This window comes from Acinetobacter sp. neg1 (genome assembly GCF_000788125.1).
Lineage (GTDB): Bacteria > Pseudomonadota > Gammaproteobacteria > Pseudomonadales > Moraxellaceae > Acinetobacter > Acinetobacter vivianii.
The window spans coordinates 1-115,343 of the sequence record NZ_JSZD01000017.1; the positions used below are offsets into that span (position 1 = coordinate 1).

At 42.1% G+C, this 115,343-nt stretch carries 109 protein-coding genes, 1 rRNA gene and 1 pseudogene (1 of these 111 running past the window's edge); 63 read left to right on the forward strand and 48 right to left on the reverse strand.

Features of this window, described 5'->3' with window-relative positions:
- A 5S ribosomal RNA gene (rrf, locus tag PJ15_RS18230) occupies window positions 1-92 on the forward strand; the annotation flags it as partial.
- Between the two features lie 328 nt (window positions 93-420).
- Window positions 421-2,409 carry a hypothetical protein gene (locus tag PJ15_RS13210; protein ID WP_047431555.1) on the forward strand — a complete coding sequence of 663 codons (1,989 nt, stop codon included), beginning with the start codon at window positions 421-423 and terminating at the stop codon, window positions 2,407-2,409.
- Window positions 2,410-2,641: 232 nt separating this feature from the next.
- On the opposite strand, the gene PJ15_RS13215 is transcribed toward PJ15_RS13210, so the two are convergent.
- Window positions 2,642-2,977, reverse strand: coding sequence for a TIGR01244 family sulfur transferase (locus PJ15_RS13215; protein WP_047431558.1), 336 nt, complete (start codon window positions 2,975-2,977; stop codon window positions 2,642-2,644).
- A gap of 122 nt (window positions 2,978-3,099) precedes the next feature.
- On the opposite strand from PJ15_RS13215, the gene PJ15_RS13220 reads away from it, so the two are divergent.
- The 4 genes from PJ15_RS13220 to PJ15_RS13235 all read left to right on the forward strand — a co-directional run bounded on the left by PJ15_RS13220 (window position 3,100) and on the right by PJ15_RS13235 (window position 5,414).
- Window positions 3,100-3,996 (forward strand): alpha/beta hydrolase, encoded by an 897-nt coding sequence (locus PJ15_RS13220; protein WP_004774419.1) that lies wholly within the window; start codon window positions 3,100-3,102, stop codon window positions 3,994-3,996.
- Complete coding sequence (trxC, locus tag PJ15_RS13225) at window positions 3,997-4,434, forward strand: thioredoxin TrxC (RefSeq protein WP_047431561.1); 438 nt, start codon at window positions 3,997-3,999, stop codon at window positions 4,432-4,434. It abuts the gene before it with no gap.
- Between the two features lies 1 nt (window position 4,435).
- Window positions 4,436-4,858, forward strand: a complete 423-nt coding sequence (locus tag PJ15_RS13230; RefSeq protein WP_004774422.1) for an acyl-CoA thioesterase — start codon at window positions 4,436-4,438, stop codon at window positions 4,856-4,858.
- 76 nt (window positions 4,859-4,934) lie between these two features.
- Entirely contained in the window at window positions 4,935-5,414 is a 480-nt protein-coding gene (locus tag PJ15_RS13235) for a GAF domain-containing protein (RefSeq protein ID WP_047431564.1), read from the forward strand.
- Window positions 5,415-5,470: 56 nt separating this feature from the next.
- Here the strand turns inward: PJ15_RS13235 and PJ15_RS13240 are convergent, their stop codons facing one another.
- Entirely contained in the window at window positions 5,471-5,965 is a 495-nt protein-coding gene (locus PJ15_RS13240; protein WP_047431567.1) for a DUF4442 domain-containing protein, read from the reverse strand.
- A gap of 14 nt (window positions 5,966-5,979) precedes the next feature.
- Complete coding sequence (locus PJ15_RS13245; protein ID WP_004774427.1) at window positions 5,980-6,468, reverse strand: YajQ family cyclic di-GMP-binding protein; 489 nt, start codon at window positions 6,466-6,468, stop codon at window positions 5,980-5,982.
- A gap of 90 nt (window positions 6,469-6,558) precedes the next feature.
- Between PJ15_RS13245 and PJ15_RS13250 the strand changes: the two genes are divergently transcribed.
- Window positions 6,559-6,873: a rhodanese-like domain-containing protein gene (locus tag PJ15_RS13250; RefSeq protein ID WP_004774429.1), complete on the forward strand. Its 315-nt coding sequence runs from the start codon at window positions 6,559-6,561 to the stop codon at window positions 6,871-6,873.
- 77 nt (window positions 6,874-6,950) lie between these two features.
- Here PJ15_RS13250 and mnmC read toward each other — a convergent pair whose 3' ends face one another.
- Genes mnmC through PJ15_RS13270 form a run of 4 tightly spaced genes read right to left on the reverse strand, consistent with a single transcriptional unit; the run spans window position 6,951 to window position 10,285 of the window.
- Window positions 6,951-8,864: an FAD-dependent 5-carboxymethylaminomethyl-2-thiouridine(34) oxidoreductase MnmC gene (mnmC, locus tag PJ15_RS13255; protein WP_047431569.1), complete on the reverse strand. Its 1,914-nt coding sequence runs from the start codon at window positions 8,862-8,864 to the stop codon at window positions 6,951-6,953.
- Window positions 8,865-8,881: 17 nt separating this feature from the next.
- Window positions 8,882-9,343 carry a hypothetical protein gene (locus tag PJ15_RS13260; RefSeq protein ID WP_047431572.1) on the reverse strand — a complete coding sequence of 154 codons (462 nt, stop codon included), beginning with the start codon at window positions 9,341-9,343 and terminating at the stop codon, window positions 8,882-8,884.
- Between the two features lie 3 nt (window positions 9,344-9,346).
- Complete coding sequence (locus tag PJ15_RS13265; RefSeq protein WP_004774435.1) at window positions 9,347-9,649, reverse strand: YciI family protein; 303 nt, start codon at window positions 9,647-9,649, stop codon at window positions 9,347-9,349.
- Between the two features lie 24 nt (window positions 9,650-9,673).
- Window positions 9,674-10,285, reverse strand: coding sequence for a septation protein IspZ (locus tag PJ15_RS13270; RefSeq protein WP_004774436.1), 612 nt, complete (start codon window positions 10,283-10,285; stop codon window positions 9,674-9,676).
- A gap of 45 nt (window positions 10,286-10,330) precedes the next feature.
- Between PJ15_RS13270 and PJ15_RS13275 the strand changes: the two genes are divergently transcribed.
- Window positions 10,331-11,182 carry a PHP domain-containing protein gene (locus tag PJ15_RS13275; RefSeq protein WP_047431575.1) on the forward strand — a complete coding sequence of 284 codons (852 nt, stop codon included), beginning with the start codon at window positions 10,331-10,333 and terminating at the stop codon, window positions 11,180-11,182.
- Between the two features lie 113 nt (window positions 11,183-11,295).
- Here the strand turns inward: PJ15_RS13275 and PJ15_RS13280 are convergent, their stop codons facing one another.
- Window positions 11,296-12,207, reverse strand: coding sequence for a LysR family transcriptional regulator (locus tag PJ15_RS13280; protein ID WP_047431578.1), 912 nt, complete (start codon window positions 12,205-12,207; stop codon window positions 11,296-11,298).
- Between the two features lie 101 nt (window positions 12,208-12,308).
- Between PJ15_RS13280 and PJ15_RS13285 the strand changes: the two genes are divergently transcribed.
- Window positions 12,309-13,355 carry an aldo/keto reductase gene (locus PJ15_RS13285; RefSeq protein WP_047431581.1) on the forward strand — a complete coding sequence of 349 codons (1,047 nt, stop codon included), beginning with the start codon at window positions 12,309-12,311 and terminating at the stop codon, window positions 13,353-13,355.
- 43 nt (window positions 13,356-13,398) lie between these two features.
- Here PJ15_RS13285 and PJ15_RS13290 read toward each other — a convergent pair whose 3' ends face one another.
- Window positions 13,399-14,310, reverse strand: a complete 912-nt coding sequence (locus PJ15_RS13290; protein WP_004774445.1) for a bestrophin family protein — start codon at window positions 14,308-14,310, stop codon at window positions 13,399-13,401.
- A 44-nt stretch (window positions 14,311-14,354) separates the two neighbouring features.
- On the reverse strand, window positions 14,355-15,092 hold the full coding sequence (radC, locus tag PJ15_RS13295) for a RadC family protein (RefSeq protein WP_047431583.1): 738 nt from the start codon (window positions 15,090-15,092) through the stop codon (window positions 14,355-14,357).
- Window positions 15,093-15,273: 181 nt separating this feature from the next.
- Between radC and coaBC the strand changes: the two genes are divergently transcribed.
- The 6 genes from coaBC to PJ15_RS13325 all read left to right on the forward strand — a co-directional run bounded on the left by coaBC (window position 15,274) and on the right by PJ15_RS13325 (window position 19,643).
- Window positions 15,274-16,530 carry a bifunctional phosphopantothenoylcysteine decarboxylase/phosphopantothenate--cysteine ligase CoaBC gene (gene coaBC, locus PJ15_RS13300; protein WP_004774447.1) on the forward strand — a complete coding sequence of 419 codons (1,257 nt, stop codon included), beginning with the start codon at window positions 15,274-15,276 and terminating at the stop codon, window positions 16,528-16,530.
- Window positions 16,531-16,685: 155 nt separating this feature from the next.
- Window positions 16,686-17,063 (forward strand): cytochrome b562, encoded by a 378-nt coding sequence (locus PJ15_RS13305; protein ID WP_047431588.1) that lies wholly within the window; start codon window positions 16,686-16,688, stop codon window positions 17,061-17,063.
- 165 nt (window positions 17,064-17,228) lie between these two features.
- Complete coding sequence (locus PJ15_RS13310; protein ID WP_047431786.1) at window positions 17,229-18,074, forward strand: methylated-DNA--[protein]-cysteine S-methyltransferase; 846 nt, start codon at window positions 17,229-17,231, stop codon at window positions 18,072-18,074.
- The gene (locus PJ15_RS13315) at window positions 18,061-18,798 is read left to right on the forward strand and encodes a 2OG-Fe(II) oxygenase (RefSeq protein WP_047431590.1); all 738 of its coding nucleotides are present in this window, start codon (window positions 18,061-18,063) and stop codon (window positions 18,796-18,798) included. The genes PJ15_RS13310 and PJ15_RS13315 overlap by 14 nt, the downstream gene beginning before the upstream one ends.
- 4 nt (window positions 18,799-18,802) lie before the next feature.
- Window positions 18,803-19,048, forward strand: coding sequence for an Ada metal-binding domain-containing protein (locus PJ15_RS13320; RefSeq protein WP_047431592.1), 246 nt, complete (start codon window positions 18,803-18,805; stop codon window positions 19,046-19,048).
- Window positions 19,035-19,643 carry an alpha-ketoglutarate-dependent dioxygenase AlkB family protein gene (locus PJ15_RS13325; RefSeq protein WP_047431594.1) on the forward strand — a complete coding sequence of 203 codons (609 nt, stop codon included), beginning with the start codon at window positions 19,035-19,037 and terminating at the stop codon, window positions 19,641-19,643. The genes PJ15_RS13320 and PJ15_RS13325 overlap by 14 nt, the downstream gene beginning before the upstream one ends.
- A gap of 12 nt (window positions 19,644-19,655) precedes the next feature.
- Here the strand turns inward: PJ15_RS13325 and PJ15_RS13330 are convergent, their stop codons facing one another.
- From PJ15_RS13330 to rsgA, 5 genes are all read right to left on the reverse strand, one after another.
- Window positions 19,656-20,144, reverse strand: coding sequence for a hypothetical protein (locus PJ15_RS13330; RefSeq protein WP_004774453.1), 489 nt, complete (start codon window positions 20,142-20,144; stop codon window positions 19,656-19,658).
- 92 nt (window positions 20,145-20,236) lie between these two features.
- Window positions 20,237-20,695, reverse strand: coding sequence for a protein-export chaperone SecB (gene secB / locus PJ15_RS13335; RefSeq protein ID WP_004655889.1), 459 nt, complete (start codon window positions 20,693-20,695; stop codon window positions 20,237-20,239).
- A 28-nt stretch (window positions 20,696-20,723) separates the two neighbouring features.
- Complete coding sequence (gene grxC, locus PJ15_RS13340; protein ID WP_004774456.1) at window positions 20,724-20,984, reverse strand: glutaredoxin 3; 261 nt, start codon at window positions 20,982-20,984, stop codon at window positions 20,724-20,726.
- Between the two features lie 11 nt (window positions 20,985-20,995).
- Complete coding sequence (locus PJ15_RS13345; RefSeq protein ID WP_004655885.1) at window positions 20,996-21,412, reverse strand: rhodanese-like domain-containing protein; 417 nt, start codon at window positions 21,410-21,412, stop codon at window positions 20,996-20,998.
- A gap of 96 nt (window positions 21,413-21,508) precedes the next feature.
- Window positions 21,509-22,567 (reverse strand): ribosome small subunit-dependent GTPase A, encoded by a 1,059-nt coding sequence (rsgA, locus tag PJ15_RS13350; RefSeq protein WP_047431596.1) that lies wholly within the window; start codon window positions 22,565-22,567, stop codon window positions 21,509-21,511.
- A gap of 124 nt (window positions 22,568-22,691) precedes the next feature.
- Between rsgA and orn the strand changes: the two genes are divergently transcribed.
- The 3 genes from orn to PJ15_RS13365 all read left to right on the forward strand — a co-directional run bounded on the left by orn (window position 22,692) and on the right by PJ15_RS13365 (window position 25,059).
- Window positions 22,692-23,252: an oligoribonuclease gene (orn, locus tag PJ15_RS13355; protein WP_032810933.1), complete on the forward strand. Its 561-nt coding sequence runs from the start codon at window positions 22,692-22,694 to the stop codon at window positions 23,250-23,252.
- 126 nt (window positions 23,253-23,378) lie between these two features.
- Window positions 23,379-24,113 carry a Bax inhibitor-1/YccA family membrane protein gene (locus tag PJ15_RS13360; protein ID WP_004774461.1) on the forward strand — a complete coding sequence of 245 codons (735 nt, stop codon included), beginning with the start codon at window positions 23,379-23,381 and terminating at the stop codon, window positions 24,111-24,113.
- 142 nt (window positions 24,114-24,255) lie between these two features.
- Entirely contained in the window at window positions 24,256-25,059 is an 804-nt protein-coding gene (locus tag PJ15_RS13365; RefSeq protein WP_032810936.1) for an enoyl-ACP reductase, read from the forward strand.
- A gap of 130 nt (window positions 25,060-25,189) precedes the next feature.
- Here PJ15_RS13365 and PJ15_RS13370 read toward each other — a convergent pair whose 3' ends face one another.
- The gene (locus PJ15_RS13370) at window positions 25,190-25,588 is read right to left on the reverse strand and encodes a hypothetical protein (protein WP_227504699.1); all 399 of its coding nucleotides are present in this window, start codon (window positions 25,586-25,588) and stop codon (window positions 25,190-25,192) included.
- Window positions 25,589-25,717: 129 nt separating this feature from the next.
- Window positions 25,718-26,080, reverse strand: a complete 363-nt coding sequence (locus PJ15_RS13375) for a hypothetical protein (RefSeq protein ID WP_047431601.1) — start codon at window positions 26,078-26,080, stop codon at window positions 25,718-25,720.
- A 313-nt stretch (window positions 26,081-26,393) separates the two neighbouring features.
- Between PJ15_RS13375 and PJ15_RS13380 the strand changes: the two genes are divergently transcribed.
- Complete coding sequence (locus PJ15_RS13380) at window positions 26,394-26,810, forward strand: hypothetical protein (RefSeq protein WP_004774468.1); 417 nt, start codon at window positions 26,394-26,396, stop codon at window positions 26,808-26,810.
- Window positions 26,811-26,834: 24 nt separating this feature from the next.
- Here the strand turns inward: PJ15_RS13380 and PJ15_RS13385 are convergent, their stop codons facing one another.
- The 8 genes from PJ15_RS13385 to PJ15_RS13420 all read right to left on the reverse strand — a co-directional run bounded on the left by PJ15_RS13385 (window position 26,835) and on the right by PJ15_RS13420 (window position 37,275).
- Window positions 26,835-28,235 (reverse strand): efflux transporter outer membrane subunit, encoded by a 1,401-nt coding sequence (locus tag PJ15_RS13385; protein ID WP_047431604.1) that lies wholly within the window; start codon window positions 28,233-28,235, stop codon window positions 26,835-26,837.
- Window positions 28,236-28,246: 11 nt separating this feature from the next.
- Window positions 28,247-30,238, reverse strand: a complete 1,992-nt coding sequence (locus tag PJ15_RS13390; RefSeq protein ID WP_004774472.1) for a MacB family efflux pump subunit — start codon at window positions 30,236-30,238, stop codon at window positions 28,247-28,249.
- Window position 30,239: 1 nt separating this feature from the next.
- Entirely contained in the window at window positions 30,240-31,580 is a 1,341-nt protein-coding gene (locus PJ15_RS13395) for a MacA family efflux pump subunit (RefSeq protein ID WP_005255224.1), read from the reverse strand.
- Window positions 31,581-31,688: 108 nt separating this feature from the next.
- Window positions 31,689-32,519 (reverse strand): SIR2 family NAD-dependent protein deacylase, encoded by an 831-nt coding sequence (locus PJ15_RS13400; protein WP_047431607.1) that lies wholly within the window; start codon window positions 32,517-32,519, stop codon window positions 31,689-31,691.
- A 42-nt stretch (window positions 32,520-32,561) separates the two neighbouring features.
- Complete coding sequence (gene holA, locus PJ15_RS13405; RefSeq protein WP_047431610.1) at window positions 32,562-33,557, reverse strand: DNA polymerase III subunit delta; 996 nt, start codon at window positions 33,555-33,557, stop codon at window positions 32,562-32,564.
- A 9-nt stretch (window positions 33,558-33,566) separates the two neighbouring features.
- Window positions 33,567-34,076: an LPS assembly lipoprotein LptE gene (gene lptE, locus PJ15_RS13410; RefSeq protein WP_047431615.1), complete on the reverse strand. Its 510-nt coding sequence runs from the start codon at window positions 34,074-34,076 to the stop codon at window positions 33,567-33,569.
- Between the two features lie 93 nt (window positions 34,077-34,169).
- The gene (leuS, locus tag PJ15_RS13415; protein WP_047431617.1) at window positions 34,170-36,794 is read right to left on the reverse strand and encodes a leucine--tRNA ligase; all 2,625 of its coding nucleotides are present in this window, start codon (window positions 36,792-36,794) and stop codon (window positions 34,170-34,172) included.
- A 142-nt stretch (window positions 36,795-36,936) separates the two neighbouring features.
- Window positions 36,937-37,275, reverse strand: a complete 339-nt coding sequence (locus PJ15_RS13420; RefSeq protein WP_047431620.1) for a DUF4124 domain-containing protein — start codon at window positions 37,273-37,275, stop codon at window positions 36,937-36,939.
- Between the two features lie 508 nt (window positions 37,276-37,783).
- Here PJ15_RS13420 and PJ15_RS13425 point away from each other — a divergent pair.
- From PJ15_RS13425 to PJ15_RS13440, 4 genes are all read left to right on the forward strand, one after another.
- Entirely contained in the window at window positions 37,784-39,508 is a 1,725-nt protein-coding gene (locus tag PJ15_RS13425) for an acetolactate synthase 3 large subunit (RefSeq protein WP_004774486.1), read from the forward strand.
- Window positions 39,508-39,999 (forward strand): acetolactate synthase small subunit, encoded by a 492-nt coding sequence (gene ilvN, locus PJ15_RS13430; protein WP_004655854.1) that lies wholly within the window; start codon window positions 39,508-39,510, stop codon window positions 39,997-39,999. Before PJ15_RS13425 ends, ilvN begins: the two co-directional genes overlap by 1 nt.
- A gap of 124 nt (window positions 40,000-40,123) precedes the next feature.
- Window positions 40,124-41,140, forward strand: a complete 1,017-nt coding sequence (ilvC, locus tag PJ15_RS13435; RefSeq protein WP_004774488.1) for a ketol-acid reductoisomerase — start codon at window positions 40,124-40,126, stop codon at window positions 41,138-41,140.
- Between the two features lie 984 nt (window positions 41,141-42,124).
- Window positions 42,125-44,191 carry a putative bifunctional diguanylate cyclase/phosphodiesterase gene (locus tag PJ15_RS13440; protein ID WP_005255210.1) on the forward strand — a complete coding sequence of 689 codons (2,067 nt, stop codon included), beginning with the start codon at window positions 42,125-42,127 and terminating at the stop codon, window positions 44,189-44,191.
- Between the two features lie 59 nt (window positions 44,192-44,250).
- Here the strand turns inward: PJ15_RS13440 and PJ15_RS13445 are convergent, their stop codons facing one another.
- Complete coding sequence (locus PJ15_RS13445) at window positions 44,251-45,393, reverse strand: alpha/beta fold hydrolase (protein WP_047431623.1); 1,143 nt, start codon at window positions 45,391-45,393, stop codon at window positions 44,251-44,253.
- Between the two features lie 243 nt (window positions 45,394-45,636).
- Between PJ15_RS13445 and arsC the strand changes: the two genes are divergently transcribed.
- From arsC to PJ15_RS13470, 5 genes are all read left to right on the forward strand, one after another.
- Complete coding sequence (arsC, locus tag PJ15_RS13450; RefSeq protein ID WP_047431626.1) at window positions 45,637-46,062, forward strand: arsenate reductase (glutaredoxin); 426 nt, start codon at window positions 45,637-45,639, stop codon at window positions 46,060-46,062.
- A gap of 41 nt (window positions 46,063-46,103) precedes the next feature.
- Complete coding sequence (locus PJ15_RS13455; protein ID WP_047431629.1) at window positions 46,104-46,424, forward strand: metalloregulator ArsR/SmtB family transcription factor; 321 nt, start codon at window positions 46,104-46,106, stop codon at window positions 46,422-46,424.
- A gap of 5 nt (window positions 46,425-46,429) precedes the next feature.
- Window positions 46,430-47,470 carry an ACR3 family arsenite efflux transporter gene (gene arsB, locus PJ15_RS13460; protein ID WP_047431631.1) on the forward strand — a complete coding sequence of 347 codons (1,041 nt, stop codon included), beginning with the start codon at window positions 46,430-46,432 and terminating at the stop codon, window positions 47,468-47,470.
- 197 nt (window positions 47,471-47,667) lie between these two features.
- A complete protein-coding gene (locus PJ15_RS13465; RefSeq protein ID WP_047431634.1) occupies window positions 47,668-49,062 on the forward strand; it encodes a hypothetical protein in 1,395 nt (464 codons plus the stop codon).
- 109 nt (window positions 49,063-49,171) lie between these two features.
- Window positions 49,172-49,786, forward strand: a complete 615-nt coding sequence (locus PJ15_RS13470; protein WP_047431636.1) for a TetR/AcrR family transcriptional regulator — start codon at window positions 49,172-49,174, stop codon at window positions 49,784-49,786.
- 570 nt (window positions 49,787-50,356) lie between these two features.
- Here PJ15_RS13470 and PJ15_RS13475 read toward each other — a convergent pair.
- Window positions 50,357-51,445, reverse strand: a complete 1,089-nt coding sequence (locus PJ15_RS13475; protein ID WP_004774506.1) for an AraC family transcriptional regulator — start codon at window positions 51,443-51,445, stop codon at window positions 50,357-50,359.
- A gap of 252 nt (window positions 51,446-51,697) precedes the next feature.
- On the opposite strand from PJ15_RS13475, the gene PJ15_RS13480 reads away from it, so the two are divergent.
- From PJ15_RS13480 to PJ15_RS13495, 4 genes and pseudogenes are all read left to right on the forward strand, one after another.
- The gene (locus PJ15_RS13480) at window positions 51,698-60,463 is read left to right on the forward strand and encodes an ESPR-type extended signal peptide-containing protein (RefSeq protein WP_052138600.1); all 8,766 of its coding nucleotides are present in this window, start codon (window positions 51,698-51,700) and stop codon (window positions 60,461-60,463) included.
- Window positions 60,432-60,803: pseudogene (locus PJ15_RS13485) on the forward strand (outer membrane protein assembly factor BamE); the annotation flags it as partial. The gene PJ15_RS13480 and the pseudogene PJ15_RS13485, both read left to right, overlap by 32 nt.
- A gap of 296 nt (window positions 60,804-61,099) precedes the next feature.
- A complete protein-coding gene (locus PJ15_RS13490; RefSeq protein WP_047431641.1) occupies window positions 61,100-61,825 on the forward strand; it encodes a helix-turn-helix domain-containing protein in 726 nt (241 codons plus the stop codon).
- Between the two features lie 20 nt (window positions 61,826-61,845).
- Complete coding sequence (locus PJ15_RS13495) at window positions 61,846-62,739, forward strand: LysR family transcriptional regulator (RefSeq protein WP_004774579.1); 894 nt, start codon at window positions 61,846-61,848, stop codon at window positions 62,737-62,739.
- 182 nt (window positions 62,740-62,921) lie between these two features.
- Here PJ15_RS13495 and PJ15_RS13500 read toward each other — a convergent pair whose 3' ends face one another.
- The 4 genes from PJ15_RS13500 to PJ15_RS13515 form a co-directional block, all read right to left on the reverse strand.
- Window positions 62,922-63,308 (reverse strand): carboxymuconolactone decarboxylase family protein, encoded by a 387-nt coding sequence (locus tag PJ15_RS13500; RefSeq protein ID WP_047431644.1) that lies wholly within the window; start codon window positions 63,306-63,308, stop codon window positions 62,922-62,924.
- 266 nt (window positions 63,309-63,574) lie between these two features.
- Complete coding sequence (locus tag PJ15_RS13505; protein WP_047431645.1) at window positions 63,575-64,066, reverse strand: flavin reductase; 492 nt, start codon at window positions 64,064-64,066, stop codon at window positions 63,575-63,577.
- A gap of 87 nt (window positions 64,067-64,153) precedes the next feature.
- Window positions 64,154-65,182, reverse strand: a complete 1,029-nt coding sequence (locus PJ15_RS13510) for a methionine synthase (RefSeq protein WP_004774583.1) — start codon at window positions 65,180-65,182, stop codon at window positions 64,154-64,156.
- A gap of 36 nt (window positions 65,183-65,218) precedes the next feature.
- Window positions 65,219-66,187, reverse strand: coding sequence for a DUF1852 domain-containing protein (locus tag PJ15_RS13515; protein ID WP_032810990.1), 969 nt, complete (start codon window positions 66,185-66,187; stop codon window positions 65,219-65,221).
- A 408-nt stretch (window positions 66,188-66,595) separates the two neighbouring features.
- Here PJ15_RS13515 and PJ15_RS13520 point away from each other — a divergent pair, with 408 nt between their 5' ends.
- Window positions 66,596-68,005: a methylenetetrahydrofolate reductase C-terminal domain-containing protein gene (locus PJ15_RS13520; protein WP_081402773.1), complete on the forward strand. Its 1,410-nt coding sequence runs from the start codon at window positions 66,596-66,598 to the stop codon at window positions 68,003-68,005.
- Between the two features lie 16 nt (window positions 68,006-68,021).
- Here the strand turns inward: PJ15_RS13520 and PJ15_RS13525 are convergent, their stop codons facing one another.
- Window positions 68,022-68,714 (reverse strand): alpha/beta fold hydrolase, encoded by a 693-nt coding sequence (locus PJ15_RS13525; RefSeq protein ID WP_047431648.1) that lies wholly within the window; start codon window positions 68,712-68,714, stop codon window positions 68,022-68,024.
- Window positions 68,715-68,832: 118 nt separating this feature from the next.
- Window positions 68,833-69,066 (reverse strand): hypothetical protein, encoded by a 234-nt coding sequence (locus PJ15_RS18735; protein WP_016542013.1) that lies wholly within the window; start codon window positions 69,064-69,066, stop codon window positions 68,833-68,835.
- Window positions 69,067-69,339: 273 nt separating this feature from the next.
- On the opposite strand from PJ15_RS18735, the gene PJ15_RS13535 reads away from it, so the two are divergent.
- The 6 genes from PJ15_RS13535 (at window position 69,340) to acnA (ending at window position 76,809) form a co-directional block, all read left to right on the forward strand.
- Window positions 69,340-70,929 (forward strand): peptide chain release factor 3, encoded by a 1,590-nt coding sequence (locus PJ15_RS13535; RefSeq protein WP_005255155.1) that lies wholly within the window; start codon window positions 69,340-69,342, stop codon window positions 70,927-70,929.
- Window positions 70,930-70,998: 69 nt separating this feature from the next.
- Entirely contained in the window at window positions 70,999-71,823 is an 825-nt protein-coding gene (locus tag PJ15_RS13540; protein ID WP_171248602.1) for a hypothetical protein, read from the forward strand.
- 13 nt (window positions 71,824-71,836) lie between these two features.
- Window positions 71,837-72,097 (forward strand): hypothetical protein, encoded by a 261-nt coding sequence (locus tag PJ15_RS13545; RefSeq protein ID WP_047431655.1) that lies wholly within the window; start codon window positions 71,837-71,839, stop codon window positions 72,095-72,097.
- 108 nt (window positions 72,098-72,205) lie between these two features.
- Window positions 72,206-73,114, forward strand: a complete 909-nt coding sequence (locus PJ15_RS13550; protein ID WP_047431656.1) for an RsiV family protein — start codon at window positions 72,206-72,208, stop codon at window positions 73,112-73,114.
- Window positions 73,115-73,120: 6 nt separating this feature from the next.
- Window positions 73,121-73,939 carry a TatD family hydrolase gene (locus tag PJ15_RS13555; protein ID WP_047431659.1) on the forward strand — a complete coding sequence of 273 codons (819 nt, stop codon included), beginning with the start codon at window positions 73,121-73,123 and terminating at the stop codon, window positions 73,937-73,939.
- A 113-nt stretch (window positions 73,940-74,052) separates the two neighbouring features.
- Window positions 74,053-76,809, forward strand: a complete 2,757-nt coding sequence (gene acnA / locus PJ15_RS13560) for an aconitate hydratase AcnA (RefSeq protein ID WP_047431661.1) — start codon at window positions 74,053-74,055, stop codon at window positions 76,807-76,809.
- 45 nt (window positions 76,810-76,854) lie between these two features.
- Here acnA and PJ15_RS13565 read toward each other — a convergent pair whose 3' ends face one another.
- On the reverse strand, window positions 76,855-77,616 hold the full coding sequence (locus PJ15_RS13565) for a DUF4261 domain-containing protein (RefSeq protein ID WP_081402774.1): 762 nt from the start codon (window positions 77,614-77,616) through the stop codon (window positions 76,855-76,857).
- A 276-nt stretch (window positions 77,617-77,892) separates the two neighbouring features.
- On the opposite strand from PJ15_RS13565, the gene PJ15_RS13570 reads away from it, so the two are divergent.
- Together PJ15_RS13570 and PJ15_RS13575 are read left to right on the forward strand one after the other, a co-directional pair.
- Complete coding sequence (locus PJ15_RS13570; RefSeq protein WP_047431663.1) at window positions 77,893-79,086, forward strand: MFS transporter; 1,194 nt, start codon at window positions 77,893-77,895, stop codon at window positions 79,084-79,086.
- Between the two features lie 61 nt (window positions 79,087-79,147).
- Window positions 79,148-79,912: a ThiF family adenylyltransferase gene (locus PJ15_RS13575; protein WP_004774601.1), complete on the forward strand. Its 765-nt coding sequence runs from the start codon at window positions 79,148-79,150 to the stop codon at window positions 79,910-79,912.
- A gap of 13 nt (window positions 79,913-79,925) precedes the next feature.
- Here PJ15_RS13575 and PJ15_RS13580 read toward each other — a convergent pair whose 3' ends face one another.
- The 4 genes from PJ15_RS13580 to PJ15_RS13595 all read right to left on the reverse strand — a co-directional run bounded on the left by PJ15_RS13580 (window position 79,926) and on the right by PJ15_RS13595 (window position 83,419).
- Window positions 79,926-80,405, reverse strand: a complete 480-nt coding sequence (locus tag PJ15_RS13580) for a CHAP domain-containing protein (RefSeq protein WP_047431666.1) — start codon at window positions 80,403-80,405, stop codon at window positions 79,926-79,928.
- 261 nt (window positions 80,406-80,666) lie between these two features.
- Complete coding sequence (gene dusA, locus PJ15_RS13585; RefSeq protein WP_047431669.1) at window positions 80,667-81,671, reverse strand: tRNA dihydrouridine(20/20a) synthase DusA; 1,005 nt, start codon at window positions 81,669-81,671, stop codon at window positions 80,667-80,669.
- Between the two features lie 113 nt (window positions 81,672-81,784).
- Window positions 81,785-82,981 (reverse strand): MFS transporter, encoded by a 1,197-nt coding sequence (locus PJ15_RS13590; protein ID WP_047431671.1) that lies wholly within the window; start codon window positions 82,979-82,981, stop codon window positions 81,785-81,787.
- An 18-nt stretch (window positions 82,982-82,999) separates the two neighbouring features.
- On the reverse strand, window positions 83,000-83,419 hold the full coding sequence (locus PJ15_RS13595; RefSeq protein ID WP_047431674.1) for a RidA family protein: 420 nt from the start codon (window positions 83,417-83,419) through the stop codon (window positions 83,000-83,002).
- 68 nt (window positions 83,420-83,487) lie between these two features.
- Between PJ15_RS13595 and soxR the strand changes: the two genes are divergently transcribed.
- The 4 genes from soxR (at window position 83,488) to PJ15_RS13615 (ending at window position 87,601) form a co-directional block, all read left to right on the forward strand.
- Entirely contained in the window at window positions 83,488-83,982 is a 495-nt protein-coding gene (gene soxR / locus PJ15_RS13600; protein ID WP_155766461.1) for a redox-sensitive transcriptional activator SoxR, read from the forward strand.
- A 698-nt stretch (window positions 83,983-84,680) separates the two neighbouring features.
- Entirely contained in the window at window positions 84,681-85,808 is a 1,128-nt protein-coding gene (locus PJ15_RS13605) for a Re/Si-specific NAD(P)(+) transhydrogenase subunit alpha (RefSeq protein WP_004774655.1), read from the forward strand.
- An 11-nt stretch (window positions 85,809-85,819) separates the two neighbouring features.
- Window positions 85,820-86,143, forward strand: coding sequence for a proton-translocating transhydrogenase family protein (locus PJ15_RS13610; protein WP_004774657.1), 324 nt, complete (start codon window positions 85,820-85,822; stop codon window positions 86,141-86,143).
- A 3-nt stretch (window positions 86,144-86,146) separates the two neighbouring features.
- Window positions 86,147-87,601, forward strand: a complete 1,455-nt coding sequence (locus PJ15_RS13615; protein WP_047431679.1) for an NAD(P)(+) transhydrogenase (Re/Si-specific) subunit beta — start codon at window positions 86,147-86,149, stop codon at window positions 87,599-87,601.
- A 66-nt stretch (window positions 87,602-87,667) separates the two neighbouring features.
- Here PJ15_RS13615 and PJ15_RS13620 read toward each other — a convergent pair whose 3' ends face one another.
- The 7 genes from PJ15_RS13620 to PJ15_RS13650 form a co-directional block, all read right to left on the reverse strand.
- Window positions 87,668-88,489: an SDR family NAD(P)-dependent oxidoreductase gene (locus tag PJ15_RS13620; RefSeq protein ID WP_047431683.1), complete on the reverse strand. Its 822-nt coding sequence runs from the start codon at window positions 88,487-88,489 to the stop codon at window positions 87,668-87,670.
- Window positions 88,490-88,670: 181 nt separating this feature from the next.
- Window positions 88,671-89,291: an NUDIX hydrolase gene (locus tag PJ15_RS13625; protein ID WP_047431686.1), complete on the reverse strand. Its 621-nt coding sequence runs from the start codon at window positions 89,289-89,291 to the stop codon at window positions 88,671-88,673.
- A 179-nt stretch (window positions 89,292-89,470) separates the two neighbouring features.
- Entirely contained in the window at window positions 89,471-89,869 is a 399-nt protein-coding gene (gene rsfS / locus PJ15_RS13630; protein WP_004774663.1) for a ribosome silencing factor, read from the reverse strand.
- An 81-nt stretch (window positions 89,870-89,950) separates the two neighbouring features.
- Window positions 89,951-90,745, reverse strand: a complete 795-nt coding sequence (locus PJ15_RS13635) for a hydroxypyruvate isomerase family protein (RefSeq protein ID WP_047431692.1) — start codon at window positions 90,743-90,745, stop codon at window positions 89,951-89,953.
- Between the two features lie 30 nt (window positions 90,746-90,775).
- Window positions 90,776-91,642, reverse strand: a complete 867-nt coding sequence (locus tag PJ15_RS13640; protein WP_047431693.1) for an NAD(P)-dependent oxidoreductase — start codon at window positions 91,640-91,642, stop codon at window positions 90,776-90,778.
- A gap of 21 nt (window positions 91,643-91,663) precedes the next feature.
- The gene (locus tag PJ15_RS13645; protein ID WP_047431694.1) at window positions 91,664-92,452 is read right to left on the reverse strand and encodes a crotonase/enoyl-CoA hydratase family protein; all 789 of its coding nucleotides are present in this window, start codon (window positions 92,450-92,452) and stop codon (window positions 91,664-91,666) included.
- Window positions 92,453-92,527: 75 nt separating this feature from the next.
- Window positions 92,528-95,338: an ATP-binding protein gene (locus tag PJ15_RS13650; RefSeq protein WP_047431696.1), complete on the reverse strand. Its 2,811-nt coding sequence runs from the start codon at window positions 95,336-95,338 to the stop codon at window positions 92,528-92,530.
- Window positions 95,339-95,487: 149 nt separating this feature from the next.
- Here PJ15_RS13650 and cysM point away from each other — a divergent pair, with 149 nt between their 5' ends.
- The 4 genes from cysM to PJ15_RS13670 all read left to right on the forward strand — a co-directional run bounded on the left by cysM (window position 95,488) and on the right by PJ15_RS13670 (window position 101,071).
- Window positions 95,488-96,417: a cysteine synthase CysM gene (cysM, locus tag PJ15_RS13655; protein ID WP_004774672.1), complete on the forward strand. Its 930-nt coding sequence runs from the start codon at window positions 95,488-95,490 to the stop codon at window positions 96,415-96,417.
- A 78-nt stretch (window positions 96,418-96,495) separates the two neighbouring features.
- Window positions 96,496-97,317 carry a 3'-5' exonuclease gene (locus PJ15_RS13660; RefSeq protein ID WP_047431700.1) on the forward strand — a complete coding sequence of 274 codons (822 nt, stop codon included), beginning with the start codon at window positions 96,496-96,498 and terminating at the stop codon, window positions 97,315-97,317.
- A gap of 9 nt (window positions 97,318-97,326) precedes the next feature.
- A complete protein-coding gene (gene rlmD, locus PJ15_RS13665) occupies window positions 97,327-98,736 on the forward strand; it encodes a 23S rRNA (uracil(1939)-C(5))-methyltransferase RlmD (RefSeq protein ID WP_047431705.1) in 1,410 nt (469 codons plus the stop codon).
- Window positions 98,737-98,767: 31 nt separating this feature from the next.
- Window positions 98,768-101,071 carry a RelA/SpoT family protein gene (locus PJ15_RS13670; RefSeq protein WP_047431707.1) on the forward strand — a complete coding sequence of 768 codons (2,304 nt, stop codon included), beginning with the start codon at window positions 98,768-98,770 and terminating at the stop codon, window positions 101,069-101,071.
- Between the two features lie 98 nt (window positions 101,072-101,169).
- Here the strand turns inward: PJ15_RS13670 and PJ15_RS13675 are convergent, their stop codons facing one another.
- Together PJ15_RS13675 and PJ15_RS13680 are read right to left on the reverse strand one after the other, a co-directional pair.
- Entirely contained in the window at window positions 101,170-101,604 is a 435-nt protein-coding gene (locus tag PJ15_RS13675; RefSeq protein WP_047431710.1) for a hypothetical protein, read from the reverse strand.
- Window positions 101,605-101,851: 247 nt separating this feature from the next.
- Complete coding sequence (locus PJ15_RS13680) at window positions 101,852-102,628, reverse strand: SDR family oxidoreductase (RefSeq protein ID WP_047431711.1); 777 nt, start codon at window positions 102,626-102,628, stop codon at window positions 101,852-101,854.
- Between the two features lie 100 nt (window positions 102,629-102,728).
- On the opposite strand from PJ15_RS13680, the gene mazG reads away from it, so the two are divergent.
- From mazG to yjgA, 9 genes are all read left to right on the forward strand, one after another.
- The gene (gene mazG, locus PJ15_RS13685) at window positions 102,729-103,535 is read left to right on the forward strand and encodes a nucleoside triphosphate pyrophosphohydrolase (protein WP_047431715.1); all 807 of its coding nucleotides are present in this window, start codon (window positions 102,729-102,731) and stop codon (window positions 103,533-103,535) included.
- Complete coding sequence (locus tag PJ15_RS13690) at window positions 103,504-103,932, forward strand: helix-hairpin-helix domain-containing protein (protein WP_047431719.1); 429 nt, start codon at window positions 103,504-103,506, stop codon at window positions 103,930-103,932. The genes mazG and PJ15_RS13690 overlap by 32 nt, the downstream gene beginning before the upstream one ends.
- A gap of 140 nt (window positions 103,933-104,072) precedes the next feature.
- The gene (pcnB, locus tag PJ15_RS13695) at window positions 104,073-105,527 is read left to right on the forward strand and encodes a polynucleotide adenylyltransferase PcnB (RefSeq protein ID WP_005255102.1); all 1,455 of its coding nucleotides are present in this window, start codon (window positions 104,073-104,075) and stop codon (window positions 105,525-105,527) included.
- Window positions 105,524-106,012 carry a 2-amino-4-hydroxy-6-hydroxymethyldihydropteridine diphosphokinase gene (gene folK, locus PJ15_RS13700; protein ID WP_047431723.1) on the forward strand — a complete coding sequence of 163 codons (489 nt, stop codon included), beginning with the start codon at window positions 105,524-105,526 and terminating at the stop codon, window positions 106,010-106,012. The genes pcnB and folK overlap by 4 nt, the downstream gene beginning before the upstream one ends.
- Window positions 106,013-106,051: 39 nt before the next feature.
- The gene (panB, locus tag PJ15_RS13705) at window positions 106,052-106,861 is read left to right on the forward strand and encodes a 3-methyl-2-oxobutanoate hydroxymethyltransferase (RefSeq protein ID WP_047431726.1); all 810 of its coding nucleotides are present in this window, start codon (window positions 106,052-106,054) and stop codon (window positions 106,859-106,861) included.
- Between the two features lie 3 nt (window positions 106,862-106,864).
- On the forward strand, window positions 106,865-107,710 hold the full coding sequence (gene panC, locus PJ15_RS13710; protein WP_047431730.1) for a pantoate--beta-alanine ligase: 846 nt from the start codon (window positions 106,865-106,867) through the stop codon (window positions 107,708-107,710).
- Between the two features lie 20 nt (window positions 107,711-107,730).
- Entirely contained in the window at window positions 107,731-108,582 is an 852-nt protein-coding gene (rapZ, locus tag PJ15_RS13715) for an RNase adapter RapZ (RefSeq protein WP_004774690.1), read from the forward strand.
- Complete coding sequence (locus PJ15_RS13720) at window positions 108,579-108,848, forward strand: HPr family phosphocarrier protein (RefSeq protein WP_004774692.1); 270 nt, start codon at window positions 108,579-108,581, stop codon at window positions 108,846-108,848. Before rapZ ends, PJ15_RS13720 begins: the two co-directional genes overlap by 4 nt.
- Before the next feature lie 2 nt (window positions 108,849-108,850).
- Window positions 108,851-109,384 (forward strand): ribosome biogenesis factor YjgA, encoded by a 534-nt coding sequence (gene yjgA, locus PJ15_RS13725; RefSeq protein ID WP_004774694.1) that lies wholly within the window; start codon window positions 108,851-108,853, stop codon window positions 109,382-109,384.
- 57 nt (window positions 109,385-109,441) lie between these two features.
- Here yjgA and PJ15_RS13730 read toward each other — a convergent pair whose 3' ends face one another.
- Window positions 109,442-111,085 (reverse strand): acyl-CoA synthetase, encoded by a 1,644-nt coding sequence (locus tag PJ15_RS13730; RefSeq protein ID WP_047431733.1) that lies wholly within the window; start codon window positions 111,083-111,085, stop codon window positions 109,442-109,444.
- 264 nt (window positions 111,086-111,349) lie between these two features.
- Here PJ15_RS13730 and thrS point away from each other — a divergent pair, with 264 nt between their 5' ends.
- The 5 genes from thrS to PJ15_RS13755 all read left to right on the forward strand — a co-directional run.
- The gene (gene thrS / locus PJ15_RS13735) at window positions 111,350-113,272 is read left to right on the forward strand and encodes a threonine--tRNA ligase (RefSeq protein WP_004774698.1); all 1,923 of its coding nucleotides are present in this window, start codon (window positions 111,350-111,352) and stop codon (window positions 113,270-113,272) included.
- 5 nt (window positions 113,273-113,277) lie between these two features.
- On the forward strand, window positions 113,278-113,829 hold the full coding sequence (gene infC, locus PJ15_RS18445) for a translation initiation factor IF-3 (protein ID WP_079281829.1): 552 nt from the start codon (window positions 113,278-113,280) through the stop codon (window positions 113,827-113,829).
- 159 nt (window positions 113,830-113,988) lie between these two features.
- Window positions 113,989-114,309, forward strand: a complete 321-nt coding sequence (locus PJ15_RS13745; RefSeq protein WP_047431736.1) for a hypothetical protein — start codon at window positions 113,989-113,991, stop codon at window positions 114,307-114,309.
- A gap of 126 nt (window positions 114,310-114,435) precedes the next feature.
- Window positions 114,436-115,056, forward strand: coding sequence for a glutathione S-transferase N-terminal domain-containing protein (locus tag PJ15_RS13750; RefSeq protein ID WP_047431739.1), 621 nt, complete (start codon window positions 114,436-114,438; stop codon window positions 115,054-115,056).
- Between the two features lie 47 nt (window positions 115,057-115,103).
- A protein-coding gene (locus PJ15_RS13755; protein ID WP_052138602.1) for a hypothetical protein crosses the window boundary here: on the forward strand, window positions 115,104-115,343 show its 5' portion. The gene runs 165 nt beyond the window's last position; the window shows 240 of its 405 coding nt (coding positions 1-240); it begins with the start codon at window positions 115,104-115,106; its stop codon lies off the right edge, out of view.

The following is a 115,343-nucleotide window of genomic DNA, read 5'->3' on the forward strand; positions in this document are numbered from 1 at the left end:
ACCACCTGATCCCTTCCCGAACTCAGAAGTGAAACCTCTTAGCGCTGATGGTAGTGTGGCACTTGCCATGTGAGAGTAAGTCATCGCCAGCTTTTAAATCTAAACACCCCTAACCTTACGGTTAGGGGTGTTTTTTATTATATATTTATTATGTTGTGGAAATTTTCTAGATATCATTCTCTATAAATTTAAAATTACTTTTCATCTAACGATTAAATTTTTCTCGTTATTTTATTTGTTAAAAGTTTCAACAAAAATCTCGATTTCTAAGAATAGTTTGATTCGTTTCACTTTAATAATCTTTACTTGAAGATAAACTATATTTACATAAAAACCGTATTATGGTTACATTAGGCATATTTTTATAATGAAAAGTCTAATTCCATTTGGGGATTTGATCGGGGATAAAAAGGAATGATCATGAATAAAAAACAACTTACTTTAAAGTTGTCGGCGATTGCTGTCTCTGTTTTGTTAGCAAGTTGTGGTGGAGGCGGAGGTGGTTATTATGGTTCAAATGATAATAACTCTTCAGGTGGAAATGGCCAAACACCAGTTACAGCAGTAAATATTACAAATATTACGTTATATGATGCCAATAATACGGCTACAAATTCAATTACTGCAGCAGGTGTCACCGCTAAAGTCAAAGTGACTGATTCCTCAGGAAAGGGAATTAGTGGCGCGATCGTTACGTTTGGTGGGGAAGGCGTGACTTTGGGTACGACCAATGGTGCTGTCCTGACGAATGCAGAAGGTGAAGCTAGTATCTCTGTAAAACCCCAAGATTTAAATGCCACAGGTGCGTATCAAATTTCTGCGACGGCGAATTATAATGGTACATCTGCAACAACCAGTCCTTATAGTTTTGTACTCCAAGCTGCAAATATTGTTTTAGTTGGGATGACTGCTGCCACAACTCAATTAGAGTCCGGTGCATCAACCAATATTACTTTAAAGACACAAGATTCAAGTACCAAGGTAAACCAAAACAACGTTACTGTCAGCTTCAATGCTACTTGCGGTACCTTTGAACCAGCAAGTGTTGTGTCTTCGAATCAAGGGGATGTAACAACATCTTATAAAGCAATTGGGGCTGATGGGAAGTTGTGTGAAGGTGAGCAAACGATTCTTGCATCTGGTTCAAATATTCCTGAATCCAAAGTTACTGTGAATATCGCTGCCATTGAAGCCAATTCTTTAAAATATACAACATCAAGTCCAGTGACTTTGGGTATCAGAAGTAGCGGTACTGCTGCATCAGGCCAAATTGAATTTACTTTATATGCGAATGGTACGCCTGCTGCAAATAAAGATGTAAATATTGAATTGGTTCGTGCTCCAGAAGATTTAAGTTTTATCTCCTTAGGTAATCAAAATCCTAAAACTGTGAAAAGTGACCCAAATGGTAAGGTTATCGTAACTTTATATCCAGGAGACAAACCGGGGCCTGTTGAAATCAAAGCAACCTTAGTTTCTAACAGTGCTGTTTCAGCGTTGTCTAAAAATGTTTCTGTATCCACTGGACGCGCAACTCAAGATGGCTTCAGTTTATCTGTAAGTAAAAATGCCTTACAAAATAGGGTTGATGGTGATAGCGCAACGATTAATGTCATGTTAAGAGACCGTACGGGTAATCCTGTACCTAATGGAACCGTTGTGAGTTTTATTAGCGAAGGCGGTGTAGTGACGCCTAACTGTTCGACTAACGCTGGTCGTTGTGCAGTTACTTTATCTGTTCAAGACCCACGACCTTTAGATAATCGTGTTACTGTTCTGGCGTATGTTGAAGGGGATAAGAGCTTTACTGATTTAGATGGTGATAATCTTTACACGAAAGGTGTAGATAAGCTTCTTAGCAATATTGGTAGCTTCTTCCGCGATGATAATGAAAATAATCAATACGATAATGACTATGGTATTGGAGAGTTTCTTTACAATCGAAAAATTGTAGGCAACAAGACTGTATGTGCATCTTCAACCATCAGTCAGCCGAATATTGCTGATACTTGTGACGATAATTTAGATGCCATTCTACGTCAGCAATTAATATTTGCATTTTCAGAAAATACAGCAACATTTACCAATATTAATGCAAGTGGTGATCTATTATCTTTCAGTTTATATGGAAATAGTATGCAAGGTGTTCCTATGCCTACAGGTTCTACGATAAGTGTTACACCAGAAGATAATACCAAAGATAATAATTTATCTTGTACCGCTGAATTAGTACAAGGTAGCTCACCTGTAGCCAATGTATTTAATCTTTTAACACCGACAAGTTTTAAAAATAGTACACAAGCTTTTTATGGCTATCGTTTGAAAGAATGTGCTAAAGGAGATACCTTTAAAATCTCAGTAGCGGCTCCTGATGGTAAAGTTTCAACAGTTTTTGCTACTTATAAATAAACGAAAATGTTTCCTATAAAAAACAGCACTTCGGTGCTGTTTTTTATAGCCCTGTCCCTACACTGACTGAGGCAGTCGGACTAACTTGCATTGAGCTACAAGCCGAGATGGCGAAAACACATAATAGGATAATAGCTAGTTTTGGCATGGTTCTTCATCTGATGAAAAAGAACCATCTTCTTATAAATAACAGCATTTAACTATTTTGATCAGGTAATTAAATGTAATGAATTTAATCGTCCAGCAAGTCCATTTGTTTTGCTAACTGATATAAATTATTCGAACGGTTACCTGTACGGCAGAACATTAAAATAGGTTTTGGCAATTCGTTATAATGATTTGCAAAAGTACGGACATCAAGTTCAGTAATCTGACCCGCCACGACAGGCTGATAAACGTAATCTAAACCTGCGCTGCGTGCAGATTCTTCGATTTGTGCACTTGTCGGTTGATCAGGTCCACCTTCCATATCTGGACGATTATTAATAATCGATTTGAAACCTTTTTCGACAACTTGGCTTACATGCTCTGGGCCGATTTGACCTGCAAAACCTATATTTTCTGACATCTTGTCACTCCAAAAACAAACAAAACATTTTATGCTCTATCATAGCATTAAGCTCTATCTTGAGTTTAAATGTCTATATTAAATAAACGATGATAACGAATAAGATACGCAATGGAGCGCGCATGCATACTTATACAGTTGAACCGTTGTATGTTCCTAGTGGTGATGAAACGATCGCTGCCGATTTCTATCTTCCCAAAACCAATATCAAGCCTGCTGTGATTGTCATGGCACATGGTTTTGCTGGATTGCGTCAGTTTAAATTGGTTCAGTATGCGCAGCGGTTTGCCCATGCAGGCTATGCCGTGATTTTATTCGACTATCGTTATTGGGGCGGAAGTACAGGAAAACCACGAGAGCTGGTGTCTTTAAGTGCACAATTGGATGACTGGAAAAGCATTGTTCAATATGCCTCAAACTGTAAGTCGATTGATAGCCGCCGAATTATTTTATGGGGCACTTCACTCAGTGGTGGTTATGCCCTTAGTTTGGCCACCGATCTTAAAAATATTCAGGCAGTGATGGTGCAAGTACCATATGTAGATGGAGCAGAGACAGCAAAGTTGTATCCACTACAACGCTATCCTGAAGCATTAAAACGTTCAAGTCAGGACTATATGGGTTCCAAGATGGGAATGGCACCTAAAACCTTACCAGTAGTCGATCAATATAAGCTTTGTTTCTTACCTACTTCAGATAGTTATTACGGTTATCATTCGATTGTAAATCCTGATTATTACTGGAGTGGCGAAGTTCCTGCCCGAGTATTTTTTAATTTAATGCGTTACCGGCCGATCCAGTTTGTACGTAAGATTAATATTCCCGTTTTATTTATTGCTGCGAAATATGACAGCTTGATTCCGATTGCATCCAGTCGCGAAGCGGCCACCAATATTGCGCCATTTGTGAGCTATCATGAATGGGAAATGAAGCATTTCGATATTTATCACGATTCTTGGTTTGAAAAAGCAGTCACAACCCAATTAGAATTTTTACATCAACATATCGGAGTGATGTAAATGATTATTGTCTGTGCATCATGTGGTGCAAAAAACCGTGTACCTGAAGAAAAACTGGCAGTTCATCCTAACTGTGGTCAATGTCATAAAGCCTTATTGCCATTAGAACCTATTGAGTTAAATGAACAAAACTTTAGCAATTTCATTAGCAATAGTGATTTACCTGTGCTGATTGACCTATGGGCGGAATGGTGCGGTCCATGTAAAATGATGGCACCACATTTTGCTCAGGTCGCAAAGCAAAATCCTTATGTGGTTTTTGCAAAAATTGATACTGAAGCAAATCCTCGTTTAAGTGCAGCATTTAATGTCCGTAGTATCCCAACCTTGGTTCTTATGAATAAAACCACAGAAGTGGCGAGAATCAGCGGTGCATTACGTACGCCTGAATTACAGCAGTGGTTAGACCAGCAATTACAGCAACATCAAGGAAATTAACATGAGCGAACGCCCAAAGCATCCAGAGGGGATTTTATCTCTACAAAACATTGCCATGCCAGCCGATACTAACTGGAGCGGTGATGTTTTTGGAGGTTGGATTGTTTCTCAGATGGATTTAGCTGGAGCGATTCATGTTGAACGTTTTAGTAAAGGCCGTTGCGCTACGATAGCTATTAATCAAATGACTTTCCTTGTTCCTGTGAAGGTAGGGAATGTGATTAGTTGTTATACCAAAATTCTGAAAGTAGGTAGCAGCTCGGTACAGGTTCAAATTGAAGTGTGGAATAGCCACGACGATTCACGTGAACCTGTGCGTATCACAGAAGGGGTCTTTACTTTCGTAGCGGTGGATGTAAATGGAAATAAACGTTTAATTACAGATGAAATTAAACAGTCCTTTTTAGCCTCACAGTCAGCTTAAGTAAGCCTTTTTAAGGTCTACATTTATCAGAACAGATTGATGTTTTAACACTACTTTTTTAATCGAGAATATACAGATGGCTGAAGAACTGGTTTTACAACATGGCCATAAAGTTGAGCAATATCAAAGTATCCTTCCACAGATTCAGGCCATTGTTGAGGATGAGTCGGATGTGATCGCCAATCTGGCCAATATCTGTGCCGCACTTAAACAGCAATTCGGCTGGTTCTGGATTGGCTTTTATCTGGTGAAAGGGAATGAGCTGGTATTAGGCCCATTTCAGGGTCCAATTGCCTGTACCCGTATTGCCAAAGGTCGTGGTGTGTGTGGTTCAGCATGGCAACAACAACAAGTGATCGTGGTGCCTGATGTGGATCAGTTTCCAGGGCATATTGCCTGTAGCTCTGACTCTAAATCGGAAATTGTGTTACCCATCATGAAAAATGGTGAATGTGTTGGCGTGCTAGATATTGATAGTGATGAATTAAATCAGTTTGATGAGATTGACGCTGAATATCTCAAGCAGTTGATGAGCGTGATCGAAAAATTTATTTAATTCAAAACCTAAAAATAAAGCCCAAATCATTTTGGGCTTTATTGTTTGATTCAGAACTATTTTTTGCGTTTCGGCAACCAGGCCCACAGCATTTGGCACTGGATCGGTTCATTGCCTGAATCATCAGTAACATTCACAGGAATCAATAACTCGCCTTTTTCATTCTCAGCAATAAACTTCTGCTGATCAGTTGATAAGCTTGCTGTCGCAGTTAAACCACCTTGGGCAACTTTTAAATAATCTACATGGAGTGATTTGATCAACAAGATACGATCATCTGGAACATGTAAACCTGTTAAAAAACCAGTCGCAGTTTCCGCAAGTAATGCCATCGCAGCGGCATGAACTCCTTTAATATGGTTTTGCATATTGCGCTGGTTTTCAATACGAACAGTCACGTGGTCTTTATCCACTTCTAAATAACGGATATTCGCAGTTCCAACCATGGGAACAACACGACCAAAAGCTTTGCTCCAGAGCGTGCTACGAATGCCTTTCGGAAATTTAGAGGTGGTTTTAACCAGCTTATAAAGACGGTTATCTTTTGCCATGGTGAACCTATTAATTAATCTTTGAAGTTATTAAATTGGAGCGGCAGACCAAATTGTTGTTCACGTAAAAAGTTCATCACTTGTTGCAAAGTATCGCGCTTTTTGTCCGTGACACGGATTTTGTCTCCTTGGATAGAAGATTGCGCCTTGATGCCACTTTCTTTAATGGCTTTATTAATTTTTTTTGCGGTATCTGAGTCAAGTCCATCTTTGAGCTTGATCACTTGCACGACATTTTTACCTGAAGCAGTTGCTTTTTGTGGATCAAGTGCTTGAACGTCGACTTTGCGTTTATAGAAATGGTTTTCCAGCATGGTATAGACTTGTTCACATTGGAAATCACTTTCAGTTGAGATTTTGATTTCTTTATTTTTTTCATTTAGCTCAATTGAAACATCTTGCCCACGGAAGTCAAAACGTGTAGCAATTTCTTTTTGCGTGTTTTGTACCGCATGATTGACTTCAAATAACTCTAATTCAGAAACAATATCAAAAGAAGGCATAGTTAGACCTTTACAAAGGGAAAGAATATTTGAGATGCTAAGGGGGTTTTCTTCATTTGCCAAGTGTTGTTTACATCAAAGGAGTGCACAATGATCCGTAAACAAGAAATTACAACATTTGAGTTCCCAGAAGGCGCAGTCATCTGGGATGTCCGAGATACCAAAGCGTATACAGAGGCTCATGTCAAAGGGGCGGTGAATCGTCCAATTGCTGAATTAACTGCGGATAGTTTGACTCAAGTGGCAGCGGATCAACCGATTTACATTCTGTGTGGTGGCGGTAGTAAAGCACCGCGTGCAGCAGAGCTTTTAGACGGTATTGATAGTTCTCGTGAGTATGTTGTATTGATGGGTGGCACACGCGCAGCGCGTGATGCAGGCTTAGCTTTGGAACAAGGCGCTTAAAACACTCAAAGAATTAGCCAAAATACTCGGGTATTTTGGCTAATTCAAAAATAATAAAGATTCAAAAGTCCAAACACTTAACCTGAATAATACGGTTTTTTAGCTTTCACTTTCTTCTGGAAGCGCTGCGGATTCAATTTATCCAGTAACTGCTGTGGCACTGGACAAAGCTCACCTAAGATCAATGCTGCCAAGATTTCACTACACAGTGGCGCAAACAAGAAACCTTTCGACCCTAAACCTGCAAAGCTATAGTTTTGCTCATGGTTGTGGACTTTGCCGACCAAAGGAAAGTAGTCCAGACTCTGCGCACGGACAGAGGCTCGACCTTGCCAATTCTTTACAGCAGGCAACTGTTGTGCATATTCAGGAAAGACACTGTGGATAAGTTCGTAGTTATGCACATGGTCTTCAGTTAGTACATCTGCATCATCCCGATTGGGATAAAAAGATGCGCCGAGAACTAACTGTGAAGCATCCAGTTGCATGCAATAGCCCCCATAACCATAAGCTTGATCCAGTGCCAAAGGCTGCTGGCTATTCTCAACCCAGCTGACTTGTCCCCGAATTGGCTTTAAGACAGGATAGTTTTCAAAGAGTTCAGCACTTTGTTTCGCGCAACAGACGATAACATGATCTGCCGTGGCAATTCGTTGTTGATCTTGCCAAAGTTCAGTTTGTGTTTCGAGCGAATTTAAGCGGGAAATTCTGGCTGTTTTTATCGTGATATTCGGATGTTGTAAAATTTCATCGCGTAATTGGTGTGGAGAAACTGCACCTGCATGATGTAGCGTCAAACTCGGCAAGTCTGTCTTCGGGGATTGTTGCTGTTCTGATTGTGCTGATAAGACACCTTCAGGATACTGTGCTGCTAAAGCCAGTAATTCATCCGCATTTTTCAATGCCAATTGTTGGACCTGAATCGGCCTGAATGCATTAAAGCGTGTATAAAAGTTTAGCGCATGTTGCCAACTCAAGGTCATCAGATGTTCGGATGCCTGATCAATCGGGCATAGTTTGGGATTGAGCAGTGCCAGCGGATTACCAGATGCGCCTGAAAGGGGCTCATTTTGCTCGTATACGGTGACTTGATGCCCACGCTGAGCAAATGCCCACGCTGAGCTTAAACCCGCGATTCCAGCGCCAATAATCGCAATTTGGCGTGGTCCAGTATGCTCTATCGTTGTTTTCGTTTCAGGTTGCGAGGTTGCATCGTTCTGTTCTGAAGCCATTGAGCCTGTTTCAGGTGCTACAGTGTCCTGCCAGATCGCTTTGAGCATTTCTCGTTTATGACCAAAACCACGCGGACGGCTAATCTGGATGCCATGTTGTTTAAGCCCGCGTTTCAGTACTCCAGCCACGCTAAAGGATGCGAAGGTGGTTCCAAACTCCGACAAACGTACAATGTGATTCAGCACATTCTCTTGCCACATATCCGGGTTACAAGACGGAGCGAAGCCATCAAGAAACCATGCATTGACCGCTTGTGTTTTGGGAATAACGGGGAAAATATCCTGAGCATCACCAAGCCATAAATCAATGCTAAAGCGTTGCTCTGGAAAACTGAGACGATGACAGCCAGCGATTGGCAAGGGATATTGCTGAATGAGCTGTTCTGCAAGTGGCTGAAGTTCAGGCCAGACATTCAGTGCACGAATCAGATCGGCTTTGCTGAGCGGAAATTTTTCTACACTGATGGCATGCAGATGGCTATGGTTATCTGGACGAACCTGTTGCCAGAGTTGCCATAAGGTCAAAATATTTAACCCTGTGCCAAAACCTGTTTCACCCACACAGAAATACTGATAATCATGTAATTGGGAAAGACGTTCAGTTAAATCATTGCCATTTAAAAACACATGGCGTGTTTCGAGTAAACCGTTATCTTTGGAAAAATAGACATCGCCGAATTGTTTAGAAATGGGAACTTCAATACCATCGACGAGTTCCCAGTCTAAATCAGCTGTTTGTAGTTTTGATGAGAGAGACATAAATAAAGGTGTATGTTTTACCACTGACGACGACGTTTAGTGTAAACATAACTTGCAATAAAGAAACCGAGAATAACACCGACAGCAATTGTCATTGCGCCGTATAAAAACATTTGTGCACTACGTTCGCTTTGTAACACCTGAACCTGAACCGTTAAATTATCATTTTTTAACTGTAATTCCTGATTCTGCGCAAGCGCTTCAAGATTGGCATGTTCAAGTTGCTTTAAACGGCTCGCCTGATCCTGAATCATGGCTTTAACTTTTGCATCTTGCTGTTGTTTGGCTTTAACAATCTGTTCTGCTGTAAGCGGTTTAGTAGCAGTGGCGATGGTATTGGCTGGCGTCGTTGTGGTGGTTTTTGCTTGTGTCGCTGGAGCAACTGCTGTTGGGGCAGCAGTTGGTGTTGCAGGTTCTACCGCCCATGCAGTAGAACTGAGTAAACTTAAAACGAAAAAGCTTTTGACTGCAATATGCATGATTTACCCTTTTGGAAAAGCTTTGTTGAAAGGTCTAACTTCAATATCTGAGTAGATCCCTTCTTTTAAAAATGGCTCTTCCTGAATCCATGCATCCAGTGCTTCGCGACTATCAAATTCAACAATCATGGTACTGCCAAAAAAGCCTGCCTGTGGATCATTGGGATCTTTAGGATGCGCACCAGCAGCAATTAAACGGCCTTCATCATCTAACTTTTGTAGTCGTTCAATATGTTGCGGACGGGTGGCTAAACGTTTTTCCAGAGTACCTTCGCGATCAGTACAGGTCAGCACAAAATATGGCATGGCAGTAGCTCGATGATTTAAAATCTATTCAGTGGTTTTGAAATGTTTTCGTAAGAAAAATAGTATAGCAGCAAGGTAACTGATAGAAACGATAATATCGCCAAAAGCGGTGAATTCGCCCCAATATTTTCCTTGCATATAGACAAAACCAAAGAAGAAATGCAAAGCAGCAAGCAAAAAGAATTGACCACACCAAGCCCAGTTCAATTTGATCCAGCCTCTTGGACTGAGTTCTAACAGTGAACCTAACAATTTCTGGATAATCGGCATGCGTTCTTTATTAAATAAAGGTGTCACCAAAAAGCCGAGACCAATCCCGATATTGATAATAATGGCCTTCATTTTGATATAGGTGACATCGCTAAAAATTAGCGTAATTCCACCAAAAATAACCGACATGACTACGATAAACCACTGCATTTTTTCCAGTTTAAATTTCTGGAAAAAGAACAGGCAACCATAGACGACAAGTGTCGAGATCAGCAGGGCACAGGTCGCAACAAGGATATGGTTCTGGTCGGTATTTCCTGCGCTGCCCACCAACTGCAACAAAGGATGGTGACTATCTTTAGGATCGGTGGTTTTATAAAAATAAAAGAAGATAATAATCGGAAGATAGTCGAGCAACGCTTTCATGTTACAGTACGATGATGAAATAGGTCAGATAGCATAATACAAACCATGTTCGGTGTCGATTTACATACACATACTCTCATTTCCGACGGTACCTTCTCTCCTGAGCAACTGGTACAGGCTGCTGTTGACTTAAAAATACAGATGCTGGCGCTGACTGATCATGACACCATGGATGGACTGGAACGGGCACAGAATTATGCACAAGACCATGATATTCAAATTATTTCTGGTGTAGAAGTTTCTAGCCAGTGGTCGAGACCGAATACCAAAAAAAGCTATGGCGTGCATATCGTGGCTTTAAATATGCAAGATGAAGTACCCATCAAGGCGATGCTGGAAAATCAGAAGAAAATCCGTGCGGAACGGGCAAAAGTGATTTGTCAGTTACTGGAAAAATGTATCAATTTTGATATTTACCCTGATGTCGTTGCCAAAGTTGATGGTTATGCAGATCGGGTCACCCGAACCCATATTGCAAAGACTTTAGTTGAAAAAGAGATTGTCAGTCGTCCGCAGCAGGCATTTGATCGTTTTCTGAAAGAGGGTAAGAAAGCCTTTGTCAAATTTGAAGGCGTGGGGCTGAAAGAAACCATCGAGATTATTCATGCCAGTGGCGGTTTGGCTGTTCTGGCTCATCCTACCCGTTATGATTTATCAGCAACCAATATTCGTTACCTGATCGAACTGTTCGCTGAATCTGGGGGGGACGCCGTTGAGTTACCGCCCAGTATAGAACCTGCTTCAACCCGACAAATGGTCGATCGGATGATTCAGCAATTTGATCTGGCAGTTTCGATTGGCAGCGATTTTCATGGTGACAATATGCCATGGATTAAACTGGGGCAAACGCCACGGGTCAATGAAGGTCAGAGCGGAATTTGGGAACGTTTTAGATAAACGGATCTATGAAAAAATTAGAACTTTGCCTGATTATTTTCTTTTTTCTGATGCTTTTGCTGTTATGGGGCATTCAATGGATGTTTCATGGTTTTGCGGGGCTTTGAAAAAACTCAATTTTCAGACCGCCAGTGATCATGATGCAGGAAGTAATCTGATAAATAATCTAAAAAGCATTGCACCTTAGGCGGTAGTAATTCTCGATGTGGAAAGACCGCATAAATTGCAGTGGCCTCGACTGGATAATCTGGCAAGATCTGTACCAGTTTGCCTGTGTCTAAATCTTCTGCAACATGCCAGAACGAATGATTGGAAATGCCTAAACCTTGTAAAGCGGCTTGTCGAACGGCTTCACCCGAATTGGTACTAAAGTAACCTTCTACGCGGATCTGTTCAGTTTCACCTGCTTTATTTAGAAAATACCACTGGTTGGTTAGACCATTGGCATGCTGTTGCAAAATACAGCGATGAGATTTGAGATCAGATAAGCGTTCTGGAATCCCATATTGTTGCAAGTAGGCCGGTGAGGCGCACAATAACCGTGGATTGGAAGCTAATTTTCTGGCAATCAGACTAGAGCTTTTTAATTGTCCAATACGAATCGCAAGATCCATACCTTGTTGAATTAAGTCGATGTTTTGATCATTGAGATCGAGATGGATATTTAGCTCAGGATGTAATTTGGAGAACTCGGCAATTAGGGGCATTAAAACCTTGGTACCAAAGATGGCGGATGCGGTTATGCGCAATGTCCCTGAAAGCCTCTGATCTTTGACTTTTAACGACTCGTGTAAATTGACAAAATCAGCCATCCAGCCGCGTCCACGCGTCAGTAGCGTGCGGCCTTCTTCGGTTAAGGTCAGCTTACGGGTAGTGCGATGAAATAAACGCAGTTGTAGCTGTTGTTCCAGACGTTGCAACTTTTGGCTGGCGACTGAAACCGAAATATTGGCATCCTGTGCGGCTTTGCTGATTGAGCCTAAATCAGCCACCCGAATAAAAAATTGAAAATCTTCTGTATTCATTATCCATAAAACCAGAAAAGTATTTCCTGATTATCGTGGTTTTTTAAATAAACCCATAGCGCTATTTTGTCTCTAAGCAATTATGTATTGGAGAGAAAATCATGAAATATCATTTTCTAGGAAACTCGGGTTTAAAAGTCTCGGAATTGGGATTTGGTGCTGGCACTTTAGGCGGACAGGGACAAATTTTTTCTGCTTGGGGACAAGCGAGCCAAACGGAAGCCAACCAAATGATTCAGGCGGGTCTGGATGCGGGGATTAATTACTTTGACACCGCAGATGTTTATTCGGATGGAGAGTCTGAACGGATGCTAGGCAAGGCTTTAGCTGCGAAAAGACAGCAAGCGGTTATTTCCACCAAAGTTGGTATTCGTAGCTCGGATCATCTGAACGCTGCGGGATTTAGTCGCGACTATTTACTCTCTGCCGTGGAGCAATCCCTGACACGATTAGGAACCGATTATATTGATGTGTTGCAATTGCACCAGTTTGATAGCTTTACCTCTTTGCATCAATTGATGAAAACATTGGATGAACTGGTGCGAAGCGGTAAAGTCCGTTATATCGGCGTATCCAATTTTGCGGGCTGGCAATTGATGAAAGCACAGGCCATTGCGGAGCAATATGGTTATGAAAAATTTGTGGTCAATCAGGTTTACTATTCTTTAATTGGGCGCGATTATGAGTGGGAGTTGATGCCTTTAAATGATGATCAACAGATGGGCGCGGTGGTGTGGAGTCCTTTGGGTTGGGGACGCTTAACAGGTAAGTTTGATCGGGAAAATCCGATTCCAGCCGAGAGCCGTTTGCACGATACAGCCCAGTTTGCGCCTCCAGTGAATGAGGAACATCTTTATCGAGTCATTGATGCATTAAAACAGATTGCACAGGAAACAGGTTATTCCATTCCTCAAATTGCGCTGAACTGGTTGTTACAACGTCCGACGGTTGCAAGTGTCTTGATTGGTGCCCGTAATCAAACGCAACTACAAGAAAATTTAAAAGCAAAAGATATTCAACTGTCGGCTGAACAGATCAGGCAGTTGAATCAGGCCAGTGCAGTTTATCCGCCGTATCCTTATTATCCCTATTGGAATGGACAATTTACAGAACGTTTTAAAGCACTGGTGACATCACAGTTTATTTGATGGATGAATCATTTCCCCCAACGTTTGCTGAGGGAAATGGCAATTACAGCAGGTTGTGATCTTGTGCCTGAATCGGTGGCGGTGTTGGGCGGCCTAAAGTTCCCAGTAATTCGATTTCAATTGAACGCACCATGGCATCCAGTGGTAGATCGTTACTTTGTGTGCCAAACGGTTCTTCAATTTCAGTACTGAGTGCATCTAAACCGAGAAAGGTATAGGCCAGAATCCCAACCAGTAACGGGGTAGCCAGGCCCAATAAAGAACCTAAGCTGAAAGGCAACATAAAGCAAAAGAAGTACACGGTACGATTCAGCAAAACCGAATAGGCAAATGGAATGGGTGTGTTGGCAATGCGGTCACAACCCGTTTGCATTTCACTTAAAGCCGCCACGTGACGGTTCATCTGGGTATAAATAATATCCGAGATTTCACCTTCTTTCATGGCTTGCAACAGTTCCCATTGAATCAGGCTTAGAGTGTATTGTGGGGCATTGTGCTGTTGGTAAAGCTGGGTCAAAGCTTGCTGACTTAAGCCACTGGTTTCAGTGAGTTCGGTTGGATTCGCTGTTTGATGACGTAAGCGGTCACGCAGGACATTGGCAAAAATAATCACATTCTGAACGATACGTTCTCGACGCGCTTGTGTGAGAACACGACAGTCACGGTCAAAATGTCGAGCCGTGGCGATCAAAACGCCCCAGAGTTTACGGGCTTCCCACCAGCGGTCATAACAGGCGGTATTCTTGAATCCAAGAAAAATAGACAGCACGACACCAATCAGGGTGAAGCCAACCAGTGGAATTTCAGGGAAGCGATAAAGGCCCACATATTCAACACCACCAATAATGGCGGAGATGAGCATTACGAAGCCGAGAGAAGGTAAAATTTTGGGTAAAATCGTCCCTCGCCATGAGAATAAAACTTTAAAAATACTCGGCTGGTCACGGACAATCATGTTATATGAATCATTAATTTTATGTGTTGATGTTCATGCCAGATTCAAGCTTTGTCAAGACCAGATTGCTTGATTTTAGTAGGGTTGAGTAGTTGTTGTTCAGAAAATGAAAAATGTCCTTCAGGTGAAATAATAAAGTGATCGATCAGCTGTATTTCCAGTAGTTTACAGGCCTGTTTCAGTTGCTGGGTCAGATAAATATCTTCTGTTGACGGTTGGGCAATGCCATAGGGATGATTATGCGCAACTACGATCTGGCAGGCTTGCTGTTGTAATGCATAACGTAAGGTCTGGTTGAGGGAAACACTACAGGAATGATGCGAGCCGAAAAATAGTTTTTTAAAGTGCAATTTCCGTAGTTCTGCATCTAGACACAGCACCGCAAAGACTTCCTGTTTTTCGCCCAGCAGCTCATAACGTAAATAGTCGAGTACGAGAGTAGACGTGTCCAGACATAGTCGTTGCTGATGAAAATGATTGTTGAGGTAGCGCCGTCCCAGTTCTTTTACTGCCATGAGCTGGGCATATTTGGTCGAAGCAATGCCATTAAATTGTGATAGGTCCTCAAGATTGGCATCAAAGATCAAATTAAGGCCGCCAAAATGTTGAATCAGAATGCGGGCAAGTTCGACAGCAGAATGCCGTTTTGAACCAGAACGGAGAAAAATTGCTAGCAGTTCCGCATCAGATAGGCTTTGGGGGCCTTGTGATAATAAGCGTTCCCGAGGGCGTTCTTGCTCGGGCCATGTTTTGATGGATTGATTCAACTGTTTATTCCCCATTGATTTTATTGCCTTTATTATTTTTATAAGCAAAAATAAATCGTCACATTTTCTCTTAACTGTTTAGGATCCCAATGATATTTTCTGTCGTTTGATCCATTGAAATCTTTATCGTCCCACTTGGGTATGAACTTATTTAATGCTATTGTGAGCGCCACTGCAACAGTAAGGTATCCTGTTTGTGAGCTTCGATCTAAGTGTTATTCCCCATAAAAACATTATATTAGCGGTTACAGGCGGTATTGCTGCCTATAAAAGTGCCATCTTGGTACGCCGTTTAAAAGACTTTGGTTTTGATGTCCGCGTGGTCATGACACATGGCGCACAAGCATTTATTACCCCTTTAACTTTTCAGGCATTGTCTGGAAATCCTGTACATACCGAATTACTTGATCCTGAAGCGGAAGCTGGGATGGGGCATATCGAATTGGCGCGTTGGGCCGATCTGGTTTTAGTTGCTCCAGCCAGCTGCGACACGATTGCAAAATTTGCCAATGGTTTGGCAGATGATTTGCTCAGTACGTTATATTTGGCAACCAAAGCCCCTGTCTGGGTTGCACCTGCGATGAATCAGCAAATGTGGGCAGCGAAAGCGACGCAACGTAATTTGCAAACGTTGGTAGAAGATGGCGTTCATGTGATTATGCCCGATGCTGGTGAGCAGGCTTGTGGCGATGTTGGTCTAGGGCGGATGCCTGAACCAGAAGACTTGGCTCGTCAAGTTGCGGCCTATTTCCATAAGGCACAACGCGCGCTTGCTGAAAAGTTTGGTTTATTGGCAGGCAAGCGAGTGACCATTACCGCTGGCCCAACGCGTGAAGCGATTGATCCAGTCCGTTATATTTCTAACCACAGTACGGGCAAAATGGGCTTCGCTTTGGCAGCAGCATGTTATGCCGCAGGTGCGAAAGTTACGCTGGTGGCTGGGCCTGTCAGTCTGGATACACCGAATGGTGTGCAACGTATTAATGTCAGTTCTGCCATGCAAATGCTGGATGTCAGCATGAATCAGCTGAAAGAAGGCTGTGACATCTTTATTGCAACGGCAGCAGTGGCAGATTATCGCGTGGCACAAGTGGCTGAGCATAAGATTAAAAAAGCAGGTGATGAACTTGCGGTCGCATTAGTAAAAAACCCAGATATTGTGGCAACGATTGCGCAGCAGGAAGAGCGTCCATTTATGGTCGGCTTTGCCGCTGAAACCCAAAACGTTGAAGAATATGCCGCAGGAAAACTGGTGGCGAAGAAACTGGATATGATTGCGTGTAATGATGTATCACGTCCAGATATCGGTTTCGCTTCAGATCAAAATGCCATGACCGTGTTCTTTGCCCAGTCTTATCACATGAAAAAACGTGAACTGGAAAAAGCGTCGAAACAAGAGATTTCACAGCAACTGGTTGAGTCAATTGCGGATGCTTTACGCCGTCGTTTATAAACGATAAACGCGATCTTTTTTTATCAAAATGCAACGATTTCGTTGCATTTTTTATGTATGCTAAATCAGCAATTTTCTTTGTATGCTGGCTTCAGGATACAAGGTGTCTTGCCGTTGGAAATAAAGCATAGCCACAGTTTTGATAGGATATCCTGATGATTAAAAAAACTTTAGCCACCGTTGTCATGTTGTCTGCTTTCGCATTGAGTCATAATGCGAGTGCAGCAGGTTTAGAAGATGATATGAAAACGCTAGGCAAGAATTACAAAGCGTTTAACCAAGCTGATAACTCGCAGGCTGCCACTGCAGCGTTAAATAATATGCGTACTGCTGCGGTACACTCAAAACAATATCATCTGGCTGCCAATACACAGGATAAAGTACCTGCTTCACCAGCGCTATTTGATCAGATTGTTGGGGAAATTGATAAAGCCAAATTACTGGTACAGGCTGGTAAACTGGATGAAGCGAAAAAGCAAGGCAAAAAGATCGCTGAGTTGCGTGATCAGGGGCATAAATATTATACCCATTAAGAGATGGACGATCGGATTGCAAAGCTGAAGCTGTACTCCAGAGAGTGCAGCTTTTTTATTGGGATCTCAGAAAAGCATCCCAAAACCTAAACTGAGCATGATTCAGATTTTCATAAAAATTTAAAGTTGCTACAGTGAAGTCATGAAGGATGAGAGGTGATGGATATGTTCTCACAGCAACGTAATTATGAACGCATTGCACAAGCAATTACTTATATCCAGCAGAATTTTCAGCAGCAACCCCAGCTGGATGAAGTGGCAGCGCATATACATTTAAGTCCTGCCCATTTTCAGCGTTTATTTACTGATTGGGTGGGCACCAGTCCTAAAAAATTTTTACAGTATATTAGTGTCGAATATGCCAAACAGATTTTGAAGCAAGAGCAGGGCAGTATTTTTGACGCTACCTTTGCAACAGGATTGTCTAGCACCAGCCGTTTGCATGATTTATTTATTCAGATTGAAGGCATGACCCCAGCTGAATATAAAAATGGTGGGCAGAGTCTGACGATTCATTATCAATTTGCAGATACCTTATTTGGTGAAGTGCTGATTGCATCTACACACAAAGGGATCTGTGCACTAAGTTTTGTCGATAATCGGGCGGAGGCTTTTGCCCAGTTAAATGCACAATTTCCTCAAGCGATGTTTATTGAACAAGTAGATAATTTTCAACAGAGTGCCTTGGCTTTATTTCAGAAAGACCCGCAGCAACTGGCTGAGATTAAACTGCATTTGAAAGGCACCGAATTTCAGCTCAAGGTGTGGCAAAGTTTGCTGAAAATTCCGATGGGACAACTTGCCACTTATGGTGAACTTGCCAGAACCATTGAACATCCTAAAGCTGCGCGTGCGGTAGGCACCGCGATTGGTAGTAATCCTGTGGCATTTTTGATTCCTTGTCATCGGGTGATTCAGTCGAGTGGCCTGTTTGGTGGTTATGAATGGGGCAGCGTGCGGAAAACAGCGATCATTGGTTGGGAAGGTGTGCAAAGCCATGCCGCAATCTGAACAAGAGCAGATCCAGACGGCAATTGATCAGATCCAGTCAGCCGATTGGGACGGAATCACAGAGCAGATGCATCAGCAGGGTTTTGCCCTGATCAGGCAGGTGCTTTCGCCACAACAATGTGAACAATTACAGCAATTGTATCCACACGCTGAACTTTATCGTAAAACTGTTGAAATGCAGCGTTATCGCTTTGGTCTGGGTGAATATAAATACTTTAATTATCCATTGCCGAATTTGATTGAGCAGATACGCCATGAGATCTATTCACGTTTGGCACCGATTGCCAATGCATGGTTTCGGGTTCTGAAGATAGAGCGAACATTTCCATCTGCACATCCCGAATTTTTACAGCAATGCCAACAGCATGGTCAAATGCAGGCAACGCCATTGATCCTGAAATATGGGCCGGGTGGATTTAATACCTTGCATCAGGATTTATATGGAGAAGTTTATTTTCCACTGCAATTGGTGATTGTACTGAGCCAGCCGAACAGGGATTTTAGTGGGGGTGAATTTGTCTTAAGCCAACAAAATCCACGGGCACAGTCCAAGGCGGTCGTTATACAGCCACAGCAAGGCGATATACTGATTTTCACCACACAATTTAAGCCAGAAAAAGGCAGTCAGGGCTATTATCGGGTCAATATCAAGCATGGCATCAGTCCGATCTTGCAAGGTGAACGTTATAGCCTCGGTATTATTTTCCATGATGCTGTGAGTTAGGCTGATGTGGCGACATCGTGAATTAGAATCTGGCGAATTACACCAGAAGCTGAAACAGCATGAAATTCTGTTTGCAGGCAATGCTCAGCTTAAAATCTACGGCAGATTGACCTGTGGCTCTGGTAAGCGCATGCTAAAAAGTAATCGGGTATTTTTTGTCAATGAGCAGGAGGCAATTACACAAGGTTATCGGCCTTGTGGACATTGTATGAAGCCAGCCTATAAGAAGTGGAAAGATGCAACTATTTGATATTGAAGCTGATCCAGAACAGAATCATTTGCCTTATGACGGCACGGTGCAGTACTACGGCAAAATCGTGCATGGCGCTGCCGCAGATCATTATTTTGAGCAGTTGATGCAGACGATTGCCTGGGAAAATGATCAGGCATTGATTTTTGGCAAGCTGTTAACCACTAAACGTAAAGTGGCGTGGTATGGGGATCGGCGCTTTGAATATACTTATTCCAATATGAATAAATATGCCTTGCCGTGGACAAAGGAGTTGCTGGAATTAAAACAATTAACCGAGCGGCTGACAGGAGAAACCTTTAATTCCTGCTTGCTTAATCTTTATCATAGTGGTGATGAAGGGATGGCATGGCATAGTGATGCTGAAACGGATCTGAAAAAGGATGGTGCAATTGCTTCTTTAAGCTTTGGCGCAGAACGGAAATTTGCATTTAAACATAAACAAAGCAAAGAAAAAGTAGAACTGTATTTAGAGCATGGCAGTTTGTTGGTCATGAAAGATACCACGCAAACTTACTGGTTACACCGCTTGCCGCCCACCAAGAAAGTCAATACAGCACGGATTAATCTGACTTTTAGAACTATTGTGGAATAACTCGATCCTCGCTTAGACATAGTGATAAAGCTCCACATCAGAAAATGTGCTATTAAATGCTTCAATGAGTTGTTTAATCTGTTCGGCCTGATCTGGCACCAGCATCCAGTACGGATTTTCATTCGAGATCAGTATTAACGCTAAATCATGCTGTTGTGCAACCGCATAAAGATGGTCAAATAAAATCGCGTAGATATGCTCGGCAAAATCAATCCCGTTCTGCTCATCCTGTGTTGCATCAGCATATTCAGCGAAAAGCTGTTCGACTTCACTTTCAATACGATTATTCAGCTGCTCAATATCGATTTGGGTTTGTTGCAGTTGATAACACTGGTCAGAGCCATTGTCATAATATTCTTTTAATTCTACATACTGGATGTTTGAGTGCAGGGTATTGGCCCAATTGATAAATTGATGAAACTCGTGTGGATGAAGGGGATATGGAACTTGTGTCAGCTCAGGAAAGACCTGTTGGCAAAGTGGATAGAGCGCTGTGGTCATGTCTTATTCTCGTTTTACTCATAACATGCTTCTTATTATTATAAAAAAACCACAGCAAGTGCTGTGGTTTTTTTGATTCATTCACAAAAGTCTTATGCTTGACCTTGTGCATCAGCATCCGCTTGAAGGCGTTGCATGTTTGCTTCGAATTCAGCATCGAAGTTAATCGGTGTAAGTAACAATTGAGGGAAGCTACCCTTTGTTACTAGATCATTTACTGCTTCACGCAAGAACGGGAACAGGATATTTGGGCAGTATGCACCTAAGATGTATGGAAGACGATCTTCTTCTACACCATCAACCAAGAAGATACCTGATTGAGTGACATCAACGATGAACGCAGTTTCATTTTCGTTGTTCGCTTGAACCACAACTTTCAAAGACACTTCATAGTGTGTTGGATCAATTTTTTCTGCAGCAGAAGATAAATTGATGTTGAGTTCTGGTTGCCATTGTTTAGTAAATACTTGTGCACCAGGAACTTCAAAAGAGATGTCTTTGGTATAAATACGTTCTAACGCGAGTTGTGGTTGAACTTGTTCTTCGCTCATTGTTTTTCCTTAAATCTCGGATGTGTTGTTAAGCTAATAATTGGTCGAGTTTACCTTCACGCTCTAAAGCATAAAGTTGATCAAAACCACCGATAAACTGATCTTTAATAAAAATTTGTGGCACTGTACGGTGATTGGTACGTTGCATCAATTCAATACGAACTTCTGGCGCTTCATTGGAAAGATTAATTTCTTTAAAAGCAACACCTTTACGCTCAAGTAATTGTTTTGCACGCACACAGTACGGGCAAGAAAGGGTTGAATAGATGGTGACGTTTGGCGTTGTCATGTTATCTCTCCTTAAGCTTTGGTTTTGCTTTTAACTAAAGGTAAGCCTTGCGCTTTCCAGTTGCTAATACCACCGTCTAAACGGTAGCTGTCAGCATGACCTACTTTTTGTAGTGCTGAGCCTGCAACTTGCCCTAAGTTACAAATGAAGACCAATGGACGATCACTTGCTTTTAATTCATCAACATGACTGGTGATCTGGCTATATGGAATGTTACGGCTACCGCTAATGTGACCATCACGGAAATCTTTTCCATCACGTAAGTCGATCAAGATGGCATTTTTTGCCTTGACCAAGATACCAAGTGATTGTGGTGAAATTTTACGACCATTGCGTTGTCCTTCTAAAATAAAGAACAACACGATTAACACGCCGAGCGTACCAAATAAGAAGGGGTGATTCCCCATAAACTCTAACCAGCGTTCCACAAGTCACCTAAAAATTAAAATACAAAATTGATCCTGAGTATAACTTATCTCTATGGTGATCAAAAATGTTAGTTCAAGGGGCAAAGTCCAACAAAATTAACTTTTTTGCTGGGCTTCCTGAATTTCATCCATTAAACGCAGATAACTGTCCAAGCGTCTTGGCAAAATTTCACCAGCCTCAACCGCTTGTTTCAGTGCGCAATTTTTCTCATGGGTATGAGTGCAATTACGGAACTGGCAAAGCCCTAGATGTGTTTCAATCTCGGGAAAACCGCTACGTACCTTTTCCAGACTGAGATGCCATAGACCGAATTCACGGATTCCTGGAGAATCAATAAGCGCACCGTTTGTTCCAAATTTGATCAATCTGGTCGATGTAGTAGTGTGTTGACCAAGTGCCGAGTTTTCTGAAATTACATTGGTTTTCTGTGCCGCATCTGGAACGATGGTATTAATCAGCGAGCTTTTACCCACACCAGACTGTCCAACGAAAGCAACGGTTTCATTGTCCAAACGTGCTGACAGTTCAGAGAGATCACCACGTGAATGGCAAATCAGGGTTTCATAGCCTAATGCTTCATATTCACTGAGCAGGGTCAGAATCGGATCATTTTCAGTCAGCAAGTCGGATTTATTCAACACTAACAGCGCTGGAATATTGGCATCGGCACAGGCCACCAGATAGCGGTCGATCAATGTCGGTGCGGGTTCTGGTAATGGCGCAAACACGATGACAATGAGACTAATATTGGCTGCGACAGGTTTAACCTTGTGATAGCGGTCGGGGCGGGTCAGGAGCGATTGTCTTGGATAAATCGCGGTGATAATGCCTAAGCCAGTAATTGGATCGGCTTGCCATTTCACCCGATCGCCTGTGACCAGTAATTCGAGGTTGGTACGGGTATGGCAACGCCAGATACTGTCCAATTCAATCGGTTTCCAGAATGGTTCTGGTTCACCATCGGCCACTTGTGGTTTTTCAGGATGCTGTTCAGGCACAGACAAGGCTTGTACTTCGAGTTGACGACCATAATGCTGAACAACCAGTCCATCTAAATCTTGTGACGTGTCAATGTCGTCTTGACGCGATTTATGCTGTTTCTCAATACGACGCTGCTGTTGTTCGGTTAAACGACGCTTACGAATTAAAGCCATTCATATCCCAAAAAATCCACACTTTGAAGACCGCAAAAATAGCATGAAGCCGCTATAGAATTACAGCCAAGATGTAATTAATTTGCTACTATTAATGTTTTTAAGCACTTTAGAATTGCCATCCATGAGCAGCACCCCTGATACACGATTAATTTGGATCGATCTGGAAATGACCGGACTTGATACCGATAATGACAAGATCATTGAAATTGCAACAATTATTACAGATGATCATTTAAATATCTTGGCTGAAGGGCCTGTTTTAGCGGTACATCAATCTGATTTGATTCTAAATGCAATGGATGAGTGGAATACCAAGCAACATGGTCAGTCTGGTCTGATCGAGCGTGTTCGCCGTAGTAAACTGACTGCACAAGATGCAGAACAGCAAACTCTCGAATTTTTGAAAAAATGGGTCAATCCAAAATCTTCTCCGATGTGCGGTAACTCAATTTGCCAAGACCGCCGTTTCTTGCATCGTTTGATGCCTGAACTGGAACAATTCTTCCATTATCGCAATCTGGATGTGTCTTCTGTAAAAGAGCTGGCTAAACGCTGGAGACCTGAAATTATGAGCGGTTTAAAGAAAAATGCATCGCATTTGGCAATGGATGACATCCGTGATTCGATCGCAGAATTAAAATATTATCGTGAATACTTTTTTATCATGAATAACGATAAGTAATCGATTATTGAATGATACATAAAAGGAGCTTTGGCTCCTTTTTTAATGCGCTAAAAATAGTTGGGATTGATCAAAAAATCGCTTAAACTCGGATTTTAATTGCAAACTATAAAAAAGAGAGCGTACATGCAAAGTACTAACCCCATTTTAACGCGGGTAGAAACCTATCAAGATTTGGCTGAGCCAATGACCATTCAGGGTGCGATTCAAAAATCTGTACTTTTAACGGTGATTGCTGCTGTTTTAGGGATGGGCTTATTTTTCTACTGTGCGATGACAGCGAATCTGTCGATTGCTTATGCTGCAACGATTATTGGTGCAGTCGGTGGTCTTATTCTTGCACTCATTACCACATTTAAATCGAATACCGCACCAGCTTTAGCTATTCCTTATGCTTTATTTGAAGGGGCTTTTTTAGGTGGCGTCTCGTTTATTTTCCAGTTGAAATATCCAGGTGTTCCATTACAGGCATTATTGGCAACATTCGTGACCACTTTAGTGCTATTTGCTTTATATAAATTTCAGATCATTCGTGCCACTGAAAAATTTAAGGCAATTGTCATTTCTGCTTCCATCGCCATTGCACTGGTGTTTGTGGTGCAGATTATCTTGCGTTTAGCTTTTGGTTCAAGCATTCCTTATATCTTTGAAAGTAACTGGTTAGGTATTGGCTTTGCTGCTTTTGTGGCTGTGATTGCTTCATTAAACCTGATTCTGGACTTTGATCTAATCGAAAATGCCGCTGCTCAACGTGCCCCAAAAGCATTTGAATGGATCTGTGCCATTGCCTTATTGGCAACTTTGGTGTGGATGTATTACTCATTCCTGCGTTTATTGAGTCTGCTTCGTGGCGATGATTAAGTTCTGATTTAACTAAAAATACAAATCGTCTTCTAGTGAAGGCGATTTTTTTATGCAAGATTGTAAAAAAGGTGGATTATGCAATTCCGCAAGCGCTGGAATCTTGGCATCATGTGGTGAAAATTTTTCGAGTGAGAATAAGATGTCACAAGGACTTTTAGCTGGTAAACGTTTTTTAATTGCCGGTATTGCAAGTAAATTATCAATTGCTTACGGTATTGCCGCAGCGTTACACCGTGAAGGTGCAGAGCTCGCGTTTACTTATCCAAATGAAAAGCTGAAAAAACGTGTTGATGATTTTGCAGCACAGTTTGGTTCAACTTTGGTTTTCCCTTGTGATGTTGCTGTTGATCAAGAAATTGACAATGCCTTTGTCGAGTTGGCAAAACACTGGGATGGTTTGGATGGTGTGGTGCATTCAATTGGTTTTGCGCCAGCGCATACGCTTGATGGTGACTTTACTGACGTAACCGATCGTGACGGTTTTAAAATTGCACATGACATTAGTGCATATAGCTTTATCGCGATGGCTCGTGCGGCTAAACCATTACTGCAAGCGCGCCAAGGTTGTTTATTGACTTTGACTTATCAAGGTTCTGAGCGTGTGATGCCGAACTATAACGTGATGGGTATGGCGAAAGCATCGTTAGAAGCAGGCGTTCGTTATTTAGCATCAAGTTTGGGTGTAGATGGTATTCGCGTGAATGCAATTTCTGCTGGTCCAATCCGTACTTTAGCAGCATCAGGCATCAAGTCTTTCCGTAAAATGTTAGATGCCAATGAAAAAATTGCGCCATTAAAACGTAATGTGACCATTGAAGAAGTGGGCAATGCTGCATTGTTCCTGTGCTCGCCATGGGCTTCGGGTATTACGGGTGAAATCATGTATGTTGATGGCGGTTTTAATACGGTTGGTATGAGTCAAAGCATGATGGATGATGAATAATTAGATTGATCTAAATTATTTGATAAAGCCGCTTTTATAGCGGCTTTGTTTATTAGAAAATAGAGTTTGAGATTTTAAAATTAGATCGATTTTTAGTCATTGGTTATCATGTTTTTATACCGCTATGCCATTATTCAGGATCTTTAGCAAATAAATATGCATTTGATGTTTTGGCGTAACTTATTATTTCAAATACATTTGCCTCAGCTATACACTTTTGCTCAGGTAGGAAGAATACGCAAGAAAGCTTTTGTGCAATAGTAACGATTTTTTCAATATCTAAAACAAAATTGCCACGCATATCTATTCGGAACTGAATGTTTTCTAATTCACCTTCTGCATACCATACTTGAGCATCAGTTTTTTGTTCATAACCAAAACTAATTAAGTCTTCATGCCATGATTTAGATAAGGTGTAATATTTTATAATTTCATGTTTTGCATCATTTGTTTTTATGTCTTTCCAAGTAAAAGAGACATCATAATTACCTTCTTCATCATAAAATTTAGTTATCTCTTTTGCATTTATATCAAATCAGTATTTAGGGATCAAACAAACTGTAAATTGCCATGCTGCCATAGGATTTTCTCTTATCCAATTTTTGAGCTAACGCTAAGCGTGTCAAATTTCACTTAAATATATTGTTTTTATAAGTATTTATAACGAAAGTACTTCTCTTACATTTTGGGAGTCAATTTCTTTCCAGCGAGATACAGTTTTACCGCTAGAAGTAGTCTCAACAAGTAATTCAATTCTGTAATCTGAATTATATTTTCTTTTTTTAAATAGCCCATGCAAGTAGGTAGAAAAATCTTCGGCTAATTCCAATGAATCAAGGTAAACACTTTTCCGGCATAATCGTCCATTTGGTGAAACACCTACAATGATTATTGAGTTTTCATCATGTTCCCAGTGATATGAGCGAAGATTTTTCGGTAAAAACTTGTTTTTTATATAAACACGTAAGGTCGCATACTCTACCGTATTTCGATTCGGAAAATCCCCTAATTTTCTAAGCATTTTATTTTACTTCCTAAGTATATGGCTAAATTTATACGACGTATAACCAATTAGATTTTCTATCTTATTTTGACTTATCTTAATCAGCATATGAAACAGTGGTGTCTGCGTCAAGATACAACTTATACGGAAGATCACCTCATAAGTTCTAATGTGATATTCAAGTTAGCTATGAATCAAATTAAAAGAATAAGGAATCATTTGTCATCTATTACTTTATATGCTAATTAATGCTGGTTTTTTGTTTAATCTAAAATTCTAAAGAGAATGACGATAAACATATTATTTTTTAGCTTTCGGGGTAGGTTAAAACGTGAAGAAAATAGCTGTTGTTTTGGGATTAGTCACTCTTCTTTCACTTCAAGGTTGTGCCGCAGTGATGGCAAGTAACCAGCCACATAAAAAGAATATGACGGTTTTAGAAGTGGGTAAACATCGAAATTATGTAATTTCTGAATTAGGCGCACCCGTCACTTCAGAAACCGTGAATGGCGAACGTAAAGAAATTTATACCTTCCAGCAAGGCTACTCAAAAGCAGCCAGAATCAGCCGTACGCTATGGCACACGACTGCGGATATTGCCACCATTGGTCTATGGGAAGTGATTGGCTCACCGACCGAGATGTATTTTAATGGTCAGAAACTCTCGTATGAAGTTGTTTTTGATGATCAGGACAAGATTAAACGTATTCAACAGATCCAGAATAATCCAGATCTGGTGAAAGAATAAGCGTGCCAAACAATAGCGCTAGGGCTATTGTTTTGGTAATTCTTTTACAGGGCTTCCACCAAGTGCTTGCATCAAGGTGACATACGCATTGTATTGATTCTGCTTGGTTTCTACCAAGCTGAGTCGGGCATTACGTGTAGTTTCCTGTGCATCCAGTAAATTTTTTAAGGCAATTGCACCATTGCGATAACGCACTTCAGTTAAGCGTTCAGTTTTATCTGCTAGCTCGACATTACGTTGTTGCAATTGAACCTGTTGATTTAATTGAGTGCGATTGGATAAGGCATTTTCCACATCAGCAAAAGCCTGATACAGTGTTTGACGATATTGAGTGATGGCTTTTTCATACTCAAGATCACTGATCGCAATATCTTTCTTCATATCATTATATTGAAGAAAAGGTAGGCTTAAGCTCGCACCCAAGGTTAGAGCAGGGTTCTTCAATAACTGAGTTAATGATGTACTTGTAGAGCCGAGACTTCCAGTGAGACTAATTGATGGATAATAGCTGGCTTTAGTTGCATCTTTAGTGGCTAAGGTCTTACGTAAGCGTAATTCCGAAGCCTGCAAGTCTGGACGGCGCGATAAAATATCAGCAGGTAAGCCTGTCGCGATACTTGGCAAAGCATTGCGCGGTAATTGTGCAGGTTCCTTGATATTCAATTGTTGCACTGGCTCATGTAGTAAAACGGCAAGGGCAGTACGGGTTTCAACACGTTGCTGTTCAATCTGACTTAAACTGGCTTTCTGGCTTTGTACCGATTGCTCTGCTTGAGTGAGATCCAGACCAGAAACGGCACCCGCTTTGTATTGCGACTGCACTAGAGAATAGGTTTTTTGAGTCGAAGCCAAGTTCTGTTGAACAGTTTGATAACGTTCATTCAGATAACCCAGTTGCCAATACAGTTTCGCCGTTGTACCAACCATACTTTGAGCAGTAGCTTGCAAGTCTTGTTCACTAGCTAAAGCTTCCCAGCGGCTGGCTTCTGTTTGGCTGGCCAGCTTGCCAAATAGATCAAGTTCATAGCTGACCCCAGCGCTGGTGGTTAAACCACGATCAGAGCCATTACCTGAACGTAGGTCATAACTATGACCAGTGGAAACTGTAGAGCTGGTACGCAGGCCTTGTTTATTTTCAGTCAAATCCGCTTGTAAGCGGGCTTGTTTCAAAGTGATGCCTGCGACGCTTAAATCACTATTTTTTGCCAGTACCTGATCGACTAGTTGATTCAACTGGGCATCATTAAACAGGGTCCACCATTGATCGGTCAGATTCACATTTCTATTTTTTTGTGCATCGTACTGGAACTGTTGTGGTACTTGTACAGCAGGGGCATTGTAGGGTGTTTTGACGACTGCAGAACAGCCAGCCAAGGAGCCAGTGAGTACCAGTGCAAGTCCTAATTTTGTGAATTGAAAAGACATACTCAAATTCCTTACTCTCTCGCTAAAGCAGCAACTGGGTCGAGTTGTGCCGCATTTCTTGCTGGCAAGAAGCCAAATACAATACCAATCAGACTTGAGCAGACAAACGCTGCCACAATCGAGGTGGTTGAATAACTCATTTCAATCACACCTTTGGCGAAGTGACCAATAATTTGCCCAATCCCTAAAGAGAGCAGCACGCCCAGCACACCACCCAATAAACAGACCAGAATGGCCTCGATCAGGAATTGTTGCAAAATATCGCTTTGACGAGCACCCACTGCCATACGCACCCCAATTTCCTGAGTACGTTCGGTTACAGAAACCAGCATAATATTCATTACCCCAATTCCCCCAACCACGAGCGAAATCACGGCAATTGCAGAAATTAGCAAGGTCATGGTGGCCGTAGTCTGTTGAATGGTTTCACGAATACTGTCAGAGTTCTGGGTAAATACATCCTGTGCGCCGTGACGCTGTTCCAGTAATGTCAGAATTGCATTTTCAGCAGCACTACTTGGATATTCATCTTTAATACGCACAATGATGCTACGAACATTGGACTGACCCAACATACGACTCATCACGGTTGAGTAGGGCAGGTAAACATTCAGGCTGTCAGAACTTCCCATAAAGCCTTGCTGTGCATCAATCACACCAATAATACGGCTCGGCACACTACCTAATAACAGCACCTGACCGACAGGATTGGTACCATCAGCAAAGAAGGTCTTTTCTGTGTTGGTATCAATCACTACATCTTGGGCACGTTGTGTCACGCTGGCCTTATCAAAAGGCTGGCCTGACTTAAAGGTCATACCGCGCACATAGAAGAAATCTGAGCTGACGCCATTTACAGTCGCTGCGGCTTCAGTATCTTTATAACGCAGCGTAAGACTGGTATTGGCTGAAGGACTGACCCCATCCACATAAGGCTGTTCTGCCAATGCTTCGGCATCAGCAGGGATCAGCGTTTTTGCTTGTGAGGTACGTGAGTTATCACCAAAACCACGCCCTTGATAAACGGTAATGGTGTTGGTGCCCAGACTACTGATATTTTCCAGAATCTGCTTTTGCGAACCATTCCCCAGCGCCACGACTGAAACGACTGAGGCGATCCCGATAATGATCCCGAGCATGGTCAGGAAGGTTCGCATTCGATGCGCATTCATCGCTAGCAAGGCCATACGGAATGCTTCACCAAGGCGATCAAAGAAAGAACGCCAAGCGGAGGTTTTTTTCTGTGGAGTCCGTTGCAGCGTTTGATGTTCTAAATCGTTATCTTCATTTTCAGGCACATTGGCACGGTCTGAAATAATATTACCGTCACTGATTTCGATAATACGGGTCGCATTTTTCGCAACATTCAGATCGTGTGTGACCAGAATAATGGTATGGCCTTTGGCATTCAGCTCACGCAAAATGCGCATCACTTCAATACCACTATTCTTATCTAGTGCACCTGTCGGCTCATCGGCAAGGATGACATCACCACCGTTCATTAAGGCACGAGCGATGGATACACGTTGTTGCTGACCACCTGAAAGCTGGCTTGGGCGATGATGTAAACGTTCTTCCAGTCCGAGTTCTGATAATAATTTAGCAGAACGTTCCTGACGCAGATGACTGTCGACACCCGCATAAATCGCAGGGACTTCAACGTTACCTGAGGCACTTAAATCACCAAGTAAATGATAGCGCTGGAAAATAAAACCAAAATATTCACGGCGTAATTGGGCCAGTTCATCAGGCTCTAGCTGACGTGTTTCACGACCATTAACCTGATAGCTGCCCGCAGTAGGTTTATCGAGACAGCCCAGAATATTCATCAGGGTTGACTTACCAGAACCAGACTGCCCGACGATCGCAACCAGTTCACCTGCATAAATCTTGAGGTCAATTCCTTTCAGGATCTGGACAGTACCTTCACCCGCAGGAAACTCACGGGTGAGGTTACTGACCTCAAGCAATGGCTGTGATGAATGTGTTTGATGTTGAGTCATATTACATTCTCATTGCACGTTGGTTGCTACGTTTTGCAGCTTCATTTGAGCTGTCAGAGGCATCGGCAATCACCACTTGATCACCTTGTTTCAAGCCTTTAAGTACTTGTGCAGTAACACGGTTGTTTAAACCAATTAATACAGGTTGTGGTTGTGCTGAACCATCAGCCTGTAAGACACGTACCATACCTGTAGAGGCTTTACCTTGTGCAACAAGCGCTTTTTCTTCTTCACTCAGCTCTAGGCGTTTTGGACGTTGAGCTTTGTCACTATCCGATTTTTTCGCTTGTTCTGCTGATCGATTACCTTGACCGCCCTTGGCACTACGATTACCGCGTTGAGTCTGGATTGCTGCTGCTGGAATGGTTAATGCATTTTTGGCATCAGCAAGTACGATGTAAACCTGTGCCGTCATATCAATACGAAGTTTGCCATCTTCATTCGGTACATCAAATAAGGCGTTGTAGTACACCGCTGCATTCGACGTCGATGAACTGTTACTGCTGGTGGTTTCAGTATTGATTGAGTTTGGTGCTGGTTCAACCTGACGCAATTTCGCGTAATGTTTCTTGTCGCTGTTACCTAGGGTAGTGAAATAAACGGTTTGGCCTTTTTCTACCTTCATCACATCGGCTTCAGAAATCTGTGCCTTGATGGTCATGGTATCGAGCTTTGCCAGTTTCACAATGGTTGGTGCTGTTTGATTGGCGTTTACAGTCTGGCCTTCTTCGGTCACGATTGCGACGATGGTACCGTCCATTGGCGCAACAATACGGGTGTAGCCTAAATCTTCTTTAGCTGTTGCAAGCGTTAAGCGAGATTGTTCAATCTGTGCGTTGATCGATGCAATTTGAGCTTGTGCCGTTTTAAAGTTTGCTAAAGCCGCTTCCAGTTCTGCACGAGAGGTTGCATCTTGGCTGTACATGGCCTGTTGGCGCTTATATTCAGCTTCTACTTTGGCTAGATTGGCTTGCTGTACTGCCAATTGCGCCTGTTGGTTTTTAATATTGGCATCGGCTGTTTTCTTTTCGTTTTCCTGACGAATCGAATCAATCTGTGCAATTAGCTGACCTTGTTTAACCTGATCGCCTAACTGGACATACATCTTTTTCACCTGACCTGATACCTGCGCACCCACACTCACCATTTTGGTGGCTTCCAGTACACCTGTTGCCAATACCGAGTCTTCAATATCTCCACGAGAAACTTCAGCACTGATATATTGCGGTGCTTGGGCTTTAGGTTTAAAGAACATCCATCCGAGTGCTGCGATGATAAGCACACCGAGAGCAATCATAATGAGTTTGCGAGGTTGGATTTTTTTAGTGGTTGTTTTTGGCATGGCAGCAGGTCAAAAGTGAGAAACTGAACGTAGTATAAAATTGAAATAAGGATAAAGCGTGAATATTTTTAATCTAGAATGAGAATTATTTTCTATTTTCCTACTAAGTTATTCTATAAAAATCTGATAAATACTGCGTGCGCCTTGTTCAGCACGGGTGGGAAGGGCCATGCCACCTTTTGATGGCAGTGCAAATTCTCGCGGGTTAATTCGAATCAGATTAGGGGCAAAACGCTCGCTAAAATAACGCACGGTTGGTATCGCCGTACCTGCACCCAATTCGATGACAACAGGCTGATGATGGTCTTCTAAAAAAGTAGTGAGACGATGCATCTGTTGTTTTTGACGCTGACTGAGCCACGTATAATCATCAAACATCAAGATATTTGGGCGAGCCAGATTGCCGCAGTGAGGACATCGTGGAAGTTGTCCCTGCCATTGGCAATGCTGATGATCAATTGCTGGTGTTAATTCATCTGCTGGCCAGATATCGGATTCACAGGCTGTAAGACATTGTAGATGATGAATTGAGCCATGACATTCATAAATGTATTGTGGATCAAAACCTGCTTTTTGAAATTGTCCATCTACATTGGACGTAAAGACAAAATAGGGCAGTTTCAAGCGTTCAGCCAATTGCCTTAGTGCATGAAATCCAGCATGTGGAATAGTCTGCCGATACAATGCCAAGCGATGTCCATAAAATCCCCAAGCCAGATGTGGTTGTTGTTTAAAAGCGGCTGGATTTGCGATTTCGGTAAAATCAAGGCGCTGTTTGCCGAGTTCAGGATAAGCTTGCCACATGCCCTGATTACCGCGAAAGTCGGGTAGACCTGAATCGACACCCATGCCTGCACCAGCGCTGATGATCAGGCTATCCGCTGATTTAAACAGATTCTTTATTTGTTCAGTTTGATGGGGATCTAGATGGAAAGACATGTGAATGCCTGTTGTTATTATGATGAGATGGATTATCTGGTTTTAAGCGGGTTGGGCAAATAGCGTGGTTCCACACAATTCACTCAACGCCTGTAACATCAGGTGTTCAGCATTCTCTTTCGACATACCTTTAATCGATGCATCAATTCGCAATAATAAATCAGGCCAGTTTAAGAACTGTCTTGGATTCAAGCGACGTAAGGCCTGTTGATATTGCGAAACTTTGGTTTTCCAGATACCGAGTTGAATCGCATTGTGTGGTTGCTCAAACAGTTGCATCAATAAGCGCATTTCTTTGCTCAGTGTCCACAAAATCAGGCTGTCAGGTTCGCCCGCAGCAATCAGGTACTGATAAATCTTCACGGATTGGGCCAGATTTCCTGCAAGTACCGCATCACTTAAATCATAAGTGGTATAGCGGGACTGGTCTTGTAAGCAGGCATAAAGCTGTTCAATCTGAATCTGTTGAATGTCGGGGAACGTATCTGCAACTCGCATCAAGCTGTTTTTGGCAGCCAGCAAATTATGTTCATGATGTTGCATGAGCCATTGCCAAGCATCATTATTGAGCTGGATTTTTAGCTTTTCTGCTTCGATGGCGAGGATACGCTGTCGATCTTGCGGATAGGTTGCAGTCAGTGGCACAACCACGCCGTTGGCTTCAACGACCTGAAAAAAAGCTGACTTTAAACTGCTACTGTCTTGTTTCGGCAGAACGATCAACAGCAGGTTATGTTCATTATGCTGAATATAGCTTTTCAGTTGTTTCAAGCCATTGGCATCAGGCTTGATATTGCCATGTACTTCAATCGCAAGTTGTTGAGAAAACAAGGACAGGCTATTCAGCGCATTAAAGACATTTTTCCAGTCATTTACGCTACTAATATCGTAGCGCTGGCGTTCAACTTCTTGTTGTTGCCAGCTTTTACGAAATGCATCAAGCAAGTTTTGTTCAAGCAGAGGCTCTTGTCCATGCATGATCCATGCACCGCGAGCTTCATTGACACGTTTTAAGGCTTGAACATAATCCAGTTTCATAATACGTGATTATGGCTGAGCTTTAGGTAAACGGTTGGCAGCAATTTGACGTGTGATCTGCTGCGCCACATCATCAATCACAATACGGTTCAGATACGCTTCTTGCTGGTTATCGGTGTTTACCGTTGCCACATCGTATTGGTAAGTACGAGAAGCGGTGAGTGTACGCGGTTCAGTAATCTTGCGGCCCTGACGATCTTCGATTTGGAACGTCACGGTTAAACGGAGTAATACTTCGGTTAATTTACCGTTGAGGAGTTGACGGCGAGGGGTGTAATCCAGAATGCGAAGGACATAGGCATCATTGGCATTGCTGAGTTGTACGCCGGTTGCACTGAGGTAAATGCTAAGTCGGTTTTCAAGCTCACCCGTGTTGCCAGGTAAAGCTAAAGACAGCTTGTTATACACCAATGGTGCTGCTGTTGGGTTACTTCCTTTCAAATGAAAGCCGCAGCCGACTAAGCCTGCACTTAGGCCTAAAGTGAGAACGATAGCAGCTGCACGTTGCGCTAAGTGCATATTTATTCCTCTATTTATTCATCTTCCCCAAGCCCTCTTTGTTCAATTGAGGGAACCTCTCTTTTTTAGTGAAAGAGAGGTTGAAAGGGACTATCAAACAACTAAATTAACGAGTTTATTTGGTACCACAATTTCTTTCTTGGTCGGGCCAGTCAAGAATTGTTGAACTTCTGGTAAAGCTTTTGCCAGAGCCAATAAGTCATCTTTAGACATATCAACTGCGACGTCTAACTTACCACGAAGTTTACCATTCACTTGTACAACAATCGTTTGTGTATTACGTGTTAATGCAGACTCATCGACTTGCGGGAATTCAACTGTAGTGAGTTCCAGACCAAACTGAGTTAATAAAGTTTGACTTAAATGTGGTGCAAATGGTGCAAGCAAGGTAAGAAGCGTCGTGATCGCTTCACGTGCGACAGCAGCATCATTATCATCTTTTGCTTCAAACTTGTTGCTGGCATTGAGTAATTCCATCAATGCTGCAATTGCGGTGTTGAAGGCGTGACGACGTTCGATGTCATCACCCACTTTCTGGATGGTTTCATGGGTTTTACGACGTAAATCTTGCGCGTCTTTAGAAAGATTTGCAGTATCAATCGCAGTCGCTTGATTGCCTTTTTCAAGGAAACCTGCCGCTAAACGCCATACACGCTTCAAGAAACGGTTTGCGCCTTCTACACCTGCATCTGACCATTCCAATGATTGATCTGGCGGTGCAGCAAACATCATGAAGACACGTGCTGTATCTGCACCGTATTGATCAATAATCGCTTGTGGATCAATACCATTGTTTTTCGACTTAGACATTTTTTCTTGTCCGCCGATCACAACTTCCTGACCATCACCTGAATATTTTGCAGACAGGATACGACCTTTCTCATCGCGTTCTAATTCGATGTCAGCAGGGTTGAACCAGGTTTTCTTACCATTTTCTGCTTCACGGTAGAAGGTGTCTGCCAAGACCATGCCTTGAGTGAGTAAGTTGGTAAATGGTTCGTTACCTTGTACCACGCCTTCATCACGCATCAATTTATGGAAGAAACGTGCATAAAGTAAGTGCAGAATTGCGTGCTCTACACCGCCAATATATTGGTTCACAGGAAGCCAGTTTTGAGCTGCTTCAGGTTTGACCATACCGCCAGTAAAGTCTGGAGAGGCGTAGCGTGCATAGTACCAAGATGATTCTACGAAAGTATCCAATGTATCTGTTTCACGACGTGCATCGCCGCCACAGCTTGGACATTTGGTTTCATAGAACTCAGGCATTTTATTCAATGGGTTACCAGAACCATCTGGAACGACATCTGTCGGTAATACCACTGGCAATTGATCTTCTGGAACTGGCACCTGACCACAACTGTTACAGTTGATCATCGGGATCGGACAACCCCAGTAACGTTGACGAGAAACACCCCAGTCACGTAGACGGAATTGAACTTTAGCGTTTGCCAAAGCTTGTGGTTCTAGTTTTGCAAGGAATGCATCGAAAGCCGCTTGGAATGCTAAACCGTCAAACTCACCAGAATTGACCAATTTACCTTCTTTCGAGCCATACCATTCTTGCCATTCAGTTGCAGAATAATCTGCATCGTCAGCACCTTTGGCATCAATCACTTGCTTGATTGGCAAATTGAACTTGTTTGCAAATTCAAAGTCACGTTCGTCATGTGCTGGAACCGCCATTACAGCGCCAGAACCATAAGACATTAATACGTAGTTTGCGATCCAGACTGGAAGCTCTTCACCCGTTACAGGGTGTTTTACGAACAAACCTGTTGCCATGCCTTTCTTTTCAGCAGTGGCTAAATCCGCTTCTGCGACTGAACCCATGCGACATTCTTCAATAAATGCAGCCAATTCAGGGTTATTTTCAGCAGCTTTAAGCGCGAGCGGGTGTTCTGCTGCAACTGCAACGTATGTCACACCCATAAGTGTGTCAGCACGCGTGGTATAAACAGTTAAGCCATCAGCATAGATTGCTGAATTGGCAGAAGGGAAGGTGATTTCCATGCCTGTTGAACGACCGATCCAGTTACGTTGCATGGTCAACACTTGTTGAGGCCAGCCGTCTTGTAAGGTATCTAGGTCATCTAATAATTCTTGTGCATAGTCCGTGATGCGGAAGTAGTACATTGGAATATCACGTTTTTCGACCAATGCACCTGAACGCCAGCCACGACCATTTTCAACTTGTTCATTGGCTAAAACAGTCTGGTCTACAGGATCCCAGTTCACTGTTGAAAGCTTACGATAGATCAAGCCTTTTTTATAAAGCTGTACGAATAACCATTGTTCCCAGTGATAGTACTCTGGTGTACAGGTTGCAAATTCACGATCCCAATCGACAGACAAGCCCAATTTTTTTAATTGGTCACGCATATAAGCGATGTTTTCAAATGTCCATTTGGCAGGTGCAACCTGATGTGCAATCGCTGCATTTTCAGCAGGTAAACCGAAAGCATCCCAACCCATTGGCTGTAGGACAGTCTCGCCTTTTAAACGATAAAAACGGCTGATGACGTCGCCAATTGTATAGTTACGCACATGCCCCATGTGCAGCTTGCCACTTGGATAAGGGAACATCGACAGGATATAGCGATGTTTACCCTCTACAGTGTCTGCAACTTTAAAAACTTTGCGATTGTCCCAGTCTTGTTGAACTTGAGGCTCAATGGCACTTGCTTGATATTCGGAGTCAATGTGAGAAGTCGTCATAGGGATATGCGATACAACAAAAAAGTAAAGTTAAGATTGCTGCACAGCATAGCGCAAAATTGCAGGAAATGTCAGTTTTTAGATCGGGATTTTATCTGCAAGCTCACCTGTCTTAAAAGTCGCTTGCAGATCAGTACACGGTTTAATGAACAGATTGTGGTGTGTTTGCAGGTGGAGTTTGTGGTTTGACCGTATTTGCTGGCACTTCAGGTTCAACTTGAGGTACTTGGGGGGCAGTATTCGAGCTAGTCGCTGCATTATCCTGCTGAGAAGGATTTTGTTTCACTTGATGACTGCTGCCATAAGTCGAAACTTTATCCAGTCTTTTGGCACCTTTTGGTGGTGGTGTCGTGGTGTAATGGGTCGAGCCATTGGCATCCATCCATTTATAATATTGCTGTGCATGGTTTTGGCTTGAACACAATAATATTGCTGTTGTTGCTAATGTGTATAAGCTTGATTTTAAATAAGATGATTTCATATTTGATCTCCCCAAGAGAATGCTGTTTATATTCGATCAAAATGCTGAATTGAGTCGTTTACAATGCCTATTTTTACTTAAAAAGAAAACAGTTTTTTGACAAAAGGACGTTTAAAAAGACCAAATTATTCCGTGAAATGTGTTTAAAAAAACAACAGCTAAAAAATATTCGTTAAAAACCTTTTCTTTGTTCTTGACTTTGCTTATGAAAGAAACAAGAATGCATTCTTAAGTTTTATATGCGCTTATTTGATCACCCTTCGAATAAATGTCATGGCTTGTAATGGACATTCTTTCTAGCCGAGAGAATGATTTTTTGAAATGTGCTTATCCCAGCATATTTTGATTCGAGATGTCATCAAGTTTATACGGCTGATGAGTCTCAGAAAATTTTTCCTATTACAGCAAAAACGAGTAGAATACGCACACTTATAAGAAGTGCAAAAGTTAATGAATAACACACAATTTATGTCTCCCATAAATTGTGCTAACACTAGGGTGAATCACGTTGGAACTTTTATCTGGTGGTGAAATGCTCGTTCGTGCCCTCGCGGACGAAGGCGTAGAGCATGTTTTTGGGTATCCAGGCGGCGCTGTATTACATATTTACGATGCGCTATTTCAACAAGACAAAATTAACCATTACCTCGTGCGTCATGAGCAAGCTGCTGGTCATATGGCAGATGCGTACTCACGCGTAACGGGTAAAACTGGTGTAGTACTGGTCACCTCAGGACCAGGCGCGACCAATACCGTCACTCCAATTGCTACAGCCTACATGGACTCAATCCCAATGGTGATTTTGTCTGGTCAGGTTGCAAGCCATCTGATTGGTGAAGATGCGTTCCAAGAAACAGATATGGTTGGTATTTCTCGTCCAATCGTAAAACATAGTTTCCAGGTGCGTCACGCTAGCGAAATTCCTGCAATTATCAAGAAAGCATTCTATATTGCTGCATCTGGCCGTCCAGGTCCAGTTGTGGTGGATATTCCAAAGGATGCAACCAATCCGGCAGAAAAATTTGCCTACGAATACCCTGAAAAAGTGAAGATGCGCTCATATCAACCGCCTTCACGTGGTCATTCAGGTCAAATTCGTAAAGCGATTGATGAACTGATTTCTGCAAAACGCCCGATCATTTATACTGGTGGTGGTGTTGTTCAGGGCAATGCTTCTGGCTTATTGACTGAGCTGGCACATTTACTTGGCTATCCAGTAACAAATACCTTAATGGGCTTAGGTGCTTTCCCGGGCAATGATCCACAGTTCGTGGGTATGTTAGGGATGCATGGTACCTATGAAGCCAATATGGCGATGCATAATGCAGATGTAATTCTGGCAATTGGCGCACGTTTCGATGACCGTGTAACCAATAACCCTGCAAAATTCTGTACCAATGCAAAAGTCATTCATATTGATGTAGACCCAGCAGCAATTTCGAAAACCATTATGGCGCACATCCCGATCGTGGGTGCAGTAGAGCCAGTGCTTCAAGAAATGTTAGCGCAGCTGAAACAGATGAATGTATCGAAGCCAAACCCTGAAGCAATTGCAGAATGGTGGTCTCAGATTAATGAGTGGCGCAAAGTACATGGTTTACGTTACGAAGCAGGCCAAAATGGTGTGATGAAGCCGCAACAAGTGGTTGAAGCACTTGATCGTGTGACCAATGGTGAAGCGATTATTACTTCTGACGTAGGCCAGCATCAAATGTTCGGTGCCAATTACTACAAATACAAACGTCCACGCCAATGGATCAACTCTGGCGGCTTGGGCACCATGGGTGTTGGTTTACCGTATGCGATGGCTGCAAAGCTTGCATTCCCTGACCAGCAAGTGGTTTGTATTACTGGTGAAGCATCGATCCAGATGTGTATTCAAGAATTATCAACATGTAAGCAATACGGCTTGAATGTGAAAATTCTCTGCTTGAATAACCAGGCGCTGGGCATGGTGAAACAGTGGCAGGACATGAACTATGAAGGACGTCATTCAAGTTCTTATGTAGATTCATTACCTGACTTTGCCAAGTTAATGGAAGCTTATGGTCACGTTGGCATTCAGATTAACCACGCAGATGAGCTGGAATCTAAATTAGCTGAAGCGATGGCAATTAATGATAAATGTGTATTCATTAATGTCATGGTTGACCGTACTGAACATGTATACCCAATGCTAGTTGCTGGTCAGTCCATGAAGGATATGTGGTTAGGTAAAGGGGAGCGTACATAATGAGACATATTATTTCTGTACTCGTTGAAAACGAGGCTGGTGCGCTTTCTCGTCTTGTTGGTCTTTTCAGCCAACGTGGCTACAACATTGAAACCCTCAATGTTGCGCCAACTGAAGATGAAACTTTATCTCGTCTGACTTTAACCACGTATGGTGACGATCATAAAATCGAGCAAATCACCAAACAGCTCAACAAACTGGTTGAAGTTGTAAAAGTGGTTGACCTTTCAGAAGGTTCACACATTGAACGTGAATTAATGCTGATTAAAGTCAAGGCATTAGGTGCAGCGCGTGCGGAAATCAAACGTACTGCTGACATCTTCCGTGCGCAAATCGTAGATGTTACACCGACGACCTATACGATTCAGATTGCGGGTACGACTGAAAAGATTGATGGTTTTATTGATGCACTCGCAGAAAATACCATTCTTGAAGTGGTTCGCTCTGGTGTATCAGGTATCGCGCGCGGCGAAAAAGTTTTAACAATTTAAAAATCTCCCCCAACCCCTCTTTGTAAAGAGGGGGATCATCCAGAACGGTAATCCTGGGGGAACCAACAAAAGATCTGTCCTTGCAGAACAAGGGAAATGACAACAATTTTAGCGGAGTAAACAGATGCAAATTTTTTACGATAAAGACTGTGACTTATCTATCATCCAAGGCAAGAAAGTTGCAATCATTGGTTATGGTTCACAAGGTCATGCACACGCACTTAACTTGAAAGACTCTGGCGTAGACGTAACTGTTGGTTTACGTGCTGGTTCAGCATCTTGGAAAAAAGCTGAAAATTCTGGTCTTAAAGTATCTGAAGTTCCAGCTGCTGTAGCGCAAGCTGACTTAGTCATGATCTTGACTCCAGATGAATTCCAATCTCAACTTTATCGTGACGTTATTGAACCGAACATCAAAGAAGGTGCAACTTTAGCATTTGCTCATGGTTTCTCTATTCTTTATAACCAAGTCGTTCCACGTAAAGATCTAGACGTGATCATGGTTGCACCGAAAGCACCAGGTCATACAGTTCGTTCAGAATACCAACGTGGTTCAGGTGTTCCTGATCTTATCGCAATCCATCAAGATGCTTCTGGTAATGCACGTAACGTTGCTCTTTCTTATGCTTCTGGCGTAGGTGGCGGCCGTACCGGTATTATCGAAACTTCTTTCCGTGAAGAAACTGAAACTGACTTATTTGGTGAGCAAGCAGTTCTTTGTGGTGGTGCTGTTGAATTGGTTAAAATGGGCTTCGAAACTTTGGTTGAAGCTGGTTATGCACCAGAAATGGCTTACTTCGAATGCTTACACGAACTTAAATTAATCGTTGACTTGATGTTCGAAGGCGGTATCGCTGACATGAACTATTCAGTATCGAACAATGCTGAATATGGCGAATACGTAACTGGCGTTGAAGTCATCAACGAACAGTCTCGTGAAGCAATGCGTAATGCATTGAAACGTATCCAGTCTGGTGAATATGCGAAGATGTTCATTCAGGAAGGCGCATTGAACTATCCATCAATGACTGCTCGTCGTCGTCAAAACGCAGCGCATGGCATCGAAGTAACTGGTGCTAAATTACGTGCGATGATGCCTTGGATTCAAGCAAACAAAATCGTAGATAAAGAGAAAAATTAATTTCTCGAATCAATTGATTTGAATGCGAAGACCCACTCTATTTGAGTGGGTTTTTTATGATTATCTTTACGTGCCTCAAAAAGATGAAAGCAGTGCTTTCATCTTTTTTCGTACCTTGGATTCAAGCGAACAAAATCGTAGATAAAGAGAAGAACTAAGTTTTAGTTTGATCTTTAAAAAAGCCCTTGTTTATGCAAGGGCTTTTTTTGGATAATTCTACTATTACGTGCGTTAGTGAAGCATAGCTTCACTCTTGCGCAGGGGAAAAGCGCCGCTTTTCTTTTTCCCTGCTCATGCCTTGGATTCAAGTAAACAAGATTGTTGATAAAGAGAAAAACTAATTTCTCGAATCAATTGATTTGAATGCGAAGACCCACTCTATTTGAGTGGGTTTTTTATGTTTATCTTTACATGCCTCAAAAAGATGAAAGCAGTGCTTTCATCTTTTTTCGTACCTTGGATTCAAGCGAACAAAATCGTAGATAAAGAGAAAAACTAAGTTTTGGTTTAATCTTTAAAAAGCCCTTGTTTATGCAAGGGCTTTTTTTGTGATTGGATACAGAGTTATAACAATATGGGCAAAAAAATCAGATTAGTATTGTTTAAGTTTTAAGCTTTTTTATGAGAGATTGATCTCTGATTGAGAATAACAATGCGCTATGATTTTTGCGTAGAGCTGCGATTCAAAACAAATAAAAATCAATAAAGTGAAAATTAAATAAACGCTGATAAAGATAAATGGGTCTCTAGGAAATAGTTGAAATAAAAAAATAAGGTTTTTCATCGGCTTGAATTTAACATTTGCTTTTATTCTATTGATTTATAAAGTGAAAAGGACTTGACCTTATGTGAGATGATGCTATTGTTAAGGAAAGTTTATGAATCACAGATTCATTGCTTTTTGGGGTGTGGAAGGTCGTTCGGATTTCGAGCATTTTTGCTCATCAAATAAAAAAAAGTACTGAATAATCATGGAAGTCCTTTATGGTTCACGTTGATTACGATAGCACATTGGTCATCGTTTCCATTTTGGTTGCAATAGCGACATGCTATGCTGCAGTTTCAATGGAAGAACTCGTTTTTAAAGTTGCTTATAAAAAATTTGAAAAAAGCATTTTAGTGGCGAGTGGGTTAATCTTGGGATTAGCCATATGGTCAATGCACTTTGTGGGAATGCTGGCTAGCCATTTGCCAGAAGGGTATCATTTTGATGTTAATTTAACCGTACTGTCTTATCTGGTGGGTGCGGTGGCTTCCATTTTTGCAGTATGGTTAACCTCACGACCCACGTTACCGTTGCCCCGTTTGATTCTCGGTGCCGTTTTTATGGGCCTTGGAATATCGGGTATGCATTACACCGGCATGCTGGCGTTAACGGTTGAACACCACCGCATGCATTATGATCCACTGTTGGTGATTTGTTCGGTACTCATTGCGATTAGTGGTTCTGGTTTAAGTTTCTTTTTCATTTTCAAATATAAAAGCGCTGTTAAATATCGAACTTTACTTAAAGCAATCATCGCTGTCCTGATGGCATTTAGTATTGTTGGCATGCATTATACGGGCATGGCAGCCACCTACTTTGATGAAAGTCTGGCTCAAATCCTGACCTCGGATCAGACCGAACAAAGCGTTTTACTATTTACCATTATTTTTATTACCAGTCTGGTTTTTGTTGCAGGTTTTGCAGTCGCCGTGTTGGAAGCCCGTCTGGAAGAACGCAATGAACAGCTCACAAAAATTAATAAAGAGTTGGCTACACAGTCATTACATGATGCACTGACAAAATTACCTAATCGTTTATTCCTAACCGATTATGCTGAAGTCGTATTTAGTCACCATCGTCTGCATGAACAAAAAGCGGCTTTTTTATATATCGATCTAGACCGTTTCAAGTCGGTGAATGATGCTTTCGGGCATCATATCGGTGATCAGCTTCTGATTCAGATGGCGAACCGTTTGCATAATAAATTAGACAATAGCCGCCATAAGCTGTTTCGGATTGGTGGTGATGAGTTTGTCTTAATTGCCGAAAATACGGATATCAATGAAGCGATGCAGCTTGCAGAAAATATTCTGCATTACATTCAGGAAACCTATTTAATTGCGACCAAAGATATCAATATCTCTGCCAGTGTCGGGATTGCCATGTATCCTGAACATGCCACAAATGTGCAGGACATTTTAATTAATGCTGATGTCGCGATGCTGATCTCCAAAGAGCAGGGCCGCAATACCTATACCATGTTCCATTCAATGTCTGACCAGCACGATGTCCGCAGTCAGTCCAAGTTGATTAATGATTTATATAAAGCGGTCGATGAGCAGCAATTTGTTTTATTTTACCAGCCTAAATTTACGGCTAACTATGAAGTTTGTGGTGTCGAAGCCTTGATTCGCTGGAAACATCCAAGTTTAGGATTGTTAACGCCGCAAATGTTTATCGAAGGGGCAGAAAAAACCGGTTTGATTATTCCAATGGGATACTGGGCACTCGAGCAAGCCTGTCAGCAGATCCAGAAATGGGAACGAAATAACAGTGCATTTTACCCGATAGCAGTCAACCTGTCGGCCCTTCAGTTTGAAAATAAAAAGTTATTTAGCGTACTGGAACAACTGCTGGAGCAATATCAAATCCAGCCACATCATTTAATTCTTGAAATTACCGAATCAACAGCGATGCATCATATTGATTCCAGTATCCGTACGCTGGAACGCTTGCGGAAGTTAGGGATTCGTATTGCTATTGATGATTTTGGGACAGGTTATTCGAGTTTCCTGTATTTAAAAGATTTACCTGTGGATGAACTTAAAATTGATCGGGGCTTTTTGATTGACTTGCAGCCGAATTCAAAAGAAGAAGCGATTTTAGAAAGCATTATCCATTTAGCAGCAAAGCTGGGTTTGACTGTGACCGCGGAAGGCGTAGAAACGCAACAACAGGCTGATATCTTGACCAGTTTAGGCTGCAATCAGTTGCAAGGCTATCTGTTGGGAACACCTGTAAATGTTGAAAGTCTGGTACTGCATCGCCAGCAGCATTTTGCCTGAGTTATCTATATAGGCTGCTCGGTTTATTTAAACCTTACAGCCTGATCTCGCTGAAATGATTAATCAGAACGTTGTGCCAGCCACTTGGTCACCACGGGCCAAACGGAATGGGGTGCCTGATTACCTGAGACCAGTCCCATATGTCCGCCAGGGACGATTTCAAACTGTTTATCGGTACTGCTAATTAAATCCATCAGCGGACGTACCGCCTCAGCAGTCACGATAATATCGGTGCTGCCACCTACTGCCAGTACCGAACAATCAATATCTTTTAGATTCGCAGTTTGCTCGCCGAATTTAACCGTTCCAGTGGAAAGTTCATTATCAATCCAGAAACGTAAAATGATATCGCGCATGACGCCCCCAGGGTAAGCCAGCATATTGTCGACAAAAGAGCTGGAAGTCGCGTGATTAATCACAAACTGACGGTCATTCAGATTCTTAACTAGTTCCCAGTAATTCTTAAAGTTTCCAATCGGATCGGTCAGTTTAAATCCCAAGGTATTTTGCCAGCCGTGGATATGGAAGACGCGACTAGGCACCTGATAGATACGGAACTTGGTATTGCTACGAATCCATTGCGCGGGTGCAGTCAGTTTTTGATAAAACTTGCCCATATAACCTGATTTATGCGTATTAATGGGTGATGCCAGAATCACGATATTTTGAATATTTTTATCTTTAAAGAGAGAAGTGTAGCAAAGCGAAAGTGCGCCACCTAAACTCCATCCGTAGAGTGAAAGTTGTTGTTGACCGCTATGCTGGCGGATCTGTTCAATAAAATCTGGCATAAAGGTTTTGACATAAGTACCGAGATTATATTTTGCCTGTCGCAGACTCGGTGTACCCCAATCAATTAAATAAACATCAAAACCTTGTGCAAGAAAATAACGGACTAAACTACGATTTGGAAATAAATCATAGATCAGCATGTTGGCTGCAAGGGGAGGCACAATGACGAGAGGAATTCGATGTTTTGCTGTCGTATGATCCGTGGTGTAGTGACGCAAGCTGATAATTTCACGTTGATAGACGATGTCAAAAGGTGTCTTGCCTGAAAGGGCAAGCTGTTGTCCACGAAAGACACGATCTACAGCATTGGCAAAGATATGACGTACTTGGTGGCTTTTACGGCTATGCAAAATTCTTTTCGCCGTTTGTGTACTCAACAAAGTACGTTTCGCTTTTGGCAATTGAGTCATTGTGAACCTAAAACGTTAAGCTATTACTATTCAGTAGCGGCATATTAGAAGAAAAAGTGCGGCAGCTCAGTGACTCATTTGCTTAACTTATATTCCAAAATGATCAATTTTCTATAAAGCGTCTGGCCCAAAAAGGTGAGGAGGATTGATTTGATTAGAAATAATAGAATTTAAGATATATGAAATTGCATATATATGAATAATCATATATAAAGATTATATTATTCTTTGGATGTCTTTCTAATGGCAGAAATCAAGATTTATCATAATCCTGCTTGTGGAACCTCACGTAATACCTTGGCGTTGATTCGAAATACTGGAGTTGAACCCACCATCATTGAATATTTAATTCATCCCCCGACACAAAATGAATTGGTACAACTGATTCAGGATGCGCAGTTAACTGTACGAGAAGCGATTCGAAAAAATGTCGAGCCCTATCATGCGCTGAACTTGGATCGTGATGACTGGACGGATGAACAACTGATCCAGTTTATGCTTGAGCATCCAATTCTGATCAATCGCCCTTTTGTAGTGACCTCAACGGGAACCCGCCTTTGTCGTCCGTCAGAAGTTGTACTCGACATTTTAGTGCTTGCTCAAAAAGGTGCTTTCTATAAAGAAGATGGTGAGCAGATCATTGATGAAAATGGACAGCGTATCCAGTAAACCCTGTTGAATGAAATGAATAATTTAAGTCGGAGATAGAGATGGATGCCGTCAATTTTTTTAAATGTTTATCGGATGAAACAAGGCTGAGTATTGTGATGCTCGTTGCGGAGCATAAAGAATTATGCGTCTGTGATTTAACTGAAAAATTACAATTAAGTCAGCCAAAAATTTCTCGCCATTTAGCTTTATTACGTGCAAGTGGAATATTACAAGATCGCCGTCAAGGACAATGGGTGTACTACAGTATTGTGGCCCATTTACCAAGTTGGTGTAATGAAATCTTCGACGTTTTAAAGTTGCAGAACACAACAATTTACCCTCAATTACACCGCTTAGATCGCAAAAGCTGTTGCGAATAAAACCTATGAAAAAGTTATCCTTTTTAGATCGTCATCTGACCGTGTGGATTTTTCTTGCAATGGGCTTAGGCGTTGCAATAGGCGTATTTTTCCCACAAGCCTCTATTGCTTTGGATCGGATGCATGTTGATTCGGTCAATATTCCGATTGCAATCGGGCTGATTTTGATGATGTATCCTCCTTTGGCAAAAGTGGACTATGCAAGCCTGCCCGAGGTCTTTAAAGATAAAAAGACGCTGAGCTTATCTTTGATACAGAACTGGCTGATTGCACCAAGCTTGATGTTTGGTCTGGCGATTATTTTTTTGCATCATTATCCTGAATATATGACGGGGCTCATTCTTATTGGTTTGGCGCGTTGTATTGCGATGGTTTTGGTCTGGAATGACTTGGCCTGTGGTGACAACCAGTATGTCGCTGCCCTTGTGGCCTTTAATAGTGTGTTTCAGATTCTATTTTTTAGTACCTATGCCTGGTTATTTCTGAGTGTCTTACCGCCGTATTTTGGTATTGCAGGACAAGTGATCCATGTCGATTTCTGGACAATTACCCATGCTGTGCTGGTTTATTTAGGGATTCCATTTTTTCTTGGATTTATGACTCGTTTGGTTTTGGTGAAAACTAAAGGGCTGGAATGGTATCAGCATCATTTTATTCCCAAGATTAGTCCATTTAGTTTATTGGCTTTGCTGTTCACGATTGTCGCTATGTTTAGCCTGAAAGGTGGTGAGGTGATTAGCCTGCCTTTAGATGTGATCCGTATTGCGATTCCGCTGACAATTTACTTTGTTGTAATGTTCTTCATTAGCTTTTTTATGAGCAAATGGATGAGGAATGATTATCCTAAAACAACAGCAATATCTTTTACCGCTGCGGGGAATAATTTCGAACTGGCCCTTGCTGTTGCGATTGCAACATTTGGCTTGGCTTCACCAGTGGCTTTTACAACAGTGATTGGCCCATTGGTTGAAGTTCCTGTGTTGATTGCATTAGTCAGTGTGTCTTTGTGGTTGAGAAAGAGATTATTTCCTCAATCAAGAGGCTAAAAGAAATATTAAAAAAGTTAAAAAATTCAATCGGCTAAGTTTTATTTTTGACATAAATTGTAAATCGCTTGAAATTTAATCCATTTGGATTATTATTTTAATCTAGATGGATTAGATCTTAAGTGAACAAAATCCAAAATCATAAGTATGAAACCAGTGGATAGGTTGATTAGAAATTGATTAAAAAGGAAAAATTTATGGAAAAACGCAATAAAGTAAAAACGGCAATTTTTTTAACGGTGATGGGTTCTGCTGGGCTAACTGCATGCAATGACGATGATCATTCAAGTTCGGCCAGCAATCCGCCACCTCCAGTGACTGAACTCACTGATTGTATGTGGCAAAACTCGGTTACCAGTAAATCACATACTGGTGAAGATCCACTTAATTTTGCATTTCCAGATACCAATGTAAATTACTGGTCATCTGAGTTTACGGTACCTGAGGGTGCCAAAGTGATGATTGATGGAGATTATCCTTATTCTCGTCATTTTTCTCTGGTCAGCTATACCGCAAAAGGAGAGCGGGTCAATTCATTGCTTGATCGGGCGATTGAACCAAATCAAGGGGCGACCAATCCTTTTGTAGTAGGCAATAATCGTTTAGGAAAAGACCGCGCATATTCAGCACAACTACAACTGGCAGACTTACCTGCTACACCAGCCAAAAATACGCTTTATGCACCCAAAACAGCAGATAATAAAGTTGCCATTTTATATCGTGTCTATGTTCCTAACAAAAATATGAATGAGAAAGGCAATGTAAGTTTTCCACGTTTTAAAGTTCAGCTTGCCAATGGTGAGGTGAAAAAGGGCAATGAGGTTTGTAATCTTTTACTGGTCAAACAAGGACCGATTGATCGTACAACAACATTGCCTTTACAAGCGACTTTAGCTGCATTCAATCAAAATCGTTATGAAGGTTTCCCGGCACAACAAGAACCAAAATGGTATAAAGCCTTTAGTGCGTTAGATAGCTTCAAATGTATTTATAAAATTGATCCAATCACTAAAACACCAATCGATAAATGCGAAGGGATGGCGGTCACACCAAAGTTGGGTTATTGGGCAACTCCTGACAATGAATATGTCTATGCTGCGACCAGTAGACGATTGGGTGAAGTAATTGAGCTACGGGCTAAAATGCCAACTACAGAAAAAACCTTTAATAATGATCAGTTTGTGAAAAAAACGGATGTACGTTATTGGTCGATTTGTACCAATGAAGTGATTACCACAGCAACCAACTATTGCCTGTATGATGAAAATATTCAGAAAGTTGATAAAGATGGGTTCTATACCATTGTCGCATCTTTAGCCGAAGATAGACCTGCAAATGCACGTGAAGAATGTGGTGTATATTTCCTAGAGTTAAGTCCAAGAGGTTCTGGTTATACTGCAGAAGATGGAAAAGCATTTGGACACACTGATTTTGGTCTATTGATCATGCGTAATTTACTGCCTGACCCTGCATTTAAGCACGCCGTACAAAATGTCAAAGCGATGGGGGAAGAGAAAGCGGTAATGGGAGGTTATTTACCAGATATCCGTTATACCTCTAAAGCTGCTTTTGAAGATAAAGGCTGTGTTTAAGCTGTTACATCTACCTCACGCATTAAACCAATCTTGTTGAAAGATTGGTTTAATTTTAATGCATTGTGATATAAAAGCACTCGATTCAAATCTTTCCCTGTGAAATAGCATGACCAATCAAACGAAAGAGAAGCTGATCGAAGCAGCTATTGTTCTTTTTTCACAGAACAATGTTGAAACGCTTTCTGTTCAGAAAATAAATGAAACTGCTGGGGTTGCAAATAAATCTGCACTTTATTATCACTTCAAAAATAAGTGGGGATTGGTCGAAGCTGCATTGGCACATGTGATGCAACCTTACGTCAATGATAGCTTGGCTCTGCTCAATACAATCCAGCCAGAACAGGTACAAGTCTCAGATGTTGTCGATGCGCTCATGAAACCCATGGTCAACATCCTTTTACAGGAAAATGGTATTCATTATTTGAAATTCTTCTCCAAGACAATCAGTGCTGGAGATGAGGGGCGAATGATTGTTGCCAAGACACTGGTACCCATTTCAAATAAAGCAGTTGAACTTTTAATGCTTGCTTTACCTGAAGCAGAGCAGGATGCGCTATCGCTCAAAGTGTTGTTCACCTTCAATACAATCTTAAATATTATTAGTGACATTGGGCTTGAACATTTCTGGCCAACCAATGTGAAAGATCATCGATTGATTGGTAAATATTTGAAAGATTATATTGAGGGGGCAATACGTTTCAAAGCAAATCATACTTATTGATTTTTAACTTCAAATATAAGAGTGTTAAAGTTGGGTTTATCATTTTTTATCGAATTTAAAGTTTGATAAACCGAAATGGGAATAATCTGTCTGGTTTATAATCTTGGTTTTTATTTTACCAAATGGTTAAATTAAACAATTGTAAAATATTAATAAGATTTTCTCTGTTCTTTTCGGTTCTATCGATCTAATTTAATATTTTTGAATTTAGTAGATTGTAGGAGAAATATTGGAAATTTTTCTTTAATTAATTAAGAGAATAAAAGATCTAAAATCATGGTGTAAAAATAAAAGCTGAAAAAGAAGAATAAAATAGATTTCTTAATTTGATTGATGAATATTGAGATTGTTTAAAATTTTTATCTAGCATGTATGAATTTCATACAAATACTTTAGCCATAAAAAAACCTCAGCTAACGAAAAATGCTGAGGTGAAAAGGAGGTTGCATCATAATTATATTGCTATTTATTTTTTAATTAAAGGGTTTTGGGTTATAAAAGCATAATGTGTTTGTTTTTAGAAGCAAAAGTGTTTTTAATTTTTTGTCTTAAATTTTGCTTCTGTTTTAATCAGGAAATTTTTTTAGACTGTTTTAGATAATAGTCTTTAAAAGAGACTCTTTGTTCACGGATATAATCACTGGGTTTTTTTCCTGTCCAGCCGATGAATGCTCTTGAAAAAGCACTAATATGGCTATAACCCAATAAATCTGATATTTCCTGAATATTTCTGTTCGAGTTAATTAACTTTTTAGCTAACTCAAATTTTTTGGATTGTAGTAACGATGAGAATGTTGTATTGGCGCTTGATAGTTCTCGCTTTAATGTTCTTTCAGAAATTTTTAACTTGGTCGCGACATCCGTTAAGCTTGGAAAGCCAAAACCAGGTATGAATTTAAGTTGTTGATTTACTTTTAAAATAATCTTGTTGTCTTGATCTTGATAGAAAAGGTATTCTTTATTGACCAGTTCCATTGCAATCATATAAGCACTAGGTGAGCTAAATGTTAGGGGTAAATCCAAACACTTGGTATCAAAACTGATCTGGTTATATTCTTCGTTAAAATGAATAATTGGTAAGCGCTTTTCATAGAATTGATGATAATCGGCTTGATCCCAAGTGACATTAATATTTATGCCTGTTAAATTGTAGTTGGTGATGAGTTGAAGGTTATTCACAATATCAATTAATGCACTTTCAATAAAAAACTTATTAACAATATTTTTTTTGCTTTCATTTAAGTGGTTAGGTAGTTGGTAGAGTGGGTTGAGTCGAATAATAATTTTATTATTTTTATTTAAAATGGATAAATCCATTTTGTGAAGACGCATATTATAATATTTTTGCAAGTCAACTAAAACTTTTCCAATGGTATTGTTGGTCAGTAAGGCAAAGCCCAAAGCACCATGAGTTGTAAGCTTACAGTTAAAACCTAACTGATAACCTAAACCTTTTTCTGGTAGGAGCTCTAACAGGCGAATCACAATATCAATCCATTGATTGAAACTCATGCGTTCATTCTGATTGACGTCAGTTAGCAAAGATAGAGGAATTTGACAATATCTGATGATTTCCCCTTTAGGGATTCCAAATCTAGAAGCTGTGTCGACAAGGATTTTTAGATAATCATTATGAACATTAAGTAACTGTTTTTTCATAGCAAAAAGAAGATATTGACCTAAAAATCCTTATACATTAGGTTATTATATTTTTTATGCTTTTATAAAACAAAGACCTGTTTTGTTAATTCCTGAGGTTTTTAATGTTTATTAATATTCCTTTGAGGAATAATGGACGAAAAATGATAAAAAAATGTCTTAATTGTTAAAACGGTGTATTAATTGTTAAATGTGTATAGGTTGTATTTCATTAGATTTATATGTGCTTGATCCCTTTTAAGGCACATAATTATGAATAAAATATACCGTTTAGTCTGGAATAAAAGTCTAAGTTTATGGACCGTTGTTTCTGAAAATGCACGAGGCGTCACAAAAAAACGTAATGTGACTACAATTCAAACAGTTACGGAACTCACGTCCTCATCTCTTCAACAAAATAATAAACTCTTGAAGCTTAAGCCAAGCTTAATTGCACTGACCATCAGTACAGTGTTTTTGAGTACTGGTGCCTTTGCAGGAGCGAATATGGGTGGGGGTACATCCAACCAAGGCTCCAGTACTGCGATTTCACCGACCAATGACCAATGTGGTAGTGCTGGACAGGCGACTGTCAATGGTATGCCAAACAGCGTCGCGATTGGTTGTGGTTCGCGCGTTAACCAAACCAATAATCAGGTACAGGGTATTGCACAACGTCGCGGTGGTGGATCCAGTGAACCATACCCTGATGGCACGGCGAATCATGTTCCAAGCGCAGTAGCAATCGGCAATAAAAATGTGACAGGAGCGGGTGGCGGTGTTGCTATTGGTAATGCTAATGAATCGAACGCAACTTTCGCCAACGTTGCGATTGGTCAGGGTAACCGTGCGATTGGTGGCGGTTTTGGTACTGCATTGGGTATTGGTAACTTAACAGATGGAAGCTCCAACGTTGCGATTGGTGTCGCTAACCGCGCGCGTGGTAATACTGCGATTGCACTAGGGCGTCAGACGTATGCTGAGGCAGACTTTGCGATTGCACAGGGGAACACTGCAACTGTAGCAGCAGGTGCTACCGGTGGTATCGCGATGGGTAATGCTGCGACCACCAAAGGTGTGCGTGGTATTGCGATTGGTAGTGGGACGGGTGGTGCAAACTACGATGCCACCACAGCAGCAAATGCCGATGGTGCTGATTCGGTTGCGATTGGTACTGGCGCAAAAGGTACAGGAGATGGTTCAACGGCTGTTGGGCGTCAAGCGATTGCTTCTGGTGAAAGTTCAACCGCAATGGGTGATAAAGCGAAAGCGGAAGGAAATGGTGATGTTGCAATTGGTACAAATGCATATGCAAAAGGCCCTAATAATTTATCAGCCACAGCAGTAGGTCGTAACTCACATGCAGAAGGTGAGGATGCTTTAGCTGTCGGAAATAGCGCAAAAGCAACCGCCAATTATGCAGGTGCTTTCGGTAACTTTGCCCAAGCATCAGCTCAAAATGCAATGGCAGTAGGTAACTCAGCCAAAGCATCAGGTGATTTCTCAAGTGCATTTGGTAATTTCTCAGAAGCTGCGGGCCTACAGTCAGTTGCAAGTGGTAACCGGGCTAAAGCAACTGCCGACTACTCAAGTGCCTACGGTAATTTAGCAGAGGCTTCTGGTATTCAATCGACAGCATTGGGTAATGGTGCAAAATCAACCGGTCTTCGTTCAACTGCTGTGGGGCATGTTGCAACAGCTTCTGGTGCTGACTCCGTTGCGACAGGTCCAAACGCTCAAGCAATAGGTGATTCAACGATTGCAACAGGGAATAATGCTCAAGCGCAAGGTGAGAATGACATTGCAATCGGTCGTGATGCTGCAACGTCAAGTGGCACAACTGACAACATCGCGATTGGTCATGGTGTGACTACAGGAGACACAGGCCAAAATGTGGCAATGGGTTCAGGCACAACCAGTGCCAATGCGGCTTCTTCAGAAGGTGGCGCAGTTGCAATTGGTCGTGATCAGGTCGCACGTGGTGATGGTGCAGTTGCGATTGGTGATCCGAACAATGCCAATGGTAATGGTGCAGTTGCACTCGGTCGAAATAATACTGCGGCAGGTAATGATGATGCGACAGAAGCTGCAAATGGCGCGATTGCAATTGGTAATGAAAACAAGGCGATTGGTCAAGGTTCAGTTGCCTTGGGTAACGCATCTACAGCAGCAGAAGCAGGTGCAATTGCCTTAGGTGACTCAGCAAATGCACAAGCAGCGCGAGGCATTGCTTTAGGTTCAAATGCTGTTGCGACTAATGCGGATGATGTTGCTTTAGGTGCAGGTAGCGTTACTTCTACAGCAACAGGTGACAGTTTCTTAACTGGAATAGCCGCACCAAGCTCTGTGGTTTCTGTTGGATCGGCAGGCAATGAACGTCGTATTCAACATCTTTCTGATGGTGCAGAAGACACTGATGCCGTAAACGTTCGTCAATTAAAACATGTGAAAGGCGTGGTGGATGAACAGGGTGAAAGCACAGCCAATGCGTTAGGTGGTGGTTCTACTTATGACCCTGAAACAGGGGCCGTTTCAAACCCAAATTATAATATTAATGGCAACGACATGAATAATGTCGGTGATGCTTTAGCTGAGTTGGATAAAGGCTGGACATTACAAAGCAATGGTGAAAATGCCGATGCAATAAAAGCTGGCGATACTGTTGATATTGGTACCGCAGATGGAGAAGAAAACTTACAGGTTGAGAAAGAAGGCAACAACATTAAGTACAGCCTGAATCGTGACCTGAAAGTGGATAGCGTGACTGCTGGCGATACCGTAATGAACACAGACGGTATGACCATTGCGGGCGGCCCAAGTGTCACTAAGTCAGGTATCGATGCAGGTGGTAACAAAATTACCAATGTTGCAGAAGGAACAGAAGGCACAGATGCAGTTAACAAAGACCAGTTAGACAGTGCAACAACGGCAGCAAAAACTGAAGTTGAAGCTGGCAAAAATATGACTGTTGAAAGTGAAACGGGTGCTGATGGACAAACCATTTATACCGTTGCGACAGCTGATGATGTTGAGTTCGATTCAGTCAAAGTTGGTGATGTTAGCATTGATGGTGCAACAGGCAAAATCACAGGTGTGACTGCTGGTGATGTCAATCCAGACTCAACCGATGCGATTAACGGTAGCCAATTGGCAGGTACAGCACAAAGCGTATCGGATGCCTTGGGTGGTGGTTCAACTGTAAACCCAGACGGTACAGTGACTGCACCAAATTACAATATCAATGGCACTGACGTGAACAATGTCGGCGATGCTTTAGCTGAGTTGGACAAAGGCTGGACATTACAAAGCAACGGTGAAAACGCCGATGCAATAAAAGCAGGTGATACCGTTGATATCGGTACAGCAGATGGTGAAGAAAACTTACAAGTTACAAAAGAAGGCAATGACATCAAGTACAGCCTGAACCGTGATCTGAAAGTGGATAGCGTGACTGCAGGCGATACTGTGATGAACACAGATGGTATGACCATCGCAGGTGGTCCAAGTGTGACCAAGTCTGGTATTGATGCAGGTGGTAATAAAATTACCAATGTTGCAGAAGGAACAGAAGGCACAGATGCTGTTAACAAAGACCAGTTAGATCGTGAAACGGCAGCAGCGAAAACCGAGGTTGAAGCTGGCAAAAACATGACTGTTGAAAGCGAAACGGGTGCCGATGGACAAACCATTTATACCGTTGCAACAGCTGATGATGTTGAGTTCGATTCAGTCAAAGTCGGTGATGTGAGCATTGATGGTGCAACAGGCAAAATCACAGGTGTGACTGCTGGTGATGTCAATCCAGACTCAACCGATGCGATTAACGGTAGCCAATTGGCAGGTACAGCGCAAAGCGTATCAGATGCCTTGGGTGGTGGGTCAACTGTAAATCCAGACGGTACAGTGACTGCACCGAACTACAGTGTAAATGGCACTGATGTGAACAATGTCGGTGATGCGATTGCGGAGTTGGACAAAGGCTGGACATTACAAAGCAATGGTGAAAATGCAGCTGCGGTGAAAGCAGGCGATACCGTTGATATCGGTACAGCCGACGGTGAAGAAAATCTACAGGTTGCGAAAGAAGGCAACAACATTAAGTACAGCCTGAACCGTGATCTAAAAGTGGATAGCGTGACTGCTGGCGATACGGTCATCAACAACGAAGGATTAACCATTGCGGGTGGTCCAAGCGTGACCAAAGACGGCATTGATGCAGCAGGTAATAAAATTACCAATGTGGCTGATGGTGAAGTGGCAGCTGGTTCTAAAGATGCAGTCAATGGTGGTCAGCTCAATGACAGCGTGGGTTCTGTCGGTGACATGCTTGGTGGAGGTGTAACCAATGAAGGCGGTAAGCTAAACGGTCCATTCACAGTGAATGACAATGGCTATGCCAACGTTGCAGATGCGATTGAAGGTGAAACAGCAGCAGCAAAAACCGAGGTTGAAGCTGGCAAAAACATGACCGTTGAAAGTGAAACAGGTGCAAATGGACAAACCATTTATACCGTTGCGACAGCGGATGATGTTGAGTTTGATTCGGTTAAAGTTGGCGATGTCAGCATTGATGGTGCAACAGGCAAAATCACTGGCGTGACTGCAGGTGATGTCAATCCTGATTCAACTGATGCGATCAACGGAAGTCAATTGGCAGGTACAGCGCAAAGCGTATCAGATGCCTTGGGCGGTGGTTCAACGGTAAATCCTGACGGCACAGTGACTGCACCGAACTACATGGTGAATGGCACTGACGTGAACAATGTTGGTGATGCGATTGCCGAGTTGGACAAAGGCTGGACACTACAAAGCAATGGTGAAAATGCAGCTGCAGTGAAGGCTGGCGATACTGTTGACATTGGCACAGCAGATGGCGAAGAAAACTTACAGGTTACAAAAGATGGCAATGACATCAAATACAGCCTAAACCGTGACCTGAACGTAGATAGCGTAACAGCTGGCGATAGCGTGATGAACACAGATGGACTAACCATTGCGGGTGGTCCAAGTGTCACTAAAGATGGCATTGATGCAGCGGGTAATAAAATCACCAATGTGGCTGATGGCGAAGTTGCTGCTGGTTCTAAAGATGCTGTCAATGGCGGTCAGCTCAATGACAGCGTGGGTTCAGTTGGTGACATGCTTGGTGGAGGTGTAACCAATGAAGGCGGTAAGCTAAACGGTCCATTCACTGTGAATGACAATGGCTATGCCAACGTTGCAGATGCAATTGAAGGTGAAACAGCAGCAGCGAAAACCGAGGTTGAAGCTGGCAAAAACATGACCGTTGAAAGTGAAACGGGTGCCAATGGACAAACCATTTATACCGTTGCAACAGCGGATGATGTTGAGTTCAATACAGTTAAAGTTGGTGACGTGAGCATTGATGGTGCGACAGGCAAAATCACAGGTGTGACAGCAGGTGATGTCAATCCTGATTCAACTGATGCCATTAACGGTAGTCAATTGGCAGGTACAGCACAAAGCGTATCGGATGCCTTGGGCGGTGGTTCAACCGTGAATCCTGACGGCACAGTGACTGCACCGAACTACACAGTAAATGGTGACAGTGTTAATAATGTCGGTGATGCAATCACTGCATTAGACAAAGGCTGGACATTACAAAGCAATGGTGAAAATGCAGCTGCGGTTAAAGCTGGCGATACCGTTGATATTGGTACAGCAGATGGCGAAGAAAACTTACAAGTCGCGAAAGAAGGCAATGACATCAAGTACAGCCTGAACCGTGACCTGAAAGTGGATAGCGTGACTGCTGGCGATACCGTGATGAACACAGATGGTATGACCATTGCTGGTGGCCCAAGCGTCACTAAAGATGGCATTGATGCTGGTGGTAATAAGATCACTAATGTTGCACCAGGCGCTGTTAGCCCAGACTCAACTGACGCGATTAATGGTAGTCAGTTAAACGCACAAGGCGAAGGTGTGAGAGACATTATCGGTGGTGACACTGTTTATGATCCAGAGACAGGTCGTTACACCAACCCGAACATCGGTGGTACAGGTCAAGACAACATCAATGATGCGATTGGTTCTATCGGACAAGCAGCACGTGAAGCGAAAACAACGGTTTCAGAAGGTGAAAACATTGTTGTTACTGAGTCTAAGAATGCTGATGGCAGTACCAACTATGAAGTTGCGACAGCACGTGATGTGAACTTTGATTCGGTGCAAGTGGGTGACGTGAACATTGATGGTGCGACAGGCAAGATCAGTGGCGTGACAGCAGGTGATGTCAATCCAGACTCAACTGATGCCATTAACGGTAGTCAATTGGCTGGTACAGCGCAAAGCGTATCCGATGCATTGGGCGGTGGTTCAACTGTCAATCCAGATGGCACAGTGACTGCACCGAACTATACGGTGAATGGTAGTGATGTCAACAATGTGGGTGACGCGATCACCGCATTAGACAAAGGCTGGACACTACAAAGCAATGGTGCAAATGCAGGAGCAGTAAAAGCGGGTGATACCGTTGATATTGGTACAGCAGATGGCGAAGAAAACCTACAAGTCACTAAAGATGGTAATGACATTAAGTACAGTCTGAACCGTGATTTGAAAGTAGACAGCGTAACTGCAGGCAATACCCGTCTGGATAACAGTGGTGTTGAAGTGAAAGATGCTGTGGGTAATTCAACCACGATGGTGGCTGGTGGCACTATCGTTAAAGATGCACAAGGCAACAGCACGGCAACGACAGCTGCTGGCACGACCATCAAAGATGCTCAAGGTAATAGTACGATTCTGAATGGTACTGGTCTGGCATTTACAGATGCATCAGGTGCACCAGTTGGGCCAAGTGTGAGCCGTACAGGTATCGATGCGGGTGGTGAGAAAATTACTAATGTGGCTGATGGTGAAGTTGCTGCGGGTTCTAAAGATGCAGTCAATGGCGGTCAGCTCAATGACAGCGTGGGCTCAGTCGGTGACATGCTTGGTGGAGGTGTAACCAATGAAGGCGGTAAGCTGAATGGTCCATTCACAGTCAATGATAATGGCTATGCCAACGTTGCAGATGCGATTGAAGGTGAAACCGCGGCAGCAAAAACCGAGGTTGAAGCTGGTAAAAACATGACCGTTGAAAGCGAAACAGGTGCAAATGGACAAACCATTTATACCGTTGCGACAGCGGATGATGTTGAGTTTGATTCGGTTAAAGTTGGCGACGTGAACATTGATGGCGCAACAGGAAAAATCAGTGGTGTGACTGCGGGCACGGTGAGTGCAGATTCAACTGACGCGATCAACGGTAGTCAATTACACGCACAAGGCGAAGGTGTGAAAGACATTATCGGTGGTGACACTGCTTATGATCCAAACACAGGTCGTTACACCAATCCAGACATCGGCGGTACAGGTAAAGACAACATCAATGATGCGATTGGTGCCGTCGGTGCTGCTGCAACGAAAGCGAAAACCACAGTGACCGAAGGTGACAACATTGTTGTGACTGAATCAACCAATGCTGATGGCAGCACCAACTATGAAGTTGCAACTGCAAAAGACTTGGTTGTAGATAGTGTGACTGCGGGCGATACCGTTGTTAATACAGATGGTCTAACCATTGCGGGTGGCCCAAGTGTGACCAAAGAAGGTATCAATGCTGGCGATAAGAAAATCACAGGTGTTGCAGCAGGTGATGTAAATCCAGATTCAACTGATGCCATCAACGGTAGCCAATTGGCAGGTACAGCACAAAGCGTATCGGATGCATTGGGCGGTGGTTCAACTGTAAATCCAGATGGAACAGTGACTGCACCGAACTACACCGTGAATGGTGACAGTGTTAATAATGTTGGCGATGCGATTACGGCATTAGACAAAGGCTGGACACTCCAAAGCAATGGTGAAAATGCAGCTGCGGTGAAAGCAGGCGATACCGTTGATATCGGTACAGCAGATGGCGAAGAAAACTTACAGGTCAGCAAAGAAGGCAATGACATCAAGTACAGCCTAAACCGCGATCTGAAAGTGGACAGCGTCACTGCAGGCGATACCGTTGTTAATACCGATGGACTAACCATTGCAGGTGGTCCAAGCGTGACCAAAGAGGGCATTGATGCAGGCGGTAAAAAACTCACCAATGTTGCCCCAGGGACAGTGAGCCCAGACTCAACCGATGCCATCAACGGCAGCCAGCTTCATGCCCAAGGTGAAGGTGTGAAAAACATCATTGGTGGGAACACCACCTATGATCCGAACACCGGTCGCTACACCAACCCGAACATCGGTGGTACAGGCAAAGACAACATCAATGATGCCATTGGCGCAGTGGGTGATGCAGCGAAAGCAGCGAAAACCACAGTGACCGAAGGCGACAACATCGTTGTCAGCGAAACCAAAAATGCCGATGGCAGCACCAACTATGAAGTTGCCACTGCCAAAGACGTGAAGTTCGACAGCGTGACCTCAACCGATGACGAAGGCAACGAAACCGTCCTCACTGCCAAAGGCACCCAAGTCAAAGATGGCGAAGGTAACGAAGCAGAATACGGAGCCAAAGGCATCACCCTTCAAGACAAAGACGGCAATGGCACGATTCTGAATCAAGGAGGTCTCAGCTTCGTTGATCCAATGGGCAACAACATCGGACCAAGCATTACTGCAGGCGGCATTAATGCAGGCAATACCGTGATTGGTGGTGTCGCAGCAGGCCGAGTTGCCGCGGATTCCCAAGACGCGATTAACGGTGGACAACTCAGAGGCGTATCGGACAGCGTTCGGGATGCAATCGGAGGCAATACTAAAGTCAATGACGATGGCACGATTACGACAGGCAATGTGGGTAACACAGGCAAAGATAACGTTCATGATGCGATTGACTCAGTTCGCGATGCAGCAGAAAAAGCCAAATCGACGGTGAGTGAAGGCAAAAACATTGTGGTGAAAGAAAGTACCAATGATGACGGCAGCACCAACTACGAAGTATCGACTTCCCCAGATATGGAAGTGGACAGCATTACTGCTGGCGATACCCGAGTAGATGGCGATGGCTTATGCGTGCATTGCATTTAATAGTCAGGCAAATACAGAAGCTCAAGTTGAGCTGGAACAATCTCAGGAAATCACTTTCCCAGAAATAAACAAGAGTTATCTGAAACAGGTGAAACGTTATGAATATAACGATGTTGCTCGTTTAGATGTCGGACTGAATAAGGATCAGCTTCGCCATCTGCTTGGAAATCCTCATTTTAATGAAGGATTGTTTGCTGTTAAAACATGGAATTACGTGTTGGATATTCGTGTACCGAATACACAGGATTATAAACGGTGTGAATTACGTATTGATTTTAATAAAGAATATATTGCTGAGCGTCTATCTTGGAAAGAAGATGGGTGTCAAGGGGTGATGAGTTAGTATTTTTAATTCAGTTGAATACATTGCTTATGGTTTATTGAAACAAGACAGGCCAATAAGATTGCGCTTTTATATCAATAAGCCATAAGTGTTGAGGATTTATTTTAATAAGAATCTGAATTATATAAATTAAATATATTTATCATCGTTTTGTTCTACATGAAAGTGAATGTACAGTTCATTATATTTTTATTTAATTTTCCTAAAATGTTTGTTCTGTTGTTCTAAACTGTTTAAGATCGATTTTAAAAGTCTGTTACGCTTTAGTAAGAGATGAAAATGAGATAAATAATATGTTTCATACTTTTTCACATAGTGAAAAAAATATAAAGCTGCATATTATTGAAATTGGAAATAAAGAGCTAAAACATGCAGTTATCTTTTTTCTATTAGAGGTGGAGACCTTTTTTTCTATAATTAATAAATTATCTTTAGATTATTTTAGAGTGGTATTGATCTATCGATGTGATGTGTTAAGTCGGGAGTTTTTACTTAAGGAATTTGAAAAAAGCATTAAATATTTACTTGATCATCTCAATATGGAAAGTACGCATTGTATTCTAGAGTCAGGTCTTGATGATATTTATAAAACTTCATTGTGCTCAAGGCAGATATTTGATTTTACGACGGTTTGTAAAACCTTTAATGAGTTCAGTATCGAGGATTTTTTTAGATTATATCCACGAGGACACAAAGACTCTGTTGGTTTTATTGAAAAGGTAAATGAACAAATCAATGAGACATTGTCAGAAGGAGAGCCTTATCTATTCAAAGTTGCAAAAAAAATGAGATTAACACCACGAGTGTTATCTAAAAAAATAATCACTGAGGGCGAAGAATTTAAAGCGCTCGTCAAACAAAAAAGATATGAAAAAGCATTAATTTTACTGCAAGATAAAGATGTGAGCCTATCTGATATCGCTTATACGTTAGGTTACACAGAGCACAGCGCATTTACACGTGCTTTTAGGGGTTGGACAGGGTGCTCACCTGGCCAATTTAGAAAGTATTTCAGGTAACTATTGTGAGGTGTATAAATTTGGATATTAGGGATCTAAAAGCTTTTATATACGTTGTTGATAATCAATCAATAACGATTGCTTCAGAGAAGTTAGGCGTGAAGCAATCAACAGTCACCAAGCGCATTTATAATGTTGAAGGAAAAGTAAAAGGTGCGCTACTAAATAGAAAAACGCGCCCCCTGCAGTTGACACGGTTAGGGGAAAAAGTTTACTTCAAAGGATGCTTTATCTTAAAGCAATTAGAATTACTCAAAAGTTTTCACTATGAAAACAATGAAATTTTTGAAAAAGTAGTAAAGATTGGAATACCACAAACACTGATTGATGATTTATTAGATACCGTTATCTATGAGTCGAAACAGGTGACTCATCTCTCTGAAATTGATATTTCGAGTGGTTGGGGACGTAGTCTGGTTCAACAAATTCACGAGGGTGAAATTGATCTGGCTGCATTGATGATTCCATCAAATCTCCAGCTTCCGGAAAATATAAATTTCTCAAAGATTGGAACACTTCCTTTTGTGATTGTGGGTAAAAAAGGAGAAGCTTATAAATATAATAGTTTGGAAAAATGTAGTAAAAAAGGTTGGATTTTACATCCAGAAGGATGTTGCTTCAGAGAAAGTTTGGCTAAAGTTTTATACGATAAGCAGTTAGGATTTTATATCAACAAAGAAATCTTTGGCGTTGAATTTCAATTACAAAGTATTTTGAAAGGTGAAGGCTTAGGTGTCTTTCCTAAACCTTTTTTCGACAAATTCGCATTAGAAAATAGTGATTTAGAAGTTATTGAGTTAAATGATTTTTCTCTACATTTAAATGTTGGTGTCGTGATCTCTCAGTATATAGGCATTGATCAAGCCGATTCTTTTATTAAAATCATTAAAAAACATTATTTTAATGATAATTAAGTAAACGGTATAAAAGTATACCTAAGAGACTGATTACGTTATCCATCGCTAAAACAAGCCATTATTCTGGAATAGCATCATCTTTTAAAGTTTACACAACATATTTAAAAAGCCCTTAATGTATAAGGGCTTTTTTTTAGAAAATAACGTTATATTCTATTAAAAAGATAATAAAAAATTCCTTAAAGATCCTTTTGATAGTCATTAATCACTTCAAGTGCTGCTCTAAAGGCTTCCTGAGTTGCAGGTGCGCCGCAATATGGCAGGCTATGTAACAAGACTTCCTGAATTTCCTCAACACTGGCGCCATTGTTTAAAGCTCCACGAATATGTCCTTTGAGTTCAGTTGGACTTTTCAGTGCGGTTAAAAAAGCGATTGTCACCAGAGAGCGATATTTACGTGGTAATACACCTTCGCGTTGCCAAGTTGATCCCCAAGCATGTTCATTAATCCAGTCTTGTAACGGTTGTGTGAAAGGTACGGTATTGTCCTGTGCACGCTTTACAAATGATTCGCCCATAACTTCAGTACGAACTTTTAATCCATTTTCAAAATCTTGTTGTGACATATTTTTTACTCTTTTAAGAATGCAACAGAAGAGATGATGTTTCGAAACCTACTTCATCCTAACTGAATCAGGCGATAAGCTAAAGTCATCGTGTTTGACTGAGGATTCTCAAGTTAGATGATAGATATTCTGCAAAGAAGATGATGAGCCATTGAAGATCAGCAGGGGTACACTTGTGGATAAATGAAGACATATCCACATTGGATGGAGTGCTAAATAGAAGATTTTAATTTAAGGCGGAAATAGGATTGATATAAAAGGTGAAGTTAAGCGATTTCCGTCAGCCCCACTTGATGATAAGCACGATTAAAATAAACCAGACTTTGATCATGATGACTTTTCTGAATCGCCACAATACGACAAATAAAGATGGTATGGGTTCCGACTTCTTGAATCTGCTCGATTTCACAATCAAAATTGACCAGCGCATCTTCTAAGACTGGTGCACCTGTTTCTAATTCTGTCCAGATACCATGTTTGAATCTTTCTTCTGGGCTTAATCGGGATGAAAACGCTTTAGAAATATGTTCATGCTGAGCGCTTAACACATTTACGGTGAGGATTTTATTTTCCACAAAATGTGTATGGGAACTCGATGCTTTATTCATGCAGACCAATAATGTCGGTGGCGTGTCGGTAACGCTACACACAGCAGAGGCCGTGAATCCATAACGACCAGACAGGCCAGCCGTGGTAATGACATTGACGGCACTGGTTAATAAAGACATTGCATTTCTAAAGTCTGTCGCTTCAATCATCACTTTATTCCCAAATTGAACCTAATCTTTTGAAGAAGCCAAGGGCTAGCTGATGTAACCCTTTAGCCATCAAGAGATTGGTAAATATTAAGCTGATAGCTCTTTTCGAACGATTTCTGCACCTGCACTTAAGGCATGCAGTTTACCTGTCGCGACGCGACGTGATAAAGGTGCCATACCACAGTTAGTTGAAGGGTAGAGCTTGTCTGCATCAACAAACTGAAGTGCTTTGCGGAGTGTATTGGCAACTTCTTCAGGTGTTTCAATCTGATTGGTTGCAACATCAATCGCACCGACCATCACTTTTTTGCCGCGAATCAGTTCAATCAGATCCATTGGCACACGCGAGTTCTGACACTCGAGTGAGATGATATCGATTTTAGATTGTTGTAACTTCGGAAAGGCTTCTTCGTATTGGCGCCATTCTGAACCGAGTGTTTTTTTCCAGTCGGTATTGGCTTTGATGCCGTAACCGTAGCAAATGTGTACGGCCGTTTCACATTTCAGCCCTTCCAGTGCGCGCTCTAAAGTCGCCACACCCCAGTCATTTACTTCATCAAAAAATACATTAAATGCAGGCTCATCAAATTGAATAATATCGACGCCAGCAGCTTCTAGTTCTCTTGCTTCCTGATTTAGGATTTTGGCAAATTCCCAAGCCAGTTTTTCACGGCTTTTATAGTGACCATCATAAAGTGTATCAATCATGGTCATTGGGCCAGGCAGTGCCCATTTGATCGGTTGATTGGTTTGCTGGCGTAAAAACTTGGCATCTTCAACAAACACTGGTTTTTGACGAGATACGGCACCGACGACGGATGGCACGCTTGCATCATAGCGGTTACGGATTCGGACTGTTTCGCGTTTTTCAAAGTCGACCCCATCAAGATGTTCAATGAAGGTGGTAACAAAATGTTGGCGGGTTTGCTCGCCATCGCTGACAATATCAATCCCTGCATGGCGTTGTTCTTGTAAGGACAGACGCAATGCATCCTGTTTGCCTTCAATTAATTGCTCATCTTGCAATTTCCAAGGTGACCAAAGTTTTTCTGGCTCTGCCAGCCAAGAAGGTTTCGGTAAGCTGCCAGCAGTTGAAGTCGGTAATAATATTTTCATAATCAATAATCTTGTTTATCTAGGTGAATAAAGTAATTAGTTTGCAGCCCATTGCTGAAGAATCGTTTGATAAGGCTTGATGAACTGTTCTTCAGTAAATTTGCCTTGTTTAATCGCCAACTGGCTGCGTTCTTCCCGGTCATAAACAATACGTGTTAATGAATAGTCCTGATGCTTTAAGCTTGGCTGGTAGGTTTTTCCTGCTGCCGAATTCGCGTTATAGATTTCTGGACGATAAATTTTCTGGAAAGTTTCCATCGTACTAATGGTGCCGATCAGTTCAAGATCGGTGTAATCATCAAGCAGATCCCCGCGATGATAAAACGCTAACGGTGCAACGCTATTTGGCGGCATGAAATAGCGAACCTTCAAGCCCATTTTCTCGAAATATTGATCCGTTAAAGAATATTCATCTTGTTGATATTCAACTCCCAAGACAGGATGCTGATTTGCAGTTTGATGATAAGTCTTACTGCTCGAAACGCTCAGGCAAATTACAGGAGATTTCTGGAAATTACTGCTATACGTTTTTGAGTCCAAGAATGATTTAAAGATTTTCCCATGTAGCTCGCCATAGTTTTCTGGAAGGCTAAATTGCGGTTTATCTTTATTATGTTCTAGCAGTAATACGCTAAAATCATAATCACGGACATATGAGGAAAAATTGTTTCCTACGATGCCATCAATGCGTTGATTGTTTTTATGATCAACAATATTTGTTTTCAGGATTTCAATGGTAGGGAAGGTCTCACCTTTGCCTTCAACATCAATATCAACTGAAATAATTTCAAGCTCAACAGAATAACGGTCTGCTGTCGGGTTATCCCAATGCGCCAGACTATTAAAACGATTGTTAATCATCTTTAAGGTATTGCGCAGATTCTCTTGACGACTTTCACCTCTCGCCAGATTGGCAAAGTTGGTGGTGATACGCGTATTGTCTGAGGGCTGATAGTTTTCATCGAAACTAATGCGCTTAATCGTAAATGTAAACTCTTTGCTCATGATGATCTGATACCCTAATTTCTGAGATAAAACCTTATTTCTGTGTTGCCCTTTCTGGATGTTCCAATTTTTTGGATCTTCCCAGTCAATCGGATTTTCAGTCTGTTCTGATGTTTGCCGAAGCAGTTCCATCAGAATCAACCCTCAGATTGTCTCGTATGAAGAGCATGAGCTAATTTATACTTGAAACATGACATGAATAAAAATGATTTTGTTTCAATGAAAAGTGAGTAAAATTCATGTTTGTGTGTTTCATTAAGCGTAGCGGGCATTTCACGACGATAGCGTGCCCATAATTTGAAGCCATTGAACCCAAAATTATTCTAAGGTTTACTTTCAAAGCGTATCACTTATAATTTCAGGCCAGCAGTATTTGCCTGACTTCTTCCTTTTTAAATCTCTTTCATTATGTCTTTATTTTCTCAGTGTTTAGAGCAGAAACGATTCTGTATTCTGGTGGAATATCTTTGCTCTAAGCGTGATACCTTGGCTGTAACACAAAGTCTGGCTGGCTTTCCGGCAATGATGACTTTGGCCGATCGCGTGCACAGTGACGAAGATCCAGCGCCATTAGAATTGGCACAAAGATATTCTTTTGAGATTGAAAAACTTCTACATTTTTCAGGTAAAGGGCGGGATATTAAAGAATTTGAACACTTTCTCGATCAGGCCGAGCAGCAGGGATATCACAATCTTCTTTTATTAACTGGAGATAAACTGAAGAACCATAATTTTGGGCGGGAAATTCCTACACAACGCTCTCGTTATTTAGAGTCTGTGAGTGCTGTGATGGCAGCTAAACAACGGCATGTGTTTAATATTGGAGTGGCTTTTAATCCATTTAAATATACTGAGGCTGAGCGGGATGCCCAATATCTAAAACTGCATAAAAAGATAAAAGCGGGTGCAGATTTTCTGATTACTCAGCTTGGATTTGATCTGGATTGTCTTCAGCACAGCCAATCCTTTATCTCTCAGAATTATAAACAATTTCCTTTAATTGCCTGCGTGATGCCACTGACCTTAAAACGTGCGCAATTTATGGTGAAAAATCAGGTTGCTGGACTGGTGATTGCTCCACATATTGTGGATGTTCTTGAGCGTGAGTATGCGGCGGATCCTGTTCAGGCGGAAGCAAATGTCTACGCGCGTTGTGCATTGCAGATCCTGATCTGTAAACATCTCGGTTATGTTGGTGTACATTTATCGGCTTGTCATAAGCCACAAGAACAACAGAAACTGGAACAGTTTTTAAAGCAATTTGAAAACTGGTCTTTAGAAGCTTGTGAAAAAGCATGGAAAGAGCTGTGGAAAATGGATTCAGGGCTTGAGCTTAAACCTGAGCTGTCCACTTTTTCAAAACCTGTTTCCCAGATCCAAATCCTTAAATATAAGAAAATGCATTTAATGCACCACATTTTTTTTGCTTCTCAGGCTGCCTTAGGCGTTGGACGTTTTATTTTTAAAGCCAATTTCTGGAATAAACCGCGACCGCAGCATCTTTTATTGAAAATGGAACATTGGAGCAAACAACAGCTGGTGGGTTGCGAAAGCTGTGGTCACTGTCGACTGGATGACACGCTTTATATCTGCCCTGAAACCTGCCCTAAAGGTCTCGCCAATGGTCCATGTGGAGGCACAACCTTAGACCGATGTGAATTTGGGGATCGTGAATGTATCCATTCGGTCAAAGCCCGATTGGCAAAAAGCATAGATCAAACCGAGGTTTTAAGAAGCAAATTGATCCCAGCGATTTCAATTGAAACCCGCTATACCAGTTCATGGAAAAATTGGTTTAGAAATTCAGACTTAAACTGATGAGAGTTATTTGTATTTATTGGTTGATCCATTCTGAAATGATCTGAGCCAATTGTTCAGGCTGCTCAAGGGGGATCATATGTCCAGAATTTTCGATTACTGCTAATTTTGAATCACGAATTTTATGAGAAAGCTCCAGTGCTTCTTCTTTTGAGCGGAGTTGATCTTGAGCAGCAGAGATAATAAGTGTTGGGCAGCTTATTTTATTGATATCTCGACATTTTCTGTTTAATAGAGATTGCCTTACGAAAGCCTCATAACCAAGGTTGATCCCCATTTTTTGAATACGTTTGATGAGCAGCTTATTTTGTGCATCCGCTGGATGGAGGGTTTTGGCGATAGAAATTGAACTCAAACCATGAAATTTTTCTTTGGTGCTGAGTCGAATCGCGGTGAGCTTTTGTTGTTTTTGTTCTTTTGTGTCAGGTCGTAAAGATGAGGCAATAAGAATTAAGCTAGAAACTTTCTCTGGAAATTGTTCAGTTAAAGATCGGGCAATATAACCGCCTAATGAAAACCCGACGAGTATAAATTCCTTAGGCGCATCTTTTGCAATGTTCTGAGCAATTTCAGTAATTGTCTCACCCTGTAATAAATTGGCTCTCCTGATATTCCATGTTTCCGGGAGCAGTGGAGCAAGTTCATCCCAAAGTGATTCGTCTAACATAAAGCCGGGAATGAGCACAATGGATATGCTTTTTTGATTCATTGGATTGAGGTCTTACTTATTTTATTCAGTATTATCTAAATCGATAGAGTGAGCAACTTGGAGAATGTTAGCTCAGGATTGAGTTTATGGTGCTCCGCTTAGAGCGATAGGTATAGGGTTACTCGAGTTCCAGTTGATGATCGTCTTTGGTCACTTTAATTTTTAGTTTTTTATACTTACGTTTATTGGGATCAAGGGCTGAGTTTTTGATTTCATTTGCAAAACTTTGATCTTGCATCAGCTCTGTATAGGCTTTATAGCCAAGTAGGATTTGAGTCGGTTGAGAGCCATTTCTTATAAAATAATGGTCAATCATCGCATTTAGCTCAGCTAAAAGTACTGATTTACTCACTCTTATGTCCTTAAAGATTTTTAGGCAAAGGGAGTATATGACTAAAAAATTCTGCTGAATATAAAGTGAGCTTTTGATGATGAGATTGTCATAAAAGGTTAATAAATAAGGTGGATTTTAACTGTGATGTGGATAACTCAAGATCTATCAACAATCAATCAATATCTTCTCTAAATCTGCTACAATTGCGCCAATTTTGAATTACCACTTTTTCAGTTCAAGTACATATTTATAAATGTGTACATAACTGTGTACATATTGAAGATTTTCCCTATGTTTAAAGAGCAATTAGCTAAAGAAGTCGCGAGCCGCAGGACTTTTGCGATCATTTCCCACCCCGATGCGGGTAAAACCACCATGACAGAAAAACTGTTGTTATGGGGTAAGGCAATTCAGGTTGCGGGTATGGTAAAAAGCCGTAAGTCTGACCGTTCTGCCACATCCGACTGGATGGAAATGGAAAAAGAGCGTGGCATCTCGATTACCACGTCAGTGATGCAGTTTCCTTATAAAAAGCACACGATCAACTTGCTGGATACGCCGGGACATGAAGACTTCTCGGAAGATACATACCGTACCTTAACGGCGGTTGACTCTGCATTGATGGTGATCGACGGTGCAAAAGGTGTCGAAGAACGTACCATTAAATTGATGGAAGTGTGTCGTATGCGCGACACGCCAATCATTTCATTCGTGAACAAAATGGACCGTGAAATCCGTGAGCCATTAGAGTTACTGGATGAAATTGAAAATGTTCTAAACATCCGTTGTGTACCAATCACATGGCCTTTAGGTATGGGACGTGACTTTGCAGGTGTATATAACCTGCTTGAAGACAAGCTTTATGTCTATAAGGCTGGTTTTGGTTCAACCATTACCGATATCGATGTGCGTGATGGTTATGATCATCCAGATATCCGTGAAAAAGTGGGTGAGTTGGCATGGGCTTCTTTTGAAGAATCTCTTGAGCTGGTTCAAATGGCCAATGAACCACTAGACCGTGAATTATTCTTACAAGGCAAACAAACACCTGTGCTTTTTGGTACCGCATTGGGTAACTTCGCGGTTGACCATGTTTTGGATACCTTTATTAACTGGGCACCAGAACCAAAAGCGCATCCAACCCAAGAACGTGTGGTTGAAGCGAAAGAAGAAGGTTTTACTGGCTTTGTCTTTAAGATTCAGGCCAATATGGACCCGAAACACCGTGACCGTATTGCCTTCATGCGTATTTGCTCAGGTAAATATGAAAAAGGCTTGAAAATGAATCATGTACGTATCGGTAAAGACGTGCGTATTAGTGATGCATTGACTTTCCTTGCGGGTGAACGTGAGCATCTGGAAGAAGCTTGGCCAGGTGATATCATTGGTTTGCACAACCACGGTACGATTCAGATTGGTGATACCTTTACCAGCGGTGAAAACTTACACTTTACCGGTATTCCACACTTCGCACCTGAAATGTTCCGCCGTGTACGCTTAAAAGATCCTTTGAAATCGAAGCAATTGCAAAAAGGTTTGAAAGAGTTATCTGAAGAAGGTGCAACACAGGTGTTTATGCCACAAATCAGTAATGACCTGATTGTTGGTGCAGTCGGTGTGTTACAGTTTGATGTGGTCGCATATCGCTTAAAAGAAGAATATAAAGTGGACTGTATTTATGAGCCTGTGAGTGTTCATACGGTACGCTGGATTCACTGTGATGATGACAAAATCTTGAATGAGTTTAAGAAAAAGGCGCACGATCAGCTTTCTGTTGATGGTGGCGGTCACCTAACTTATTTGGCACCAAGCCGTGTAAACTTGCAGTTGATGCAAGAACGTTGGCCTGATATCCAGTTCCGTAACACACGAGAACACTAAATTGCATAAAAACAGCTTCTAATCAGAGGCTGTTTTTAATTGAACGATCTAAAAATAAAGGATGATGAAATGAATGCTTTAAAACCACTTTTTGCTGTCAGTGTCTTGATTGGAATGATGGCTTTAACCGCATGTGATCATCCAGATAAAAATAAAGCTGATACCGCCGAAAGCAAACAGGCTACGGCGCCCGTCGAAAAAGCTGAAGTCCTGCCTTACTTAAATATGAAAGAGGCCAAGGCAGACTATGCTTTGCCATTTTGTGAAAAGAAAAACTGTATTGATGTCGATATCCAGACGGTAAAAACTCAGGACGAATGGCTAAATGCATGGATTGCAAAAAATCAGTCCAAAGTGATCCAGCAACAAATTGAACTGGATAAAAATCTGACCTTGCAACAAGCCATTAATGCTTATGTGAAAAAGTCAGATGAGTGGCAGGACAAGTATTCAAAAAATAAGGCTTATGAGCTGCACCTGAATACCCGAATTGCTTCACAGCGCAATCAATATGTACTGTTACAAGTTGGGGTCAATGCCCAGCAAGAAGATATGGCAGTGAAAGATCGCTTCTATTTCTTTGTTGCAGATCGTAAGTTGCAGAAGAGTCTCAGCGTGCTAGATGTGATCCAGAAAGACCAGCAAAATGCATTAAACGAAATTGTTCAGGTGCATTATCAACAATGGATTGCAAAACAATCTGCAGAAGTAAAAAAACAGGTACCGAAAAAACTGTATTGGGGACAAGCAGACTGGTTCTTTGACGGGGAAGGCATTGGCTTACATTATCGTGCCAATGAAATTAGTAAAGACGCCCCACAACTGGATATTTATTTAACCACTGAACAGACTCAAAAAATGCTGCAAGCTGAAATTTATCAACGCATGTTTTAAATCGTGGGGTAACATGACAGATCAAGAGGTTTTAGAAGTAATTCGACGCATTGAGGCATCAATACTTGAAGATGAAGCAATTGCTAAATTTAGAAGTTTTGGTGAGGTTGCATTATATGCAAATCAGCAAGGCTATTTAAAGATTGCAGTTGAAATGCTAAAGAGAGCAATTGGCCAGCCAGCGGATTTACATTCTTTATTTAGTCAAGACAGTGATTTCGAAATTGATTTTTTAGTTAATAGTGAAGATGAGTTAGATTTTCTATCAAAATAATTTAGAGTTTTAAGTTTCGTATAGAAATTGCATGTGCTTCTAGCAGTTTTGCACTAACTTCGATAGCATTTAAAAATCTTGTGTAATAACAATGCTTATAGGTCTCAGATGAAAACATTTTATAAATATAGCGTTCTTGCATGTGCGGTTTTGCTTGCAGCATGCCAGCCGAAATCAGAGCCAAAAGAATCACAGGATAAGCCGCAAAATCCACCTGCGGTGCAGCAGCAGGCTGAACCTGTTTTACAAGGGGAAACGGTTAAGATTCAGGTGAAATTACCTGAATGCAAAGGCAATACCTGCCCAGATTTTACTGTTGAACGCTTGCAAAGTAATTTCCCATTTATCGATCAATTACTGGATCAACAAATTCTTAACCAGCTTGGTCGGATGCTAGAGGTGGTTGATGCAGATACACCTACGGCTTCAACACCCAAAAACACTGAATCCAAATCAGATCTGGACAGTCAGGCGCAGTTATATGCAGATTCATTTGTCAAAATTGATGAAGAGCTGAAAGCCTTAAGTAGTAGCCATCAAATCAGCTTAATGATCAAGCCGAAGATCTTACAGCCAAAAGGTAAGCTAGCAACAGTGGTGCTCAATAGCAGCAGTTATTTAGGTGGAGCGCATGGCGCAACCTCACAACGTTATTACAACTTTGATTTGGCAAATCAGAAACAGGTTCAGTTGCATGATCTGCTATTGCCAAAACAAAAAGCGACTTTAGAGAAGCTGGCACATGAAGCATTTAAAACATGGATTGTGGATTCAAAGCTGGCTACTGATCCTAAAGAATATGAGCAGGCTTGGCCATTTCAGCTGACAGATAATTTCTTATTGGGCGAACAGGGCTTGATCCTGCAATATGGTGAATATGACATTGGCCCTTATGTGGTGGGTTTACCGCGTCTGGTGATTCCATTTAGTGAATTACAAGGGGTATTAAAACCTGAATATTTACCAAAAGTGGACGCGCCAGCTGCATCTACACCTGTCGCAAATGAGAAAAAGTAAGCCCTAATGCAACTGTTCGATACCCATACCCATTTTGATGTTGCCGATTTCGATCATGATCGGCAGCATCTGGCTGAGCAGGCCAAGCGGGTTGGGGTCGATGCATTGGTATTAATCGGTTTTCTACAGTCACGATTTAATGACCTGATCCAGACACATCAGCAATTACAAAGCTGGGAGAATGTGCCGCAATCTTATCTTGCACCCGGATTACATCCATTTTATATCGAGCAGCATCAGCCAGAACATTTAGAAAGCTTAGAACAGATTTTGCAGCAGCATGACTGTGTGGCAGTGGGTGAAATTGGTCTGGATACTTTTTTAAAAGAACATAAACAGCCAGAACTCTTTGCCAAACAACAGCATTATTTTATTGAGCAATTACAACTTGCCAAGCAATATCAGAAACCCGTGTTATTACATATTCGTAAAGCCCATGCTGATACGATTGCAATTTTAAAAGCTCAAAAATTCAAATTGGGTGGGATTGCGCATGCCTTCAGCGGCGGTGTTGAAGAAGCCAAAGCCATGATCAAGCTGGGTTTTAAAATTGGCATCACAGGGCAAATTACCAATCCAAATGCCAAAAAACTACATCAGGTGGTTCATGCTATTGGTTCGGAGCATCTGGTTATTGAAACCGACTGTCCAGATATGACGCCGTTGTGCTGTCAGACGTCAACAGAACATCGAACCCGCAATACGCCTGTCAATTTACCTTATGTTTTAGACAGTCTGGCGCAAATACTTGAGCGACCTCAAGCACAACTTGCCCAGCAACTCTGGCAAAACTCATGTGCCGCCTTACATCTCGGATCACAATAATAATCCCGTTAAAAATAAGGTAACTAAAAGGGAACACATCCTTTTTCAAACAGGGTTACATTAAAGAAAGAACTTCATAATAAACAATCAGCCAATACTGGGAGGGTAACCTTATGGCCAGATATAGCAAAATCAATAGTTTCAATGCATTACAAACACTAACAGTCGGTTCGAAATCCTATCAAATTTTTAACCTCACCCGAGCCGCGCAGACACTGGGTAATATTGACCGTTTACCCAAATCACTCAAGGTTTTGCTAGAAAATTTACTGCGCTTTGAAGATGGAAAAAGTGTAAAAGTCGAGCATATTCAGGCGTTGGTAGACTGGCAGAAAAGCAAACGCTCCGATCAGGAAATTCAATATCGTCCTGCCCGCGTATTGATGCAGGATTTCACTGGTGTTCCTGCTGTCGTTGATCTAGCTGCCATGCGTGCAGCAATGGCGCAAGCAGGGGGCGATCCGAACCGTATTAACCCGCTTTCGCCAGTGGATCTAATTATTGACCATTCGGTGATGGTGGATTATTTCGCCAATGATCAGGCTTTTGCCGAGAACGTTGAAATTGAAATGCAGCGTAATGGTGAGCGCTACCAATTCCTGCGTTGGGGACAGTCTGCATTTAATAACTTTAGTGTTGTTCCCCCAGGTACAGGGATTTGCCATCAGGTCAATCTGGAGTATCTGGCGCAAGCGGTATGGCTGGGAGAAGATGAAGGGCAAAACTTTGCTTTTCCAGATACCTTGGTCGGCACAGACTCACATACCACCATGATTAATGGATTGGGTGTACTTGGTTGGGGTGTGGGTGGGATTGAAGCTGAAGCGGCAATGCTGGGACAGCCTGTATCGATGTTGATTCCAGAAGTGATTGGTTTCAAATTGACGGGTAAATTGAATGAAGGCATTACTGCAACCGATCTGGTATTGACCATTACCCAAATGCTACGTCAAAAAGGTGTGGTGGGAAAATTTGTTGAGTTCTATGGCGATGGTCTGGCTGATTTACCGTTGGCAGACCGTGCCACGATTGCCAATATGGCACCAGAGTATGGTGCGACCTGTGGTTTCTTCCCAATCGATGAAGTCACACTCGGCTATTTAGCTCTGACAGGTCGCCAGCAAGAACGTATTGATTTGGTGGAAGCGTATAGTAAAGCTCAGGGGCTGTGGCGTAATGCAGGCGATGAGCCTGTTTTTACCGACACTTTGAGTCTGGATATGGGCACGGTGCAAGCCAGTCTGGCAGGGCCGAAACGTCCTCAAGATCGGGTGTTGTTGTCTGATGTACCAAAAACCTTTAATGCCTTAATGGAGCTGAACCTGAAACCCGCCAAAGAAGCCAAAGAGCGTCTGGAAAATGAAGGCGGTGGCGGTACGGCAGTAGAGGCCAAGAAAGCCAATCTTGCGCATGAAGAACCTTCTTGTACCATTGATGGAAAATCTTATCCTTTAAATGATGGTGATGTCGTCATTTCTGCGATCACCTCTTGTACCAATACCTCAAACCCAAGCGTGATGCTGGCTGCGGGTTTACTGGCTAAAAAAGCGATTGAGAAAGGCTTGCAGCGTAAACCTTGGGTCAAAAGCTCACTTGCGCCAGGCTCTAAAGTGGTGACGGATTATCTGGCAGCAGCTGGTTTAACGCCTTATCTGGATCAATTGGGCTATAACCTGGTGGGTTATGGGTGTACCACCTGTATCGGCAACTCGGGGCCGTTACCTGAACCGATTGAAGCAGCTATTCAATGTCATGACTTAAATGTGGCATCGGTACTTTCAGGAAACCGTAACTTTGAAGGGCGTGTGCATCCATTGGTGAAAACCAACTGGTTAGCATCGCCACCATTAGTCGTTGCTTATGGCCTAACAGGCAATATCCGTACTGATTTAACCACTCAGCCGATTGGACAAGGCAAAGATGGGCAAGATGTTTATCTCAAAGATATTTGGCCAAGCCAATCTGAAATTGATGCGGTATTACAGAAAGTGAATACCGACATGTTCCATAAAGAATATGCTGCGGTCTTTGATGGAGATGCGACATGGCAAGCGATCCAGATTCCACAGAGCCAGACTTATGCTTGGCAAAACAACTCAACCTATATTCGCCATCCTCCATTTTTTGAGGAAATTAACCAGCCGCCGAAAGCCATCCGCAATATTGAACAGGCGAATATTCTGGCTGTGCTGGGAGACTCGGTTACAACGGACCATATCTCACCTGCGGGTAATATCAAGAAAGATAGTCCTGCTGGACGTTATTTACAGGATCAGGGCGTTGAGCCGAAAGACTTTAACTCTTATGGATCACGACGTGGTAACCATGAAGTGATGATGCGCGGTACCTTTGCCAATATCCGGATTAAAAATGAGATGCTTGGGGGAGAAGAGGGCGGTAATACGCTTTATATCCCAACAGGCGAAAAGATGGCGATTTATGATGCCGCTATGCGTTATCAGCAGCAGCAAACACCATTGATCATTATTGCCGGTAAGGAATATGGTACGGGTTCTTCACGGGATTGGGCTGCCAAAGGAACCAACCTACTTGGCGTTAAAGCCGTTATCGCAGAAAGTTTTGAACGGATCCACCGCTCGAATCTGGTGGGAATGGGCGTGTTGCCATTGCAATTTGTAGATGGACAAACTCGTCAATCCTTAAACTTAACTGGGCATGAAGTTATTTCTATTCATGGCTTGTCCGATGATATCCAACCGCATCAGACACTCGATGTTGAAGTGGTTCGGGAAGATGGCAGTCAGGCCAAATTTAAAGTGCTCTGTCGAATCGATACCTTGAATGAGGTGGAGTACTTTAAGGCAGGCGGTATCTTGCATTATGTATTACGCAATTTAATTGCTGCTTAGTTTGATATGGCCCTGTAAATTTACAGGGCTTTTTTCACATCAAATTTAGCTAAATCTGAATAACTTCTTTAAGCTAAAGTTCTGCTTTAACGACCAAACACCCCATCGATTAAAATATAGTGAGTCCTTCTCGAAGAAATCACTTGATTCTTTTCTATGAAGTTTTAATACTTCAGCGCCTTCTTCTACAGAAAAAGTTTGTTTCTCTAAAAGTGTTGGGTTTTCTATAAGGAGATAGAGTAAAAACTGATTCAAAATATATGAGGCATGTTCTACTTTTAAATCTATACATCCATCAGATTTTCCAAATTGATGCATGCCACAAGAATAAAGGGAGTCCTGATCATAAACAGTTGGAATAAATGCTTTATATAAATCAAATAGATTCTCTGTATCGAACTTTAGCCAATCAGATCGAAGATGAGTTATTCCAGATGTTTCAATTTTAATGGCTAAGCCACCCGCTTTGAGTAGAGCCTGACCCAATAATAAAGCTTGTTGTGCTAACGCTATTGATCCAGCTTCGCAAATCACATAAATGACCATATGATGTTGTTCGATTTCTTGTAATTCTCGCTCTGAAAAACGATTCATACTCTGCTGCCTAAATACCTGACTGACGTTAGGATCATTTTGATATTCTTCAATTTCAGCAAAATAATCACTGGTTAAAGATTTAATAATTACGCCTGCATAAATATATCCTGTGTCATGAGTAAGGAGAGCATGTAATAAGTCTTGATGATTTTTCCAGATACCAGGAATACATAGGATAATATTTTGTTGATCTTGTTTATTCATAATCATATTTTCGAATGAATTATTTTTTTAATCATACAATAATACTTGCTAGTTTCCTTTTTTATTTACGATGCAATGGATTCTAATAACTTGAGTTAGGTTGTTGGGCTAGTTACTTTTTTAATAAAATCTCTTTTGTATTAAGTTCTTATACTAAGATATAGCTAGGAGAGGATTAATCTCTAAAATAAGAGTTAAAAAATGAAAGGTTAATTTCCTTATTTTTTTGTTTAAATTTTAGCGGTTCAGAGTTAAGGTGTTTTTAATTAATCATTAAGGATGATGGCTTTGAATCAGCTGCCACGATATGTTTATTATTTATTGGTTGCACAAGCATTTAATTTAATTGCAGCAGTATTATCAGTAACGGTTTCAGCGATTGTGGGTTTAAAACTTGCACCCACACAGGCCTTGGCGACAGTGCCCTATGGTTTGCAGTTTTTAGCGATATTAATGACCACCTTTATCTTTTCATTTTTAATGAAAAAGCTAGGGCGACATCTGGTGTTTCAGTTGGGATGCATTTGTCTGCTTTTGGCAGGTGTGTTTGGTTATCTTGCCTTACAGACTGAACAGTTTTATTTATTGTGTCTCAGTCATTTTTCACTTGGTTTATTCATTTCTACAGCTAACTTTTACCGCTTTGCTGCCTCGGATCGTCTGTCATCGGATTTAATCCCAAAAGCGACGGCGATGGTTATTTCTGGTGGTGTGGTTGCCGCTGTGATTGCACCGATGTTAGCGATTCAGTTTCAACAGGTACAAGGCTTACCTGATTTTACTGCGATCTATTTAATTTTCAGTGTACTGGCTGTGTTGTTATCGCCAATTTTGTATTTATGGAATCAGAAATTTAAATTACAGCAGGCACAGCAAGTTGTGGTGGATTCGATACAGCGCGCTAAATTACCGATTAATCTGATTATCTCGGCTGTGATCAGTGGGGCATTTGCCTATTATGTGATGAATGTCATGATGATTATGTCTTCTTTACATTTAAAGGAGCATCATTCATTTCATTACGCTTCGATCTCTATCCAACTCCATGTCTTGGCTATGTTTATACCTTCTTTCTTTGTATCTAAGCTGATTCAACGCTGGGGAACACATCGCACGATCTATGCGGGTTTTATTTTACTGATGTTGTCCTCTTTGATTCCAATGCTTGGACAAGAGGGGCTTTATATTAATGCTGCCCTGATTGTGTTGGGGGTGGGCTGGAACTTTGCATATTCTGGTGCATCTACCTTATTAGCTGGATTAAATGAACAGCAAAAGCATCGTGTACAAGGTATGAATGAAACAATCATTGCCTTATGCGCAACTTTAGGCGCTTTTCTGCCAGCACCGATTTTGACTCAGTTGGGCTGGGTGAATGCCAATCTGCTGGCGCTATTGTTGAGTGCTGCTATTTTTGTGGTCTTGCTGATGTTAAGCCGACGCCACCAATTCACGGGCAAAGTCTCATCTTCCTAACCCAAACCGCGTGAAACACGTTAAAATAGTGCTTTGCTGAAATATATAGATCACCACTGTTATGACCGATGTACCTGTAAATGATGAATATGACCGCCGTTTTGCTGGTGTTGCCAAAATTTATGGAGAAAGTGCATTTGCTCATTATGAGCAAAGCCATGTCATGGTCATCGGGATTGGTGGTGTAGGAAGTTGGGCAGTTGAAGCACTGGCACGTACGGGAATTGGTGAGCTCACTCTGGTGGATATGGATGTCGTGGCAGCATCGAATATTAACCGTCAATTGCCTGCAATGAGTTCGACACTGGGACAAGAGAAAATTGAAGTGATGGCTGAACGTTGCCGTCAGATTAATCCACGCATGAAAGTGAATGTGATTGATGACTATCTCACACCAGAAAATGTCAAAGAAATATTAGATCCAGTTCCGACGATTATTTTAGATTGTATTGATGACGTCAAAGCCAAGCTTGCCTTGATGTTGCATTGTCGCTTTAACAAGATTCCCTTGATTGTTTCGGGCGGTGCAGGTGGTAAGCTGGACCCACTGAAAATTCGTGTCGCAGATTTGTCGAAGACCGAGCAAGATCCGATGTTGGCAAAGTTGCGTACTCAACTTCGTTCAATGGGGATTTGTAAAAAGCCAAAAGAGAAATTTGGTATCACTTGCGTTTATTCGATCGATAATCCATTTTCGAGCGCAGAGGTGTGTCCAAGTGCGGGTCTACGTTGTGGTGGCTATGGTTCTGCAGTGGTGGTGACATCAAGCTTTGCGATGGTTGCCGTTGCGGAAGTCCTGAAAAAACTGGATAAGCTCAGGACTTAAATCTTCTGAACGATTAAGCTTGTGGATATTGCGGTGCTAAGCGGTAATAGCTGTAAGTGACATTTGGATCTTTATAAACGTCATAGCTGCGTTGCTTATAGTCAGACACCCATTGTGAACCTGTGAAGCCTGCAATATGGCCGTAACGATGTTTTTTGGTGCGGTGAATAATATAAATATCACCTGGCTGAGGGTTGTTAAAATCAGGCGTAATTTGTTGATAGCCGATTTGTTTTAAGGTGCCACCCCAGTCTGAAGCTGCGACAGGGTGTTGTACGATTTTAGCCCCTGCAGATTGTAAAGCGATTCTGACGAATTTGGCACATTGAGATGAGCTGCGATACGATGCTCTTTTAGCGAGCTTTTGAGAGAATTTATCTACATCAATCCCTACTATTGATGGGGGCTTCGGCATTTCTCGATAAGGAATAACCACCTGTTGCGAGGGTGGGTGAATCATACTGTGATCAACTGAAGGTACATCATAAATCATTGTGAATCTCTACCGCATTTTCAAAACAACTGAACGTGTGCCAGAATCTATTACGCGGCACATAGTAAGCGATAAAACTCAAAAAAACCAAAATGTAATGTAATAATATAACAATTTTTGCGATTTATAATGAAATCTTAATGAAGATTTTTTGAAGATTACCTTAATTATAAGGAAGTTAAGTTCGACCTCAGAAAAAATTTCAGATTTGTAAAATCATATTTCACAGTGTGATTAAGTTGGCATTTTTTAAAGCATCAATCAGGATTGATGCTCTTTAAGGTAGTCTTCGGTACGTTGCATGGCGGCCTGAATATTTTGAATGGCATTTTCAATATCACCAATGGTTTTTGCATTGCCACCACTGAGCGCCTGACGCCATTTTCTTGCACCAGGCAAGTTCTGGAATAGACCTAAAATATGGCGTGTGATAATGGATAATGGTGCACCCTCTGCAACACGTTGATGAATGTACGGCATCATCTGTTGCATGATTTCGAAACGATCAGGCGCCTCTAGATTCCAGAGTTGTCCCATTTCTGCGAGCAAGTACGGGTTGTGATAGGCTTCACGGCCAATCATCACCCCATCAACATGCTGTAAATGTTGTTGGGTTTCTTCAAAGGTTTTAATGCCGCCATTGATTTCAATGGTCAGGTGAGGACGTTCCAGTTTCAGGCGATACACATCTTCATAACGTAAAGGGGGTACATCACGGTTTTCTTTCGGTGAGAGACCTTGCAAGATCGCAATACGCGCATGCACGATAAAATGTGTACAACCCGTTGCCGCTACAGTATCAACAAAATGCAGCATTTCTTCATAAGACTGCATGTCATCAATTCCGATACGATGTTTGACCGTCACAGGAATCGATACGGCTTTTTGCATGCTATGAATACATTCGGCGACCAGATTAGGTTCCGCCATTAAGCATGCACCAATTTTATTATTCTGAACGCGATCACTTGGACAGCCGACATTTAAGTTGACTTCATCATAACCCCAGTCCTCTGCCATTTTGGTACAGGTTGCGAGTTCTTGTGGATTTGAACCACCTAGCTGTAACACGATTGGGTGTTCTTCTTTGTTGAAGTCAAGATGACGATTGGCGCCGCCGTAAATAATCGCACCCGTTGTCACCATTTCGGTATAGAGCACTACATTGGGATTAAACAGGCGTGCAAAGAAACGATAGTCTTTTGTTGTCCAATCCATCATTGGCGCAACGGAAATACGTGGCTTTAATGATTCTAGTGATTGCATAAAGGGCTCTCGGATGTGGACAAGAAAAGAAAGGGCAGCATTATACGAGTTTTAAGAAAATTTCACCAATGCTCATCCCGATCACTTCAATTTTTAAGCATCAACAGGAAGATTCAAGACGCTATAATCTTGTTTTGCTTGGTCGCAAGATAATCGATAAAACTAAATAGCATGCAGGCAAAGACCAGACTGAAGCCTGCCAGACAGGTTGCACTCCAGCCGCCATGATTCCATGCAAAAATCCCCAAAGCTGAACCGCCAGCGCCGCCAGTGAAGTAGGCTGTCATATAAATGGCATTAATCCGTGATTTGGCATCGGGACGTAAACGGAAAATAATACTCTGGTTACTGGTATGGACTAATGCTAAAGCTAACTGGATCAATGCAAAACCAAGAATATAACTCACTAAAGCCGTTTGACCGAAATAGAAAAATATCCAGCTGAGAATGAATAAGGCACAACCGATCCAAGTCAGTCGGCTGGTATAGCCCTGATCTGCATATTTACCAATATATTGGGTAGAAAGCGCCCCAAAAATACCGACCAGCGGCACCATACCAATCAGCAGATCTTGTAGATGATGGGCTGACGTCAATAATAGGGCGATGGTTGAATATAAAATACTAACTGCTGCAAAGGCAAAACCACCCGCAAGTGCGCGTAACAACAAGCGCTTTTCCTGTTTAAGCAGTTGTGCCATGGAGACAAAAACCTGACCATAATTCAGCTTCATACGCATGACATACGGTAGACGGCTTTTTAAGGCATAGGCCAGAATCAGCATTAGAATGCCACTCACCACATAGATGACTTTCCAGTGAAACAGGTTGGAAAACAAGCCTGCGAGACTGGTTGAAAGCAAGATACCGACCAGTAAACCACTCATTAAAAAGCCAATCACTTCTCCTGTTTTTTCAGGTTTTACTGTCATGGTCGCAAGAGGAATTAGTACTTGAGCTGCTACTGAAAATAGACCCGCCATCACTGTGCCAAGCCATAACATAGGTAAATTTACTGAAAAGGCACTGATGAATAAGCCAATAGCACATAACCCCATGAGTAAAGGAATAAATCGGGTTTTATTGACCACATCGCCCATTGGAACAATGAACAAAAGACCGAGTGCATACGACACTTGAGCAAAGGTTACGGTCAGGGCAGCTTGACCTTCGGTAACAGAAAAGTATTGTTGAATCGAATGGATCAAAGGCTGACTATAATAGTTGGCACCCGCACATAAACCGCACGCTGCCGCCATAAACCAAAGTAAAGTTTTATTTTGACTGATATCTTCTTGGGGGATAGACATAGGATTCTCTATTCTGATTTATGCGGTATAAGCGGTGGCTTCGATTTCGACTTGCATGTTTTCTAGGGCTAGCGCAGGTACAGGAATCAGGGTGCAGGCCGGAAATGCTTGATCTTTCCATAAGCTTTGCATGATAGCTACCAGCGCCTGAAGCTTATCAGCATCATGATCGACGACCAGAATACGTAGCACGGCAATATCTGACAGTTGCGCTTGGGCTGAAGCTAATGCCTGCTGAATATTATAGAAGACTTGTTGTACCTGTTGGTCAAAATATTCAGAAAGCTCGCCATTTTTATTTTCTCCACCCTGACCTGCAATATGAATAATACGCATATTGGGCTTTACAATCGCAACGTGACTATAGCCATTGCTACGCGGGTCATAGAGCGCATCGGGATTGATCAATTGAAATGCATCTGTATGGGGCTGATTCATGGCTAAAACTCATTCTGGTTGCTGTGGTATGTTAGTATCAAAGCTCAAGTTAACTAGAGGTCAAGCAAATTTTGAAAGAACAATTACAGACTTGGCTGAGTATTGGCGAACTGGCGAAAAGAAGTGGTGTTTCAGTGCCAACCATTCGTTTTTATGAAGAAAAAGAATTGATATGGGGCACGCGAACAGCAGGCAATCAACGCCGTTATCAACGGGCCATGTTGAGAAGGATTGCAATTATTAAAGCAGCCCAGCAAGTTGGGATTAGCTTGCAACAGATTAAAGAGACCTTTGCGACCCTACCTAAGCAGCAAGTTGCCACAAGAAAAGATTGGCAAATCATGTCACAACAATGGCAGGGACAACTCGATCAGCAAATTATGATGTTGCTACAGCTACGCCAACAACTGGATCAATGTATTGGCTGTGGCTGCCTGTCTTTGGAGCAATGTCCGCTACGAAACCCAGAAGATTGTCTCGCAGAAGAGGCGATGGGGGCACATTTTCAGGAAATTTTACTGTTGCTGAACCAGAATGATGAAGCAGATAATTTAACTGTTTAATTTTTGCACCAATACTGTGCAAAAATGCGGCTTTTGCTAGACAAAACGATACAAATATCACTTGAAAAAATGACTACTCAAGTTTTTACATTTCTTTTTGGTTTTTCTGAGGGTTCATATCAATTCAATTCAGATTTATTGATAAGGGAATTTGTCATTTCATCACAAGTCATCCAGCAAGTATTGTTGATACATTCATAAAGAAGTCGCCGAAACGACCAAGAGAAAACGGAGATAAGCCAATCCCACTCTCTACCAGCATGTCTATGATGCTGATTCAACCCATTATTTTTGAACAACCAGAATAAAGAGCAAAGCGCTATAAACGGAACTTGGTTCAAGGCTGTTCAAGATACAGATGATGTGTGGATTTATTGAATAAATACAGCGTAGACATGCCTTTTAATACGGAATACTGCGCTTAAAACTGAACAGATGATGATTAATACTGATCAAAATTTCATATTGAGAATATATGAATGGAGAGGTTTGATTTACAAAAAGTCAAACATACTAAGCATACAAGTTTTCAATATAAATGTGAATCATCAGTTCAAAATATGGGTATTTATTAAATAAATATTGGGTGGAAATTTAAAAAACTTCCATTAGAATCCAAATTTCTACAAAGAATACTCCTGGGGGAAACATTGCAATTTGCGATGTTTACTTAAGAAAAACTAGCTTGAGGGACGCTCATGCAGATCGGAATCCCAACCGAAACTGTCGCTGGTGAAAGTCGTGTAGCGGCTACACCGGAAACAGTAAAGAAGTTGATTAACGCAGGTCATAGCGTTGTCATTGAACGTGGTGCTGGTGTTAAAGCTGCGTATATTGACAGTGCTTATGAACAAGTTGGCGCAACCATTACGGACGATGCATATACAGGCAGCCAAATTATTTTGAAAGTACGTGCCCCTAAAGGCGATGAAATTCAAAAACTTGCGGCGAATACGACTGTGGTTGCAATGTTTGACCCTTACCGCAATCCAGAATTAGACCAGTTTGCTACTCAGCAAGTGTCTGCTTTTGCTTTAGAACTGCTTCCACGTACGCTGTCACGCGCACAAAACATGGATGTACTTTCTTCTCAGGCAAACTTGGCAGGCTATAAGTCTGTATTGTTAGCAGCGGCTGAATATCAACGTATGTTCCCAATGTTAATGACGGCAGCAGGTACAGTAAAACCTGCACGTGTTGTGATTATGGGTGTTGGTGTTGCTGGTCTTCAGGCGATTGCAACTGCGAAACGTTTGGGTGCTGTTGTGGAAGCAACAGACTTACGTCCGACCGCAAAAGAGCAAGTTGAATCTTTAGGCGGCAAATGGCTAGACGTGCCAATGTCCGATGAAGAGAAACAACGTGCTGCTGAAGCTGCGAAAAGCGGTTATGGTTGGCAGCCGGGTGAGCAATACATCAAAGATCAAGCTGCGATTGTAGATAAAGCGGTATCAAATGCTGACATCGTAATCACTACTGCATTGATTCCAGGTCGTAATGCTCCGCGTTTAATTAAAGCTGAAACCGTTGCCAAAATGAAACCGGGTTCTGTCATTTTAGATATGGCAGTTGAGACGGGTGGTAACGTTGAAGGTTCTAAAGAAGGCGAAACTGTAACAACTGAAAATGGTGTGAAAATTTTGGGTATCCCAAACATTCCTGGAACGGTTGCAACAGAAGCATCGGCATTGTATGCGCGTAACGTTTTTAACTTCCTTGAGACATTATTCGACAAAGAGAAAGGCTTTGCGATTAATCAGGAAGATGAAATCCAGAAAGCGTTACTTGTGGCACATGGCGGTCAAGTACTGCTCAAGCGCGGTTAAGGAGAGTTCTCATGGTTGAAACGATTACAATTTTCGTCCTTGCCATCTTCGTAGGTTATTACGTGGTGTGGGGCGTAACACCTGCATTGCATACCCCTTTAATGGCGGTAACCAACGCGTTGTCTTCAATTATTGTGGTTGGCGCGATGATCCAGACTGTGGGTATGCCTGCGATTGGTGTTGATGCAAATGTTGCATTCCAAAGTGTCAATGTGGTGAGTGTGCTTGGTGCGATTGCTGTGTTCTTGGCAAGCATTAACATCTTCGGTGGCTTTGCTGTAACTGCTCGTATGCTTGAAATGTTCAAGCCGAAGCAAAAGAAAAAAGAGGGCTAAGCGATGGAATTCATTCGAGACTATGCGGATTGGTTCTACCTGATTGGTGCTGTCCTCTTTATCTTAACCTTACGTGGTTTGTCTGGCCCTAAGACTGCAATTGCGGGTAACCGTTACGGTATGATCGCAATGGCGATTGCTGTTGTGACGACTTTCTTTGTTGCTGAACATCCAGTGGTTTGGATGATTGGCGGTGCAATGGTGTTAGGTGCTGTGGTTGGTATCGCACGTGCGAAAACTGTTCCAATGACACAAATGCCTGAAACTGTAGCATTGATGCACTCTTTGGTCGGTTTGGCTGCGGTATTGATTGCGATTGCTGCGATCTTGCATAACAACCAGCTCACTACATTGTTTGCGCAAAATGAAGCTGCTTTAACGGCTGCGGGTGTTCAACATGCACATATGAGTTCAGTTCATTTATTTGAATTGTTCGTAGGTTGCTTCGTTGGTGCGATTACATTCACTGCATCTGTATTTGCTTACGGTAAATTGGCTGCAAAGAAATGGGCAAAAACAATCTCTGGTGCATGGGTTAAACCTGTTCAGGCCATCATCTTTATTGCAATGCTGGCGTGTGGTTTCTACTTCTTTACCACAGGTAACATGACTGCGTTCTGGGCAATGACAGCACTTGCACTTGCATTTGGCTGGGTATGGATTGCGCCAGTGGGTGGTGGTGATATGCCAGTTGTGGTATCACTGTTGAACTCATTCTCTGGTTGGGCCGCGGCAGGTATTGGTTTCACACTTGAAAACAATATGTTGATCGTTGCGGGTTCACTGGTTGGTTCTTCTGGTGCGATTCTTTCTTACATCATGTGTAAGGCGATGAACCGTTCAATCATCAACGTATTGTTTGGTGGTGCAATGGGCGGTGCAGCTGTTGCGTCAGCAGACAAGGGTGAGCAAGTTCAACGTAACCACCGTTCTGGTTCAGCAGATGATGCAGGCTTCCTGATGTCAAATGCAGACAGCGTTGTGATTGTACCGGGTTACGGTATGGCGCAAGGTCGTGCACAGAATGCTGTTAAAGAGTTGTGTGAAATCTTGAAAGAGCAGGGTGTAAAAGTTCGCTTTGCGATTCACCCAGTTGCGGGCCGTATGCCTGGTCACATGAACGTATTGTTGGCAGAAGCAGATGTTGCGTATGAAGACATCTTGGAAATGGATGAGATCAACTCAGACTTCCCTGCAACAGACGTGGTACTTGTGATTGGTGCGAACGACGTTGTTAACCCTGCAGCGAAAGATGATCCAAGTTCACCAATTTATGGTATGCCGATCCTTGAAGCGCATAAAGCACGTACCATCATGGTGATCAAACGCTCTATGGCGACAGGTTATGCTGGCCTAGACAATGATTTGTTCTACAATGAAAAAACCATGATGATCTTTGGTGATGCCAAGAAAGTTGTGGAAGATATGACGAAAGCAATCAATGGTGGTGGTCACTAATCTGACTTCAATCAAGATTGTAAAAGCCACCCTTGGGTGGCTTTTTTTATTTGAAGTTATTTTTGTTTAAATAAACTTTTCAACAAGGTTCATAGACCGTTGATATAGGTCACGTGCCAGTTGCTGATTTTTGGCATGTGAAGATTTCCAGTCAGGCATATGTGCACTGACATATTCTCCATTGCGTTTTGCCCATTCATCTCCAATCGCCATTTGGGTAATCAGTTTTGCAGGCACAGAGGTTGGAACTAGACCTAATTTCATCGCGGCATAAACAGGTTTAGGTAGGTCGCGATAGATATCGGAAGCGACACCCCCGGGGTGTAGCGCATTATTGGTGATTGAGCTATCTACTAGTTGTTCTGCGAGGGCATTACTCAGCAATAAATTCGCCAGCTTGGATTGCCCATAATAAAACAAAGGGTTGTAAAAACCTTCTGCGCGGAATTTATTCGGTTTGATTGAACCTGCCCAGTGTGCAATCGAGGCTAAATGGACAATCCGTGCTTGAGGAGATTGTTTTAAAACAGGAAGCAGTTTTTGCGTCAATAAAAAATGACCCAGATAATTGACACCAAATTGTTGCTCGAAGCCATCGGCTGTCAGCTGTTTGGTCTTGGCAAATAAGCCCGCATTGTTGATTAACACATCCAGCTTGCCGTAACGATCTGCGATTTCATCGGCTGCTTTTCGGGTAAATTCAAGGCTGTTGAGGTCGAGGGAGATAAGATCGACTTGTCCTTGGTCGAGTGCGCGTAACTTGCTTTGTGCTTCTTGCGCCTTTTGTGGGTTTCTGCATGCGAGAATCACGTGTTGCCCTTGTTTAACCAACTGTTCTGCCGTGGCAAAACCAATGCCAGTATTGGCACCTGTAATCAGTATTTTCACTTCCTGTACTCCAGTTATGCTATTTATTGGTGGGATTGCAAGAATCTGTATAGTGCTGGAATTTTGACAATTTGTCATGTCAAAATTGGTTGTGGGTGATAACTGGTATTTGCTGGTCCTCAAGATGGCAAAGATATTGTTTTTTGGGATTATATTTTTTGATGAGTTTCAGAATTGAACGTTAGTCGAAATAAGTACTCTCAGGTAGTTCTTGTAGTAACTCAAAAAATTGGTGGATTTGTGTTTCTGTAACACGAGCTGTCGAAATAGGAGGTAATTCATTTCTACCAAAGAATCCAACTTCAGATGTTTCAATACTTGGTTTTAACTCACCTCCAATGAGTTCACACCAAAAGAAAGCCTTATACACATGTAAAAACATGGCTGGATGAGGGTGTTTTCTCCGATCTGTCAGGGAGAGAAGTCTTGTTACTTTCACTTCTAAACCTGTTTCCTCTAACACTTCTTTTTCAGCATTCTCTGCTGCTGAGTAGCCAATATCAGCCCAGCCGCCTGGAATAGACCATAAGCCGTCCTGTGTTTCTTTGGCTAATAAGAGTTTATTGTCTTTAAATACAACTGCACGTACATCTATTTTAGGTGTTGCATATCCGACATCCTGAAGCACATTTGCAATAAAGTCTGTCGTGTCTATTTCTTTTAAATCAATTAACGTGCGGACATAACTGATAATTTGGTCATAACGTTCTTTGTCATAGACATCTTTTGAGTAGTACAAACCTGTTTGCGCGAGTCCAGTAATTTTATTGAGTGTTTCAATCCATTCAGTTGAATCTTTCATATGGTTTTAGATTTAATTGGTGATGGGTGTATTTATACTAGCATTGTTGTGTTGATTGGCAATCAGAAGAAAGATTTGTGAAGCTGGAGAAGGAAATAATAAAGACAGTGTGAAAGAGATTCTCGTGGGTGATCTAAATATAAAAAAAGCGACCGATTCGGTCGCTTTTTTGGAGAGCTTTACGCTACAGATTCGGGTGCACGCCATAAGCTTTCTAGGTCATAGAACTTACGCGCGGTTGGTAACATCACATGTACCACAACGAAACCGAGATCGATTAAGATCCATTCAGCATCGCGTTCACCTTCGACACCGATTGGGCGGAAACCTGCTTTACGTGCTTCATCAGCAACATTATCTGCAAGGGCTTTAACATGACGAGTCGATGTACCGCTTGCAATTACAATTGCATCGGCAACATTGCTGATCGTACTTACGTCAAGTTCAAGAATATCTTTGGCTTTTACATCAGTGAGAGCTTCATGTACAACTTTAAGGCAAGCCTGTACATCTTTGTTCGCTGTTTTGATTTTTAGGTCGTGAGAATTAGAAGCGCTGGGCGATGGTTCTAAATTCATAGAGGGTATATTTTCCTGACAATTGCTCATTGTCAAATATACCGTTTTTCTCTAAAAAGTTCAAATTTTAGCAGTAACAGTTTATGTATTCACATCATTGGAAAAGTACTTCTTTTTCCATGCAAAAGATTGATCTGACTGGGTTTTTGGTCGATATTCTGCCGCAATGAGACCTCGATAGTCACTTTGTAGCAACCAGTCAAAGATCTGTTTGTACGGGATATTTCCTGTATCTGGCTCATGGCGGCCGGGACAGTCGGCAAATTGGATATGTCCAATCTGGTGTAGATTTTCTTGTAGACCAGCTAAAACATCTTCACCCATCATCGCCATATGGTAGCAGTCATATTGCATTTTCAAGGCAGGGTGGTGGACGGCTTCCAGCATTTCCTGACCTTGTGCAATGTTCTGGATCAAAAAGCGTGGCATATCCGTACCATTGATCATCTCAAAAACAGGCTCAATTCCTTGCTCGGTGAACATGTGGCAAGCAAGCTTCAGGTTGCTGGCCAGTGTGTTGAGGCAAGGCAGCAGATCTGCATCCAGCGGTTGTTTTCCTGCCAGAATATTGACCCGCGGGACATTGAGTGCATTGGCGTAACGAATCGCCAGTTCAAGTGCTTGATGGAATTCAATTTCACGGCCGGGAATCCCTGTAAGCCCATTACCGCCTTGCATCAGATCGCCAGCAGGGACATTGATCAGGCATAAAGAAAGATTATATTGTTCGAGTTGGGTACGGATATCAATAATGTCTAATTCATAAGGAAATTGAATTTCAACCTGTTGAAATCCGTGTGCATGGGCTAAAGCAAAACGCTCAATTAAAGGGACTTCCGTAAAAATCATTGATAAATTGACTGCGAGATGGCTCATATTCTGACTCCCTGAATCAATAGACCCTGTTTATTGTTCTATAACTTTGATAATAGTAGCTAAATCCTTCTCGGCAAAGCCATTTTCTTGGTGGGCTTGTAACTGTAGTAGAGCTTTTTGTGCCACAGGTATCTTTAAGTTAAAACTTTGTGCGAGTTGTAGTGCATTGTTGAGGTCTTTTGACAAAGTTTGCACTTTCCATTGCACAGGTTCAAAGGTATCAGTCGCCATACGAGGGGCAAGAATCTGGAACGGTTTCGAGTCGGCAAAGCCGCCTGCAAGGGCGGGTGCCAGTAGTGTGGTGTCGACGCCTGCCTGATCTGCCAGTGCCACCGCTTCAGCAATTAAAGTGCTGTTGGCAGCCACAATCAGTTGATTACAAATCTTGGTGGCCTGTCCTGTGCCAGATTCACCCATATGGGTCACCCGTTGAGAAAGAACTTGATAAATTGGACCAAGTTGCTGGATGGTTGCTGCATCTCCACCTGCAAAAATGACTAAGGTTCCTTGTTCAGCGCCCATAGTTCCGCCTGATACAGGAGAGTCAATCCATGTCACACCCTGTTGCTGTGCTGTTTGTGCGAGGTTTAGCGTAGCGGCAACGGACAAGCTAGAAAAGTCAACAATGATTTGTTGAGCTTTTAGCTCGGGTTGAATCTGGGAAAAGACACTTTGAACTGCCTGATCATCTGCAAGACAAGTCAGAATGACGGGATAATTTCCAATTTCTTTCAATTCTAGACTTTGAGCACCTTGTTGGATCAGTGCTTCACATGCATGTGGGCTACGGTTCCAGACCGCCACGCGATAACCCGCTTGCAGCAGCCTGCTCGCCATACGTGTCCCCATTAAACCCATACCTAGAAATGCGATTGGTGTTTGTTGATTAACATGCATGTGAATGTACTCTGGTTGTGGTTATTTATATTGACGAGGCAGGAACTCAACCTCTGGATTTTTGTCTTTCTTACGCGCAAGACTGCTATTTTTACCTAATAGTAGTTTAAGTTGCCAAAGCTTTTCTAGGCGTAATGCTTTTTCTGGCTGGTGTTCCATTGCATCCAGAACGCGTTTTGCTGCCATAATCGCATCTGGTGAACGCTGTAAAATCTCTTCCGCAATGAGATTTGCCTTTGCCAATGGATCATTGTCTAAATGTGTCACTAGACCAATTTCTTTGGCGTATTCAGCATCAAAAATACGCGCAGTCAAGGTAAGTTCTTTGGCAAGATCAACGCCAATCAGACCTTTGAGCGAACGGGTCAGTCCCATATCTGGGACGAGGCCCCAGCGGCTTTCCATAATTGACATTTTAGTGGTTGGTGTTGCAATGCGAATGTCCGCTGCAAGTGCCAGTTGCATGCCCGCGCCAAAGCAATAGCCTTCAATGGCTGCAATCACAGGGATCGGCAGGTTCTGCCAGATTAAAAATGCTTTTTGAAACAGGCTTTGTCCAGGCTTGATCAATTCCCATGCTGCAAATGCTGTATTCTTCGGATTATTTAGATCAGACAGGTCGATGCCAGCACTAAATACATTGGCTTCACCCGTTAAGATGACACAACGGATTGAACGGTCTTTTTCAATTTTTTTTGCGGTTGCAACCAGTTCTTTTAACAAGGCAAAGCTCATTGCATTACGTTTGTCTGGTCGGTTTAAAGAAACGGTCGCAATTCCATTGTTCTTTTCAACGCGTAAAAGTGCCATCTGTCTTACTCTTATTGTGTTCGATGAGGCAGCATAGCATGAGTGTCAGAGTTGAAACATGACACCCCAGTCACGTTAACTGTCGTGCGCATGCAAGATTAAATTTGCTGCCTGTCTGACTTGTTCAATGGCAGTATTTAGCTCACTGAAACGATGATTGGTTTCACGAATAAATTGATCATCTGCTTTGCGACGCTCTTTACGTAAGGTCGAGACAAATTGTTCAAATTCACCTGAAACCTGTTGCAGGTTTGGCGTGCCGACATAACGCGTTGCGCCATATAAACGATGCAGCACATGCTCGAGTTGTGGAAAGTCTTCCATTTCAATCAACTGCTGCATTTCAGCAAGTTCAGTATCAAAACTATCGACCAGCATGCCTAACAGGTCTTGAGCCAGATCTTCTTTATTGGCAGCCAGCTGAATACTTTGTTGCCAGTTGAGAATGTTTGGATCAATCGATTCGATTGGACGCTTTTGTTCAATATTGACTGGTTGGGCACTAAAGTTATTTTTGGTCCAATGCGTCAGGATTTGAATGATCTGTTCCATCTGAATCGGTTTGGTTACGTAATCGTTCATACCGACTTTGAGTAACTTCTGCTTTTCGTCTGCCAGTGCATGTGCGGTGAGGGCAATGATTGGCAGTTGCATGCCATTATCCAGTGTTGATTCTAAAGAGCGAATCGCACGGGTCGTATCAATACCTGACATCACAGGCATTTGAATATCCATAAACACCAGATCGAATGGTGGTGATTTTTGTTCAATACGTTCCTGAATAATGTCGATGGCTTTCTGCCCACTTAATGCTTTGGTGGTGGTGACATTGAGTTCACCCAGTAAAGCTTCAAGCACAATCAGGTTCGGTAGATGATCATCGACTGCTAGTACGTGTAGACCTTGACCATTAAAGTCTTCAGGTTCTTGTTCAAAAATAGGCTGGTTGCCGAGCAACTGAACCAGTTCGCGACGACTGAGCGGTTGATAGAGCGGACGTGCGCGATATTCATTAAGCATATTCGGATCAAGGCTCATCTGGTAGCCATAAACCGCAAGATTGCCGTGATAACGCTGACGGATTTCTTTTAGTAATGCTTCGGTATCACCGCTGTGATCAACAATCAGCCAAGTGCTTTCTTGCTGGTTGAGATGATTTAAACGACTGAATAAATCCAGAATAGATTGGGTTTCGATATGTGAAACACGATAATTTTCCAGATATGAACGCAGGACGCTGGCTGTTGCAGGATGAGCCAGATAAGATACCACTTGCAAATGGTCAAAATGAGGATGTTCCACAAACTCATCTTGTTCTTCCACTTTAAAGGACGCCGTAAACCAGAAGGTCGAACCTTTTTCTGTTGGCGCGCGTTCCTGATTATCCTCAAAGCCAATCTGACCATGCATCAAATGTACGAGCTGCTTGGAAATAGCCAGACCGAGTCCAGTACCACCAAATTGACGGGTAACCGAGGCATCCCCTTGAGAAAAGGATTCAAATAATTTTTTACGGTCAGTACCGCTTAAGCCAATACCGCTGTCCTGTACGCTGAAATGCAATAGACATTGTCCAATCTCATCATCTTCCATACGCACCCGCACGATAATCTCGCCGTCAGGGGTAAATTTGATCGCATTGGAAATCAGGTTGGTCAGAATCTGTTTAAAGCGTAGCGCATCACCGACCACATGCTGAGGAATGTTTTCAGCATAATAGAAGGCCATATTGATATGCTTTTGTGCCGCCAGCGGCGAGAGCATATCCATCACATCGAAGATGGCTTCTTCAAGGTCAAACGGGGCGGTTTCGAGTTCTAATTTGCCCGCATCAATTTTAGAAAAGTCCAGTACATCATTAATCAGTGCCAATAGGTGGGCAGAGGATTTTCGAATCGTTTGCAGATAGAGATTTTGTTCATTGCTCAGGTTTTGCTGACGCAGCAACAAATGAATAAAGCCATCAATACTGTTCAGTGGTGTTCTGAGCTCATGACTGATATTGGCCAGGAAAACAGACTTGGACTGATTCGATGAAATCGCCTGGTCACGCGCCTGACGATAGGTAATGTTCTGAACTTCTAAGGTATCTAAGGTTCTACGTAAATCTTCTTCTGTTTGTTCGGTATGTTCTTTTAATTCGAGAAAGCTAAAGTGCAAGCGTTTCACCACGTTGGCAATGTCTCGCTGGAGTAAACGCAGTTCACCGGTACTGTTTACGACAATGTGCTGATCGAGCGTATCCGCGTTGAGACGTTGCATCTGCATACGAATCTCATAGATCGGTGCGAGCCAACGACGGGAGAACACATTCAGGCAGAACAGTAAAATCAGAATGGTCAATAAGCCTGTGACCACCAATGAAAGTAAAACTTTATAACGAGCCAGTTCCAGCGGTTGATTATCCAGCTCAATCATCAGCCAGACAGAATCAGGATTGCCGCTGTCGAGTTTTGCGCCGTAAATGTTGTTGTGATTATGCGAAATAGGGCCAAAAAAATTACTGTTATTGGGGAAATTAGGCCAGAAGCGGTTGTTTTGATAACCGACACTTAAATAGGTCTGTCCTTTGTTATCAATCAGCACCGCACGTTGTAAATTCTTTTCATCAAACATTTTTTGCATGATGTTTTGCGCGCGATCATATTGATCGGGTTGCTCTTGAACCAGCTTTAATAAATCATTAGCCGTTTGATGATAGCGTGCCAAAATCGCAGAAGCATCTGAGCGCTGTTGTTGCTTGGCTGAGTTGGTCGTTTCGGCTAAAACCCAAAGAATTCCTACACTTGTCAAAATCGCAATTGGCACAAGAATAAGTGCAATCAACTGCCCATAAGCATGATTGAGGCGTAAACGTTTCGATATGGTCTTATTGAAATTTGACATAGTTCGGTCAGATTTATCATTCTGCGCAATATCTTAGCATGCTTTCTGATAAGCGCAGACATCTGCTTGCCAATAAAAAGCAGAGTGAAATGGTGCAGTATTTCTGTTTTTTTCATACAATAGTCGCCACCTTAATATCGGTGTCGATCATGACGAATACGCAAACTGATTTTTTAGCAGATGAATTTTTACTTGATTATTATGTCGGTAAAACCCCTTTAGTACGTTTGCAGCGTTTAGCGTGTCATACCCAGGCCACGGTATTAGCCAAATTAGAAGGTAACAATCCAGCAGGTTCAGTCAAGGATCGTCCTGCTTATAACATGATTGTACAGGCAGAAAAACGTGGGCAGATTCAGCCAGGCGATACCTTGATTGAAGCCACCAGTGGCAATACAGGTATTGCTTTGGCAATGGTTGCGGCAATGCGCGGTTATAAAATGAAGCTGATCATGCCAAACAACATGAGTCAGGAACGTAAAGATGCCATGCTGGCTTATGGTGCAGAGTTGATTGAAGTGACTCAGCAGCAAGGGATGGAAGGCGCACGTGACCTCGCTATGCAAATGCAGGCAGAAGGTAAGGGCTTTGTTCTGAATCAGTTTGGTAACCCTGATAATGTTGAAGCGCATTATCTAACTACAGGGCCTGAAATCTGGAAGCAAACAGGTGGCAAGATTACCCATTTTGTCAGCTCGATGGGCACCACAGGTACCATCATGGGTGTTTCTAAATATTTGAAAGAACAAAACCCAGATATTCAAATTGTCGGTTTACAACCTTCAGATGGTTCAAGCATCGCGGGGATTCGCCGCTGGCCTGAAGAATATCTGCCAACTATTTTTGATCGTCGTCGTGTCGACCGTATTATTGATATTCCCCAGATTGAAGCTGAAAAAACCATGCGTAAGCTGGCACGTACTGAAGGCATCAGTGCAGGTACATCTTCAGGTGGTGCAGTTTGGGCATCGATTAAAATTGCCGAAGAAACACCTGATGCCGTGATTGTCTGCATTATCTGTGACCGCGGTGACCGTTATTTATCAACAGGTTTATTTTCAGTTCAAGATGAAGACTAATCTCCCGTCGGGCGCTGTTATAATGACAGCTCACCCTTGGTTCAAGGGAGCTGTTTCGCTCCGTAAGGGAATTCTGAAATGAATTTACGCTTTCCGATTTTAGTTTTTGATATTGAAACGCTGACCGATATAAAGGCAGGGGCCCATCTCTATGATCTGGACTTGCCAGAAGCGGATGTGGAACAGGCACTGACCAAGATTCGCCGTCAAGAATCAGGTGTCGATTTTCAACGTCTACCGTTGCATGAGATTGTTTGTATTTCTGGTTTATGGATTGATGAAAAAGGTTTCCGCCTGTTTTCATTCAGTCAGGAACAGAATAGCGAAGCAGAAATGCTGGCTAAGTTCTTGTCTATTTTTGATAAGAAACAGCCGACACTGGTGAGCTGGAATGGTTTGCAATTTGACTTGCCAGTGATTTTGTTCCGCGCCATGTATCATGGGCTTTCTGCACCAAGCTTATTTGATCAGGGTGAAATTGATCAGCAGAAGCGTTACAACAATTATCAGAACCGTTATCATCATCGTCATGTTGACCTGATGGATGTGATGGCCATGTTTAATGGTCGTAATTTCCAGAAGCTGGATGATATTGCCTGTTTGCTGGGTTTCCCAGGTAAACGTGGTGAGACGGGCTATCATGTGCCAGATTATGTACGCAATGAACAATGGTTAAAATTGACCAGTTATTGTGAAGGCGATGTGCTGAATACATGGTTGGTCTATATCCGCTGGTTGTTGCTAAAAGGTCAGTTGAATCAAAAAGATCATCAACAGTTGACTCAAGCGACGATTGATTATTTACAAACTCAAACGCAACAAACAGAATTTTTACAGGTATGGCAACAAACATCGCAATATACTGTATTTACCGCCCCCACTTTTGCGCCAAAAAATTAGGTTCATCTTTTGAAACACAAAGCGAAACATCGCCCAGCCCAATATCCAACATATACCTTTCAAATCGAAGCGTTTTCTCATGAAGGGCGTGGCATCGCGCATTATGGAACGCATCCTGACCATCCTAAAGAAAAGCATGGCAAGAAGGTATTTATTCGCTATGGCCTCGTTGGTGAAACGGTGCAGGCAAAGATTACCAACCAGACTTCTCGTCTTGAAGAAGCTGACATGATCAAGCTGGAAGGCGAGGCGGCTGAAGGTCGTGTTGATCCGATCTGCCCTCATTTTGGGGTATGTGGTGGCTGTAGCCTGCAACATATTCATCCTGACGAACAGATTTTGTTGAAACAGAATGTGTTGAAGTCACATTTACAACATTTTGCGGGTTTAGCGCCTGAGCAATGGTTGGCACCGATCCGTTCGGTAAAAACAGATTATCGTCGTCGTGCCCGTATCGGTGTGCGCTACATTGCCAAGCAGAACCGTTTGGTGATGGGTTTCCGTGAGCATCATAGTAATCATCTCACCGTTATCCAGCAGTGCAATGTATTGGATCAAACTTTATCCGCAACCTTGCCTGAACTTAAGAAGTTACTCGAAAGTCTTACAGGCAAAGCTCATATTGGTCATATAGAATTGGCCATGGGCGATACTGAGGTGGCATTGCTGATTCGTCATCTGGATGAATTAAATGCGTCGGATGTCAACCAATTACGTCAGTTTACGTTACTCAAAGGATGGCAGTTGTATTTGCAGCCCAAAGGGGGCGATAGTTTACATCGCGTAGATGATTCACAGGCACCGATGCGTTTGCATTACAGTCTGGATGATTTTGCAGTCAAATTTGCATTTTCACCTTTAGACTTTACCCAAGTGAATAGTGGTGTAAATGCACAAATGATTCACTTGGCATGTGAATTGCTTCAATTACAGGAAGGGGAAAGAGTGCTTGACCTATTCTGTGGATTAGGCAATTTCTCTCTCCCGATTGCACGTCGTGTGGGTGAGACTGGTCAGGTGGTCGGTGTTGAAGCGAGTGATGAGATGGTGCAACGGGCAACTGAAAATGCGAAAGCGAATCAATTGTCACAAGCGCTATTCTTTTCACAAGATTTAACAAAAGACTTTTCGCATCATTCTTGGGCGAAACAGGGATTTGATGCATTATTAATTGATCCTCCACGATCAGGTGCGTTTGAGGTTATGCAATATGTACCTAATTTTGGAGCGAAAAGAATCGTTTATGTATCATGTAACCCATCAACACTGGCAAGGGATGCAGGTGTACTGGCACAATATGGCTATCAGTTGAAAAAAGCTGCGGTGATGGACATGTTTACGCATACTGAACATGTTGAATCGATTGCCCTGTTTGAAAAGATTGAGAAGCTTGAAAAAATCGAAGAGATAAACGATTAAAAAATGAGTTACATATCCAGAGGAGAAAGGTATGGTCACAGTACGTGAACAGTTACCTGGACGACTCCAAGAGTTGTCTGAGGAAGCGACTGTAGAACATGCCGCTGAAGCGCAAAGTAGTCTAGTCTCTTGGCTAGATCGAGTGCGTGGTATTTTGGATGGGGCTGAGCTAAAACAACTTCAAAAAGTTGCCGAGCTTACCTTAGCAAAAGAGTTACAAGCGACGGATCATCGTATCAATACCTTTAGTACAGGGATTGGTATGGCAGATATTTTGGCCCATTTGCATGTCGACGAAGACACGCTTTCAGCGGCAGTGTTATATCGTAGTGTACGTGAAGGTCTCATTACTTTAGAGGACATTCAACAACAGTTTGGCGATCAGGTTCTAGCTTTGGTTCAAGGCACTCTTGCAATGGGTAAACTGTCGGAGTTGATTGAAAAGAATAAGCGTTTAGAAGACCATTTTAATAATAATCAACGCGAACATCTAAATGGCATTTATAAAATGCTGATCTCAGTAACGGAAGATGTTCGGGTTGTACTCATCAAGCTGGCAGAGCGTACTTATGCTTTGCGTGAACTGGCAACAGCAAGTAAAGAACGTCAGGAACGTGTAGCACGCGAAATTCTCACCATTTACTCGCCGTTGGCGCATCGTCTCGGTATTGCACAGCTAAAGTGGGAACTGGAAGACCTTGCCTTTCGTTATTTGGCCCCAGAACGTTATAAAGAAATTGCGTCTTTATTGAATGAAAAGCGTTTGGAGCGTGAGCAGTATATTCAGTTTGTGATTGATAAACTGAAAACTGAATTGGCTGCATATGATATCCATGCGGAAATTACTGGGCGTGTGAAGCACATTTATTCGATTTATCGAAAAATGAAAAGCAAGAACCTCAGCTTTGATCAGCTTTATGACATCCGTGCAGTGCGTGTGTTAGTGAAAAATGTGCCTGATTGCTACCATGCCTTGGGCATTGTTCATCAAATCTGGCGTCATATTCCGAACCAGTTCGATGACTATGTCACCAATCCAAAAGCCAACGGCTATCGTTCATTGCATACAGCGGTGATTGCAGAGAACAAATCACTGGAAGTACAAATTCGTACTTTTGAAATGCATAACGAAGCTGAGCTTGGGGTGTGTTCGCACTTTAACTACAAAGAAGGCGCCAAGAATACCGATCATTCCTTTAATGATCGTTTGCATTCTTTACGTGCGGTACTTGAACACTATCAGGAACGTACCGAAACCACGCCGCATGGTGAAGATGAAGAATCGAACGGCATTGATCAGATTCAGGATTTTGAAAATTTTGAAAAGATCTATGTGTTTAGTCGTGATGGTGACATCAAAGAGTTACCTCGTGGTTCAACCGTTCTGGATTTTGCTTACCATGTGCATACCGAGGTTGGAAACAAGTGCTATGCCGCACGTGTAAACCAGCGTTATGTGCCTTTAACCTATATGTTAAAGACGGGTGAGCAGGTTGAGATTTTAACCAAAAAAGATCGTGAACCGAACCGTGACTGGTTGGTGAACTCGCTGGGTTATATCAAGACTGCACGTGCGCGTGACAAGTTACGCCATTGGTTTAGACAGCAAGATCGTAGTAAGAATGTCGAAGTTGGACGCGAGTTACTCAATAAAGAGCTGGCGCGTTTAGCGATCCATCCAAAGAGTATCGACCTTAAGGATTATTCATCGCATTTCAATCTGAAGGCAGGTGATGATATCTTGGTTGCATTGGTGAGTGGCGATATCAGTCTGCATGCCTTGATGAATCAGGTGAACCGTCAAATGCATCTGGATCAGGATGAGCCTGAACTGGTGTTAAAACCTGCATTGAATCCGCGTGCTAGCCATACTTTATCTGCACACGGCATCTTGATTGATGGTCTGGACAACGTTGAACTGCACATTGCACAGTGTTGTCAGCCTGTACATGGTGAATCGATTGGTGGTTATATCACCTTGAATCGTGGTGTGAGTATTCATAAAGTTGCATGTCCAGACTATATTCGCATGACGACACAAGAACCTGAACGTGCTGTTGAAGCCGATTGGGAAATGCAGCCAACGCGTGGTCAGAGTGTTCAGATCGTGGTGGAAGCTTATGATCGCCGTGGTCTGCTCAAAGATCTGACACAGGTTATTTTCTCGGATCAAATTAATATTCGTCAGGTCAATACAATTTCTGAGGCAGATGGTATTGCCAATATGAAGTTGTTGATTGAAGTAAAAGGATTGGCTCAATTATCTCGTTTGCTGGCACGTTTAGAGCAGCAGCCTGGAATTATTAGTGCAAGACGTTTAGTTCAAGGAAGTTAATTGATCTAAGTTGAGAAATAAAACCTGCAATATTGCAGGTTTTATTTTTTATTATTAGAACCTATGTTGGGTTTTAATAATAATGTCTAATTTAGAAATTACATTTTGCACTTTTTACTTTTTTGATAAATAGTCATGTTATCAATGTTGGTTTGTGCCTTTGTTTTAATCGCTTGCTGTAAGGTTAAATTAGCCGCATCAGAAGTATCTTCTTCACCCGCAAGATTATTGGCAATTTGACTCACTTTAGCCGCTTTCTCTGAATTACCTGCGAAAGTACTTAATGCACCACTTGCAAGACCAGCCCATTTACTCACGGCTTTACCCGGTGCTTGTGCATTTGCATTAATATTTGCAATGTTCTTGTCTGCTTCAGCAAGTTCACGTTTAGCATTTGCTTGTTCAACAGAAAGATCAGCACAGCTCATTGCTTTTAATTCAGTGGTTGAAAATGGTTTGTCTGCATTTTCGCTTGCAGCAAAAGCTGAAAAAGAAAATGTTGCCGCTAAAGTTAAAACTAGTAATTTTTTCATTATTAAATCCCTCGAAAAGAAGGGTTGCATAATAAAAAAAAATACGATTAAGTTTTACCATTAAAAACCTTAATAATTGACAATCTGAATGTTTTTTAAGGTTTTTGGCGTTTTGTTGTGATTTTTAGGTGTTTTCTTGTTTTAAATGTGTGTTTAAAGTTAGATTTTAATGTTGGCCCGTTTATTTTTTATTTTAGTGTTTTTAAAAATGCCTTTGATGTTTTTATAATATCAAAGGCGTTAAAAATTATTTTTTTCTTGATAATAATATATTGGTTATTCGATTTAAAAATTGTGGACTCAAATGAGAGAGCTGATATATGAGTTTAGTTTTCATCCCCACAGGGGTATGGGTTGCAAGTAGGGCATGATCTTTTTGTTGTGCCAGTTGTAAAACCTGTTGAGCAACATCTGAAGCTGTGAGGTTTACGCCCATATGTTGAATACTACCTGCATCCATGTCTTTCACCATATTGGTTTGCACAAAGAGTGGCATGACATCCAGAACGCGAATCTTGTATTTTTGCCACTCCACATCTAAGGCTTCAGTTAAACCTCGCACAGCAAACTTGCTGGCAGAGTAGCAAGCCAAATCAGCCTGCCCATAAATCGCAGAGGCCGAAGATAAATTAATGACACGGGCAAAACGGGCCTGTTGTAGATGTGCTAAAGCGGCATGGCAGCCATTGAGTACACCTTTGACATTAATATCCATGATGCGATGGTGTGATTGGATCTCGGTGTTTTCGAATGCGCCCGAATAAAGAATGCCTGCATTGTTAACCAGAATATTCAGTTGGCCAGCCCAAAGCGTAAATTCTTGTAGTGCAGTTTGCCATTGCTGATAGTCGCTGACATCCAGATAACCCGCTTTGGCATTCACACCCAGTTGTTGTGCCAGATGTTGAGCCTGTTCGGTATTGATGTCGTAGATTCCAACTTTGAAACCATGTTGGTAGAAGAGGCGAGCGATTTCAGCACCAATCCCTTGTGCAGCCCCGCTAATAAAAACACTATTTTGCATTGCTTTCCCTTGCTTTATATTGATATTTTGCGTGCCTGTATATTACGCATAAGCGTGTTTAAGCTGCAACAATTTGGCTGCATCTGGTTTGGAGATCATCATGGAAAAATTATTGGCAATTATGCAAGAGTTAAGAGAAAAATGTCCGTGGGATCAACAACAAACACCTGAGAGTTTAACCTGTTATGCCATTGAAGAGGCGTATGAAGTTGAGGATGCAATTCGTTCGGGTGATATCGATGAGATTCGTAATGAACTCGGTGATTTATTGCTGCAAGTGGTTTTTCAATCACAAATGTTTGATGAAAAAGGATTATTTAATTTTCAGGATGTTGTGAATGCGATCAGTGAAAAGTTAGTTCGCCGTCATCCGCATGTTTTTGAGGCAGAAAAATATCAAAATTTAACGCCTGAGCAAGTGAGTGAGTTATGGAAACAAATCAAACTGCAAGAAAAACAAGGTAAAGTACAATCGCGTCTTGATGAGGTGAAGCATGCACCTGCTTTAGTACAAGCGCATGAAATTCAAAAAAAAGCGGCACAACTGGGTTTCGATTTTGAAACGGTAGATGATGCTTACGCGAAGCTGGACGAAGAATTAGGAGAGTTGCAGTCCGCAATCAAGCATCAAAGCGCGGATGAGATCGAGGAAGAGTTTGGGGATTGTCTATTTTCATTAATTAATGTGGGACGAAAGCTGGGGGTATCGAGTGAAGCATCGCTATTGGCGACCATTCATAAGTTTAGAAGCCGCTTTGCTTATATAGAACAACAGGCGCAACAACAACACAAAGACTTGCAAAAAATGAGTTTGGCAGAAATGGATGAACTCTGGGAGCAAGCCAAAATTCAATTAAAATCTGGGGAGGGGAACCATGATTTTTCGACAAGCGAGCAGCAAACATAGACTTTTTTTATGGATGATCTTGTGCGTGGGATGTATTTCGCATCTCAACGCCCAACAGTTTGATCAGTCCTATCAACAATGGAAAGCTCAGCAGCAAGCACGTGACCAGCAGTTGGCGAATCAGGCCAACAATAATTATTATTTATCCCGACCCGCTTCCCAACAAAATATAAAACAGGTTTCATCTTCTCTTAATATTCAAGGCGATAAAATCAGTTTAAATCAGGCAAATTTACAGCAATTGCAGACACTGAATGGGGTTGGTGAGAAAAAAGCTCAGGCGATTATGGAATATCGTCAAAAGAATGGTGGTTTTAAAAGTGTAGATGAGCTGATGAATATCAAGGGAATCGGGCCAAAATTGTTTGAAAAAAACAAAGCAAGGCTGATGTTATAAGCTCAGAATTGTAATAATGTGATGGAATAGGCAGACTGATCTGTTGAAACTTCCAACAGAATAAATTGCCCTTTGTGTGTGTTAGAGCTATGATTAGCGACAAATTGTTATTTACGTCCTGACGTAGGAGACAGTGTCTTTTGCAAACTTTGCGTGCGTCAAAATGTGGTTTGTCCACAACTCAACTTCCTTCCTCAATTCTAGATGTGATTGATAGTCTGACTAAAGCAGGCTACGAGGCATATATTGTGGGCGGTGGTGTTCGAGATATGATGTTAGGTCTTAATCCAAAGGATTTTGACGCGGTTACTAATGCTACACCAGCTCAGGTGAAAGAAGTTTTTGGTCGACGTTGCCGAATTATCGGACGACGTTTTGAGTTAGCACATGTGTATTCTGGTCGTGAACTGATTGAAGTTGCGACATTCCGTGCCCCGCCGAAAAAAGCCGTCACCAGTGCCTCTGGTATGATTCTTCGTGATAATAACTGGGGAACGATTGAGCAAGACTTTGCTCGTCGAGATTTTTCCATCAATACCTTGTATTACCAGCCACGGAAAGGCATCGTACTTGATTTCTGCCATGCGGTAGATGACATCAAGACGCGTACTTTACGTTTTCTTGGTGAACCTGCACAGCGTTTTGAAGAAGATCCTGTACGTATGTTACGTGCATTGCGTTTTGCTGCAAAATTAAACTTCCAGATTGATCAATCCATTCTCGATGTTTTTAGTGCTGAAATGACGCAATTATTGCGTGATGTTTCGCCACATCGTTTATATGATGAATCACAAAAACTGTTCACCATGGGGCATTTGACGCGTGTCTTGCCAATGTTGATCGAGTTTGGTGTATGGAAACAGCTTTTCGCCGAAATCCCGCCGAATATTACCGCTTTTATTGAGCGTGCCGCACGAAATACCGATCAGCGTATTCAAGTGGGTAAAACCATCAATCCTGCATTTTTCTATGCGGTATTGTTATGGAAACCATTTTTAGAACGTTGTGACTACTATTTGAATAAAGGTGTTGTACCTGCAGAAGCGCGTGCACAAGCTGGACTTGATGTGTTGAAACGTCAGGCCACTCGTACCATTATTCCACGTTTTGCTGAAACCTTTATTCGTGAAGTTTGGGAAATGCAGACGCGTTTGCTGAATCCAAAACCACAACAGATTGAGGCTTTGGCTGGGCATGCCCGTTTCCGTGCAGGCTTTGACTTCTTGCTGTTACGTGAAAAATCAGGCGACAGCAGTACAGAAGGCATGGGCACTTGGTGGGAAACCTATCAGGAAATGACCACTGACCAAAAAGAAGCGGCAATTCGTCAGTACAATCGTCAACGCAGCAAGACACGTCGTAAGGCGGTTGAAGCGGATGAACCGAAAACGACTGAAATTGAGCCTTTGGTCAATGTACCTGAGCCAAGAAGTCGTCGTGGTAAAAAAGAACGTGTCAGAGCTGATGAGTCAGCGAGTCGTTTTATTGAAAAAGCGGCTGGCAATTCAGGACAGGTTCATGCGGATCATCCGATTCTTAAGCGTAAACGTGTACAACGTGACTTAAGCCAAGTGGTTTTTGGGCCAACGCAATGACGATTTGTACCTATATCGGTCTTGGCAGTAATTTAGGCGATTCGCAGCAGATTCTGAGTGAAGCTGTTGCGAAGCTGGCAACGCTCGGCGCTGTACAGGTTTCTCGACTTTATCAAAGTCCACCGATGGGGCCACAAGATCAGCCCAATTATCTCAATGCAGTTGTTCAACTGGATACCGACCTTGCACCGCTTGCTCTGTTAGATCAATTACAACAATTTGAGCAAGAAGCAGGACGTGTCCGTTTACGACGTTGGGGTGAGCGGACGCTTGATCTGGATTTGCTGATCTATGGTCAGGAACAGATCCAGAATGAACGTTTAACGGTGCCACATATTGGTATTTTAGAGCGTGATTTCGTCGTTATTCCCTTATTAGATTTAGATGCTCATTTACAATTAAATGGTCATTCTTTAAAAGATTTAGAACTGGTACAGCAAGCAAACTTGACTGTAATAGCAGACCAGTCTTGGGCAACCGTCTAAGACTGTTTCGTTCTGGAAACGCCTGTAGAGGACATCATCATGATTAGTCTAAGTGACTTAAGAAAGTTTAAAGCTGAAGGACGCAAGTTCTCATGTCTTACTTGTTACGATGCAAGTATGGCTAAAGGGATGGAGTTGGCTGAAATTGATACGATTTTAATCGGTGACTCTCTTGGAATGGCGATTCAAGGCAGAGATTCTACACTTCCTGTCACTGTGGAAGACATGGCTTACCATACTGCTGCTGTACGTCGTGGTAATGCACATGCCCTGATTATGACGGATCTGCCATTTATGAGCTATGCAATGCTTGAAGATGGTTTAAAAAATGCAAGAACTGTCATGCAAGCTGGCGCACAAATGGTCAAGATCGAAGGTGGTGCTTGGCTTAGCGAACTGGTGACGGTATTGACCCGTAATGGTATTCCAGTGTGTGTACATTTAGGCTTAACGCCACAATCTGTACATGTATTAGGTGGCTATAAGTTGCAAGCAAAAACACGTGAAGCAGCGGATCAGTTGATTGCAGATTGTCAGGCCGTGGTCGATGCTGGTGCAGCGGTGTTATTACTTGAATGTGTTCCTGCACAATTGGGTAAAGAAATTGCAGAATTGTTCCCGAATACACCAGTGATTGGGATTGGTGCGGGTAATGAAACGGATGGTCAGGTATTGGTCGTTCAGGACATGCTTGGTCTGACCTTTGGTCGTGTTGCGCGTTTCGTACGTAACTTCATGAAAGAGCAAGCGGGTGAAACTGCAATCGTAGATGCATTTAAATCGTATCATGCTGCCGTTCAGGATCAGTCTTTCCCCGCCAAAGAACATACTTTTCAGGTTGAGCTTTAATTCATGAAAACTGAAACAACGATACAAGGCTTAACTGCGTCACTTTCTCCTGCACGTAGTTCAAAAAAACTGATTGGTTTTGTACCGACCATGGGCAATCTGCATGAAGGTCATTTGACTTTGGTGCGTGCTGCCAAAAAAATCTGTGATGTGGTGGTGGTGAGTATTTTCGTGAATCCGATCCAGTTCGGTGTTGGTGAAGATTTCGAAAGTTATCCACGTACGTTGGAACAAGATAGCCGTTTATTGGCAGATGCGGATTGCGACATTATTTTTGCGCCTACAGTAGAGCAAATGTATGGTACTCAGCCACGTCTGACCAATATCAGTGTGGGCGAGATTACCGATGACCTATGTGGAAAATCACGACCGGGTCATTTCGACGGTGTCGCAGTTGTAGTGACCAAGCTGTTCAATATCGTACAGCCTGATTTCGCATTCTTTGGTCAAAAAGACTACCAGCAATTAGCAGTGATTCGCCAGTTAGTCCAAGACTTGAATATGCCACTTGAAGTGATTGGCGTGCCGATTGTACGGGCCGAAGATGGTTTGGCTTTAAGTTCTCGTAATGGTTATTTAACCGAAGAGCAACGGGCAATTGCACCAACCATTTATCAATCGCTCAAACAGGCTGAACAGCAGTTGCGTGAAGGGCAGGCGCTTAACCAAGTGTTAGCAAATATCTCTGCTCAATTGACACAAGCTGGTTTTGTTGTGGATTATGTGGAAGCTCGTCAGACCAACCTGCAACCGATTGCGCAATTTGATCAAAATCTTGTTCTTTTTGTTGCTGCAAAACTGGGTGCAACCCGTTTGATTGATAACCTACAAGTTGATTTTAAAACATAAAAAATGAAGGGCAAAATGCCATGAAGCGTATTCTTATCGTGACAGGACAATCAGGCTCAGGCAAATCATCTGCATTACAAGTGCTTGAAGACTTGGGCTATTATTGTATAGATAACTTACCTTTGGCATTATTGCCTGAAATTGTGGCAAAACTGGATCATGAGAATAATCTTGAACAGTTGGCACTGGGCGTGGACATCCGCAGTACCCGTGCTGATATGCAAGAGTTTGATCATGTGTTTGAGCAATTACAACGCCATGGTTCGGTTGATATTATTTATCTGACCACGCAGGATCAGGATTTGATTGCACGTTTTAGTGCATCACGTCGTCCACATCCGTTGGCCAGTCGCTTTAATAGCCTGTTGCAATGTATTCAGGAAGAGAAACAACTGCTCATTCCGATCCAGTTCCGTTCTACAGTACATATTGATACCACGGATAAAAGTGTCCATGATTTAAAACATATCCTATTGTCTAAACTGGGACAGTCGGATAACTTAATTGTAATTTTACAGTCTTTTGGCTATAAGCACGGTATTCCACTCGATGCGGATTATGTATTTGACGTACGGCATTTACCAAATCCACATTGGGACTTAGAATTACGCCGTTTTTCAGGTTTAGATGAACCTGTGCGCCGCTTTTTGGAAGGCAGTCAACAAACCAATGAAATGTTTGAAGATATCTATGGCTTTCTAAACAAGTGGTTACCTGCTTTTGCCGAAGGACATCGCCATTACATGACCATTTCTGTGGGATGTACGGGCGGGCAGCATCGTTCGGTTTATATCGTGGATAGACTCAAACAGGCCCTTGAGGCAAAATGGGCTGTCCAAATCTTACATAGAGAAATGAAGCACTGGTCATGATAGACACAACAATTGATGTAATTAATAAACTCGGCTTACACGCTCGCGCATCTGGTAAACTGATTGAAGTGACGACAAAATTTCGTTCTTCTATCCAGATTGGTAAGGGCGATAAGTTAGTTGATGCAAAAAATATTATGTCATTGTTGATGTTGGGCGCAGGTAAAGGCACCACATTAAGACTGGTGATTGATGGTGCTGATGAAGAAAAGGCACTGGAAGAAATTCAAACGCTGTTCGCAGCAAAATTTTACGAGGCAGAGTAATAGTGGCACGTGGTCCCCAACGTTATACAGATGAAGATTTTGAGTCATTAGAAGGGCGTGCGAGTCGAACTGAGCAAAAAAAAGCAGTCCAGCGCATGGCCGCTTTGGGTGAGCAGTTGGCTCAACTCAATCCAAAGCAGATTCAAAAACTTCCTGTCGATGAGCGTTTAATTGATGCTTTGCTTGAAGTGCAGAGAATTAGCTCATTTGAAGCGCGTCGTCGTCAGTTCCAACGCGTTGGTAAGTTATTGCGTAATGAAGATGAGAGCACGATTTTATCTTATCTCACGCCGCAACAAGGCGCTAAAAAACAAATGCAGTTGATGCGTTGGGTTGATCGTATGATTGATCAAGGCGACCCAATCATCAATGAGTTTAGTAAAGTGTTTAACGCTTCTGAACGCCATACTTTGCGTCAGCATGTATTACGTATTCATCGTGATATGAAGCAGCAAGTGAGTGAGGAAGAGCTGGAAGCTTCGAAACGTAAGTTCGTCAATTATGTTCAGCAGGTCGCACTGTTATCTGAGCAGTAAGGCTTAAAAATAAAAAAAAGAAGTTTCCACGGAAACTTCTTTTTTTTATCTCTTGTATTAATTTCCGAACTCGCCATTGGCTCTTTGTTTTGCCCACTCTCTTAAAATAAATTTCTGTAATTTTCCTGTCGAGGTTTTTGGAATCTCTGCGATCACCACATCTTTCGGAACTTTAAAACGCGCCAATTCTTGCTGACAATGCGCAATGATCTCTTCCGGTGAGGCAGTTGCTCCTTGTTTAAGTTCAATAAATGCACAAGGAACTTCTTGCCAGCGTTGATCTGGTTTCGCCACAACCGCGGCAGTCAGGACAGCAGGATGACGATACAGCACATCTTCAACTTCTAGGGATGAAATATTTTCTCCCCCTGAAATAATAATATCTTTTGAACGGTCTGTAATCTTGGCATAACCGTCGGGATGGCTCACGGCCAAATCGCCTGTATGGAACCAGCCACCTTTAAATGCTTCCTGAGTCGCTTCGGGATTTTTTAAATAACCTTTCATGACAATGTTGCCACGGAACATGATCTCGCCCATGGTTTGTCCATCATTGGGTACAGGTTGCATGGTTTCTGGATTAAGTACCCGCATACTGTCCTGTAAGGGATAAGGTACGCCTTGTCGTGAATGCAGTTGTGCTTGTTCCTGAATGGATAAATCACTCCAGCCTGCTTGTGAGGCACATAGGGCAGAGGGGCCATAGGTTTCAGTCAGGCCATAAACATGATTTACATTGATCCCGATATGATGCATACCTTCAATAATTGCAACTGGCGGAGCAGCACCCGCAACCATCACTTCGACATGATGATCAAATGAAGTTCGCTGTTCTGTTGGGGCATTGATCAGCATGGACAGCACAATCGGTGCGCCACAGAAGTAATCAACCTTATATTCTGCAATATATTTAAAAACCAGTTTCGGGTCGACGCGACGCAAGCAAATATTGGTACCGCCACTGGCCGCAATAGACCATGCAAAACACCAACCATTGCAATGGAACAGAGGAAGTGTCCAGAGATAAACCGCGCGTGGTTTCATTCCGCATGCCAGAATATTGCTGGCTGCATTGAGATAAGCACCACGGTGGTGGTAGACCACGCCTTTAGGATTGCCAGTCGTACCAGAAGTATAGTTGAGACTAATCGCATCCCATTCATCTTGTGGGAGTAACCATTCAAATTCAGGATGACCTTGAGCAATCCATGACTCATATTCATATTGCCCAATGGCAATCTGTTCACCTTCAAACTCGGAATCAAATACGTCAATGACCACGATCTCTTGAGGTACTAGTTTGAGTGCTTCTACTGCGACCTCTCGAAATTCCGGATCAACCAGCAGTACTTTGGATTCAGCATGTTCCAGCATAAAAGCAATGGTTTTGGCATCAAGACGCGTATTTAAGGTGTTGAGTACCGCACCTGCCATCGGGACTGCAAAATGTGCTTCGATCATGGCTGGAATATTAGGAAGTAATACTGAAACGGTATCGTTTTTTTGAATACCCAGATTTGTCAGTTGGTATGCAAATTGGCGGCAGCGTTGATAGGTTTGTTGCCATGTGATTTGAAGTTCGCCATGAATAATTGCAGCTTGTTGGGGGTAAATATAAGCGGCACGCTCTAAATAACGTAGCGGGGACAAAGCAACAAAATTTGCGGGTGTTCTTGGTAATTCGTCGTATGCACTCACCATGTGTATTGCTCCATTTCTGTTCTTTTCATTCATTATTAAACTATTCTGTCGTCGAGTCTAAATCATTTAGGCTTTAGTCGGAGGTGAATCGTAAGAGATATCGGGTTTTTCTGGTTCAGAGGTTTCATCCACAGCTAAACCCGTGTAAAATCTTGGATACTTTTTTATCCGCCGTTTTTTATCTTTTGAGGCCTCGCCTCAATACATAATCTCGCGGTGATATGCTCCTTCGTATAGGGCATCACTCCTTAAGGATTTTTTTATATGCCAATCATTACTTTACCAAATGGTGATCAGAAACAGTTTGATCAGCCAATTTCCGTGATGGAACTTGCTCAAAGCATTGGTCCGGGTCTTGCAAAAAATACAGTTGCTGGCCGTATCAATGATCGCTTGGTGGATGCTTGTGATTTAATCACAGAAGATGCGACAGTTCAGATTATTACCCCGAAAGATGAAGAAGGTTTAGAAATCATTCGTCACTCATGTGCGCACTTGGTAGGGCATGCGGTTAAGCAATTGTTCCCAGAGGCGAAAATGGTGATCGGTCCTGTGATCGAAGAAGGTTTCTACTACGACATCTGGATGCCACGTCCGTTTACGCTGGACGATATGGCTGCGATCGAAGAGCGCATGAAAAAGCTTATCGATCAGGATTATGATGTCATCAAAAAGATGACACCTCGTGAAGATGTGATTGCAGAATTCACAGCACGTGGCGAAGAATATAAGTTACGCTTGATTGCAGACATGCCGAATGAAACACAAATGGGCTTGTACTATCATCAAGATTATTTAGATATGTGTCGTGGTCCACACGTACCTAATACTAAATTCTTAAAATCATTCAAGCTCACTAAAATCTCTGGTGCATACTGGCGTGGTGATGCGAAAAATGAACAATTACAACGTATTTATGGTACAGCTTGGGCTGACAAAAAACAGTTAGCGGCTTATATCAAACGTATTGAAGAAGCTGAAAAGCGTGATCACCGTAAAATTGGTAAAGCGCTAGACTTGTTCCACATGCAAGAAGAAGCACCAGGTATGGTGTTCTGGCATCCGAACGGCTGGACGATTTATCAAGTGCTTGAACAATACATGCGTAAAGTTCAGCAAGAAAATGGTTATCAGGAAATCAAGACACCACAAATCGTAGACTTTACGCTTTGGGAAAAGTCTGGTCATGCGGCAAACTATGCTGAAAACATGTTTACGACCCATTCTGAAAGTCGTAACTATGCAGTGAAGCCGATGAATTGCCCATGTCACGTACAGGTCTTTAACCAAGGTTTGAAATCTTACCGTGACTTACCAATCCGTTTAGCTGAGTTTGGTTCATGTCACCGTAACGAGCCATCAGGTTCTTTACACGGTATTATGCGTGTTCGTGGCTTTACTCAAGATGACGCACATATTTTCTGTACCAAAGAACAAATTGGTAAAGAAGTTGCAGATTTCATTAAGCTGACTTTAGACGTTTATAAAGACTTTGGTTTTGAAGACGTACAAATGAAGCTCTCTACACGTCCAGAAAAACGTGTGGGTGATGATGCACTTTGGGATCTGGCTGAAAAATCTTTGGCAGATGCGCTTGATGATGCTGGCTTGGCATGGGACTTGCAACCTGGTGAAGGTGCGTTCTATGGTCCGAAAATTGAATTTTCATTGAAAGACTGTTTAGGCCGTATCTGGCAGTGCGGTACGATTCAATGTGACTTCAACTTGCCAATCCGTTTAGATGCTTCTTATGTTACAGAAGACAATGAGCGTGACCAACCTGTTATGCTTCATCGTGCAATTCTTGGCAGTTTTGAGCGTTTTATTGGTATACTAATTGAACACTATGCGGGTTTCATGCCACCTTGGCTTACACCAATTCAAGCGTGCGTCATGAACATTACTGATTCACAAGCAGAAGCAAGTGAACAAGTGGTCGCAAAACTCAAAGAAAATGGCCTTCGTGCTATTTCTGACTTGAGAAATGAAAAAATCGGATTTAAGATTCGTGAGCGTACCCTAGAGCGTATTCCTTACCTTCTAGTTCTCGGTGACCGAGAAGTTGAAGAAGGTACAGTTAATGTGCGTACTCGCTCAGGAAAAAATTTAGGTACTATGTCAGTAGATGCATTTATTGACTTAGTGAAATCTGCCGTTGCCGAACGTGGCCGGTACATTGTGGAGTAATAAAGATTAAACAGCCTGACCGTAACCAACAACAAGGTGCTAAAAGTAACCGTCCTGCAATCAACGATGAGATCCGTGCGAAAGAAGTACGCCTCGTCGCTGCAGATGGGGAGCAAAAAGGTGTTGTTTCATTAAATGAAGCATTACGTGCTGCAGAAGAAGCCAATCTTGACCTTGTTGAGATTGTTGCTAATGCAGAACCGCCTGTTTGTAAAATCATGGACTACAACAAGCACTTATTTGACTTGAAACAAAAGCAAAAAGATGCGAAGAAAAAACAGCATCAAGTGCAAGTGAAAGAAATCAAGTTACGTCCTGCGACGGATGTAGGTGATTATCAGGTAAAATTGCGTGCAATTTTACGTTTCCTTGAAGAAGGGAACAAAGTGAAAATTACCTTGCGTTTCCGTGGTCGTGAGATGGCACATCAACAGCTTGGTCTTGCTCAATTACAAAAAATTGAAGCTGACGTTGCTGAGTTTGGTGTTGTTGAACAAGCTCCGAAGATGGAAGGCCGTCAGATGGGCATGTTACTTGGTCCGAAAAAGAAAAAGTAATTTTTTCTTGATAAAAAAGCACCGCAACAGGCGGTGCTTTTTTATGTCTAAATCAGGCAATGGTTTGTTAAAAATGTGCTAAATCTGATGTCTAAGAATAAAAACAGGCTATGATAAGATTACTTGATAAATACACAATTTAAAAAACTGGAAAAATTCATGTCTACAATTAAAGGTACTCAAGAACTCTCTGAAATTAATCAAAAAGTTGTGCAAGAAGGAGAGGTTCTACCACAAGTTAAACTGAAAGATGGCAGTCGTGTACAAACAGGTACCGTTGCGACCATGCTACACAATATTAATCTTTATAATGCTGGAGTGCGTGGGGCTGTTGAAGAAGAATTAGCCTTAGCTGTCCCAACGTTATTTAAGGTGGGTATGTTCGATTTATTCTCTGTAGAAGAGTGGATTAATGGCACGAATGCTGGGCGTAAATTTGTCGGTGAAAAAGCTAGAGAATTTCAGGAAAAGCACAAATAATTTTACCGATATTTAGTTTAAAAACATGGTGCTATTGTATCTTTTCGTGCCTATTTGCTGATCAATATAGGCGAAGTGTGCTATAACGCAACAACAGTCAAGATAACGATCAACAGGACTACATAAATGATTGACTTATACTACTGGGGCACACCCAATGGACATAAAATAACAATTGCTTTAGAAGAAATGCAACTTGAGTATCAAATTTTCCCTATCAATATTCTTGAGAATGACCAGTTCCAGCCTGACTTTCTGAGAATTTCTCCTAATAATAAAATTCCTGCGATTGTTGATCAGAATGGGCCAAGAGGTGAACCGATTTCAGTGTTTGAGTCGGGTGCGATCCTGCAATATTTAGGTAGAAAAACGGGTTTGTTTTACCCAACTGATGAGCAGGAACGGGTTGAGGTTGAGCAGTGGTTGATGTGGCAGATTGGCGGTTTCGGGCCAATGTTGGGACAAAACCATCATTTCAATAAATTTGCTGCCGAACGTATTCCTTATGCCATTGAGCGTTATGTCAATGAAACCAAACGCCTCTATGGTGTTTTAAACAAACAGTTGATTGGTCAGAAGTTTGTGGCAGGCGAATATTCAATTGCAGATATGGCGATCTTACCGTGGGCATTGCGTTATGAATGGCAGGGCATTCAACTTGAAGATTACCCATACGTAAAAGATTATATTGAACGTCTCACGGCCCGTCCTGCGATACAGAAAGCCTTGTCGATCAAGGTGGGATAAGGCTATTGGCTGAGCAGCAGTACTATTTAAAACATTGGATAATTGTGATGGGATTGTTGCTGTTGACAGCAATCCTTTGCGCTCAGCTGCAAACGCTCTATTCAGAAAGTCATTTAGCAGGTCTAGTTTTTACTTTTATTACCATTCTAGGCCTTTTATTTTCTACACTTTTTTCTTGGCTACAGCTAGAAACCAAAAACTCATATTTGAGCACGTGGTTTTTTACTGGCTTTTTAAGCCTCTCATTAGTTTTATGTAGTTATCTTGACCATAAGGTATCAATGGAT

Excerpts from the sequence above, each read along its gene's own strand:
- PJ15_RS13210 (WP_047431555.1), top strand. The coding sequence starts at position 421 with ATGAATAAAAAACAACTTACTTTAAAGTTGTCGGCGATTGCTGTCTCT.
- PJ15_RS13565 (WP_081402774.1), bottom strand. The coding sequence starts at position 77,616 with ATGATTATGAATAAACAAGATCAACAAAATATTATCCTATGTATTCCT.
- PJ15_RS13290 (WP_004774445.1), bottom strand. The coding sequence starts at position 14,310 with ATGATTGTCCGTGACCAGCCGAGTATTTTTAAAGTTTTATTCTCATGG.
- PJ15_RS13515 (WP_032810990.1), bottom strand. The coding sequence starts at position 66,187 with ATGAGCAAAGAGTTTACATTTACGATTAAGCGCATTAGTTTCGATGAA.
- PJ15_RS13590 (WP_047431671.1), bottom strand. The coding sequence starts at position 82,981 with ATGTCTATCCCCCAAGAAGATATCAGTCAAAATAAAACTTTACTTTGG.
- PJ15_RS13550 (WP_047431656.1), top strand. The coding sequence starts at position 72,206 with ATGAAAACATTTTATAAATATAGCGTTCTTGCATGTGCGGTTTTGCTT.
- PJ15_RS13245 (WP_004774427.1), bottom strand. The coding sequence starts at position 6,468 with ATGCCTTCTTTTGATATTGTTTCTGAATTAGAGTTATTTGAAGTCAAT.
- PJ15_RS13395 (WP_005255224.1), bottom strand. The coding sequence starts at position 31,580 with ATGCCAAAAACAACCACTAAAAAAATCCAACCTCGCAAACTCATTATG.
- PJ15_RS13625 (WP_047431686.1), bottom strand. The coding sequence starts at position 89,291 with ATGAAAGATTCAACTGAATGGATTGAAACACTCAATAAAATTACTGGA.
- arsB (WP_047431631.1), top strand. The coding sequence starts at position 46,430 with ATGAAAAAGTTATCCTTTTTAGATCGTCATCTGACCGTGTGGATTTTT.
- panC (WP_047431730.1), top strand. The coding sequence starts at position 106,865 with ATGAAAACTGAAACAACGATACAAGGCTTAACTGCGTCACTTTCTCCT.
- PJ15_RS13570 (WP_047431663.1), top strand. The coding sequence starts at position 77,893 with ATGGCTTTGAATCAGCTGCCACGATATGTTTATTATTTATTGGTTGCA.
- PJ15_RS13535 (WP_005255155.1), top strand. The coding sequence starts at position 69,340 with ATGTTTAAAGAGCAATTAGCTAAAGAAGTCGCGAGCCGCAGGACTTTT.
- PJ15_RS13675 (WP_047431710.1), bottom strand. The coding sequence starts at position 101,604 with ATGAAAAAATTACTAGTTTTAACTTTAGCGGCAACATTTTCTTTTTCA.
- PJ15_RS13525 (WP_047431648.1), bottom strand. The coding sequence starts at position 68,714 with ATGAATCAAAAAAGCATATCCATTGTGCTCATTCCCGGCTTTATGTTA.
- PJ15_RS13230 (WP_004774422.1), top strand. The coding sequence starts at position 4,436 with ATGAGCGAACGCCCAAAGCATCCAGAGGGGATTTTATCTCTACAAAAC.
- PJ15_RS13615 (WP_047431679.1), top strand. The coding sequence starts at position 86,147 with ATGGAATTCATTCGAGACTATGCGGATTGGTTCTACCTGATTGGTGCT.
- PJ15_RS13720 (WP_004774692.1), top strand. The coding sequence starts at position 108,579 with ATGATAGACACAACAATTGATGTAATTAATAAACTCGGCTTACACGCT.
- PJ15_RS13605 (WP_004774655.1), top strand. The coding sequence starts at position 84,681 with ATGCAGATCGGAATCCCAACCGAAACTGTCGCTGGTGAAAGTCGTGTA.
- PJ15_RS13540 (WP_171248602.1), top strand. The coding sequence starts at position 70,999 with ATGAATGCTTTAAAACCACTTTTTGCTGTCAGTGTCTTGATTGGAATG.
- mazG (WP_047431715.1), top strand. The coding sequence starts at position 102,729 with ATGGAAAAATTATTGGCAATTATGCAAGAGTTAAGAGAAAAATGTCCG.
- PJ15_RS13480 (WP_052138600.1), top strand. The coding sequence starts at position 51,698 with ATGAATAAAATATACCGTTTAGTCTGGAATAAAAGTCTAAGTTTATGG.
- dusA (WP_047431669.1), bottom strand. The coding sequence starts at position 81,671 with ATGCAATCACTAGAATCATTAAAGCCACGTATTTCCGTTGCGCCAATG.
- PJ15_RS13490 (WP_047431641.1), top strand. The coding sequence starts at position 61,100 with ATGTTTCATACTTTTTCACATAGTGAAAAAAATATAAAGCTGCATATT.
- PJ15_RS13240 (WP_047431567.1), bottom strand. The coding sequence starts at position 5,965 with ATGGCAAAAGATAACCGTCTTTATAAGCTGGTTAAAACCACCTCTAAA.
- PJ15_RS13505 (WP_047431645.1), bottom strand. The coding sequence starts at position 64,066 with ATGATTGAAGCGACAGACTTTAGAAATGCAATGTCTTTATTAACCAGT.
- PJ15_RS13680 (WP_047431711.1), bottom strand. The coding sequence starts at position 102,628 with ATGCAAAATAGTGTTTTTATTAGCGGGGCTGCACAAGGGATTGGTGCT.
- leuS (WP_047431617.1), bottom strand. The coding sequence starts at position 36,794 with ATGACGACTTCTCACATTGACTCCGAATATCAAGCAAGTGCCATTGAG.
- PJ15_RS13690 (WP_047431719.1), top strand. The coding sequence starts at position 103,504 with ATGATTTTTCGACAAGCGAGCAGCAAACATAGACTTTTTTTATGGATG.
- PJ15_RS13285 (WP_047431581.1), top strand. The coding sequence starts at position 12,309 with ATGAAATATCATTTTCTAGGAAACTCGGGTTTAAAAGTCTCGGAATTG.
- PJ15_RS13640 (WP_047431693.1), bottom strand. The coding sequence starts at position 91,642 with ATGCATGTTAATCAACAAACACCAATCGCATTTCTAGGTATGGGTTTA.
- PJ15_RS13650 (WP_047431696.1), bottom strand. The coding sequence starts at position 95,338 with ATGTCAAATTTCAATAAGACCATATCGAAACGTTTACGCCTCAATCAT.
- PJ15_RS13475 (WP_004774506.1), bottom strand. The coding sequence starts at position 51,445 with ATGAAAAAACAGTTACTTAATGTTCATAATGATTATCTAAAAATCCTT.
- PJ15_RS13745 (WP_047431736.1), top strand. The coding sequence starts at position 113,989 with ATGTCTACAATTAAAGGTACTCAAGAACTCTCTGAAATTAATCAAAAA.
- PJ15_RS13305 (WP_047431588.1), top strand. The coding sequence starts at position 16,686 with ATGATTAAAAAAACTTTAGCCACCGTTGTCATGTTGTCTGCTTTCGCA.
- PJ15_RS13575 (WP_004774601.1), top strand. The coding sequence starts at position 79,148 with ATGACCGATGTACCTGTAAATGATGAATATGACCGCCGTTTTGCTGGT.
- trxC (WP_047431561.1), top strand. The coding sequence starts at position 3,997 with ATGATTATTGTCTGTGCATCATGTGGTGCAAAAAACCGTGTACCTGAA.
- rapZ (WP_004774690.1), top strand. The coding sequence starts at position 107,731 with ATGAAGCGTATTCTTATCGTGACAGGACAATCAGGCTCAGGCAAATCA.
- panB (WP_047431726.1), top strand. The coding sequence starts at position 106,052 with ATGATTAGTCTAAGTGACTTAAGAAAGTTTAAAGCTGAAGGACGCAAG.
- rsfS (WP_004774663.1), bottom strand. The coding sequence starts at position 89,869 with ATGAATTTAGAACCATCGCCCAGCGCTTCTAATTCTCACGACCTAAAA.
- PJ15_RS13455 (WP_047431629.1), top strand. The coding sequence starts at position 46,104 with ATGGATGCCGTCAATTTTTTTAAATGTTTATCGGATGAAACAAGGCTG.
- PJ15_RS13220 (WP_004774419.1), top strand. The coding sequence starts at position 3,100 with ATGCATACTTATACAGTTGAACCGTTGTATGTTCCTAGTGGTGATGAA.
- mnmC (WP_047431569.1), bottom strand. The coding sequence starts at position 8,864 with ATGTCTCTCTCATCAAAACTACAAACAGCTGATTTAGACTGGGAACTC.
- PJ15_RS13265 (WP_004774435.1), bottom strand. The coding sequence starts at position 9,649 with ATGCCATATTTTGTGCTGACCTGTACTGATCGCGAAGGTACTCTGGAA.
- PJ15_RS13365 (WP_032810936.1), top strand. The coding sequence starts at position 24,256 with ATGTCACAAGGACTTTTAGCTGGTAAACGTTTTTTAATTGCCGGTATT.
- PJ15_RS13670 (WP_047431707.1), top strand. The coding sequence starts at position 98,768 with ATGGTCACAGTACGTGAACAGTTACCTGGACGACTCCAAGAGTTGTCT.
- PJ15_RS13215 (WP_047431558.1), bottom strand. The coding sequence starts at position 2,977 with ATGTCAGAAAATATAGGTTTTGCAGGTCAAATCGGCCCAGAGCATGTA.
- PJ15_RS13660 (WP_047431700.1), top strand. The coding sequence starts at position 96,496 with ATGAATTTACGCTTTCCGATTTTAGTTTTTGATATTGAAACGCTGACC.
- PJ15_RS13470 (WP_047431636.1), top strand. The coding sequence starts at position 49,172 with ATGACCAATCAAACGAAAGAGAAGCTGATCGAAGCAGCTATTGTTCTT.
- PJ15_RS13250 (WP_004774429.1), top strand. The coding sequence starts at position 6,559 with ATGATCCGTAAACAAGAAATTACAACATTTGAGTTCCCAGAAGGCGCA.
- PJ15_RS13320 (WP_047431592.1), top strand. The coding sequence starts at position 18,803 with ATGTGGCGACATCGTGAATTAGAATCTGGCGAATTACACCAGAAGCTG.
- folK (WP_047431723.1), top strand. The coding sequence starts at position 105,524 with ATGACGATTTGTACCTATATCGGTCTTGGCAGTAATTTAGGCGATTCG.
- PJ15_RS13555 (WP_047431659.1), top strand. The coding sequence starts at position 73,121 with ATGCAACTGTTCGATACCCATACCCATTTTGATGTTGCCGATTTCGAT.
- PJ15_RS13400 (WP_047431607.1), bottom strand. The coding sequence starts at position 32,519 with ATGTCTTTCCATCTAGATCCCCATCAAACTGAACAAATAAAGAATCTG.
- holA (WP_047431610.1), bottom strand. The coding sequence starts at position 33,557 with ATGAAACTGGATTATGTTCAAGCCTTAAAACGTGTCAATGAAGCTCGC.
- PJ15_RS13580 (WP_047431666.1), bottom strand. The coding sequence starts at position 80,405 with ATGATTTATGATGTACCTTCAGTTGATCACAGTATGATTCACCCACCC.
- PJ15_RS13645 (WP_047431694.1), bottom strand. The coding sequence starts at position 92,452 with ATGGCACTTTTACGCGTTGAAAAGAACAATGGAATTGCGACCGTTTCT.
- secB (WP_004655889.1), bottom strand. The coding sequence starts at position 20,695 with ATGAGCGAAGAACAAGTTCAACCACAACTCGCGTTAGAACGTATTTAT.
- PJ15_RS13360 (WP_004774461.1), top strand. The coding sequence starts at position 23,379 with ATGCAAAGTACTAACCCCATTTTAACGCGGGTAGAAACCTATCAAGAT.
- lptE (WP_047431615.1), bottom strand. The coding sequence starts at position 34,076 with ATGCACTTAGCGCAACGTGCAGCTGCTATCGTTCTCACTTTAGGCCTA.
- PJ15_RS13440 (WP_005255210.1), top strand. The coding sequence starts at position 42,125 with ATGGTTCACGTTGATTACGATAGCACATTGGTCATCGTTTCCATTTTG.
- PJ15_RS13545 (WP_047431655.1), top strand. The coding sequence starts at position 71,837 with ATGACAGATCAAGAGGTTTTAGAAGTAATTCGACGCATTGAGGCATCA.
- PJ15_RS13510 (WP_004774583.1), bottom strand. The coding sequence starts at position 65,182 with ATGAAAATATTATTACCGACTTCAACTGCTGGCAGCTTACCGAAACCT.
- PJ15_RS13270 (WP_004774436.1), bottom strand. The coding sequence starts at position 10,285 with ATGAAAGCGTTGCTCGACTATCTTCCGATTATTATCTTCTTTTATTTT.
- PJ15_RS13260 (WP_047431572.1), bottom strand. The coding sequence starts at position 9,343 with ATGCATATTGCAGTCAAAAGCTTTTTCGTTTTAAGTTTACTCAGTTCT.
- PJ15_RS13310 (WP_047431786.1), top strand. The coding sequence starts at position 17,229 with ATGTTCTCACAGCAACGTAATTATGAACGCATTGCACAAGCAATTACT.
- PJ15_RS13330 (WP_004774453.1), bottom strand. The coding sequence starts at position 20,144 with ATGACCACAGCGCTCTATCCACTTTGCCAACAGGTCTTTCCTGAGCTG.
- grxC (WP_004774456.1), bottom strand. The coding sequence starts at position 20,984 with ATGACAACGCCAAACGTCACCATCTATTCAACCCTTTCTTGCCCGTAC.
- radC (WP_047431583.1), bottom strand. The coding sequence starts at position 15,092 with ATGGGGAATAAACAGTTGAATCAATCCATCAAAACATGGCCCGAGCAA.
- PJ15_RS13375 (WP_047431601.1), bottom strand. The coding sequence starts at position 26,080 with ATGCTTAGAAAATTAGGGGATTTTCCGAATCGAAATACGGTAGAGTAT.
- PJ15_RS13610 (WP_004774657.1), top strand. The coding sequence starts at position 85,820 with ATGGTTGAAACGATTACAATTTTCGTCCTTGCCATCTTCGTAGGTTAT.
- cysM (WP_004774672.1), top strand. The coding sequence starts at position 95,488 with ATGACGAATACGCAAACTGATTTTTTAGCAGATGAATTTTTACTTGAT.
- PJ15_RS13385 (WP_047431604.1), bottom strand. The coding sequence starts at position 28,235 with ATGTCTTTTCAATTCACAAAATTAGGACTTGCACTGGTACTCACTGGC.
- thrS (WP_004774698.1), top strand. The coding sequence starts at position 111,350 with ATGCCAATCATTACTTTACCAAATGGTGATCAGAAACAGTTTGATCAG.
- PJ15_RS13750 (WP_047431739.1), top strand. The coding sequence starts at position 114,436 with ATGATTGACTTATACTACTGGGGCACACCCAATGGACATAAAATAACA.
- PJ15_RS13730 (WP_047431733.1), bottom strand. The coding sequence starts at position 111,085 with ATGGTGAGTGCATACGACGAATTACCAAGAACACCCGCAAATTTTGTT.
- ilvC (WP_004774488.1), top strand. The coding sequence starts at position 40,124 with ATGCAAATTTTTTACGATAAAGACTGTGACTTATCTATCATCCAAGGC.
- PJ15_RS13445 (WP_047431623.1), bottom strand. The coding sequence starts at position 45,393 with ATGACTCAATTGCCAAAAGCGAAACGTACTTTGTTGAGTACACAAACG.
- PJ15_RS13465 (WP_047431634.1), top strand. The coding sequence starts at position 47,668 with ATGGAAAAACGCAATAAAGTAAAAACGGCAATTTTTTTAACGGTGATG.
- PJ15_RS13420 (WP_047431620.1), bottom strand. The coding sequence starts at position 37,275 with ATGAAATCATCTTATTTAAAATCAAGCTTATACACATTAGCAACAACA.
- PJ15_RS13635 (WP_047431692.1), bottom strand. The coding sequence starts at position 90,745 with ATGAGCCATCTCGCAGTCAATTTATCAATGATTTTTACGGAAGTCCCT.
- PJ15_RS13390 (WP_004774472.1), bottom strand. The coding sequence starts at position 30,238 with ATGACTCAACATCAAACACATTCATCACAGCCATTGCTTGAGGTCAGT.
- PJ15_RS13520 (WP_081402773.1), top strand. The coding sequence starts at position 66,596 with ATGTCTTTATTTTCTCAGTGTTTAGAGCAGAAACGATTCTGTATTCTG.
- arsC (WP_047431626.1), top strand. The coding sequence starts at position 45,637 with ATGGCAGAAATCAAGATTTATCATAATCCTGCTTGTGGAACCTCACGT.
- PJ15_RS13280 (WP_047431578.1), bottom strand. The coding sequence starts at position 12,207 with ATGAATACAGAAGATTTTCAATTTTTTATTCGGGTGGCTGATTTAGGC.
- acnA (WP_047431661.1), top strand. The coding sequence starts at position 74,053 with ATGGCCAGATATAGCAAAATCAATAGTTTCAATGCATTACAAACACTA.
- PJ15_RS13595 (WP_047431674.1), bottom strand. The coding sequence starts at position 83,419 with ATGAATCAGCCCCATACAGATGCATTTCAATTGATCAATCCCGATGCG.
- PJ15_RS13235 (WP_047431564.1), top strand. The coding sequence starts at position 4,935 with ATGGCTGAAGAACTGGTTTTACAACATGGCCATAAAGTTGAGCAATAT.
- PJ15_RS13325 (WP_047431594.1), top strand. The coding sequence starts at position 19,035 with ATGCAACTATTTGATATTGAAGCTGATCCAGAACAGAATCATTTGCCT.
- PJ15_RS13275 (WP_047431575.1), top strand. The coding sequence starts at position 10,331 with ATGTTCGGTGTCGATTTACATACACATACTCTCATTTCCGACGGTACC.
- PJ15_RS13500 (WP_047431644.1), bottom strand. The coding sequence starts at position 63,308 with ATGTCACAACAAGATTTTGAAAATGGATTAAAAGTTCGTACTGAAGTT.
- rsgA (WP_047431596.1), bottom strand. The coding sequence starts at position 22,567 with ATGGCTTTAATTCGTAAGCGTCGTTTAACCGAACAACAGCAGCGTCGT.
- orn (WP_032810933.1), top strand. The coding sequence starts at position 22,692 with ATGAGCAGCACCCCTGATACACGATTAATTTGGATCGATCTGGAAATG.
- PJ15_RS13315 (WP_047431590.1), top strand. The coding sequence starts at position 18,061 with ATGCCGCAATCTGAACAAGAGCAGATCCAGACGGCAATTGATCAGATC.
- ilvN (WP_004655854.1), top strand. The coding sequence starts at position 39,508 with ATGAGACATATTATTTCTGTACTCGTTGAAAACGAGGCTGGTGCGCTT.